Raw genomic sequence first — 100060 nt, 5'->3', positions numbered from 1 at the left:
TTTAGACCAGTTATCTGGTCATGACCTTCCAGTGACGTGGAAAGGGCGAAATACCTGATATCAGAAGCAACATTCTGAGTTCAGTACAGAATCGGTGGAGCGGTAGTTCAGTTGGTTAGAATACCTGCCTGTCACGCAGGGGGTCGCGGGTTCGAGCCCCGTCCGTTCCGCCACCCTTTTAGGGGCGTAGTTCAATTGGTAGAGCACCGGTCTCCAAAACCGGGTGTTGGGAGTTCGAGTCTCTCCGCCCCTGCCATTTAAGAATAATCCTTTGCTCAGGCAAAGGATTTTTTTTGCCTTCAGAAAAACTATTCTCCCCCGCTTTTTATTCAGAACATCTCAAATAAACCAGGCCAGTTTCCCGGCCATCTCTGTGACAGAACAATTACGGCGTATTTACCGGGAACTTAAGTAACTGACGGATATAAGCTTGCTGATCGCTGTTTTGCAGCCAGACAGCATACATAGGCCTGACGACAACAGGCGTATCCGGAATAACGGTCAAATCGGGGTATTCGCTGTGCCAGCCGTCTGGTAAAAATGCGCAGGCACCGGTTGTGTGCAACAACTGCCGCGTCAGATGCGCCGATGTAGTGGTCAAGACGGGCACATCATCCGCCCCCGCCAGATAGCTTTCATGCTGATGAAAGTCTGCCCCCCATTCCAGCTTAATGTAATCATACTTTTCACGCCTGTCCGACTTTCGTGACCTGCACAGCGTCAGTGATACATGACCGATTTGCTGGCTGGTGAGTTCATCCATTTTTGGCGCTTCAGTGGTAATCAATAAATCCAGCTGGCGCTCATGCAGCTGCTTTACCAGCAGATGGCGCTGCGCAACCCTTGCTTCAAGATGCAGGCTTTCACGGTTCTCATAAAGCGTCTGTAGCCAGGGCGTGAGATAGGCCTCCCAGAGTGAGGCACTCGCCCCGATAGAGAGCTCATGGTGCTGCTGCGTATGCGATACTTCCTTTTTCGCCATCATCCAGGTGCTCATCAGGCTTTCGGCATAAGGAAGCAGCCGCTCTCCGGCTGAGGTAAGCCGGATATTGTTACGGTGGCGGGTAAACAGGTTAACGCCCAGCTGGGTTTCAAGCTGCCTGATACGAAAGCTGACGGCTGACTGCGTGAGATAGAGCGCTTCAGCGGCACGTCCAAAGTGGCGGGTTCTGCTCACTTCAAGAAAGGTTTTAAGTAATTCCGTATCCACATCCATCTCCAAAAAAACATTTGTCGTTATGATTTAAATGTTTTGTTTTACACTCTGTCAAGCGTATCTAATACTCCGCGCCATAAATAGCACGGCCATCAAAGAGTCAGGAGCGTGTAAAATGGCGGAAAGCTTCGCAACAACGAATCGTTTTTTTGATAATAAACATTATCCTCGCGGGTTTTCCCGTCACGGTGATTTCACCATCAAAGAAGCCCAACTGCTTGAGCGTTATGGTTACGCTTTTAACGAGTTGGATCTGGCAAAGCGTGAGCCTGTGACGGAAGAAGAGCGCCTGTTCATTGAGGTATGTCGCGGTATTCGCGAACCACAAACTGAAGCTGAACGGGTCTGGTCAAAGTATATGACGCGTATCAAACGTCCCAAGCGTTTTCATACCTTATCCGGCGGTAAGCCGCAGATGGAAGGTGTGGAAGACTATTCGGATAGCGACGATTAAGAGAAAGGGCCGTAAGGCCCTTTTTTTATTCAAGGCTTTTATGCAGATGGATGAGTAAGCGATCGATGCCTCTGTAGCTCAGAGCTTCATTGAGATGTGTCCGCATCACCTGTTTATCCCCCGCCAAATCAGCTATCGTCCGTGCCACTTTCAGAATGCGCTGCCAGGCACGTACGGAAAGGCCTAACTGATTCAGAACCTCTTCCAGCCACGTCGCATCCTCCTCCGTGATTGCGCAAACACGCCGCATATCCTGAGGCTCCAGCTGCGCGTTAATTTTTCCGGATCGTTTTAGCTGGCGTTCACGGGCGGCATGAACTCTCTGACGCACGCTCTCACTCCCTTCGCCAGCGGGCTCTTTGCCGCTCAGCGTGCCTGACGGCAGGAGCGGGACTTCCAGCGAAAGGTCGAAGCGGTCCAGGAAAGGGCCTGAGAGCTTGCTGAGATAGCGCAACGTCTGCTGCGGCGTACACCGGTTATGCGGGCCGCTATAGTGACCGGTAGGGCTGGGATTCATTGCCGCGATCAGCTGAAAGCGGGCAGGGAAGGTAACTTTGGCGCGAGCGCGTGAAATAGTGATCTCTCCTGATTCAAGCGGCTCTCTCAGCGCATCCAGCGTTTTACGCTCAAATTCAGGCAGCTCATCAAGAAATAATACGCCATTATGAGCGAGTGAAATCTCACCCGGCTTCGGCAGCGTGCCGCCGCCAACCAACGCGTAGCGTGATGAAGTGTGATGAGGCGTCCGGAACGGCCTCTGACGCCACTGTTGCGCCATCTCGCTGGTGCTGAGCAGGCTGGCGATTGCAGCGCTCTCCAGCGCCTCACGTTCGCTTAAAGGAGGGAGCAGCCCGCTCAGCCGCGTAGCCAGCATCGTTTTACCCGTGCCGGGCGGACCGATAAGCAGCAGATTATGTCCACCTGCGGCGGTAATTTCTAACGCTCTTTTGGCCTGCTTCTGCCCAATAATATCTTTTAAATCCTGTTGTTTCTGGATCATGGGCGCTAGCTCATACCGCGCAATCGCTAACTGGGATTGTCCATGCAGAAAAGCACATACCTCCAGCAAATGTTTGCCGACAAGACAGCTACCCTCTTTAATCAGTCCGGCCTCCTGAATATTGTCTCGAGGCAGAACCGGTTGACGATGTGCCGCAATTGCAGCCATTGCGGCCGGGATAACGCCCTCTACGCCACGTAATGCGCCTGTCAGTGCTAACTCTCCCAGGAATTCATACTGATCCAGTTTAGCTGAGGGTATTTGCTCAGAGGCGGCCAGAATGGCGACAGCGATGGGGAGGTCATAGCGTCCTCCCTCTTTAGGCAGGTCGGCGGGTGCCAGATTGACCGTCATGCGCTTCGCCGGGAAAGTAAAACCACAATTAATGATTGCGCTTCGCACCCGCTCCCTGGCTTCTTTTACCGTTGTTTCGGGTAAACCTACCAGTGAGAGGGCAGGCAGGCCGTTGCTGAGATGGACCTCAACCGAAACGAGGGGGGCTTTAATCCCAATAGCAGCGCGTGTACAGACGACGGATAAAGACATAAACACTCCTTGTTTTCGTCCAGTTTGTACACAAGGCGATTAGCAGGCCAGAAGCAACGTTATGTTTTCAGCACAAGCTCGCAAGCGATTCGGGTTATGTGACAAGTTTGCAAAAATAATTTTGTGCACCCTCAGAAAAATCGCGCCCGGAGATAAATAAGTCGTTGCACCATGTTCGTTATGAATATTTTTCAGTATTGGCTTTATCCGTTGATTACTGAGGTTTTTCCTGGAGGAAACTTGCCAGGCCATAAAATAAAGTGATGAAAAAAGTTGAAGTTTGTGCGCTAACTGTGATAACTCTGTAGGCATTACTTCGAACAAGCGAAATTACTGAATCCAAATGAAAGCCCTTCTACGAGTCCTAAGCCTGGTCGTCATTAGCGTCGTCGTGATTATTATCACGCCGTGCGGGGCTACGCTCGGAGGAAGAAAGGCTTAAAAATCAAGCCTGATTTCGAAAGAACCCCCGCACCGAAAGGTCCGGGGGTTTTTTTTTGGCAGGCCATCAATGACGGTGAGGCAGAAGATGAGCAGTAGAATAAAATGCTGTTGCTTCCGACAAGAGGCGGGGAAATAACTATGAATGGTGCTCAGTGGGTGGTTCAAGCGTTGCGTGCGCAGGGTGTCGGAACAGTTTTCGGCTATCCCGGTGGTGCGATTATGCCGGTCTATGATGCGCTCTATGATGGCGGCGTGGATCACCTACTGTGCCGTCATGAGCAGGGTGCAGCCATGGCAGCGATCGGCTATGCCCGCTCTACTGGAAAAGTTGGCGTCTGTATCGCCACTTCGGGGCCCGGTGCGACCAATCTCATTACCGGCCTTGCGGACGCGATGATGGATTCAGTTCCTGTTGTGGCGATCACCGGTCAGGTTTCCTCCGCGTTCATCGGCACCGATGCTTTTCAGGAGATTGATGTCCTCGGCCTGTCGCTGGCCTGTACAAAACATAGCTTTATGGTGACATCGCTTGATGAATTGCCCGAGATTATGGCTGAAGCCTTTGCCATTGCGACCTCTGGCCGCCCCGGACCCGTTCTGATTGATATTCCAAAAGACATCCAGTTAGCCAGCGGCGATCTGACCACGCATTTACTGCCTGTTGTTGACGAAGAAGAGCATCCTGCTCAGGCATTACAGGAAGCACGAGCCATGTTGGCGTCGGCGAAAAAGCCAGTATTGTATGTGGGCGGCGGCGTGGGTATGGCGGGTGCCGTGGACGCGCTACGGGCATTTGCCAGAGAGACCGGCATTCCTGTGGTTGCCACGCTGAAAGGACTGGGGACGCCGGATGCTGAAGATTCCTGTTATCTGGGCATGTTAGGTATGCACGGGACAAAGGCCGCCAACTTTGCCGTTCAGCAGTGTGATTTGCTGATTGCCGTTGGCGCACGCTTCGATGACCGCGTAACCGGCAAGCTGAATACCTTTGCTCCTCATGCCAGCGTAATTCATATGGATATCGATCCCGCTGAGCTGAATAAACTGCGTGCCGCACATGTTGCACTGCGTGGCAATCTCAACAAAATGTTGCCTGATCTCTACCATCCAGTGGAAATAGAAGCATGGCGTGAACACGTTCAGGCGCTGAAAGCCGGACACGGCTGGCGCTACGATCATCCAGGAGAGGCCATCTTTGCGCCTCTGTTCCTGAAGCAGCTTTCGCTGCGTAAACCTGACAGCGCGGTGGTGACTACCGATGTGGGCCAGCATCAGATGTGGGCCGCTCAGCATATGTCATTTACCCGCCCGGAGAATTTCATCACTTCCAGCGGCCTGGGAACCATGGGTTTCGGTCTGCCGGCTGCGGTAGGTGCACAGGTTGCCCGCCCCGAAGATACGGTTATCTGCGTATCTGGCGATGGCTCCTTCATGATGAACGTGCAGGAGCTGGGCACGATCAAACGGAAAAAACTGCCGGTGAAAATCGTGCTAATGGACAACCAGCGTTTAGGTATGGTTCGCCAGTGGCAGCAGCTGTTTTTTTCCGAGCGCTATAGCGAAACCAATTTGTCTGACAACCCTGACTTTCTCACGCTTGCCAGCGCCTTCGATATTCCGGGGCAGCGTATCACCCGTAAAGACCAGGTCGACGCCGCATTAGACGCTTTGCTGCAGAGTGAAGGGCCGTACATGCTCCACGTCGCCATTGACGAACATGAGAACGTCTGGCCACTGGTGCCGCCCGGTGCCAGCAACGAAAATATGATGGAGAAAACCTCATGATGCAGCATCAATTGTCTATCGAAGCCCGCTTCCGACCGGAAATACTGGAGCGCATTCTGCGCGTCGTGCGCCACCGGGGTTTCCAGATTTCCGCGATGAATATGGCGTCGGTGACTAACTCTGACAATATTAATATTGAAATGACCATTGCCAGCCCGCGCTCTGTCGATTTACTGTCAACGCAGTTAAGCAAGCTAATGGATGTTGCATGCGTCCAGGTTCAACAACAGACAACACAACAAATCCGCGCCTGAGCGCGAAAGGAAACAAGAATGACGAAGAAAGCTGACTTTATCTGGTTCAATGGCGAGATGGTTAAGTGGGAAGATGCAAAAGTTAGCGTCATGTCCCACGCTCTGCATTACGGTACGTCCGTCTTTGAAGGCGTCCGCTGCTACGACTCGCACAAGGGCCCGGTAGTCTTCCGCCATCGTGAACATATGCAGCGTCTGCACGACTCTGCCAAAATTTACCGTTTTCCAGTTACTCAGAGCGTTGATGAACTGATGGAAGCCTGCCGGGAAGTGCTTCGCGTCAATAAACTGAAAAGCGCTTATATTCGTCCGCTGGTGTTCGTTGGTGACGTCGGTCTGGGTGTTAACCCGCCGGAAGGCTTCAGCACTGATGTGATTATCGCCGCCTTCCCATGGGGCGCTTACCTGGGCCCGGAAGCGCTGGAGCAGGGGATTGATGCTATGGTTTCCTCCTGGAACCGTGTGGCCCCTAACACCATCCCAACAGCCGCAAAAGCTGGCGGTAACTATCTTTCTTCTCTGCTGGTAGGCAGCGAAGCGCGTCGCCACGGCTATCAGGAAGGTATCGCGCTCGATACTCAGGGCTATGTCTCTGAAGGTGCCGGTGAGAACCTGTTCGAAGTGAAAGAGGGCATTCTGTTTACGCCGCCGTTCACTTCTTCTGCGCTGCCGGGCATTACGCGTGACGCGATCATCAAGTTAGCAAAAGATCTTGGGATTGAAGTTCGCGAGCAGGTGCTGTCACGTGAATCTCTCTACCTGGCTGACGAAATCTTTATGTCCGGTACCGCGGCTGAAATCACGCCGGTACGCAGCGTTGACGGTATCCAGGTGGGTGAAGGCAAGCGCGGTCCGGTGACGGCCCGCATTCAGGCAGCCTTCTTCGGCCTGTTCACGGGCGAAACGGAAGACAAATGGGGCTGGCTGGATTCGGTTAACCCGTAATAATTACATGAGCGGGCGTCAAAAGACGTCCGCGCACTACCTGATTCTGGAGTATAAGCATGCCTAAGTTACGTTCCGCCACCACCACTCATGGCCGCAATATGGCCGGTGCCCGTGCCCTGTGGCGCGCAACCGGAATGACCGATGGCGATTTCGGTAAGCCTATCATTGCGGTAGTTAACTCATTTACCCAGTTCGTGCCGGGGCACGTTCACCTGCGCGATATGGGGAAACTGGTTGCTGAGCAGATTGAAGCTTCCGGCGGCGTGGCCAAAGAGTTCAATACCATCGCGGTGGATGATGGGATCGCGATGGGACATGGCGGCATGCTTTACTCCCTGCCGTCGCGTGAGCTAATTGCAGACTCCGTCGAGTACATGGTGAATGCGCACTGTGCTGACGCCATGGTCTGTATCTCTAACTGCGACAAAATCACGCCGGGAATGCTGATGGCGTCACTGCGTCTGAATATTCCGGTGATCTTCGTTTCCGGCGGCCCGATGGAAGCCGGTAAAACCAAGCTCTCCGACAAAATCATTAAGCTGGATCTCGTCGATGCAATGATCCAGGGCGCGAACCCGAACGTCAGCGACGCCGATAGCGAACAGATTGAACGCTCAGCCTGTCCAACCTGCGGTTCCTGCTCCGGTATGTTTACCGCTAACTCAATGAACTGCCTGACCGAAGCGCTGGGCCTGTCTCAGCCGGGCAACGGCTCGCTGCTGGCGACGCACGCGGACCGTAAAGCGCTGTTCCTGAATGCCGGTAAGCGCATTGTGGAGCTGGCCAATCGCTACTATCAGCAGGATGACGAAAGCGCGCTGCCGCGTCATATCGCCAGTAAAGCGGCGTTTGAAAACGCCATGACGCTGGATATCGCAATGGGCGGCTCCACGAATACCGTTCTGCACCTGCTGGCCGCTGCGCTGGAAGGCGACATCGATTTCAATATGTCTGACATCGATCGCCTGTCACGTAAAGTGCCGCACCTGTGTAAAGTGGCGCCAAGTACGCCGAAATATCACATGGAAGATGTTCACCGCGCTGGCGGCGTATTCGGTATCCTTGGCGAGCTGAGCCGGGCTGGTCTGATGAATCAGGACGTCCGTAACGTACTGGGCCTGACGCTTCAGGAGACGCTGGATCAGTACGACATCATGCTGACCAAAGACGAAGAAGTGAAAAAAATGTTCCGCGCGGGACCGGCGGGTATCCGTACCACTCAGGCGTTCTCGCAGGACTGCCGCTGGGATACGCTGGATGACGATCGTCAGGAAGGCTGTATCCGTACGCGCGAATTCGCCTTCAGTCAGGACGGCGGTCTGGCGGTGCTTTACGGTAATCTCGCAGAGGATGGCTGTATCGTCAAAACGGCTGGCGTGGAAAAAGAGAGTCATATCTTCCGCGGTCCGGCAAAAGTTTACGAAAGTCAGGATGACGCCGTGGCGGCGATTCTGGGCGGTAAAGTCGTGGCGGGCGATGTTGTGGTGATCCGCTACGAAGGCCCGAAAGGCGGTCCGGGAATGCAGGAAATGCTCTATCCGACCACCTACCTGAAATCAATGGGGCTCGGAAAAAGCTGCGCATTAATCACCGATGGGCGCTTCTCTGGCGGTACCTCTGGCCTCTCAATCGGCCATGCTTCACCCGAAGCTGCCAGCGGCGGCACCATTGCGCTGGTGAAAGATGGCGACATGATTGATATCGATATTCCTAACCGCGGCATCAAGGTGGATGTGCCGGCCAATGAGCTGCACGCCCGTCGTGAAGAGGAAGAAGCGCGCGGTGAGGCGGCCTACACGCCGCACAGTCGTGAGCGTGAAGTCTCCTTTGCCCTGCGTGCTTATGCCTTACTGGCGACCAGCGCAGATAAAGGCGCCGTTCGCGACAAGAGCAAGCTGGGAGGCTAACAATTATGGCTGAGTCTCAACCGCTATCTGACGAACCGTGCGGCGCTGAGTATCTTCGCGCGGTGCTGCGTGCGCCAGTGTATGAAGTGGCGCAGGTCACGCCGTTGCAGAAGATGGAGAAGATCTCTTCCCGTCTGGGCAACACTATTCTGGTCAAGCGTGAAGATCGACAGCCGGTACACAGCTTCAAGCTGCGCGGTGCCTACGCAATGATCGCCACTCTTAACGAGGAGCAGAAGGCCCGGGGAGTGATTACCGCCTCTGCGGGAAATCACGCGCAGGGCGTGGCGCTGTCGGCAACGCGACTGGGCATTAAATCGCTGATCGTGATGCCGGTGACTACCGCCGATATCAAGGTGGATGCGGTGCGGGCGTTTGGCGGTGAGGCTTATCTGTTTGGCGCCAATTTTGACGAAGCGAAGGCGAAGGCGATCGAACTGGCGGGGCAGCAGGGCTACACCTTTGTACCACCGTTCGATCATCCGATGGTGATAGCCGGCCAGGGAACGCTGGCGATGGAGCTTTTACAGCAGGATGCGCATATTGACCGGGTATTTGTGCCGGTAGGCGGTGGCGGCCTTGCGGCTGGCGTGGCGGTGCTGATTAAGCAACTGATGCCGCAAATTAAGGTGATCGCCGTGGAGGCGGATGACTCTGCCTGTCTGAAGGCGGCGCTGGAAGCGGGCCATCCTGTCGATCTGCCCCGCGTCGGCGGCTTTGCTGAAGGCGTGGCGGTAAAACGCATCGGCAACGAAACCTTCCGTTTGTGTAAGGAATATCTCGATGACATCATCACCGTAGACAGCGATGCTATCTGCGCCGCGATGAAAGATCTGTTTGAGGATGTCCGGGCGGTGGCTGAGCCATCAGGCGCGCTGGCGCTGGCCGGGATGAAGAAGTATATCCAGCAGCATCAGGTTAAGGGAGAACGTCTGGCGCACGTGCTGTCCGGCGCGAACGTAAACTTTCACGGTCTACGTTATGTCTCGGAACGCTGTGAGCTGGGCGAGCAGCGCGAAGCCCTGCTCGCCGTGACGATCCCGGAGCAGAAGGGCAGCTTCCTGACGTTTTGCCAGCTGCTGGGGGGCCGTTCCGTCACCGAGTTCAATTACCGCTATGCGAATGCCGATAACGCCTGCATTTTTGTGGGCGTCCGGCTGACGCGTGGGCGGGAAGAGCGCAGCGAAATTCTTCAGCAGCTGGGCGAAGGCGGCTATAAGGTCGTCGATCTCTCTGATGATGAAATGGCCAAGCTGCACGTGCGCTATATGGTCGGCGGTCGTCCTTCAAAACCGCTGCGCGAACGTCTGTTCAGCTTTGAGTTTCCGGAATCACCTGGCGCGCTGCTGCGCTTCCTGCAAACCCTCGGCACGCACTGGAACATTTCCCTGTTCCATTATCGCAGCCACGGGACCGACTATGGTCGGGTGCTGGCCGGGTTTGAGCTGAGCGACAGCGAACCCCAGTTCGAAGCGCACCTTACCGAGCTGGGCTATGATTTTCACGATGAAAGCAGTAACCCGGCCTTCAGTTTCTTTCTGGCCGGCTAGCTACATTAATGTCCAGAACGCATCAATAAGCGGCTCACTGAGCCGCTTTTTTTGTACGCAAACGCCCAGTTCGAACGGCGCGACCATCTCCACATTATCCAGTTCAAGAATACGATTCCTCACCGATTCCGGGCTGTTCTCCAGCACAACGTCAGGCAGCAGCGCAATGCCGCATCCCAGCGCTACCATGGAGACAATCGCTTCGTGACCGGCGACCGTCGCGTAAATCAACGGATTAGGAATACGGCGGCGGCGGAACCACAAATCGATGCGCTGCCTGGCGGGGCCCTGGTCGGGCAGAATAAACGGGATCTCAGCCCAGTCCGGCTCTGCTTCTGTCGCCTGCGTGCGCACCGGACAGGGTAGCGCTGGGGCAATCAACACTAGCGGGATCAGCCCAATTGGCGTAAAACCGATACTGGCCGGCAGCGTTTCCGGGCGTCCGGCAATCGCAATATCCGCCTCTGTGCTTTGCACTTTTTCCACGGCGTCTGCGGCATCGCCGGTTGTCAGCTTAATTTCCACAAGAGGATGCTCAGCGCGAAAGCGATCCAGAATCGGCGGTAAATGACTGTAAGCCGCAGTGACTGAGCAGAAAAGGCGAAGCTCCCCGCTTAGCGACGGGCCATTCTGCCCGATGGAATGGAGCAGATGCTGATATTGCAAAAGCGTGTGCTGGGCAAACTGACGCAGCTGCTCGCCAGCGTCAGTCAGGGTAACCGTGCGGTTGTCCCGCAGGAACAGCGCCTGGCCAAGGTCCTCTTCAAGCCGCTGTATCTGACGTGACAACGTGGAAGGGCTGACGTGCATCGCCCTTGCGCTGCGGCCAAAGTGGCGGCTTTCCGCCAGATGAAGGAACAGTTTCAGGTCACGGAGATCCATGCGATGGCGGCCTCATTTTTACGTTGCAGTTCTTGCAATGTCACGTTGTTAATATATCAATTTAAGCAATGCATTTCCTGTCATATGATAAGGATTATTGAGGGCAAGCAGAGCGCTGCTTTCTCATCTTATTAAAAGACCCAGATAACCCTATACGGAGTACCCATGGCTAACTATTTCAACACGTTGAACCTGCGCAACCAGTTAGCGCAGTTAGGCAAATGTCGTTTTATGGCGCGTGACGAATTTGCTGATGAAGCGAGCTACCTGAAAGGGAAGAAAGTCGTTATTGTTGGCTGTGGCGCTCAGGGTCTGAACCAGGGCCTTAACATGCGCGATTCCGGACTGGATATCGCCTATGCTCTGCGTGAAGAAGCTATTGCGGAAAAACGTGCGTCATGGCGCAAAGCGACTGAAAACGGCTTCAAAGTCGGCACCTATGAAGAACTGATCCCGCAGGCCGATCTGGTTGTTAACCTGACGCCAGACAAGCAGCACAGCGCCGTTGTTCAGGCCGTTCAGCCGCTGATGAAAGAGGGCGCAGCGCTGGGTTACTCTCACGGCTTTAACATCGTTGAAGTGGGCGAGCAGGTTCGTAAAGATATCACCGTGGTCATGGTTGCACCAAAATGCCCGGGTACGGAAGTCCGTGAAGAGTACAAACGTGGTTTCGGCGTGCCGACGCTGATTGCGGTACACCCGGAAAACGATCCGAAAGGCGAAGGTATGGCCATTGCCAAAGCCTGGGCGGCGGCCACCGGCGGTCACCGTGCCGGCGTGCTGGAATCCTCCTTCGTTGCCGAAGTGAAATCTGACCTGATGGGCGAGCAGACTATCCTGTGCGGCATGTTGCAGGCAGGTTCTCTGCTCTGCTTCGACAAGCTGGTGGCGGAAGGGACCGAGCCGGCTTACGCTGAGAAACTGATCCAGTTTGGCTGGGAAACCGTGACCGAGGCGCTGAAGCAGGGCGGTATTACCCTGATGATGGATCGCCTCTCTAACCCGGCGAAGGTTCGTGCGTATGCGCTCTCCGGGCAGCTGAAAACTATCATGGCGCCGCTGTTCCAGAAGCATATGGATGACATCATCTCGGGCGAATTCTCTTCCGGCATGATGGCTGACTGGGCCAACGACGATAAAAATCTGCTGGGCTGGCGTGAAGAGACCGGTAAAACGGCTTTCGAAACGGCACCGCAGTTTGAAGGTAAAATTGCCGAGCAGGATTACTTCGATGAAGGCGTGGTGATGATTGCCATGGTGAAAGCGGGCGTTGAGCTGGCGTTTGAAACCATGGTGGCTGCGGGCATCATTGAAGAGTCAGCCTATTACGAATCCCTGCATGAGCTGCCGCTGATCGCCAACACCATTGCCCGTAAGCGCCTGTATGAGATGAATGTGGTTATCTCTGATACTGCAGAATACGGCAACTATCTGTTCTCTTATGCGGCCGTACCGCTGCTGAAAGAGTTTATGACCACGCTGCAACCGGGCGATCTGGGTAAAGCGGAGGCGGCTTCAGCGGCGGTGGATAATGCACAGCTGCGTGATGTGAACGAAGCGATTCGCAACCATCCGATTGAATCCGTTGGTCGCAAACTGCGTGGCTATATGACCGATATGAAGCGTATCGCCGTCGCAGGTTAATCATATAGTTCAGACAAGCCTGGCCATTTGCGCCGGGCTTTTTTTTGCCTGCTTTCTGCCTCCTCCTCCAGCCACTTTTCCAGCAGCCAGCCCTGCGCATGAACAAAATACGGCTTCAATCGCTCTGCGTTTTAGAATGTGAAATAACGCTCTGAATCACCAATGGTCACGCTGAAGGGGTTAGTCAGAAGGGTTTGACGTTGGGAAGCGGCAGGGAAGATCTGCGGGTGGGCAATAAACACGGCTCAGACAGGAAATCCGGCCGCTCCCAAAAGAGGGCCGGAATAGCAGTTCGAGGTCAATCAGTTACGGTACAGTACTTTGATGATATGGAAACCAAACTGGGTGTGCAGCGGGCCGTAAGGCACCAGAAGCGGGCAGGAAAACACCACTTTATCAAATGCCGGCACCATGGCGCCTTTCTTGAACTCGCCCAGATGCCCACCTTTCTTACCTGAAGGACAGGTGGAGTGCTTTTTCGCCAGTTTCTCGAAATCGGCACCTTCTTCCAGCTGAGCCAAAAGATCCTGAGCCAGTTTTTCTTCTTTAACAAGGATATGCATTGCTGCCGCGGTTTTTGCCATGATCGTACCTTGAGTCGTATGGATGCTGCTGGCTATACTACCACGCTGTAATTTCACCTCTGTTATTTTCTTCGGGCAATTTCCCTATGCGTCTTAATCCAGGTCAGCAGCATGCTGTCGAATTTGTTACCGGCCCTTGTCTGGTACTGGCCGGTGCGGGCTCGGGCAAAACGCGCGTCATCACCAATAAAATTGCTCACCTGATCCGTGAGTGCGGCTATCAGGCGAAGCATATCGCAGCGGTAACCTTTACCAACAAGGCATCGCGCGAGATGAAGGAGCGCGTGGCGCAGACGCTGGGCCGCAAAGAAGCGCGCGGCCTGATGATCTCCACTTTCCATACGCTGGGCCTGGAAATTATCAAGCGCGAGTATGCCGCGCTGGGAATGAAATCCAACTTCTCTCTGTTCGACGATCAGGATCAGCTGGCGCTGCTGAAAGAGCTGACGGAAGAGTGGCTGGAAAATGATAAAACCCTGCTCCAGCAGCTGATCGCCACGATCGGCAACTGGAAAAACGATCTGATGGATCCTTCACGGGCGGCAGCCTCGGTGAAATCTGAGCGTGACAGGATTTTTGCCCACTGCTATGCGCTTTATGACAGACATCTTAAAGCCTGCAACGTGCTCGACTTTGATGACCTTATCCTGCTGCCGACGCTGCTCTTTCAGCGTAACGAGACGGTGCTGGAACGCTGGCAGCAGCGTATTCGTTATCTGCTGGTGGATGAGTATCAGGACACCAACACCAGCCAGTACGAGCTGGTAAAATTGCTGGTTGGTGCCCGGGCACGCTTTACCGTGGTGGGCGATGACGATCAGTCCATCTACTCCTGGCGTGGCGCCCGGCCACAGAACCTTGTCCTGCTGCAGGAAGATTTTCCGGCGCTGCAGGTGATCAAGCTGGAGCAGAATTACCGCTCCTCAGAACGCATTCTGAAAGCGGCAAACATCCTGATTGCCAATAACCCTCACGTTTTTGAAAAGCGGTTATTCTCTGAGCTGGGCTACGGTGCGGAACTGAAAGTAGTGACGGCGAATCATGAAGATCATGAGGCGGAGCGCGTTACAGGCGAGTTGATAGCGCATCACTTTATCAATAAAACCCAGTACAAAGATTATGCGATCCTGTATCGCGGTAACCATCAGTCACGGGTTTTTGAAAAGATGCTGATGCAGAACCGTATTCCTTACCGGATTTCCGGCGGTACCTCCTTTTTCTCACGTCCGGAAATCAAAGATCTGCTGGCCTATCTGCGCGTGCTGACTAATGCCAACGATGACAGCGCCTTTATGCGCATCGTCAATACGCCAAAACGTGAAATCGGGCCGGCCACGCTACAGAAGCTGGGTGAGTGGGCGATGCAGCGTAATAAAAGCCTGTTCAGCGCCAGTTTTGATATGGGCCTGGGGCAGACGCTGACCGGAAGGGGACTGGAATCTCTTCAGCGCTTCACTTTCTGGCTGCAGGAGATCGCCCAGCTTGCCGAGCGGGAACCGGTCACTGCGGTGCGGGATCTGATTCGCGGGATAGATTACGAAAGCTGGCTGTTTGAAACCTCGGCCAGCCCGAAAGCGGCCGAAATGCGGATGAAAAACGTCAATACGCTCTTTCAGTGGATGAGTGAAATGCTGGAAGGCAGCGATATTGATGAGCCGATGACCTTAACCCAGGTCGTCACCCGATTTACGCTGCGTGACATGATGGAGCGCGGCGAAAGTGACGAAGAGTCCGATCAGGTTCAGCTAATGACGCTGCACGCTTCGAAGGGGCTGGAGTTCCCTTATGTTTTCCTGGTCGGTATGGAAGAGGGGCTGCTCCCGCACCAGAGCAGTATTGATGAAAACAACGTCGAGGAAGAGCGCCGTCTCGCCTACGTTGGCATCACGCGCGCGCAGAAAGAGCTGACCTTTACGCTTTGCCGCGAGCGCCGTCAGTACGGTGAGCTGATCCGGCCTGAACCGAGCCGCTTCCTGCTGGAGCTGCCGCAGGACGATCTGAACTGGGAAACCGAGCGTAAAGTGGTCAGCCCTGAGCAGCGCATGCAGACGGGACAAAGCCGCGTGGCCAGCCTGAAGGCGATGCTTGAAAAAGCGAAGAATGGCGCAGGCTGAATTGCCAGTATGACCGTAAAAAGGGGCCTGTAAGGCCCCTTTTTACATCAGCGAATCGCCATCGGCCAGTGTACGTAACTTTGCCAGTGGCACTCCTGTTCCAGCAGCTCGGCCCTCAGTGGATGCGCATCCAGCCAGCCAGCCGGGAGCGTAACGGTCAGGCAGTCTTCATCCGCGTGAAGCCGTACCGCCGGCAAGGTATCATCGCGGCGGCGACTGGCAAAAACGATCGCCAGCCGGAGCAGACGACAGAGACGCTCAGCCTGCCGGGGCGGGATCGCATTCTGCTGGCTGAGAAGCGCCAGATCGATGCTGTTTCCCTGATTTTGCAGCAGCGTGGCCAGCAGCTTTTTCTGGGCGGGGGTAAAACCGGGTAAATCGAGATGGCGGATCAGATAGGCCGCATGCTGGGGAGCCTGTTTGAAATCGATGCTGAGGCCGATTTCATGGATCTGACAGGCGCTGTCGAGCAGATCCCGACATCGCTCATCCAGTTTCCAGTTCGGCGAGACCTGCCGGATAAAGCTTTCTGCCAGCAGGCGTACCCGCTCCGCCTGTTCGGAATCGATGGTAAAGCGGCGCTGAATGTTATGCAGCGTGCGGCTGCGGATATCCCGGTCGACCGGCAAATGCAGCATGCCGTAAACCAGACCCTCACGCAGCGCGCCGCCGGCCAGCGTCATGCTGCTGATATTCAGCTCGTTAAAGATGGCAATGAGAATCGACAGTCCGCTCGGGAAAACCAGCGCCCGTTCCAGCGTCAGCCCCTCAATTTCCAGCTCCTCCAGCTTGCCGCACTGGATCGCCCGCTGCCTGAGCTGCATGAGCTTGCTCAGGGTGATGCGCTCATCCATTCCCTGCGCCATCATGATTTCCTGCAAAGCCTGAACGGTGCCGGACGCGCCGACGCAAACCTGCCAGCCTTGCGTCCGAAGCTGAGCGGCGATAGGCGCGATCATGACGCGGGCGGCCTGTTCCGCCTGCTCAAAGTTCGCTTTGCCCAGATGACGGTCGCCGAAATAGCGCTCCAGCCAGGTTACGCAGCCCATCGAAAGACTGAACAGCAGCGTCGTCTGCGAGCCGCTGCCCGTGACCAGTTCAGTGCTGCCACCGCCAATATCCACAACCAGGCGTTTATCAGCCCCGCCGGTGGTGTGAGCCACGCCCTGATAAATCAGGCGCGCCTCCTCTTCGCCGGTGATGACATTCACCGTACAGCCGAGGATTTGCTGCGCTTTTTGCAGAAAAATAGCGGCGTTAGTGGCAAGACGAAGCGTCGCCGTGGCCACCACGCGGATCTGATCGGGGGGAATATCCTGTAACTGTTCTGCAAACAGCCGCAGACATTGCCAGCCCCGCTCAAGGGCCTCGTCAGAGAGGCGGCTCTCCGCATCCAGCCCGGCGGCCAGGCGCACTTTGCGCTTGATGCGCGTAACGGTCTGGATATGACCAGCCACTTCACGCACCACCAACATATGAAAGCTGTTCGATCCCAGATCGATCGCAGCATAAAGTGATGATGCGCTCAGCATGGCCGTTAACCTGAACGTTTGCGGTTGTTACTACGCGGTGCGCCGCTGCGACGGTTGTTATTGCCACCCCGACGCGGGCCGTTGCCGGAGCGGTTGCGGGTCAGGCGTTTGGGCGGCGGCAGTTCCGTCATCAGTGCATCGCTGTTGTAACGGCTGACGGGAATGCTGTGCCCGATATACTCTTCAATCGCAGGCAGGTTAAGCGCGTACTCTTCACAGGCAAGGCTGATGGAGTGTCCGTTCGCGCCCGCGCGGCCAGTACGCCCGATCCGGTGGACGTAATCTTCACGATCGTCAGGCAGGTCATAGTTGAAGACGTGGGTGACGGCAGGAATATGCAGACCACGTGCGGCCACATCGGTCGCCACCAGGATATCCACATCGCCTTTGGTAAAGTCATCCAGAATCCGCAGGCGTTTTTTCTGCGCCACGTCGCCGGTCAGCAGACCCACGCGATGACCATCGGCTGCCAGATGGCCCCAGATATCTTCACAACGGTGTTTCGTGTTAGCGAAGATAATCGCCCGGTCAGGCCATTCTTCTTCCAGAAGCGTTTGCAGAAGGCGCATTTTTTCTTCATTGGAAGGGTAAAAAAGCTCTTCTTTAATACGGTGTCCGGTTTTCTGCTCCGGCTCGACTTCTACATATTCCGCATTGTTCATGTTTTCGAACGCCAGTTCGCGCACGCGGAAGGAGAGCGTGGCGGAGAAGAGCATATTCAGACGCTGGCTGGCGGCAGGCATCCGGCGGAACAGCCAGCGGATATCTTTGATAAAGCCGAGATCGAACATACGATCGGCCTCATCCAGCACCACAACCTGAATCGCGCCGAGATTGACGTGATTCTGCTTGGCATAATCGATCAGACGGCCCGTGGTGCCGATCAGAATATCGACGCCGCTTTCCAGCACTTTAAGCTGTTTATCGTAGCCATCGCCGCCGTAAGCCAGTCCGAGCTTAAGGCCAGTGACCTGCGCCAGCGGTTCAGCATCGGCATGAATCTGCACGGCCAGTTCGCGCGTTGGCGCCAGGATTAACGCACGCGGCTGATTAACCTGACGACCCTCCGGCGCGGGTTGAGAAAGAAGATGATGGAACGTTGACGTCAGAAACGCCATCGTTTTCCCGGTACCGGTTTGCGCCTGTCCCGCTACATCACGCCCGGAGAGCGTGAAAGGCAATGCCAACGCCTGAATAGGCGTGCAGTTATGAAAGCCTTTAGTTTCAAGGGTTTCAATGACCTGAGGGTGCAGGGCGAAGTCGGAAAACTTCTGTTCGGTTAAGTGTGTTTTGCTCATAGTGTGGTAGAATATCAGCTTACTATTGCTTTACGAAAGCGTATCCGGTGAAATAAAGTCAACCTAAGTTGGCAGATTTTACGCCAACCAGCCAGGCATAATCTTTTGGAGTAAGACATGAGCAGCGATAAAATTGTTCACCTGACCGATGACAGCTTCGAAACCGACGTACTGAAAGCAGAAGGTTTGACGCTGGTCGACTTCTGGGCAGAGTGGTGCGGCCCTTGCAAAATGATCGCCCCCATTCTCGATGAAGTTGCCGAAGAATACGACGGCAAGCTGACAATCGCAAAACTGAATATCGACGAAAACCCAGGCACCGCGCCAAAGTATGGTATTCGTGGTATTCCTACTCTGCTGCTGTTTAAAAACGGCGAAGTAGCGGCGACGAAAGTGGGCGCCCTCTCTAAAGGCCAGCTCAAAGAGTTTCTGAACGCGAACCTGGGCTGATTATCTGCCCGCGTCCGGCGGAGGGCGAATTTTTAGCTCTCCGCTAGACGCCCGGCAATATGCGTGCTAACTTACTTTTACTGCACTACGCACTTACCTGTAGTTTGAATCTTAGATTTACTCCTTGTTGAACACTGTGTTCCTCTGAATTTTACAGACGTTCAGCAATCTGACGGTTAGTTTTCATCAGCATTTCCGGCGTCTTGTCCTTACCGTCTCCACGACTCAGATCTGCGTTTTCCTGCACGTGATCATCGAGCGGACCCTGACAAGAATGCCATTAACAGGCATGGATTTTTCGCCATACCACTTACGACAATCATTTCGAGATTTACCCCGAGTTTAAGAACCCACCATTATGAATCTTACCGAATTAAAAAATACGCCGGTTTCTGACCTGATAACACTCGGCGAAAACATGGGGCTGGAAAACCTGGCGCGCATGCGCAAACAGGACATCATCTTCTCCATTCTTAAGCAGCATGCTAAAAGTGGAGAGGATATCTTCGGTGATGGCGTACTGGAGATATTGCAGGATGGTTTTGGTTTCCTCCGCTCTGGAGACAGCTCATACCTCGCCGGTCCTGATGACATCTACGTTTCCCCCAGCCAGATTCGCCGTTTCAACCTTCGTACAGGTGACACCATCGCCGGCAAGATCCGTCCGCCGAAAGAAGGTGAGCGCTACTTTGCCCTGTTGAAGGTTAACGAAGTTAACTATGACAAACCGGAAAATGCCCGCAGCAAAATCCTGTTTGAAAACTTAACGCCGCTGCATGCTAACTCCCGCCTCCGTATGGAGCGTGGTAATGGTTCCACCGAAGATCTGACCGCGCGCGTACTGGATTTGGCTTCGCCAATCGGTCGCGGCCAGCGTGGCCTGATCGTGGCGCCGCCAAAAGCGGGTAAAACCATGCTGCTGCAGAACATCGCAACCAGCATCGCCTACAATCATCCGGACTGCGTACTGATGGTACTGCTGATTGATGAGCGTCCTGAAGAAGTGACCGAGATGCAGCGTCTGGTTAAGGGTGAAGTTATCGCTTCCACCTTTGATGAGCCGGCATCCCGTCACGTGCAGGTTGCGGAAATGGTGATCGAGAAAGCCAAGCGTCTGGTTGAGCATAAGAAAGACGTTATTATCCTGCTGGACTCCATTACCCGTCTGGCGCGTGCCTACAACACCGTTGTACCGGCTTCCGGTAAAGTGTTAACCGGTGGTGTGGATGCCAACGCCCTGCATCGTCCAAAACGCTTCTTCGGTGCCGCGCGTAACGTTGAGGAAGGCGGAAGCCTGACCATTATCGCGACTGCGCTGGTGGATACTGGTTCGAAGATGGACGAAGTGATCTACGAAGAGTTCAAGGGTACCGGCAACATGGAACTGCACCTCGCGCGTAAAATCGCCGAGAAGCGCGTATTCCCTGCTATCGACTACAATCGCTCCGGTACGCGTAAAGAAGAGCTGCTTACCAGTTCTGAAGAGCTGCAAAAAATGTGGATCCTGCGCAAAATTATCCATCCAATGGGTGAGATTGACGCGATGGAATTCCTCATCAACAAGCTGGCGATGACGAAAACTAACGACGAGTTCTTCGATATGATGAAACGCTCCTGAGGCATTTTATCTGCCGCAGGTGAGTGGCGGGCCAATACCAGTGATAGCGGTTTATTGCGTCAGCTAACTTGAGAAATCCGGAAAACGCCACGTTCAGACGTGGCGTTTTTCGTTTTCGGGTTATACGATAATTCGTCATGAGTTAAGTCAGATAGCTGACGAATACAGAGCGGAGAAGATGGAATTTCGCTGATGTATTCTTCCTGCTTAAAAAAAAACAGAATCTTGTCGGCGTGTTTGGCACAATGTATGCCCTTAATACACCGGGATTCATAGCAGAGAGCTGGTTAATGTGAATTTACTCAATTTGAGTGCTGAGCTTGCGTTTATTTTCCTGTTTTCACTGGTTTTTCTATTCTTTGCCAGGAAGGTAGCCAAGAAAATTGGTTTAGTGGATAAGCCAAATTACCGTAAGCGGCATCAGGGCGTGATCCCTTTAGTGGGCGGGATTTCTGTCTTTGCCGGAATTTGCTTCACGTTTTCAATTACCGACTATTACGTTCCCCACGCGCTGCTTTATATCGCCTGTGCCGGCGCACTGGTGCTGGTCGGCGCGCTGGACGACAGGTTCGATATCAGCGTCAAGCTCCGGGCCGCCGTTCAGGCTGGCGTGGCCGTGGTGATGATGGCGGCGGCCGACCTTTATTTATTAAGTCTGGGGTATATTTTCGGCCCCTGGGAACTGGTCGTTGGCCCCTTTGGCTATGTGCTGACGCTATTTGCCGTCTGGGCCGCCATTAACGCCTTCAATATGGTCGACGGCATTGATGGTCTGCTGGGCGGGCTCTCCTGCGTCACCTTCCTGGCAATGGGGATTATCCTGTTGACCGATGGGCAGCAAAGCCTTGCCGTATGGTGCTTTGCGATGATCGCCGCCATCGTGCCTTATATCCTGCTTAACATGGGCGTATTTGGTCATCGCTATAAAGTATTTATGGGCGATGCTGGCAGTACGCTGATCGGCTTTACCATTATCTGGATCCTGCTTGAAGCCACGCAGGGCCAGAACCATCCTATTACCCCTGTCACCGCGCTCTGGCTGATTGCCATACCGCTGATGGATATGGTGGCTATTATGTATCGTCGCCTCAGCAAAGGGATGAGTCCCTTTTCAGCCGACCGCCAGCACATTCACCATCTCATCATGCGGGCCGGATTCACTTCCCGACAGGCTTTTGCCCTGATCACTGCCGCAGCCGCACTCCTTGCTGCCGTGGGCGTACTGGGCGAGTACCTGACGTTTATTCCTGAATGGATAATGCTGGTGCTGTTTCTGCTGGCCTTTATGCTTTATGGCTACTGCATTAAACGCGCATGGCGGGTGGCGCGTTTTCTTAAAAGAATGAAACGCCGTATGCGCCGGAACACTAAGCTCGACAAGCCTTTCACTGACTGAAAGACCTCAGTACTGGATAACAAGGAAAATTAAGTATGACGCATCCTGACGTGGCCGATAACGAACTGGATATCCGTGGGCTCTGCTGCACCCTCTGGCGGGGAAAGATGTGGATTGCGGGCGGAGCGCTGTTATTTGCGCTGCTGGCATATATCTGGTCCCTGCTGGTTACCCCTAAGTGGAGCACAACCGCCGTCACCGATCGTCCTACTGTGAATATGCTGAGCAGCTACTATTCGCAGCAGCAGTTCCTCAACAATCTTGACTCCCGGGCCAGTGACGCCGCAGATACCCCACCCTCCGTCGCCAGTGAAGCTTATCAGGAATTCGTAATGCAGCTTTCCGCCTACGATACCCGGCGCGATTTCTGGCTGCAGACCGACTACTACAAGCAGCGTAAGAGCGGCAATGCGCATGAAGATGCCGCACTGCTGGTGAAGTTGATCGACAACATTCAGTTTCAGCCTGCGGACGCGGCAAGAAGCCTCAACGATACGGTCAGACTGGTCGCGGAAACCGCCCCAGAGGCGAATACGTTGTTGCGGGGCTATATCGCCTTCGCTAACCAGCGGGCCGCCACTCACCTTAATGAGGAGCTGACGGGCGCCTGGGCTGCCCGGACGATTCAGCTTAAGGCGCAGGTGAAGAGGCAGGAAGCGGTGGCCAGGGCTATCTATAACCGGCAAATCAACAGCATTCAGCAGGCGCTAAAAATCGCACAGCAGCAGGGGCTTGAGCGGGCTAAGACCGACACGCCTTCCGAAGAGCTGCCGGATTCTGAGCTTTTTCTGTTAGGGCGTCCTCTGCTTCAGGGGCGGCTGGAAAATCTCCAGGCGACCGGGCCGGCTTACGATCTGGACTATGATCAGAATAAGGCCATGCTAGCCACGCTGAACGTTGGTCCTGTGCTGGTCGATACCTTCCAGACCTGGCGCTATCTGCGCACGCCTGAAGAGCCGGTGAAGCGTGACAGCCCTCGTCGCCTGTTTCTGATGATTATGTGGGGTGCCGTCGGAGCCCTGACGGGGGCCGGCGTTGCGCTGGTGCGCCGTCCTCGCGCCCGGACGACAAACGGTCAGTCGGTCAGTTAACAGACGAACGAAAGAGAGTAACAGTGAAAGTACTAACTGTTTTTGGCACGCGCCCGGAAGCGATCAAGATGGCGCCGCTGGTTCATGCACTCGCACAGGATAGTGAGATAGAAGCGCGCCTGTGCGTCACGGCCCAGCATCGCGAAATGCTGGACCAGGTCCTGCAGCTCTTTGCCATTACCCCAGACTACGATCTTAATATTATGCGTCCCGGCCAGGGGCTGACCGAGGTAACCAGCCGTATCCTGGAAGGGCTGAAAGGCGTGTTCGCGGAATTCACGCCCGACGTGGTGTTGGTTCACGGCGATACCACGACCACCTTTGCTGCCAGCCTGGCGGCGTTTTACCACCGCATTCCGGTCGGGCATGTGGAAGCGGGATTGCGCACGGGGGATCTTTATTCCCCATGGCCTGAAGAGGCTAACCGTACCCTGACGGGGCATCTGGCTACCTACCATTTTCCTCCCACCGAAGCGGCCAGGCAGAATCTGCTGAATGAGAATCTGAATGCTGCCCGCATGTTCGTGACCGGTAATACGGTGATCGACGCGCTGTTCTGGGTGCGCGATCGCGTACTGAAAGATGCCTCGCTGCATAGCAGCCTGGCGACGCGTTATCCTTTCTTAGATCCTGCTAAAAAAATGATTCTGGTTACCGGCCATCGTCGCGAAAGTTTTGGCGGCGGTTTTGAGCGCATCTGTAGTGCGCTGGCGGAGATTGCAAGACTGCACCCTGATGTGCAGATCGTCTATCCGGTCCATCTCAACCCTAACGTCAGCGAGCCGGTCAACCGCATTTTGCGTGATATTGAGAATATCGTCCTGATTGAGCCTCAGGAGTATCTGCCGTTTGTCTGGCTGATGGTTCACGCCTGGCTCATCCTGACAGATTCGGGCGGGATACAGGAAGAGGCGCCTTCACTCGGCAAACCTGTTCTGGTGATGCGTGAGACGACAGAGCGTCCGGAAGCGGTTGAAGCGGGTACGGTCCGGCTGGTCGGTACCGACGTGCAGAAGATCGTCAGCGAAGCGACCCGCCTGCTGACCGACGACGAAGCCTATCACTCGATGAGCCGCGCCCATAATCCTTACGGGGACGGACTGGCCTGCCAGCGGATTGTGCAGGTCCTGAAAAATAACCGGATTTCTTTATGAATTTTGACACCATTTCTGTGATCGGCCTGGGCTACATCGGCCTGCCCACCGCCGCTGCCTTTGCCTCCCGTCAGAAAAAGGTTGTGGGGATTGATATCAATGCTCACGCCGTGGAAACCATTAATCGCGGTGAGATACACATCGTTGAGCCTGATTTAGATCGGGTTGTAAAACAGGCGGTTGAGCAGGGATTTCTGCGGGCGGCAACGCAGCCCGAACCCGCTGATGCCTTTCTGATCGCGGTACCGACGCCGTTTAAAGACGATCACCAGCCCGATTTGGCCTGGGTCAAAGCGGCGGCCGGATCGATAGCCCCGGTGCTGAAACGCGGGGATTTAGTGATCCTTGAGTCGACCTCCCCCGTCGGCGCTACCGAGCAGATGGCCGGGTGGCTGGCGGCGGCAAGGCCCGACCTGACGTTTCCCCAGCAGGCTGGCGACGAGGCCGATATTCACATTGCTTACTGCCCTGAACGCGTATTGCCGGGTAAAGTGATGGAAGAGCTGGTGACGAACGATCGGGTCATTGGCGGTATGACCTCAACCAGTTCTGCGCTGGCCTGCGACCTTTACAGGATTTTCCTGAAAGGCGAGTGCGTCACGACTAACGCCCGTACGGCCGAGATGTGCAAGCTCACCGAGAACAGTTTTCGTGATGTAAATATCGCCTTCGCTAACGAACTCTCGCTTATTTGCGCCGATCAGGGAATTAACGTCTGGGAGCTGATAAGCCTCGCTAACCGCCATCCGCGCGTCAACATACTCCAGCCCGGCCCCGGCGTTGGCGGCCACTGCATTGCCGTCGACCCGTGGTTTATCGTGGCGCAAAATCCGGTACAGGCTCGCCTGATCCGCACCGCCCGCGAAGTGAACGACGGTAAGCCTCTCTGGGTGCTGGAGCAGGTGAAAAAAGCGCTGGCTGACTGTCTGGCGACCAGCGATAAGCGCGCCAGCGAGCTGCGGATCGCCTGTTTTGGCCTGGCGTTCAAACCGGATATTGACGATCTGCGCGAAAGTCCGGCAATGCACGTGGCTGGCATGATTGCCGGTTGGCATCCCGGGCAGACGCTGGTGGTGGAGCCGAATATTCATCAGCTTCCCTCCGCGCTGGCGGGCAAAGCGACACTGGTGACGCTGGATGCTGCGCTACAGCAGGCCGATGTGCTGGTCATGCTGGTCGATCATGCGCAGTTTAAAGCGGTCGACCCTGCGCGCATTGCTTCTCACTGGCTTGTCGATACCAAAGGAGTGTGGCAGTGAAACGCATCCTGGTAACCGGGGGAGCCGGCTTTATTGGCTCCGCCGTTGTACGGCATATACTGAATACGACCGCTGATTCGGTGCTGGTGCTCGACAAGCTGACCTATGCGGGCAATCTTGCGTCCCTTGCCAGCGTCGCTGAGCATCCCCGTTTTGCCTTTGAAAAAGTGGATATCTGTGACCGCGCCGCCGTTGACCGGGCGATAGCGCATTACCGGCCCGAGCTGATTATGCACCTGGCGGCGGAAAGCCATGTCGATCGTTCCATTGACGGGCCGATAGCCTTCGTTGAAACGAATATCATCGGCACCTATATGATGCTGGAAGCGTCCCGCCATTACGTGGCGACCCTCTCCGGCGCGGAGAAAGCCGCTTTCCGCTTTCATCATATTTCAACGGATGAGGTGTTTGGCGACCTGGAAAACGATGCGGACTTCTTTGTTGAAACCACGCCTTATGCGCCAAGCAGTCCCTATTCTGCGACCAAAGCCAGCAGCGATCACCTTGTACGCGCCTGGCATCGCACCTATGGTTTGCCGGTTATCGTGACCAACTGCTCAAACAACTACGGGCCTTACCACTTCCCGGAAAAGCTTATTCCACTGATGATTATCAACGCGCTGGCCGGAAAACCGCTGCCGGTGTATGGCAACGGCGCGCAGATCCGCGACTGGCTCTACGTAGAAGATCACGCCGCCGCCCTTTACCTGGTCGCCAGCGAAGGGAAACCGGGTGAAACCTACAATATTGGTGGTCATAACGAACGGCGTAATCTTGAGGTCGTGGAGACAGTCTGCGACCTGCTTGATGAGCTGGCGGAAAGCAAACCGGTGGGCATCACCCATTTTCGTGAACTGATCCAGTTTGTGGCGGACCGGCCAGGGCACGATCGTCGTTATGCCATTGATGCTGGAAAAATTGAGCGTGAGCTGGGCTGGCGGCCGCACGAAACCTTTGAGACGGGGATGCGTAAAACGGTCAGCTGGTACCTGGAAAACCGCCAGTGGTGGCAAAGCATCCTTGACGGTAGCTATCAGGGCGAACGTTTAGGATTGTCATTATGACCGGCAACGTGTCAGGAGGGGCGCAATGAAAGGTATTGTACTGGCGGGTGGATCGGGGACACGCCTCTATCCCATTACGCGTGGCATCTCAAAACAGCTGCTGCCGGTGTACGATAAGCCGATGATTTACTATCCGCTGTCGGTGCTGATGCTGGCGGGGATACGCGATATTCTGATCATCACTACGCCGGAAGATAAGCCGCATTTTCAGCGTCTGCTGGGCAACGGTGAAGAGTTTGGCATCCAGCTAACCTATGCCGTTCAGGCGCAGCCAGACGGTCTTGCTCAGGCTTTTATCATTGGTGAATCCTTCCTTAACGGAGAGAGTTGCTGCCTGGTGCTGGGCGATAACATTTTCTTCGGTCAGGGCTTCAGTCCCAAGCTCAGACAAGTTGCTGCGCAGAGCCGGGGCGCGACGGTATTTGGTTATCAGGTTATGGATCCTGAGCGGTTCGGCGTGGTCGATTTTGATGATGAGTTCCGGGCGTTATCCATTGAGGAAAAACCGAAAGAACCGAAATCCCGATGGGCGGTTACCGGCCTCTATTTTTACGATAATCAGGTGGTCGATTTTGCAAAACGCGTGCAGCCTTCTGAGCGCGGCGAGCTTGAGATCACCAGCATTAACCAGATGTACCTCGAAAAAGGCGAACTGACCGTTCAGCTGCTTGGACGCGGATTCGCCTGGCTTGATACCGGCACCCATGACAGCCTGATTGAAGCCAGTACCTTTGTGCAAACCGTCGAAAAAAGGCAGGGATTTAAAATCGCCTGTCTGGAAGAGATCGGCTGGCGCAACGGCTGGTTGTCCGATGATGAAGTGCGTCGCTCAGCCCAGGCGCTGGCGAAAACCGGCTACGGCCACTACCTGGTAGATCTTCTGCATGCCCGTCCACGCCAGTATTAACGCCCTGCAATGGGAAAGCGAATTCTTCAACCTGAACGTTGGCCTGCTCGACCTTTCCGGCGATCGGCTGCTGGACGACGCCGCGTTGCAGGGTTATGACATCGTGCAGGCCAAGCTGCTCTCCCAGCAGACGGCGGAGCTGGATGCGCTCGGCGCACTGGGCTTCCGTCTGGTGGAGGGCGAAGCGGATTTCGTTATGGGCCTTGATGCTGCGACGCGGCCTGAAGGCATTCGTATCGCCCGGGCTGAACATATTCCCGCCCTGCGAAGTGCGGCCGGTGAAGCCTTTGCCTGGAGCCGGTTTCGTTCGCCCTGGTACCCGGCAGGCGAGAGCAGCCGCTTTTACGCACGTTGGATAGAAAATGCTGTGCTTGGCACTTTCGATCATCAGTGCCTGCTCGCGGTGGACGACGAGGGCGCGATGCAGGGGTTTATTTCACTGCGCGAGTTATCCGACGGCAGCGCAAGGGTTGGCCTGCTGGCGACGCTACCTGCCGCGCAGGGGCTGGGCGTGGGTCAGCGACTGCTGGCGGCGGCCACTGACTGGTGTCGCGCCCGCCGGCTTACGCGCCTGCATGTTGCCACGCAGCTCAGCAATCTGCCGGCGCTCCGACTTTATCAACGCTGTGGCGGCGTCATCGAACGTACCGCCTGGTGGCTCTACAGGTGACACTATGATCCCGTTTAACGCCCCACCGATAGTGGGAACAGAACTTGAATACATGCAGTCGGCCATGGGCAGCGGCAAGCTCTGTGGCGATGGCGGATTTACCCGCCGCTGCCAGCAGTGGATGGAAAACCGGTTTGGCAGCCAGAAAGTGCTGCTAACGCCATCCTGCACCGCCTCGCTGGAAATGGCGGCAATCCTGATCGACATTCAGCCCGGCGATGAAGTGATAATGCCGAGCTACACCTTTGTCTCAACGGCGAATGCTTTTGTGCTGCGCGGGGCCACCATTGTTTTCGTCGATATTCGCCCGGATACGCTTAATATGGATGAAAGTCTGATTGAGGCGGCGATCACCGACAAAACAAAAGCCATTGTGCCGGTCCATTACGCCGGCGTCGCCTGTGATATGGACGTCATTATGGCTGTTGCAGACAAACATAAGCTGTTTGTGATCGAGGATGCCGCGCAGGGTGTGATGTCCAGTTATAAAGGCAGGGCGCTGGGCACAATCGGGCATATCGGCTGCTTCAGCTTCCATGAGACAAAAAACTACACGGCAGGTGGCGAGGGTGGTGCGACCCTGATCAACGATCCAGCCCTGGTGGAGCGGGCGGAAATTATCCGCGAGAAAGGCACCAACCGCAGCCAGTTCTTTCGCGGGCAGGTGGATAAATATACCTGGCGGGACATCGGTTCAAGTTATCTGATGGCCGACCTGCAGGCCGCCTTTCTCTGGGCCCAGCTGGAAGCGGCGGAGCGTATCAACGATCGCCGTCTTCAGCTGTGGCAGCGCTATTACGATGCACTGCAGCCCGTTGCCGCCAGCGGCAGGATCGCGCTGCCCGCGTTACCGCCTGACTGCCAGCATAATGCGCATATGTTTTACATTAAGCTGCGTGACAATGACGATCGCAGTAGTCTGATCGAGTGGCTGAAAGAAGCGGATATCCTGGCCGTGTTCCACTATATCCCGCTGCACTCTTCACCCGCCGGTGAGCGGTTCGGACGCTTTGATGGCGAAGATCGCTATACGCAGTCGGAAAGCGAGCGTCTGCTGCGCCTGCCCCTGTTTTACAACCTGTCTGATGATAACCAGACAACGGTCATCAACTCGCTGCTGAGCTATTTCTCCTGATATGTCACTGGCTAAAGCTTCCGTATGGACGGCAGCGTCCACGCTGGTAAAAATCGTTGCCGGGCTGCTGGTCGTGAAAATGCTGGCGGTGGCGTTCGGCCCTTCTGGCGTCGGGCAGGCAGGTAACTTTCGCCAGCTGATCATTGTACTGGGCGTACTGGCAGGCGCGGGTATCTTTAACGGCGTGACGAAGTATGTCGCCGAATTTCAGCAACAGCCTCAGTCCCTGAAGGCGGTAACCGGAACCGCTTCCGCCATGGTGCTGGGGTGTTCAGCGCTGATCGCCGTGATCTTTTTACTTTTTGCCGGACCGATAAGCGCTGGCTTATTTGGCCACGATCGCTACCAGCACGTCATCAGAATAGTGGCGTTTTTACAGGTCGGTATCGCACTGGCTAACTTCTCGCTGGCGATCGTGAAAGGTTTCCGCGATGCGCGAGGTAACGCGCTGGCGCTTATTGTGGGCAGCCTGGCGGGCGTGGCGGCCTGGTTTATCTGCTACTGGCTGGGCGGCTACAGCGGAGCGCTGGTGGGGCTGGCGATGGTTCCTGCGCTGGTGGTCGTGCCGGCCATGCTGATGCTGGTGAAGCGCGGACATCTGCCGCTGAGTTATCTTAAACCGGTCTGGGACCGTGGGATTGCGCGGAATCTGAGCAAGTTTACTCTGATGGCGCTAATCACCTCCGTAACCCTGCCCGTGGCATGGATCATGATGCGTAACCTTCTGGCTGCGCATGAAGGCTGGGATCAGGTTGGCCTGTGGCAGGGGGTAACCAGTATTTCGGATGCCTACCTGCAATTTATCACCGCATCCTTCAGCGTTTATCTGCTGCCCACCCTCTCACGCCTGACCAGCAAAGCGGCGATATCGCGGGAAATCATTCGCTCCCTGAGCTTTGTGTTGCCCGCCGTCGCTGCCGTCAGTTTTACCGTCTGGCTGCTGAGGGATCTGGCTATCTGGCTGCTGTTCTCCAGTCAGTTTTACGGTATGCGCGATCTCTTTGTCTGGCAGCTGACCGGCGACGTTTTTAAAGTAGGCGCTTATGTATTTGGTTATCTGGTGATCGCGAAAGCCTCGCTGCGGTTTTACATTCTTACCGAGGTGAGCCAGTTTATCCTGCTGACGGCGTTCGCCCACTGGCTGATCCCGCTGCACGGCGCGACCGGCGCAGCGCAGGCCTATATGGCAACTTACATGGTTTATTTCACGCTCTGTACTGGCGTATTTCTTCTCTACCGTAGAAAAAAATGATCACATTGATTCACGTTCTGGGTTCGCCCATTCCACACCATAATCAGACCGTACTGCGTTTTTTTAACGACGTGCTCTCTGCAGCGATGCCCACCCAAACGCCGCGCCAGTTCTGGATGGTGGGCGATATCCCCGCAGGCGCGGAATTTGAGGCGCTGGCTATCCACACTTTTCCTGATAAGCAGGCAATAGCTCAGGCGGTAACGGCGCGCGCGAAGCAGGACCGGCAAACCCGCTTCTTTTTCCACGGACAGTTCAACCCGGCGCTGTGGCTGGCGCTCCTGACCGGAAAAATTCGCTCCCCGCAGTTTTTCTGGCATATCTGGGGAGCCGATCTCTATGAGGCGGGTGCCGGTCTGCGTTTCCGGTTGTTCTACCTGATGCGTCGGCTGGCGCAAAAGCGCGTGGGGCGTGTATTCGCTACCCTGGGTGACATAGCGCATCTGCACCAACGGCATCCTCATCTGCCTGCTTCTCTGCTCTATTTTCCTACCCGGATGGGCGAGTCAGTGCCGCCACCGGGAGAAAAAAGTGCCGGTCTGACCGTGCTTTTAGGCAATTCAGGCGATGTCAGTAACCGCCATATCCAGGGGCTGAAGGAGATTCATCAGCAGTTTGGCGATACGGTTTCCGTGATAGTGCCGATGGGATATCCGGCAGACAATGCGGCCTATATTCAGCAGGTGCGGGAAACCGGCGAGGCGCTTTTCTCCGCTGATAAGCTGACCATTCTCACTGATAAACTCGAATTTCCGGACTATTTAGCGCTGATATCACGCTGTGATTTAGGCTATTTTATTTTTGAACGCCAGCAGGGCATCGGCACCCTTTGCCTGCTGATCCAGGCCAATATTCCTTTTGTGGTGAACCGCAAAAATCCGTTCTGGCACGATTTGGCCGGACAGAACGTGCCGGTGCTGTTTGCGGGTGATGCGCTGAACCCGCAGCTTGTGGAAGAAGCCCGCCGGCAGATGACGCTACTGGATAAAACAGCGATCGCTTTTTTCGACCCGGCTTATGTTGAAGGGTGGAAGCAGGCGCTCGTTCTGGCTGAAGGAGAAACATCATGACAATGGCAGAATTGACTGGCTTGCTGGTGGTCTATCTTATTTCGCTGGGCGTCATCCTGACGCTGACCTGGCGCGAATTCCGCCGGGTGAAGTTTAATTTCAATGTCTTCTTTTCATTGCTGTTTCTGCTGACCTTCTATTTCGGCTTCCCGCTGACCTGTACGCTGGTATTTGGTTTTGAGGTGCAGGTTGTACCGCCGGAATATCTTCTCCAGGCGCTGCTTTCTGCCACTGGATTTTATGTCATCTACTATGTGAGCTACAAAACGAGGCTCAGAGCGCGATCTGACAGGCCGCCGCGGCCCGTCTTCACCATGAACCGGGTGGAAACGCATCTGACCTGGGGCATATTGATGCTGATCGCGCTGGGAACGGTACTGGTATTTTTTCTGCACAATGGCTTTCTGCTCTTTAAGCTGCACAGCTACAGCCAGATCTTTTCCGCTGAGGTTTCCGGCGTCGCGCTTAAACGATTTTTCTATTTCTTTATTCCCGCCATGCTGGTGGTGTACTTCCTCCATCAGAGCTTCCGCAACTGGCTGCTGTTTCTGGCCGCTACCGTCAGCTTCGGCCTGTTAACCTATATCATCGTAGGCGGTACGCGGGCCAATATCATTATCGCCTTTGCGCTGTTTTTATTTATTGGCATCATTCGCGGCTGGATAACGCTCTGGATGCTGGCCACCGCAGGCGTGGCGGGCATTGTCGGGATGTTCTGGCTGGCGCTGAGACGCTACAACCTGGATGTCAGTGGCGCAGAAGCCTTTTATACGTTTCTCTACCTGACGCGGGATACCTTTTCGCCCTGGGAGAACCTTGGCCTGCTGCTGCAAAATTATGACAAGATCGATTTTCAGGGGCTGGCGCCGATAGTTCGGGACTTCTACGTCTTTATTCCCAGCTGGCTGTGGCCGGACAGGCCCTCTCTGGTGCTGAATAGCGCAAACTATTTTACCTGGGAAGTGCTGAACAACCATTCGGGTCTGGCTATTTCGCCAACGCTCATCGGCTCGCTGGTGGTGATGGGCGGCGTCTGGTTTATCCCGCTGGGCGCGGTGGCGGTCGGACTGATTATTAAATGGTTCGACTGGCTGTACCAAAAAGGGCAGCAGGAAAGTAACCGCTATAAAGCTGCTATTCTGCAAAGCTTCTGCTTCGGTGCGGTATTCAATATGATTGTGCTCGCCAGGGAAGGAGTGGATGCCTTTGCCTCTCGCGTCGTCTTTTTCTGCCTGATCTTTGCCGCAACGGTGGTGATTGCCAAGCTCCTTTACTGGCTTTTTGACCGTGCCGGCCTGATACAGGCCAGAAACCCAGCGAAAGCGCTGTCGGCAAAGCGTGCCATTTATCAGGGCTGATGGCCCACATTGTTTCAGTTGACCCAAAGGAAAAGATCATGGATGCCCCATCCTCAGTACCGCAGTATCAGATCCGTGGCATCACGCTGCTGGGGTTTCGTGATATGGCCGGGTTTCTTGATTATCTGTATCAGGGAGAGAGCCTCAGAACCGGTACGCTGGTCGCCATTAACGCAGAAAAAGTCCTTAAAACGGAAAGCCAGCCTGAAATTAAGCAGCTGATCAACGCGGCGGAATATAAATATGCGGACGGCATCAGCATTGTTCGCGCCATCCGCAAAAAGTATCCGCAGGCGGAGGTCAGCCGGATTGCCGGTGCCGATCTGTGGGAGGCGCTGATGGCGCGTGCCGGACGTGAAGGCACGCCCGTTTTCCTGATTGGCGGCCAGCCGGCGATTCTGGAGCAGACCGCAGACAAGCTGCGGCGTCAGTGGAACGTAAATATCGTTGGTACCCAGAATGGTTACTTTGCGCCTGCGGAACGTGACGCGCTCTTTGCCCAGATCGCCGCCAGCGGTGCAAAAATCGTTACCGTTGCGATGGGCTCGCCTCGTCAGGAAGAATTTATGCAGGCGTGTAAGGCGGTCTGTCCCGATGCCCTGTATATGGGCGTAGGAGGCACCTACGACGTTTTCACCGGTCATGTGAAGCGTGCCCCTAAGATTTGGCAGAAGATGGGACTTGAGTGGCTTTACCGGCTGATTGTGCAGCCTTCACGTCTGCCTCGTCAGCTCAGTTTGCTGAAATTTCTCAATTATTACTGGCGGGGCGATCTTTAATTCAGGAAAAAGGCCCGGGGGTAATGGCTGGAATGCAAGGGTTTATCGTGCAGAATTTGTGCAAAACGTACGTGATTCAGACAGAACGCACAAAGCGTAATCAAACAACTTTAATTGTGAAAAAAGCACTGGACAGGATCGGCTCAAATCCGTAGTATGCCCATCCGCAACGGCGCTATGCGCCCGTAGCTCAGCTGGATAGAGCGCTGCCCTCCGGAGGCAGAGGTCTCAGGTTCGAATCCTGTCGGGCGCACCATTAAGTTGTGTGCAAGAGCTGCGGTGGTAATAACCGCGTTAGTAAAGAAGTAAGCAGTAGAAAGTAAGTCGTTAAGCAGTAGGGGTGGTGGCTATAGCTCAGTTGGTAGAGCCCTGGATTGTGATTCCAGTTGTCGTGGGTTCGAGTCCCATTAGCCACCCCAGATTTTGTCAGGTATGCGAAGGTGGCGGAATTGGTAGACGCGCTAGCTTCAGGTGTTAGTGTCTTAACGGACGTGAGGGTTCAAGTCCCTCTCTTCGCACCACAAAATCAGTAGTGAAGATGTACTCGTCGGCGAGTAGCGCAGCTTGGTAGCGCAACTGGTTTGGGACCAGTGGGTCGGAGGTTCGAATCCTCTCTCGCCGACCACTTTTCAAAACCTTGCCGAGGCAGGGTTTTCTGCTTAAGGTCTGCGGATCTGAGCAATAGCAGTATCAGCATGATATCGGCGAGTAGCGCAGCTTGGTAGCGCAACTGGTTTGGGACCAGTGGGTCGGAGGTTCGAATCCTCTCTCGCCGACCAATTTAGAAAAGGCCAGCTTTCGAGCTGGCCTTTTTGTCTCTGTCGCTCACAGAGGATGAGAACCTCCGAAGGAGGTTTGAGCCGAGCGAAGCGAGACAACGTTGCTTCAGCAACGGCCCGAAGGGGAATAATCCTCTCTCGCCGACCAATTTAGAAAAGGCCAGCTTTCGAGCTGGCCTTTTTGTTTTTGTCGAACGGCCAGCCTTGAGCGCGCAGCGGTATCCTCTCTCCGGCACGCCCTGTGCTATAGTAGTGCTGTAGATGCTCATTCCACTCCTTATGTTTGCTAACGCTTCATAAATCCGGGAATGATGCAGAGCCCTTAGGGTACCTGTTGTCCACCCACCCATATCGTTGTAAGACCTTACGGGAGCCAGGACACTACGTTGAGTCAGGTACCAGCCAATTTGTTTTACCGATCTGAATTTTACACCTGCCCGTCCGGCAGGTGTTTTTTTTGCCTGCGTCCCGGCCGGCCTCAGATCGCAGGCAAAAAAAAGCCGGGCGGATGCCCGGCTGTGCAGTGATAATCTAAATCAGTTATTTTTCAGCGTCAGCAGCAGGCCATCACGCCGCATTTCAGCCGCTTCCTCAGGCTTCTGCTGACGATCCAGCGTATCCGCCAGCCACGCATAGTCAAAGGCATCAGGACGCTGCTTCAGCGCCTCTCTGAACGCCTCGCTCGCCTGCGCCCATTCACCATGCTTCATCAGGAGCTGACCCAGCGTACTTTGCAGCAGCGGCGTCGCGCCATGCTGCTTGATCTGCTGACGAAGGGCTTTTTCCAGCTGCTCGGGATTGCCTGCCTTCAGGCGCGGCATCAGCAGGATCAGACGCTCGTCATAGCCACGCTTCAGGCCATCCAGCACAATTTCCTGCGCGGTATCGTGATCGTTGCAGACAATTAAGTGATCCGCCATAGCAACCTGTAACGCGGGTTCGTGACGGGTTTTCCGGCTCTGGGCCTGCCACCAGCTTTTCAGCCCTTCGCTGCCCTGTTCAGCCATCGCCTGGTTCATCAGACCCAGCCAGGCATCCTGCTTCAGCGCCAGACGGTGGGCTTCATCTGCCACCTGCGCTTTTTCCATTGAGGGGAGGATATCCAGCAGAGCGTTCCAGGCACCGGTACGCACATACGCCTGTTCGGCCAGACGAAGCACCTCAGGATGGCGGGGTGCCACTTCAAGCAGACGGTCGATGCCGTTGCGTGCGGCATGATCTTCATTACGCGCCAGCTGAATACGTACGCGGGTGATCTCAACCGGCAGCTGATCGCTACCCGCCAGCTCAGCGGCGCGCTCAAGATGCTGATTCGCGCGGATCTCATCGCCACGCTGCTGGGCAGCTTCCGCCGCCAGCAGATAGTTGACGACCGGCTGCTCGGCATGGTCGGCATTGCGTGACAGCAGCTTCTCAACCTGGCGATAGTCTCCTTCCGCCAGCTTAATCAGGGCGGCGTTTGTTTGCTTACGGGCGCGTTTGCCTTTGCGACCGCGGAACCAGCCGCGGGTGCGCGCGCCCGTTCTGAGCAGGCGACGCACTACCCACTCGATAATCAATATGGCGATAAGCGCCAGGATCAGGATAATCACCAGACCCGTGACGCTGGTTTCGATGTTCCAGCTGTCGGTCTGGATCAGCACATAACCCTGATGCCCGGCCAGCAGAGGCCCAAGCACCACGCCCGCCATCAGTAACAGAAATAGGATCAGAACTTTAAGCATGCTTATTCTCCCTGCTGCTGTTGTCCTGCACCGGGCTGAGCCAGCAGGCTGCGTACGCGCGTTTGCATCAGTTTATCCAGCATAGGCTGGCTTTGCAGCGCTTCAGGAAGATCCATCGACACGTTTTGCTGGCTCAGCTCATCCAGCTGGCTCAGGAAGGTTTTCGTCGCTGGATCCCGGCTGTCAAACCAGGCGCGAACCCAGGCCGACACCGTATCAATTGACTGCCGGTAGATTTCATCCTGATGCCGCGGTACCGCCTGCGCGGCGATCAGCAGACGCGAGCGTATATTCTCACGCAGGTAGACATCCTGATTAGGGGCAAGCAGCGGCTCGGCGGTGGTATCGCGGCGACGGATGGTAATAAAATCATCCATAAAATTGTGCCAGCTTTTTACCAGGTTCTGTCGCCATTCGCGCAGTGAGGAAGAGAGTTCACCGCCGTCGGCATCCATCGGCGTATCGTCACTGTCATTGTCAGCCAGGCGCAAATTATCCACGCCGTTAGCCAGCTGATTCAGCTTGAGGATGGTCCCGTCGTAGTCAACCTGGCTGAGCGCCGCGAGGGTACTGATATCGTTGGTCAGCGCACGGCGGGCCTCAATCAGGCTGGGATCGTTCATATCTGCCAGGCTGGCGTCCGCACTTTTCAGCAGGGCGACGGCGGTGGTGACGTCCTGATCGCTCCACAGTTTACGTCCTGCCAGCTTCACCAGGTAGTCTGCCTGAGCCAGCAGCCAGGTCTGGGCATCATTACCGGAAATGGTGGCGACTTTCTCTTTCAGCTCATCCAGCTGCTGACTCGTGGCGGCCTGCTGCTGGCGTGAGGTATCCAGCTCGCTGGTTGCCGTTGTCATTTGCTGCTCCAGCGATTTTTTGTCGCTGCTGGCCTGCTGCCGTAAATCAGCAAGCTGCTGCGTCAGTGCCTCACTGGTGGCGGCCTGCTTCTGCGCCAGGTGTTTACCGTAAAAAGCGAGGCCCGCACCTGAGGCCAGCGCGATGGCAATTGCCAGTATGGCCAGCCCCGTCCCGGTGTTGTTAGCTTTGCGGCGTGGCTTTTGCTCCGGAGTTGAAGTGTCCACCACCGGGGTGGTCTCCTCAACTATGGCAGAGGAATCTTTTTGTTCCGTCATTGTCGCTCTTCCCATCTTTAGGTTTGTTGTAACGCTCGTAGCAACGCGTCGTTATCGGCACCATCGGCTATCCGGATATCCCGCCAACGCAACTCCTTTGCGCGGATCGCCAGACGTTCACTGACGACAATCAGCCGGCAGTGCAACAGCCACTCCTCACGATCTATCTCAAGGAACAGCGAGTAAAGTTGTTGCAGCATTTCGCCACTGGTCACGACCAGCGTATCAATTCCCCGGTCGCGCCAGCGGCGGCCTTCCGTCGCACCCTGGTAAATTTTCGCACAGCGTTGATAGCATTCAACAAACTGTACATCAGCCCCGCGCTGTTGCAAGGTTTCCGCCAGTAATTCACGGCCACCGTTGCCGCGCAGTATCAGCGCACGCCTGTCGGCGACCTGCTGAAGAGCAGGCAGCTGTATCAAAATATCGCTGGTTTCACGCTCATGCGGCCAGATGACGTTCAGCCCGCTGGCGGCGTGAAGGGCCAGCGCAGTGGTGCGCCCTATTGCATAATAGTTCAGGCTGGCGGGCCAGCTTGCGCCCGCCCGGGCGATAGCCGGTTGAGCGTAATGAATAGCATGCTGCGATAAAACAAAAACCAAATCGCCAGGCTTTAGCGAATTCAGCTCGCCGGGCAGGCTGTCTAACTGCGTACCGGGGGTAAATTCGATCAGCGGCATCGCCCACGCCTCCCTGCCTGCGTGACGCAAGCGGCTGACCAGCTCCTGGGCAGCCGGTTCGGGACGCGTGACGAGTATGGTCATGCGGGCGGATTCCCCTGATAAACTTCCGTAAGAATTTCACGCGCGCCGTTATCCAGCAGCTCTTCCGCCAGGGAAATGCCCATTTTTTCGGCATCTTCGCGGGGGCCCCGGCGTTCGCCACGGATCATTTCCTTACCGTCCGGTGAGCCGACCAGGCCCCGCAGCCACAGCATGTCGCCTTCCAGTACAGCGTAGCTACCAATTGGCACCTGACAGCCGCCTTCCAGGCGGGTATTCATCGCACGTTCCGCCTTTATGCGCGTGGCAGTATCGTCATCGTTCAGCGCAGAAAGCAGCGTGATGGTCTGGGCGTCATCAAGACGACATTCAATCCCGACAGCCCCCTGGCCCACTGCGGGCAGCGACTCTTCTGCGGGCATCGCGTGACGGATGCGCTCACCCAGGCCCAGACGTTTCAGGCCTGCAACGGCGAGGATAATAGCGTCGTATTCGCCGGCATCCAGCTTACCGAGGCGGGTGCCCACATTGCCGCGCAAAGATTGAATACGCAGATCCGGACGTCGTGCGCTCAGCTGGCACTGACGACGCAGGCTGGACGTGCCGACCACAGCGCCTTCAGGCAGGGCGTCAACGGAGTCGTACTGGTTAGAGACGAAAGCATCAAGCGGATCTTCACGTTCGCAAATCGTGACCAGGCCCAGCCCTTCCGGGAAATCAACAGGAACGTCTTTCATGGAGTGAACGGCGATATCCGCGCGATCGGACAGCATCGCCAGCTCCAGTTCTTTAACAAAAAGCCCTTTGCCGCCAACCTTCGCCAGCGGGGTATCGAGGATCACATCGCCTTTGGTCACCATCGGCACCAGCTCAACGCGAAGCCCCGGATGGCAAGCCATCAGGCGTTGCTGAACATAATGTGCCTGCCACAGGGCAAGCGGACTTTGTCGGGTGGCAATTCTTAAAATTTTGTCTAACATGCTTCTTACCGTTTTGATCGTTCATTGATTATCCTATCATTGATACCGGAATGCTGTCAGTTTCCGCGGTTTTAAACGGCAGGAAAGGGACGGATTCCGGGATCTTCGGCCAGGTTGAACGTAAAACGTGCTAATATGTTGTGTAGCGCAACTTTCTTTACGGTCAATCTGTCTGGTGTTAGATTGATCACGTTTCCAGCAATAATTTGCCCGACTATTTCTAAACCAAGCGGCAAATTTCGGAAACAGGGTTTTTTGTAAGCACTGGGATAATCAGGCGAGACGTCTTGTACCTCTACATAGAGACACTGAAACAGAGACTGGATGCCATCAACCAGCTGCGCGTCGATCGCGCTCTGGCTGCCATGGGGCCTTCGTTCCAACAGGTCTACAGTCTGCTGCCAACCTTATTACATTATCATCATCCATTGATGCCGGGTTACCTTGAAGGTAACGTTCCACATGGCATCAGCTTCTACACGCCTGATGAAAGTCAGATTGCATATCTCGATGATTTAATTGAAAAATCCGGAGCAGATGCCAGCTTGCCATCGCCGGGTGAGATGCCGATTACCGGCGTCTACTCGATGGGCAGCACCTCCTCCGTAGGGCAGAACAGCACCTCCGACCTGGATATCTGGGTCTGCCACCAGTCGTGGCTGGATAATGAAGAGCGCCTGCGCCTGCAGAAGAAATGTACGCTGCTGCAAAAATGGTGTGCGGCAATGGGTGTGGAAGTGAGCTTCTTCCTGATTGATGAGAACCGCTTTCGCCATAATGAGAGCGGTAGCCTGGGCGGCGAAGACTGCGGCTCAACGCAGCATATCCTGCTGCTGGATGAGTTTTACCGCACCGCCGTGCGCCTGGCGGGCAAACGTATTCTGTGGAATATGGTGCCGGGCGAGGAAGAAGAACATTATGACGATTACGTCATGTCGCTTTATCAGAAAGGGGTGCTGACCCCCAACGAATGGCTCGATCTCGGCGGCCTGAATCAGCTCTCCGCCGAGGAGTATTTTGGTGCCAGCCTGTGGCAGCTCTATAAAAGTATCGACTCGCCTTATAAAGCCGTACTGAAAACCCTGCTGCTTGAAGCCTATTCCTGGGAATACCCGAATACGCAGCTGTTAGCCAGGGATATCAAACAGCGGCTGCACGACGGTGAAATTGTTTCTTACGGTCTCGACTCCTACTGCATGATGCTGGAAAGGGTGACGCATTATCTCACCAGCATTGACGACAGCGCCCGTCTCGACCTGGTGCGTCGCTGCTTCTATCTGAAGGTCTGCGAAAAGCTCTCCGTTGAGGGCGGCAAGCCGGGCTGGCGGCGGGAAATCCTCAGCCAGCTGGTGAAAGAGTGGGGCTGGGATGCCGAGCGGCTGGCGATTCTGGACAGCCGTGCCGACTGGAAAATAGCCCGCGTGCGTGAAGCGCACAATGAACTGCTGGATGCGATGATGCAGAGTTATCGCAATCTGATCCGCTTCGCACGGCGTAATAATCTGAGCGTCAGCGCCAGCCCGCAGGATATCGGCGTGCTAACCCGTAAGCTCTATGCCGCTTTTGAAGCGCTGCCGGGGAAGGTGACGCTGCTTAATCCGCAGATCTCGCCCGACCTTTCTGAATCGCATCTGACGTTTATTCATGTGCCCAACGGGCGCGCGAATCGTGCCGGCTGGTATCTCTATAATCAGTCGCCGGATATGCAGTCCATCATCAGCCATCAGCCGCTGGAATATAACCGCTATCTTAATAAGCTGGTCGCCTGGGCCTGGTTCAACGGGCTGCTGACCAGTAAAACCCAGCTGCACATAAAGGGAAATGAGCTTTGCGATCTGGCCCGGCTTCAGGAGCTGGTGGCCGATGTGTCACACCATTTCCCGCTGCGTCTGCCTTCGCCCACCGCGAAAGCGCTCTACAGCCCCTGCGAAATCCGCCATCTGGCGATCATCGTTAATCTGGAATATGACCCGACGGCCGCATTCCGCAACCAGGTGGTGCATTTTGACTTCCGTAAGCTGGACGTGTTCAGCTTCGGGCAGCAGCAGCAGTGTCTGATCGGCAGTATCGACCTGCTTTACCGTAACTCCTGGAATGAGGTGCGTACGCTGCACTTTAACGGCGAGCAGGCGATGACTGAGGCGCTGAAAACCATCCTGGGCAAGATGCATCAGGATGCCGCGCCGCCGGACGCGGTCGAAGTATTTTGCTACAGCCAGCATCTGCGCGGTCTGATCCGTACCCGCGTGCAGCAGCTGGTGTCAGAGTGCATTGAGCTGCGCCTCTCCAGTACGCGCCAGGAGCCGGGCAGATTTAAAGCGCTTCGCGTGGCGGGGCAGACGTGGGGGCTGTTCTTTGAACGCCTGAGCGTATCCGTGCAGAAGCTGGAAAATGCCGTCGAGTTTTACGGGGCCATTTCGAACAATAAGCTTCACGGCCTCTCAATTAAGGTCGAAACGGATCAGACACGGCTTCCCGCGGTGGTGAACGGCTACGCCAGTGAAGGGATCATTCAGTTCTTCTTCGAAGATACGAAGGATGACCGGGGTTTTAATATTTACATTCTGGATGAAACAAACCGGGTGGAAATTTATCACCACTGCGAAGGAAGCAAAGAAGAGCTGGTGCGCGACGTGAGCCGCTTCTACTCCTCCTCGCATGACCGCTTCACCTATGGCTCCAGCTTCATTAATTTTAATCTGCCGCAGTTTTATCAGATCGTGCAGATTGAGGATCGCTTCCAGGTGATCCCCTTCCGCAGCCAGACGCTTGCTCAGCTCTGCGCGGTGGTTTCGGACAACGATCCCAACACGGATTACGCTCAGCGCTATCAGATGCACTGAGTCAGGGGTTTTATCCTGAAAAAAGCGTGACTTCCTGGCCGCCGCTGCACTTCCTCCGGCGGCAACGCTTCACCTTTTCCTGTTGCTTTTAGCCCTTCACCTGCGATGATAGACAACCAACAGGCACCTATAACGAGCAGAATAAGCATGAACAAACTGATTTGTCGGATGGCGCTGGCGCTGGCCGTTGCCAGCCTGGTGGGATGTGGGCTGAAAGGGCCGCTCTATTTTCCGCCAGCGAAACAGCCCGCGCAGCAAACATCCCCTGTGGACAAGCCAACCCGTGCGGATGCCCAGGCGCAGTCAACGACCACCGATGCGTCGCAAACGGAGAGTCAGGCGACCCCCGACACTGGCGATGCACCGCTAAATGACGGCCTGGTCCCGTCGGCGTCCGGTGAAGCGGACGTGCCGTCGGCTCAGTAAACAATGACGTACTCCTCGGAGCAGAAAATGCAGTTCTCCAAAATGCACGGTCTGGGCAATGACTTTATGGTGGTCGATGCCGTGACGCAAAACGTCTATTTCTCTCCTGAGCTGATCCGTCGTCTGGCGGATCGCCATCTGGGGATCGGTTTTGATCAGCTCCTGATCGTTGAGCCTCCGTACGATCCCGATCTGGATTTCCACTACCGTATCTTCAACGCTGACGGTAGCGAAGTGGCCCAGTGCGGCAATGGCGCACGCTGTTTCGCCCGCTTTGTGCGGCTGAAAGGGCTGACCAATAAAAGCGATATTCGCGTCAGCACGCAAAATGGTCGTATGGTGCTCAGCGTCACCCAGGATGAACAGGTCTGCGTCAACATGGGTGAGCCTGACTTTGAGCCACAGAAGGTGCCTTTCCGCGCTAACAAAGCCGAAAATCTTTACCTGATGCGTACCGCCGAGCAGACGGTCATGTGCGGTGTGGTCTCTATGGGCAATCCCCATTGTGTCCTTCAGGTCGACAGCGTAAAAACGGCGCAGGTTGAGCTGCTGGGACCGGTGCTGGAGAGCCACGATCGTTTTCCCGAGCGGGTGAACGTTGGCTTTATGGAAGTTACCAGCAGAGAACATATCCGCCTGCGCGTTTATGAGCGCGGCGCGGGGGAAACGCAGGCGTGCGGCAGCGGCGCCTGTGCTGCCGTTGCGGTGGGCATTCAGCAAGGTCTGCTGGCGGAGAAAGTCCGGGTCGATCTGCCGGGCGGCGCGCTGAATATTGCCTGGAAAGGGCCGGGTCATGCGCTTTATATGACCGGACCTGCCACTCACGTTTATGACGGATTTATCCATTTATGAAAAATGTCGGGGAACAACAGGCCGCCAGCGATCTTCTGCTGGACGATCGCGCAGTCAGCGATTACCTGCTGCAAAATCCGGACTTCTTTATCCGTAATGCGCGCCAGGTTGAGCAGATGCTGGTGCCGCATCCGGTGCGCGGTACCGTCTCTTTAGTGGAATGGCAGCTGGCCCGTCAGCGGAACCATATCGCCCAGCTGGAAGAAGAGATCACCTTGCTGATGGAGCAGGCCAGCGCCAACCAGCAGCTGTTCGATCGGCTGCTGACGCTACAGGCGAGCCTGGCCGCTGCGCCAAGCCTGCATGATATGCTCAACCGGCTACACCGCTGGGCGCGGGATCTGGGTCTGGCAGGCGCCAACGTGCGTCTGTTCAGTGAAAAGTGGCGCATCGGTGCGCCCTCCGGCTTTACCCAGCTGGCGCTCTCCCGGCAGGCGTTTGAACCGATCCGTATCCAGCGTCTCGGTAATCAGCACCATTATCTGGGCAACCTGAATGGCCCTGAGCTGTTACTGCTGCTGCCGCAGGCGAAGGCTATCGGCTCGGTCGCCATGTCGCTGATGGGGGACGAGGGCGAACTGGGCGTGTTGATTTTCAGCAGCCGTGATACCCAACACTATCAGTCCGGCCTGGGGACAGTTTTACTCCAGCATCTGTCGCAAATGCTGCCTGATTTGTTGCAGCGCTGGGTTGAACGCGTATGAGCACGGCCTCGCCTCTGCATACTGCCGTAGAGGGGTTTCTGCGCTACCTGAAGGTTGAGCGCCAGCTCAGTCCGCTGACGCAAATCAATTACCAGCGTCAGCTTGCCGCCTGCATCCCGCTGCTGGAGGAGATGAAGCTGACCGGCTGGGATAAACTGGATGCCGCCCAGGTCCGTTCGCTGGCGGCGCGCAGTCGTCGTGCCGGTCTCAAACCCGCCAGTCTGGCGCTTCGCCTCTCGGCGCTGCGCAGCTTCCTTGACTGGCAAATCGCGCAGGGCACGCTGAAGGCCAATCCGGCAAAAGGAGTGGCAACGCCGCGCGCGCCGCGCCATCTGCCGAAAAATATTGATGTGGATGAAGTCAGCCGCCTGCTGGAGATCGATGTGAACGATCCGCTGGCAGTACGCGATCGGGCGATGCTGGAGATCATGTACGGCGCGGGCCTGCGTCTTTCGGAGCTGGTCGGTATTGATACGGGGCATCTCGACCTGGCTTCCGGCGAGGTCTGGGTGATGGGAAAGGGCAGCAAAGAGCGTCGCCTGCCGATTGGCCGTACCGCCGTCGAATGGGTGGAGCACTGGCTGGAGATGCGCGAGCTGTTTGCGCCGGAAGATAATGCCGTTTTCCTGTCGATGCAGGGCAAACGCATCTCCACCCGCAACGTGCAAAAACGGTTTGCGGAGTGGGGAGTGAAGCAGGGGATCGCCAGCCATATTCATCCGCACAAATTGCGTCATTCCTTCGCCACGCACGTGCTGGAGTCGAGCGGGGATTTACGCGCCGTGCAGGAGCTGCTCGGCCATGCCAATCTGACGACCACCCAGATCTATACCCATCTCGACTTTCAACATCTGGCTTCGGTTTACGACGCCGCCCATCCCCGTGCAAAACGAGGCAAATCCTGATGCACTTTTACCGTCCGCTGCGTCCCGTCGCGGCGATGACCTTTGATCTGGACGATACGCTCTACGACAACCATCCCGTGATCCTGCGCACCACCCAGGAATCCCACGCCTTTTTACAAGGCTATCACCCGGCCCTCAGCCAGTTCAGCGTTGAGCAATATCAGCAGCTGCGTGACGCCCTGCGTGAACGGGAGCCGGAGATCTATCACGACGTCAGCGAATGGCGTCGCCGTGCGGTGGAGCTGGCGATGCTTAACGCCGGCCTTTCCGGGCGGGAAGCGGATGAGGGCGCGAAGGCAGTGATGGCGAATTTCGCCCGGTGGCGCAGTCAGATAACGGTGCCGGAAGAGACCCACGCTACGCTCGCCGCGCTGGCGCAAAAGTTGCCGCTGGTGGCGATCACTAACGGTAATGCGGAGCCGCATCTGTTTGGTCTGGATAAATACTTCCAGTTCATTTTGCGGGCGGGCCCGCATGGGCGGGCAAAGCCCTGGCAGGATATGTATCACCTGGCGGCGGAAAAGCTCAATCTGCCGCTCTCCAGCATTCTGCATGTGGGAGATGACCTGACGACGGATGTGGCGGGTGCCGTGCGCTGCGGTATGCAGGCATGCTGGATTAACCTGCGGGAAGGCAACCTGATGCATATCCGCGACGGCCGGCTGCTGCCGACGCTGGAAATTTCGCAGTTGGCTTCGCTGACCGCGCTGATATAATAAGCTGGTTAAATATCCAGTGAGCGGTGCGCCGCTTCTTTCCCTCTTTTCTGGCGGTGCCTATGGACGTTTCTGAATTACTGGACGGGTTGAATGATAACCAGCGCGCGGCTGTCGCCGCGCCGCGCAGCAATTTGCTGGTGCTGGCGGGGGCGGGCAGCGGAAAAACACGCGTGCTGGTTCACCGGATCGCCTGGCTGATGGCGGTAGAGAATTGCTCCCCCTATTCGATCATGGCGGTGACCTTTACCAATAAGGCGGCGGCTGAAATGCGCCACCGTATTGAGCAGCTTATCGGCACCAGTCAGGGGGGGATGTGGATCGGTACCTTCCACGGCCTGGCGCACCGTCTGCTGCGCGCCCACCACCTGGACGCGAATCTGCCGCAGGACTTTCAGATACTCGACAGCGAAGATCAGATGCGCCTGCTTAAGCGCCTGATCAAAGCGATGAACCTGGACGAGAAGCAGTGGCCCGCCCGTCAGGCGATGTGGTACATCAACGGGAAAAAAGACGAAGGGCTGCGGCCAAAGCATATCGAAAGCTACGGCAATCCGGTGGAGCAAACCTGGCTGCGCATCTATCAGGCCTATCAGGAAGCGTGCGATCGCGCCGGCCTGGTCGACTTCGCAGAGCTGCTGCTGCGCGCGCATGAGCTCTGGCTCAACAAACCGCATATCCTCAACCACTACCGTGAACGCTTTACCAATATCCTGGTTGACGAGTTCCAGGATACGAACAACATCCAGTACGCCTGGATCCGCATGCTGGCGGGCGATACCGGGAAAGTCATTATCGTGGGCGACGACGATCAGTCTATTTACGGCTGGCGCGGTGCGCAGGTGGAGAATATTCAGCGTTTCCTGAACGATTTTCAGGGCGCCGAAACCATTCGTCTGGAGCAGAACTACCGCTCGACCAACAATATTCTGAAGGCGGCCAACGCCCTGATCGCCAACAATAACGGACGCCTGGGCAAAGAGCTCTGGACTGACGGCAGCGACGGCGAGCCCATTTCCATCTACTGCGCCTTCAACGAGCTGGATGAGGCGCGCTTTGTCGTCAACCGCATCAAGGTGTGGATGGAAAACGGCGGTGCGCTGATCGACTGCGCCATCCTTTACCGGAGCAACGCCCAGTCGCGCGTGCTGGAAGAGGCGCTGCTGCAAACCAGCATGCCTTACCGTATCTATGGCGGAATGCGCTTCTTCGAGCGTCAGGAAATCAAAGATGCGCTGGCCTATCTGCGCCTGATTGCCAACCGCAATGACGACGCGGCGTTCGAGCGCGTGGTGAATACGCCCACGCGCGGTATCGGCGATCGCACGCTGGACGTGGTACGCCAGACGGCCCGCGATCGGCAGCTGACCTTATGGCAGAGCACCCGCGCGCTGTTGCAGGAGAAAGCGCTGGCAGGCCGCGCGGCCTCGGCGCTTCAGCGCTTCAGCGAGCTGGTGGACTCTCTGGCGCAGGAAACCAGCGAGCTGCCGCTGCATGTGCAGACTGACCGCGTCATCAAGGACTCCGGCCTGTGGCTGATGTACGAGCAGGAAAAAGGTGAAAAAGGCCAGGCGCGCATCGAAAACCTTGAGGAGCTGGTTAACGCCACGCGTCAGTACAGCTATCAGGATGAGGATGAAGACCTGATGCCGCTACAGGCGTTCCTTTCGCACGCCGCTCTGGAAGCGGGCGAAGGCCAGGCGGATAAATGGCAGGATGCGGTGCAGCTGATGACGATGCATGCCGCCAAGGGCCTGGAGTTTAAGCAGGTGTTTATCGTCGGTATGGAAGAGGGCATGTTCCCGAGCCAGATGTCGCTGGAAGAGGGCGGCAGGCTGGAGGAGGAGCGCCGCCTGGCCTACGTGGGGGTGACGCGTGCGATGCAGAAGCTCACCTTGACCTATGCCGAAACACGCCGCCTGTATGGCAAAGAGGTTTACCATCGCCCCTCCCGCTTTGTGGGTGAGCTGCCGGAAGAGTGTGTGGAAGAGGTGCGCCTGCGCGCCAGCGTCAGCCGCCCGGTCAGCCACCAGCGGATGGGGACGCCCGTGACGCAGAACGACAGCGGTTTTGCCCTCGGCCAGCGGGTACGCCATGCCAAGTTTGGTGAGGGGACTATCGTGAACCTGGAAGGAAGCGGCGATCACAGTCGCTTACAGGTTGCGTTCCAGGGGCAGGGCATCAAGTGGCTCGTCGCCGCCTATGCTAAGCTGGAAACGGTCTGACTCCGCCGGGCGGCCCCTGCGCCGCCCGTCATGCCTCTTATCTGTCCCGGCCCGTCATGCCGCCTGAACCGGGCGATTTCCCCGCCGGTTGGGGCTACTGGTTGACGGCATTTTCGGCACAGCGTAACATGCGCCCACCATTACCCTGAGAGGACACCCGCCTTGGACACACCCAGTAGATACTGGCTCATTGACCTGGACACCAGGTACAACTCCTAAGGCTATCCTCTTCTGCCGATAGCCTTCGTGGTTGTTGGCGACCCGCCATACTGTCGCTCTGAGTCAGATCCATCGCTGACTGAAACGCTCGTTTCCCGTGTTCAAGCGCAAGTCCCATGTTACTGCAATTGGGAGTACAGCTATGCTGAGCGCATTTAAACTGGATCACTGCCGCTTAACCCGTCTTGAGCTGGACGAGCCCGTTGATGAACTTTCCAGCTCGGTCTGGGTTGATCTGATCGAGCCGGAAGAAAATGAGCGCGATCGCGTTCAGAACGAACTGGGCCAGAGCCTGGCTACCCGCCCTGAACTGGAAGACATCGAAGCCTCGGCGCGATTTTTTGAAGACGAGGACGGCCTGCATATTCACTCCTTTTTCTTTTACGAAGATGCAAAGGATCATGCCGGCAACTCAACGGTCGCTTTTACTATCCGTGAGGGACGCCTTTACACCCTGCGCGAACGGGAACTGCCTGCGTTTCGTCTGTATCGCATGCGTGCGCGTAACCAGGTGCTGACGGACGGCAACGCCTATGAACTGCTGCTCGATCTGTTTGAAACCAAAATTGAACAGCTGGCCGATGAGATTGAAAATATCTACAGCGACCTGGAAAAGCTGAGCCGGGTCATTATGGAAGGGCACCAGGGCGATGAGTTTGATGCGGCGCTCTCGACGCTGGCGGAGCTGGAGGATATCGGCTGGAAAGTGCGCCTCTGCCTGATGGATACCCAGCGGGCGCTGAACTTCCTGGTGCGCAAAGCCCGTCTGCCGGCCAATCAGCTGGAGCAGGCGCGCGAAATTCTGCGCGATATCGAGTCACTATTACCCCATAACGAATCCCTGTTCCAGAAGGTCAACTTTCTGATGCAGGCGGCAATGGGCTTTATTAACATCGAGCAGAACCGCATTATCAAAATCTTCTCGGTGGTTTCCGTGGTCTTCCTGCCGCCGACGCTGGTGGCCTCCAGCTACGGCATGAATTTTGAGTTTATGCCCGAGCTGAACTGGAGCTTCGGTTATCCTGCCGCCATAGGGCTGATGATCCTCGCCGGGCTGGCGCCTTACGCCTACTTTAAGCGTAAAAACTGGCTGTAGCGGGCGAGAAAAACCCCGCTTTCGCGGGGTAAAAGAAGAGCGGAATGTTGACGGTGCCAGGCCGTGGCGTTTCAGGCCCGGCCACGTTTGATTGACCAGACGGCATCCAGAATAAACAGCGCCAGCGCGGCCCAGATAAAGCCAAAGGTGACGGCTTTGTCCGGCGTTAACGCCTCGCCGTAAAACAGGACCGCCAGCAGGAACATCAGCGTTGGGCCGAGATACTGGAAAAAGCCGACCGTGGAGAGCCGCAGCCGCGAGCAGGCCGCGGTAAACAGCATCAGTGGAATGGTGGTCACCACGCCAGCAGCCACCAGCAGCAGATTTAGCGAGAGTGGGTTCTGCGTCAGATGGCTGGTATGGCTGTCTGCCACGCCAAAGAGATAAACAGCCGCCACGGGCAGCAGCCAGCTGGTTTCTATCAGCATGCCCGTCTGGGCATCCACGCCGATTTTTTTGCGCAGCAGGCCGTAAAAGGAGAAGGAAACCGCCAGCCCCAGCGCAATCACCGGCACCGAACCAAATTTCCACAGCTGGATAAGCACCCCGCAGGCCGCCAGGCCTACCGCAAGCCACTGCAGCCGGCGAAAGCGTTCCCCGAGAAACAGCATCCCCACCAGCACGTTAAGCAGCGGGTTAATAAAGTAACCCAGGCTGGCTTCCAGAAGATGATGATTATTCACGGACCAGATAAACAGCAGCCAGTTGCCGCAGATTACCGTGGCGGAGAGCGCCAGCAGCAGCACTTTCTTCGGCTGTTTCAGCGTCTGTTTGACGTTGTGCCAGTGACGGGTGAGGCTCACCAGCATCAGCATAAAAAAGAAAGACCAGATGACCCGGTGCGTCATAATCTCGCCCGGCGCGACCTGCTCGATCAGCTTGAAATAAGCCGGTGCCACGCCCCAGATAAAGTAGGCACCCAGAGCATACAGCACGCCCTGACGCGTTTGTTGCGCATCCATGAAATAATACTCCGTAGCGGTCAGGCCGCCGTTAAGGGAAAAACGTCGCGGGCGCTTCAGCCGATCAGATAGGTTGCCGTTGCGCTGGCAATATAGACACCGGCGTCATTATGCAGCTCCACGCGGGCCACGGCGACTTTGTTACCGCCGCGAAGCAGGCTGCTGCTGGCGATAAAGCGCTCGCCGCGACCCGGCCGGAGATAATCCACACGCAGATCGATAGTCCCCATGCGTGATAAACGCTGGCGCAGCTCCTCTTCCGTGATGCTTTCCTGGCGGGTCAGGGTGCTGCTGACGCAGACCAGCCCGGCGGCCACGTCCAGTACCGATGCGATAACCCCGCCGTGCAGAATTTTTTGCGCCACGTTGCCGACCAGCTGGGTCTGGTTGAGGAAACTGAGTTCGGCATAGTCAGGTTCGAGGCGCTCCAGCGTCAGGCCCAGCGCGCGGTTGAACGGCATATCATAAACAAAAATCTCTCCGATCAGGCAGCGGGCAGCATCCTGATTCAGGGGGACGGCAGCGGTCATGTGGACTTCCTTGCAGCAGATAGGGTCAGTACAGCTTATCAGAATGACTATTTTAAGCGGATGCGGGAGGGCTTTCCACTTAACAAAAATCAGCGCTAATCCCTGCCGACATTTGCGTGTAGAATGGCGTGCTTTTTACACAAATCCCGTTTTAATTCTGGAGAATTTTATGTCTATGCTGAAAGGATTGCTCGCCGCAGCACTCCTGTTTCCCGCGTTGGTGCTGGCACAGGAAGCCACGGTCAAAGAAGTGCATGACCGCCCCGCCGTTCGTGGCAGTATTATCGCTAACTTGCTGGAAAAGCATGACAATCCTTTTATTCTTTATCCTTATGAGAGCAACTATTTGCTCTATACCGTCACCAGCAATATCAATAAAGAAGCCGTCGATAGCTATAACTGGTCGGACAGCGCAAAGCATGATGAGGTAAAATTCCAGCTCAGCCTGGCCTTTCCACTCTGGCGCGGCATTTTAGGTGATAACTCGGTTCTGGCGGCATCTTATACTCAGGAATCCTGGTGGCAGCTTTCCAACCGGGGCGCTTCTTCCCCCTTTCGCGAAACAAACTACCAGCCGCAAATTTTCCTGGGCTGGTCGACTGACTACTCTTTCGCGGGCTGGACGCTGCGTGACGTGGAGATGGGGCTGAACCATCAGTCAAACGGACGTTCAGATCCTACCTCGCGCAGCTGGAACCGCGTTTATGCCCGGCTGATGGCGCAAAACGGCAACTGGTTAGTGGAGGCCAAACCCTGGGTCCGCATTCCGGAAAGTGAAAATAATGATGATAACCCGGATATCACTAAGTACATGGGGTATTATCGCCTGACGGTCGGCTATCAGTGGGGCGACAGCATTTTCAGCGTGAAGAGCCGCTATAACTGGAACACCGGTTACGGCAGTGCGGAAATGGGCTGGAGCTACCCTATCACTGAACACGTTCGCTTCTACACCCAGGTATTCAGCGGCTATGGCGAATCCCTGATTGACTACGATCATCGCCAGACGCGTCTGGGCGTCGGCGTGACGCTGAACGACCTGTTTTAATATTACCGGCGTGGGCTGTTTATCAGCAGCCTGCCCACCATCAGATTTGAGGAATATGTGTCTACGGCTCCAGTCATAAATCAGGAAACGCTGGCGGAACAGGTTCTGCAAGAGACCTTCGGCTACCAGCAGTTCCGTCCGGGGCAGCAAACTATCATTCAGGCTTCGCTGAAAGGGCGGGACTGTCTTGTCGTCATGCCGACCGGCGGCGGCAAATCGCTGTGCTACCAGGTTCCCGCGCTGGTCAGAGAAGGGCTGACGCTGGTGGTTTCGCCGCTGATCTCGCTGATGAAGGATCAGGTCGATCAGCTGCTGGCTAACGGCGTAGCGGCAGGCTGCCTCAACTCCTCCCAGAGCCGGGAAGAGCAGCAGGAAGTAATGGCAGGCTGCCGTACGGGACGCATCAGACTGCTCTACATCGCGCCGGAACGCCTGATGATGGACAACTTCCTGGAAAACCTGCTGCACTGGAACCCGGCGATGCTGGCGGTGGACGAAGCCCACTGTATTTCCCAGTGGGGCCATGATTTCCGTCCGGAGTATGGCGCGCTGGGGCATATCCGGCAGCGTCTGCCCGACGTGCCGGTGATGGCGCTGACCGCGACCGCAGATGAAACAACGCGTAATGATATTGCACGCCTGCTTCAGATGCGGGACCCGCTGATCCAGGTCAGCAGCTTCGACCGCCCCAATATCCGCTATACGCTGGTGGAGAAATTCAAACCGACCGAGCAGCTGATTCGCTATGTGCAGGATCAGCGTGGCAAATGCGGCATCATTTACTGCAACAGCCGGGCAAAGGTTGAAGATACCGCTGCCCGGTTGCAGAGCAAAGGATTAAGCGTGGGCGCCTATCATGCCGGGATGGATAATGCCCATCGTGGTCAGGTACAGGAAGCCTTCCAGCGCGACGATTTGCAAATCGTGGTGGCGACGGTGGCGTTCGGCATGGGCATCAATAAGCCTAACGTCCGCTTTGTGGTGCACTTCGACATCCCGCGCAATATTGAATCTTACTATCAGGAAACGGGGCGTGCCGGGCGTGACGGACTGCCTGCCGAGGCGCTGATGCTGTACGATCCGGCGGATATGGCGTGGCTGCGGCGCTGCCTTGATGAGAAAGCGCCGGGGCCGCTACAGGATATTGAGCGTCATAAGCTGAACGCGATGGGCGCCTTTGCGGAAGCGCAGACCTGCCGCCGTCTGGTGCTGCTTAACTATTTTGGCGAAGGGCGTCAGCAGCCGTGCGGCAACTGCGATATCTGCCTGGATCCGCCGCGTCGCTACGATGGCCTGGTGGAGGCGCAAAAGGCGCTGTCGAGTATTTACCGGGTCGGGCAGCGCTTCGGCATGGGATACATTGTTGAAGTGCTGCGCGGCGCCAATAATCAGCGCATCCGCGACATGCAGCATGACAAGCTGCCGGTGTATGGCATCGGGCGCGATCAGAGCCATGAGCACTGGATTAGCGTTCTGCGCCAGCTGATTCATCTGGGGCTGGTGACGCAGAACATTGCCATGCACTCGGCGCTTCAGCTGACCGAAGCGGCCCGACCTGTCCTGAGAGGAGAAGCGTCGCTGATGCTCGCCGTACCGCGTATGGTCAGCGTCAAGTCGCGCAGCGCGGGGCCGAAGTCGTTTGGCGGAAACTACGATCGCAAGCTGTTTGCCAAGCTGCGTAAGCTGCGTAAAGCTATTGCGGATGAAGCGAATATTCCCCCTTACGTGGTGTTTAACGATGCCACATTGATAGAAATGGCGGAGCAAATACCGGTTACAGCCTCAGAAATGCTGAGTGTAAACGGCGTGGGGCAACGCAAGCTGGAACGCTTCGGTAAACCCTTTCTGATGATGATCAAGGCGCATATCGACGGCGAAGAAGAGTAACGCTGACTTTTAAGGATAAAAAAAATGCTGATATTGTTTCTGACGGTTGCGCTGGTGCACTTTATTGCGTTGATGAGCCCCGGTCCGGACTTCTTTTTCGTCTCGCAGACGGCGGCCAGCCGCTCCCGGAAGGAGGCGATGTATGGCGTGCTGGGCATTACGCTGGGTATCGTGATCTGGGCAGGCGTGGCGCTGATGGGGCTGCATCTAATCCTGCAAAAAATGGCCTGGCTGCACCAGGTTATTATGGTCGGCGGCGGCCTCTATCTGCTCTGGATGGGCTGGCAGATGCTGCGATCGGCGCGGCGGCAACATCTGCAGCCGTCCGGTCAGCCGGAGGCAGAGGTCCCACTGGCGGGCAAGGGGCGCAGCTTTCTGAAAGGGTTTCTCACCAATCTCTCAAATCCTAAAGCCGTAATCTACTTTGGCAGCGTGTTTTCCCTGTTCGTGGGCGATGATGTCGGCGCGGGAGAGCGTTGGGGGCTGTTTTTACTGATCGTGGCGGAAACCTTTATCTGGTTCAGCCTGGTTGCCAGCATTTTTGCCCTGCCGGTGATGCGGCGTGGCTACCAGCGTCTGGCAAAGTGGATCGATGGCGTTGCCGGCGTGCTCTTTGCCGGATTTGGACTGCATCTGATCCTCTCACGCTAGCCCCCTCAGCCCGTCCGCGTCAGGCGATGCGGCGGGCGGAAGCCAGCAGGGCGCCAACGGCGATAAACATGCCGCCAAAGATGCGGTTGAGCAGCGTCATCTGCCGTGGTCCTTTAATCCAGCCGGCGATGCGCGTGGCCAGGACGGCGTAACCAATCATCACAATGATATCCACCACGACGGTTGTCACGCCCAGCACCAGATACTGCATCGCCTGCGGCTGATGGGGCAGGATAAATTGCGGGAAGAGCGCCGCCAGAAAAACGATGCTCTTGGGATTGGTCAGATTCACCAGCACCGCCCGCCTGAAGAGTTTCCGTCGCGGCATGGCCTTCGCCACCGCCTGCATATCCAGCGCGCCGCTTGAGCGCCACTGCTGAATACCCAGCCAGATCAGATACGCGGCACCCGCCCATTTCAGCACCTCAAATGCCAGCAAGGAGTGAGAAAAGAGCGCGCCCAGGCCGATGCCGACCAGCACAATATGCAGCGAAAGCCCAACCTGAAGTCCGGCAATGGAGGCGGCTGCGCCGCGATAGCCGTGGCTGATGCCGGTGCTCATGGTGTTAATAGCGCCGGAGCCGGGCGAAAGACTCAGAATGCAGGTTGTAAAAAAGTAGGCTAGCCACCATTCGATGGTCATGGGTAAGGCTCCCTGGCTGGGCAGAAGTATGACACAATACGTTAATGTCGAACGTGGCGCTACGGATATCCACGCGCCTGAACAAAGGAGCAAAAGCCGGTGAAAAAGCATAAAAACGGCTGGCCAACGCGTGAAAAAGCGTTTGCGGCTTTTGCGACCGGCCCGCTGCTGGATTTCTGGCAACGGCGTGAAGAGGGGGAGTTTGTCGGGGCGGAAAAGGTCACTATCCGCTATGTCCGCTTCACCTCAGCGCAACACGATAAGGTTATCCTGCTCTGCCCGGGCCGTATTGAAAGCTATGTGAAGTACCCGGAACTGGCTTACGATCTCTATCACTGTGGCTATGATGTGGTGATTATCGATCACCGGGGACAGGGACGATCCGGCAGGCTGTTGCAGGATTCTCATCGCGGTCATGTCGAAACCTTCGATCACTACGTTGAGGATCTGGAACGGCTTTATCAGCTTGAGATCGCTGACCGGCACTACCGGCACCGCTACGCGCTGGCCCATTCGATGGGGGGAGCGATCCTGGCGTTAATGCTGGTGCGGCAGCCTGATGCGTTCAATGCCGTTGCGCTGGCCTCACCGATGTTCGGTATATTCCTGCCGATGCCGCTCTGGATGGCGCACCATATCCTTGAGTGGGCGGAAAAGCGCCCGGCCCTGCGCGACGGCTATGCCCTCGGCACGGGCAGATGGCAGGCCCGGCCATTCGGGATTAATGCGCTAACGCACAGCCGCGAACGCTATCGCCGTAACCTGCGCTTTTACGCCGACGAACCGGGTTTACGGGTGGGGGGCCCAACCTATCACTGGGTTCGTGAAGGCGTACAGGCGGGAGCCAGCATCATCAGTCAGGCAAAGAATATTTCGACACCGCTGCTGCTGCTGCAGGCCGGTGAAGATAAGGTGGTGGATAACCGTGCCCAGGATCTGTTTTGCCAGGCCATGGCCGCCGCGGGGCAGCCCTGTGAGGGGGAGAAACCGTTAGTTATCGCCGGCGCGCGTCATGAGATCTTATTTGAAAAAGACAGTATGCGGGCCGAAGCGCTGGATGCCATCGTGACGTTTTTCTCACGGCATCCCTGATTTGCATCACTCAGAATTGGCTCTTCAGCGGGCAGCGTAAGCCAGCCCGATAACAGATTAACCAGAGGTTTTATGTACCCTATTGTTGCTTCCGATCTTGATGGCACCCTGCTGTCGCCCGACCACCGTTTATCGCCCTTTGCCCGGGAAACGCTTCAGCTTTTGACGCAAAAGGGGGTGCATTTTATCTTCGCTACCGGGCGTCACTACATCGATGTGGCTCAGATGCGTGACAGTCTGGGAATTGATGCCTTTATGATCACCTCAAACGGCGCGCGCGTACATAACACGGCGGGTGAACTGGTGTTCAGTCATAACCTGGACGAAGACATCGCTCTTGAGCTGTTTGCGCTGCATCACGATCACAAAGATATTTTTACCAACATCTACCGCGATGAGGAGTGGTTCCTCAATCGCCACCGTCCTGAAGAGATGGATTTCTTCCGTGAATCTGACTTCAATTATCAGATCTATCAGCCGGGCGCGCTGCCGACCGATGGCATCAGTAAAGTCTTTTTCACCTGCGGTAAGCCGGAACTGCTGATCCCGCTGGAAGAGGCGCTGGTTGCCCGCTGGGGCGATCGGGTTAACGTCAGCTTCTCGCTGCCGGGCTGTCTTGAAGTGATGGCGGGCGGCGTGTCGAAGGGCCATGCGCTGGATGCGGTATCCCGTACCCTGGGCTATTCCCTGAAGGAGTGTATCTCCTTTGGCGACGGGATGAATGATAAAGAGATGCTGAGCATGGCGGGCAAGGGCTGCATCATGAGCAACTCCCATCAGCGCCTGAAGGATCTGCTGCCGGAAATGGAAGTGATTGGCAGCAACGCCGACAATGCGGTGCCAGCCTACCTGCGTAAACTCTACAACGTCTAGTCGTCTGCCTTCCCGGAGGTGCGTCTGGCACGGGGAAGTGCGCTACGGATAAAAAGCGGTCGCTCATCCTGAGCGACCGTAGTCTGGTTTAATCCCGCTGGCTTTGCAGAAAGGCCACGCCTTTATCCGGGAAGTCGGTGAATACGCCATCCACGTCTGCCTGGTGATAAAGAATGTCGAACAGGTTGTCGATATTCCCGGCCCAGTCCGGCAGCTGATCGGCGCGGACGGTGTAAGGATGCACTACCAGTTTGTTCTGATGCGCCTCTTCTACCATCTTCGTCAGGTGGACGGCCTGCTTCGTTGACCCCTCCGCCACCAGCATGTGGTAATCCGGCCCGATACCGTCAGCATAACGAGCGATCGTTTTCATCGCGCCGGGCTTAAACATCCAGTCATAGCTGTAGTTGACCCATTTGCCGTTCTTTTGCTCCTGAGTCTCTTCCCAGTCGGTATAGGCGACCAGCTGCACAAGTTTCAGGTTCATATTCCGGCTGGGCTCCAGCTCGGTTTTGATGCGCTTCACTTCGTTGTAGTCAAAGCATTGCAGATAAACGTTGTCGCTTTTGCTGCTGTAGCCGTACTGCTTCAGAACGTTGAGTACCTGCGCAGAGATGTCCTTTCCTTCCCGCCGGTGGAACCAGGGCGCTTTGATTTCGGTATAGAGGCCAATATCTTTGCCGGTAGAGTGGTTCAGACCCTGAATAAATTCAATTTCTTCCTCGAAGGTATGAACGCGGAAGTCAGATTTATCCATCGGGAAACGGCCAGGGAAGGTTTGTGCCTTTTTTCCTCCCTTCAGGGTAAAGCCCTCGGTAAACTTCAGCCCCTTAATTTCAGCCAGCGTAAAGTCGATGGCATAGTAGCGGCCATCCTGACGAGCGCGGGTCGAGTAACGCTGCGCCACATCCGTTACGCGATCGAGATAATGGTCATGAAGAACGATCAGGCGATCGTCTTTCGTCATCACCAAATCCTGCTCCAGAAAGTCAGCGCCCTGCGCATACGCCATCGCTTTAGCCGGAAGCGTATGCTCCGGCAGATAGCCGCTTGCACCGCGGTGGGCAATAACAAGCTTCTCCTGGGCGGCCTGCGCGCAGCAGGAACTGCTTATTATCACCAGCGCCATTAACATGTTGAGTTTCATGGTATCTCCCTACGGTCATTACTCATGGCGAGCGAGCTGCTGTTTATGCTTTTTCTCACTGAGCATAGTCAGGATCAGCAGAATCACCGCCATCACGCAGCCGCCTACCATAATGATGAAGCCACCGTCCCAGCCGAAGAAGTCAACGGTATAGCCAACGATAGCGCTGGCGGCGACCGATCCGCCCAGATAGCCGAACAGGCCGGTAAATCCGGCTGCGGTGCCCGCCGCTTTCTTCGGTGCCAGCTCCAGAGCATGTAACCCGATCAACATGACGGGACCATAAATCAGGAAGCCAATCACAATCATACAGGCCATATCGACGCCGGGATTGCCTGGCGGGTTTAACCAGTAGACAACGGTCGCGATGGTCACCAGCACCATAAAGAAGACGCCGGTCGCGCCGCGGTTACCTTTGAAGACTTTATCGGACATCCAGCCACAGAGCAGCGTGCCGGGGATGCCGGCGTACTCATAGAGAAAATAGGCCCAGGAAGATTTATCCAGCGTGAAGTGTTTAACCTCCCTCAGATAGGTTGGCGACCAGTCAAGAATGCCGTAGCGCAGCAGGTAAACAAAGACGTTCGCCAGGGCGATGTACCACAACAGCTTGTTCGGCAATACATACTGCATAAAAATCTGCTTAGCGGTCAGCTCTTCTTCATGCTTCTCATCGTAATCAGGCGGATAGTCATTTTTATATTCTTCAATAGGCGGCAGTCCGCAGGATTGCGGGGTATCGCGCATCATGGCAAAAGCGAACAGCGCCACGACAATCGCGCCAAATGCGGGCATATAGAGCGCAGACTTCCAGTCGTTGAACCAGGCCATGCCCAACAGAAAGAGTAATGGAGGCAGACCGCCGCCGACGTTGTGCGCGCAGTTCCAGACCGAGACGACGCCACCGCGCTCCTTCTGTGACCACCAGTGCACCATCGTGCGGCCACAGGGCGGCCAGCCCATTCCCTGAAACCAGCCGCAGAGGAACAGCAGCACGAACATCACCATGATGCTGGAGGTTGCCCAGGGGACAAAGCCCATAAACAGCATTACGCAGGCGGCGAGGATCAGTCCGGCCGGGAGGAAAATACGCGGATTCGAGCGATCGGATACGGAACCCATAATAAATTTGGAAAAGCCGTAAGCGATGGAGATACCGGAGAGCGCGAAACCCAGATCGCCACGGGAGAATCCCTGCTCGACAAGGTAAGGCATCGCAAGAGCAAAGTTTTTACGGACCAGATAGTAGGCCGCGTAGCCAAAAAAGATCCCCAGAAAAATCTGCCAGCGTAGTTTGCGATAGAGCGGGTCGATCTGCTTCTCATCAACACGCGCTTTATGAGCGGCTGGCTTAAAAATACTTATCATATCGCCTCCAATGGCACGGCTTATTTTTTCGTTTTTACGCTCCCACACGTCCAGTCAATAAGAGCGGACAAGGGAAGGTAAATGTTCATTTTCGCGCACAGAGTAGGCAAAAACGCGCAGGTGAACCGTGAAGGACAACACAAATGTTACAGATTTATGACAATAAAACAGAGAAAATGACCTTTTGTAACACTCCGGGAAGGGTGGGAAGGCTGATTTTCGGGGTTTGAGGTACTTTAAAAAGCGCGTCCTTTCGTTTCTGCTCGTAGGCGCGCATCAGCGCCCATTTTTGGGTGTATGTTAATTGACCAGATGTCAAACAGATTCTTTCCTGGTCTGCGAACGATTTCGCTACACTATTGGCCCTTTTCACAACAGAGTTTTCCATTGTGACGTTACTGATTGTCACCACCGTTCTCTGGGCTTTCTCCTTCAGCCTGATTGGTGAATACCTGGCCGGGCAGGTGGACAGTGTATTTTCCGTGCTGATCCGTCTGCTGCTGGCCACCGCCGTTTTCCTGCCTTTCCTGCGCTGGCGTGGGTATAAAGCCGCCACGATCCTGCTCTATATGGCCGTTGGCGCGTTACAACTCGGCGTGATGTATCTCTTAAGCTTTGAGGCTTATCTCTATCTCAGCGTGTCGGAGTTTTTGCTGTTCACGGTAATGACGCCGCTCTATATCACGCTGATTTATGATCTGCTCAAAGGACGAGGGGTTCGTCCTGGCTATGCGCTCAGTGCGCTGCTGGCCGTCGCGGGCGCGGCGATCATCCGCTACGACAAGGTGAGCGACAACTTCTGGATCGGGCTGCTGCTGGTTCAGCTGGCCAATATCTGTTTTGCCATCGGCATGGTGGGCTACAAGCGTCTTCAGGAAATTCGTCCGATGCCGCAGCACACCGCCTTCTCCTGGTTCTATCTGGGGGCCGCCATTATTGCTGTCATCGCCTGGTTGATGTGGGGCAACCCAGAGAAGTTACCGACCACGTCGCTCCAGTGGGGGATCTTAATCTGGTTAGGCGTGGTGGCATCGGGGCTGGGCTATTTTATGTGGAATTACGGGGCCACTCAGGTGGATGCGGGTACGCTGGGGATTATGAATAATATGCACGTGCCTGCCGGACTGCTGGTTAACCTCGCCATCTGGCAGGAGAAACCGCACTGGCCGAGTTTCATCATTGGCGCAACGGTGATATTTGCTTCACTGTGGGTGCATAAGAAGTGGATTGCAGACAGGTAAAACGGTAAGGGCCGGTCCGACCGGCCCTCCAGGTATCAGGCTTTGGCTTTGGCGGGACGAATCTTTTGCGTCAGGCCTTTCAGGAAGTTGCGCAGGATCTGATCGCCACATTCACGGTAGTTTTTATGTCCTGGCTTGCGGAAAATAGCGCCGATTTCCGACTGACCCACGGCAAAATCGGCCAGCTTCAGGATCTCCAGAATATCGGTCGTTTTCAGATCGAACGCCACGCGCAGCTTCTTCATGATGATATTATTCGTCATCTTGCGCTCAATGGAAGGCTCGGGCGCGTCTTCACTTTTTCCACGGCGCTGGAAGATCAGGCCGTTCAGAAAATAGCCCATGATCACATCAGGACAGGCGCGGAAACCCGGCTCGTCATCTTTCTTCAGGAAACTGTTCATTTCCGCTTCGGTTACTTCGCTTTCTGCCAGCGCAAGAATACTCACCATCTGTGCATCGCTCAGGTTGAGCATGTAGCGCACGCTGCGCAGAACGTCGTTATTTGTCATAGTTTCTCATCAGGAAATAAAAGCCATTGCGCGCATTATAGAGATAAACGATCGCAGAAACAGGAAAACTCGCCGACATTATGCGGGTAGAGATCAGGATTACCCCACAGGTGCCGGCAGAGGCGTACCGGGCTGGGAAGCGTCCCTGACCCTCGGCAGATGTTCGCAGGCATGCTGGCGGGCTGAACGAATAAAGGCGTCGACCACCGGCTGGCGCTGCTCACCGTCGCGTACTGCGGCATACAGACGACTCCATAACCCTTCGCCCAGCGTTTTTGTCACGACTAATCCCTGATGTTCGAAACTCTCCACCACCCAGTGGGGCAGCGCGGCAATGCCCATACCGGCAGAAACCATCTGGATCAGCAGCAGCGTATTATCGACGCTTTTCAGCGCCGGGCTGACGCCCGCAGGCTGTAAAAAATGGCGCCAGATATCGAGGCGCTGACGCTGGACGGGATAGATCATCAGAACCTCACTGGTTAAATCCTCCGGCGTAATGCGATCGGCCTGCGCCAGCGGATGATCCGGGGCCAGAACCAGCCGCACCTCAAAATCAAACATCGGCGAGTAAAAGAGGCCGCTGCGGGGAAGGATATCGGAGGTCAGCACCACATCCAGCTCTCCCTGCTGAAGGGCGGGCTGCGGATCGAAAGTGACGCCTGATTTAAAATCCATCGCCACCTGCGGCCAGCTCTGACGGAAATTGCTCAGGGCTGGGGTCAGCCACTGAATGCAGCTATGGCACTCAATCGCGATGCGCAGCGTGGTCTGATGCGGTTCGTGACACGCCTGGAGCGCCTGCTGTATCTGCGGCAGGATCTGCTCAGCCAGCTGTAAAAGGATCTCGCCCTGCGGCGTAAAGCGCAGAGGCTGGCTTTTTCGCACGAATAAACGAAAGCCAAGACGCTGCTCCAGATCGCTGAACTGGTGGGACAACGCCGACTGCGTTTGATGAAGCTGGGCGGCGGCGGCGGCCAGCGAACCGGTATTTCGCAGCGCCTGGAGCGTCCGCAGGTGTTTGAGTTCGATCATGAGAGTCCTTCACATCGACAATGAACATTTTGCGCTTGTGGTCACTACAGTACCTGCGGATTATAGATGTGTAAACATCTGGACGTCTAAAAGCCCAATAACCACGATGGCGGGCGACAACTGAGGAAAGTACTGATGACTATTCTGAACCATACACTCGGATTCCCCCGCGTCGGCCTCCGCCGCGAGCTGAAAAAAGCGCAGGAAAGCTATTGGGCAGGCAACAGCACCCAGGAAGAGCTGCTGGCCGTCGGACGTGAACTGCGTGCCCGCCACTGGCAGCAGCAAAAGCAGGCTGGCGTGGATCTGCTGCCGGTAGGGGATTTCGCCTGGTACGATCACGTCCTGAGCACCAGCCTGCTGTTAGGCAATATTCCAGCCCGCCATCAGAATAAAGATGGCTCTGTTGATCTTGATACGCTGTTCCGTCTGGGCCGTGGCCGTGCACCGACCGGTGAGCCTGCCGCGGCGGCCGAGATGACCAAATGGTTTAATACCAACTATCACTACATGGTGCCGGAATTTACCAAAGGTCAGCAGTTTAGGCTGAGCTGGACGCAGATCCTCGAAGAAGTGGACGAGGCGCTGGCGCTCGGCCATAAGGTGAAGCCAGTGCTGCTGGGCCCGGTAACCTATCTGTGGCTGGGCAAAGTGAAAGGCGAGCAGTTTGATCGACTGAGCCTGCTGAACGCTATTCTGCCGGTCTACCAGCAGGTGCTGGCTGAACTGGCAAAACGCGACATTGAATGGGTGCAGATTGACGAGCCTGCGCTGGTGCTGGAGCTGCCGCAGGCGTGGCTGGATGCTTTTAAACCCGCGTATGAAGCGCTACAGGGGCAGACTAAACTGCTGCTGACTACCTATTTTGAAAGCGCCGGAACCAACCTCAATACCATTATTAAGCTGCCGGTCCAGGGTCTGCATGTGGACCTGGTGCATGGGAAAGATGATATTGCCGGACTGAACGCGAAAGTGCCTGCCGACTGGCTACTTTCGGTTGGGGTGATTAATGGGCGTAACGTCTGGCGCGCCGACCTCAGCGGCTGGTTTGAACGTCTGCAACCGCTGGCAGGCAAACGCGATAAGCTCTGGATTGGCACCTCCTGCTCACTGCTGCACAGCCCAATCGATCTGAGTACCGAAACGCGTCTGGATGACGAAGTGAAGAGCTGGTTCGCCTTTGCGCTGCAAAAATGTGGCGAACTGTCGCTGCTGAGTCAGGCGCTGAACAGTAACGACCCGCGTTCTCTGGAAGCCTGGAGCGCGCCAGTTCGCGCCCGTCGCGAATCCACCCGCGTTCATAACGCGGCCGTCGGCAAGCGCCTCGCGGCGATTACCGCGCGGGACAGCCAGCGGGACAGCAGCTATAAAACGCGTGCTGAAGCCCAGCGTCAGCGCTTCCAGCTGCCGGCATGGCCGACCACCACCATCGGATCTTTCCCACAGACGACTGAAATCCGCGGCCTGCGTCTGGACTTCAAACAGGGCCGCCTGGACGGCAACAATTACCGTACCGGCATCGCCGGACACATCAAACAGGCGATTATTGAACAGGAACGACTGGGGCTGGACGTGCTGGTTCATGGCGAAGCCGAGCGTAACGACATGGTGGAATACTTCGGTGAAAACCTGGACGGCTTCGCCTTCACCCAAAACGGCTGGGTACAGAGCTATGGATCGCGCTGCGTGAAGCCGCCCGTGATCATTGGTGACGTCAGCCGTCCGGAAGCGATCACGGTAGAATGGGCGAAATATGCCCAGTCGCTGACGGATAAGCCGGTGAAAGGCATGCTGACAGGACCGGTCACGATCCTCTGCTGGTCCTTCCCACGCGAAGACGTCTCACGTGAAACCATCGCGAAGCAGATCGCACTGGCGCTGCGTGACGAAGTGGAAGATCTGGAAAAAGCGGGGATTGGCATCATTCAGATTGACGAGCCGGCCCTGCGCGAAGGTTTGCCGCTGCGCCAGTCCGACTGGGCCGCCTATCTGGAATGGGCGGTAGAGGCTTTCCGTCTCAACGCCGCCGTGGCGCAGGATGACACTCAGATCCACACGCATATGTGTTACTGCGAATTCAACGACATCATGGATTCTATCGCCGCGCTGGATGCGGATGTGATCACCATCGAAACCTCACGCTCAGACATGGAGCTGCTGGAGTCGTTTGAAGAGTTCGAATATCCCAATGAAATTGGCCCGGGCGTTTACGATATTCACTCGCCGAACGTGCCCAGCGTCGAATGGATGGAAGCCCTGCTGCTGAAGGCGGCGAAACGTATTGCGACTGAACGTCTCTGGGTTAATCCGGACTGCGGACTGAAAACGCGGGGCTGGCCGGAAACGCGGGAAGCGCTGGCGAATATGGTGAAAGCGGCGCAAAACCTGCGTAACGCCAGCGTCTGATATCTGTGTTGTGTTGTTCGGTTTTGGGGCGCTTTAGCGCCCCTTTTTTTGTTTATTTCACGCCGTTCTCTCTGAACCACGCCAGCATGCGCTGCCAGCCATCTTTGGCTGAAGCTTCATGATAGCTCGGGCGATAATCGGCATTGAAGGCATGACCCGCGTCGGGGTAAACCACAATTTCCGATTTTGCATTTGCCGCACGTAACGCCTGACGCATGGTTTCGACGGACTCCTGAGGAATGCTGTCATCCTGCGCACCATACAATCCCAGCACGGGAGCGTTGAGATCGACCGCCACATCTACCGGCTGTTTCTGCTGCTTCATCGTTTTTTCCCCGACCAGCTTGCCGTACCAGGCTACGCCAGCCCTGAGCTGAGGATTGTGCGCGGCATAAAGCCAGCTAATACGACCGCCCCAGCAGAAACCGGTAATCGCCATATTGCGCATATCGCCCCCGTTGCGGGAAGCCCAGTTGGCGACATGGTCCAGATCGGCCAGCACCTGCGTATCCGGGACTTGACTTACCAGCTCGTTAAACAGGGTAGGAATATCGTTGTAGTCAGAGGGATCGCCCTGACGAAAATAGAGTTCGGGCGCCACGGCGAGATATCCTTCCATCGCAAGACGACGGCAGATATCGCGAATATGCTCATGGACGCCAAAAATTTCCTGAACCACCAGCACGATGGGCAGCGCGCCGCTGGCATCACGCGGTTTGGCCTGAAAAGCGGGCATATTTTCGCCCTGGGTCGGAATAGACGTTTCGCCCGACACGATCGCGTCGCTGTCGGTTGTGATAGCGGTGCTTGCGGCAGGCGATACCGCAGGAGCGAACCCATTATTGCTCATTTTGTTCGACAGATTATCTTCGGTTTTCATTGTCCTCTCCATGCATGCATTAGCGCAATCCGCTAACTATAGCCAGGATTACGTGGGGGCCGGGGGCTTACCTTTTCCCTATCATTAACATTGTCGCCGGTCTGGCTACAGCGCAAGTGGCGGCATCAACCCCTGCGGAAGTGCACATATGTGATTTACTTCACATTTTATTGTTGAGTTAATGTAACCTTCAGCAATCAAAGTGAGATTGCTCACACAAATTCGGGCGGCTTTCCCTTACGCTGGGGTCTGTCCTTTATGCCACCTTTGCGTTACAGGAGTTTGAAATGGCTCAGTCAGACGTTTTCCACCTTGGTTTAACTAAGGAAGACCTTCAGGGTGCAACCCTTGCGATCGTACCGGGTGACCCTGAGCGCGTGAAGAAAATCGCCGCGCTGATGGATAACCCGATTCACCTGGCCTCACACCGTGAATTCACGACCTGGCGCGCGGAACTGGAGGGCAAGCCGGTTATCGTCTGTTCTACCGGGATTGGCGGTCCTTCCACCTCTATTGCGGTGGAAGAGCTGGCACAGCTGGGCGTCCGGACTTTCCTGCGCGTCGGCACAACAGGCGCGATACAGCCCGGTATCAGCGTCGGCGATGTGCTGGTAACGACCGGTTCGGTTCGTCTCGACGGCGCCAGCCTGCATTTTGCCCCGCTCGAATTCCCGGCAGTTGCGGACTTCACCTGCACCACAGCGCTGGTGGAAGCAGCCAAAGCGGCCGGCGCGACGACCCATATCGGTATCACCGCCTCATCCGACACCTTCTATCCAGGTCAGGAACGTTATGACACTTACTCGGGCCGGGTGGTTAGCCGTTTCCAGGGCTCGATGAAAGAGTGGCAGGAGATGGGCGTGCTGAACTATGAAATGGAATCCGCCACGCTGTTAACCATGTGCGCCAGTCAGGGCCTGCGTGCCGGCATGGTTGCCGGTGTTATCGTGAACCGCACGCAGCAGGAGATCCCTGATGCGGAAACGATGAAAAGAACCGAAAGCGATGCCGTCCGCATCGTCGTGGACGCGGCCCGTCGCCTGATGTGATCTGCCTGGCCGGGTGCGTCTCTGCCGGCCGGATGCCTTCCTTTTGCGGGGGCGCTCCAGAATCTGAATGAAATTCAGTCTGGCAGCGTTATCCCGCCCGTTTTATCTGGACATTCATACAGTGCGCCTCTACCTTTTCCGTAGTTAAGGTTGGGCAGGAGAGCGCGCGTGGATGCAACAATCGTTTATGGGATCTGTTTTGGCCTGGCGGGTTTGCTGGCGGGCTGGCTGGTCGCCTGGTTTTTCGGTCAGCAAGCTGCGGCAAGGCAGGAGACGGAACGGCAGTTGCTGATGCAAAGTGCCGACCAGCTGCGTCAGGAGCGCGAGCGGCTTCAGCAGCAGCTGGAGGCGCAGCACCAGCACCAGAAACAGAATGAAGCGGAATTACGCCAGCTGCACGGTGCGCTCTCTGCCGCCCAGGAAAAACTGCACCATCTCGACCACTGGCGTAACGAAAGCGAACAGCTCAACCGGGAGCTGCGCAATCAGCTTGAGATTAACAGCGCTCAGGAGGCTGAACTGCGGGAGGTGACGATCCGCCTCGAAGAAACGAAGATGGCTGCGGATGAGAAGCAGCGGCTGCTGGTGAACAGCGAGCAGCGCCTGAACGCCCAGTTTGAAAATCTGGCGAACCGCATTTTCGAAAACAGCGGCCGTCGCGTTGATGAGCAGAATCGCCAGAGCCTGAACGGCCTCATCTCCCCTCTGCGGGAACAGCTGGAAGGCTTCCGGCGCCAGGTTCAGGAGAGCTTTGGCCAGGAAGCGCGTGAACGTCACACCCTTTCCCACGAAATCCGTAACCTTCAGCAGCTGAATGCGCAAATGGCGCAGGAGGCGATTAACCTGACGAAAGCCCTGAAGGGCGATAATAAAACTCAGGGAAACTGGGGCGAAGTGGTACTCAGCCGGGTGCTGGAGGCGTCCGGGCTGCGTGAGGGGCACGAGTACGAAACCCAGGTCAACATCCAGCTGGAGCAAAATGCGCGAATGCAGCCGGACGTCATCGTCCGTTTGCCGCAGGGCAAAGATGTGGTGGTGGACGCGAAAATGACCCTTGTCGCCTATGAGCGCTACTTCAACAGTGAAGATGAAGCGGCGCGGGAGGTGGCTATCAGTGAACATATCGCCGCGATCCGCGGGCACCTGCGTCTGCTCAGCAGAAAAGATTATCAACAATTACCCGGTTTACGCTCGCTGGATTATGTGTTGATGTTTATCCCCATTGAACCGGCCTTCCTGCTGGCTATCGACCGTCAGCCGGAATTGATTAACGAAGCGCTTAACCAGAACATCATGCTGGTCAGTCCGACCACGCTACTGGTGGCGTTGCGTACTATCAGTAACCTCTGGCGCTATGAGCATCAGAGCCGCCACGCGCAGCGCATTGCCGATCGCGCGGGGCGGCTTTATGACAAGATGCGCCTGTTTGTTGATGATATGTCGGCGATGGGGCAGAACCTGGACAAGGCGCAGGAGAGCTACCGACAGGCGATGAAAAAACTCTCTGAGGGACGGGGCAACCTGATCGCTCAGGCGGAAAGCTTCCGGCATATGGGCGTTGAGGTGAAGCGTCCCATCAATCCCCGGCTGGTGGAACAGGCAATGCCTGATTTTCCCGAACAGGCCGGCGGGGCGGAGGACGAGGAGGATCCCGCCGCTTTCAGCCTTGAAGAGGCCTTCCCTGCGGCGCGCGCGGGGGAATAAGCCGCCAGGCAGTGCCTGGCCCCCGGGACTCTGATACACTTGACGGATTATTGATTGTAGAGCAGGCAAAATAAATGGCAGATGAATCAAAGGACACCACCCATTTTGGCTTTCGCACCGTAGCGAAGAGCGACAAGGCCGAAATGGTTGCTGACGTTTTCCACTCCGTCGCGGCCAAATATGATCTGATGAACGATCTGATGTCATTTGGTATTCACCGCATCTGGAAACGTTTCACTATCGACTGTAGCGGCGTCCGTCGTGGACAGCGGGTGCTGGATCTGGCAGGCGGAACGGGCGATCTCACCGCAAAATTCTCCCGTCTGGTCGGCGAAACCGGCGAAGTGGTACTGGCGGATATCAACAGCTCAATGCTGAAAGTGGGCCGCGAAAAGCTGCGTAATATCGGCATCATCGGCAACGTTAGCTATGTGCAGGCAAACGCGGAAGCTCTGCCTTTCCCCGATAACCATTTTGACTGTATCACTATCGCTTTTGGCCTGCGCAACGTCACCGATAAAGATAAGGCTATCGCCTCTATGTTTCGCGTGCTGAAGCCGGGCGGTCGCCTGCTGGTACTGGAATTTTCCAAACCGCTTCTCGAACCGCTGAACAAAGCCTATGACGCTTACTCTTTCCACATCCTGCCGCGCATTGGCGAGCTGGTTGCAAAAGACGCTGAAAGCTATCGTTATCTCGCCGAGTCCATCCGTATGCATCCGGATCAGGAAACGCTTAAGCAGATGATGGTGGATGTCGGTTTTGAAAACACCTCTTACTACAATCTTACCGGTGGCATCGTAGCGCTCCACCGTGGGTTCAAGTTTTAAACAGGAAAGCGAATGACCTTTACGCCGCTGTTAACTGCCGGGCTGGAAACGGCGCTGAATCAGATTCTGTACCGCGATCGCAGCCTGAAGGCGGCGCGCCAGCGCCTGAATGGCAAAAGCCTGTCGATTGTGCTGACGGAACTGAAGCAGCCCCTCACCCTGGTATTTAGCGAGAAGCAGGCGGACGTGCTCGCGGAGTGGAGCGACGTGCCGGACTGTACGGTAAAAGCCCGCCTGGCGACGCTGTCTCAGTTACGCGATCGTCAGCGGCTGACCAGCCTGATCCGCAGTGGAGAGCTGGAAGTGGAAGGGGATCTCCAGGTCGTGCAGCAGTTTTCAGCGCTGATCGACCTGGCCGAGCTTGATCCGGCGGAGTATCTGGCCCCCTGGACGGGAGATATCATCGCCCATGGCGTGGGCCAGTTTGCCCGCCGCGGCTTCAGCTTTATCCGTCGCGATCTTGAACGTAAGCAAAGCTATCTCGGTCAGGCGCTGACCGAAGAGTGGCGCGTGGCGCCGGGCGCGCTGGAGCTGGCCTGGTTTGCTGAAGAAGTGGACGCCGTTGAGCGTGATTTTGCTGCACTTGAAGCCCGTCTGAACAAGCTGGAGGCCAAATGAGCCCTGGAGAGCTACGTCGCCTCTATTTTATCACCCGCATTTTCCTCAGCTACGGGCTTGATGAACTCATTCCTAAAACGCGCCTGACGCTGCTGCCCCGCATGTGGCGGAAGTGCCTGTTCTGGATGCCGAACCGTCATAAGGATCAGCCCTTCGGTGAACGCCTGCGTCTGGCATTAGAGCAGCTCGGGCCGGTCTGGATTAAGTTTGGTCAGATGATGTCAACGCGTCGCGATCTCTTTCCACCGCAAATTGCCGATCAGCTGGCGATGCTACAGGATCGCGTACCGCCTTTTGACGGCGTGCTGGCGAAGCAGCAGATTGAGCTGTCGCTCGGCTGCCCGGTAGAGACGCTTTTCGATCATTTTGATATTAAGCCGCTGGCCTCTGCGTCTATTGCTCAGGTGCATACCGCCACGCTGAAGGAAAATGGCCGTGAAGTCGTCATCAAAGTAATCCGGCCTGATATTTTGCCGGTGATCAAAGCTGACATGCTGCTGATTAACCGTATGGCGCGCTGGGTACCACGCCTGCTGCCGGATGGACGTCGTCTGCGCCCGCAGGAAGTGGTGGCCGACTATGAAAAAACGCTGATTGACGAGCTGAACCTGCTGCGCGAAGCCGCCAACGCTATCCAGCTGCGCCGCAATTTTGATAACAGTGCAATGCTCTACGTACCGGAAATTTTCTCCGATTACTGTAGCGAAACCATGCTGGTGATGGAGCGGATTTACGGCATTCCTATCTCTGACGTGGTGGCGCTTGAGCAGCACGGCGTGAACATGAAGCTGCTTGCTGAGCGCGGCGTGCAGGTCTTTTTCACCCAGGTGTTCCGCGACAGCTTTTTCCATGCGGATATGCATCCGGGTAATATCTTCGTCAGCTACGATCATCCGGAAGATCCGCAGTATATCGGCATCGATTGCGGCATCGTGGGATCGCTTAATAAAGAAGATAAGCGCTATCTGGCGGAAAACTTCATCGCCTTCTTCAACCGCGATTACCGTAAGGTCGCCGAACTGCACGTCGACTCCGGCTGGGTTCCACCGGATACGAACGTGGAAGATTTCGAATTCGCTATCCGCACCGTCTGTGAACCTATCTTTGAAAAGCCGCTAGCGGAGATCTCCTTCGGCCATGTTCTGCTCAACCTGTTCAATACGGCGCGTCGCTTCAATATGGAAGTGCAGCCACAGCTGGTTCTTCTGCAAAAAACGCTGCTGTACGTGGAAGGGGTGGGACGTCAGCTCTATCCACAACTGGACCTCTGGAAAACGGCAAAACCGTTCCTGGAAGACTGGATCAAAGACCAGATCGGCATTCCCGCTATCGTCAGGGCGCTGAAAGAGAAGGCGCCTTTCTGGGCCGAGAAGCTGCCGGAGCTGCCGGAACTTTTTTACGACAGCCTCCGTCAGCACAAACATTTGCAACATAGCGTGGATAAACTAACCCGCGATCTGAAAAGCGAGCGCGTCCGGCACCATCAGTCCCGCTATCTGTTTGGCGTTGGAGCCAGTTTACTGCTGGCGGGCACGGCGATCCTGCTCACCCGGCCGGAATGGGATCTCTTTTCCGCCGCCATGATTGCCGGCGGCATCGTGACCTGGCTTATCGGCTGGCGCAAAACGGACTGAGTGACCTGAAGGAAAAAGAGACATCTGGTTAGGTTTTGTTCATCGTCAGCGCACCTTGCGCTGTTATATAATGCAAACGGATTTTACAACTTAGTAGAGGCATAAAATGGGCGGCATCAGTATCTGGCAATTATTAATTATTGCCGTAATCGTTGTTCTTCTGTTCGGCACCAACAAATTGCGTACTCTGGGCTCCGATCTGGGTTCTTCGATCAAGGGCTTCAAAAAAGCCATGGGCGATGAAAACGAGAAAGAGAAAGAGAAAGATCACGCAAAAGATGCGGATTTCAGTGCAAGTCTGACTGACGAGCAGCGGACAGAAGCAAAGAAAGAAGACGTCAAAAAAGACAAGGTGTAAGCCGTGTTCGACATTGGTTTTAGTGAACTGATATTGGTTTTCGTGATTGGGCTGGTTGTGCTTGGCCCCCAGCGTTTGCCGGTGGCGGTAAGAACTGTTGTCGGCTGGATCAGAGCGATGCGCTCGCTGGCTTCCAGCGTTCAGAATGAGCTGGCTCAGGAGCTGAAGCTCCAGGAGCTTCAGGATAGCCTGAAAAAAGTGGAGGAGGCGAGCAAGAACAGCTTCTCTCCCGAACTTCAGGCCTCCGTGGATGAGCTGAAAGAGTCGGCTGAAGCGATGAAGCGCTCTTACCTGGGCGACAATGAAAAAGCCGATGATGAAGCCTGGACAATCCATAATCCGCTGGTGAAAAACCCTGAAGATTCTCATGAGGGCGTAACCCCTGCTGAGGCCGATCATCAGGCCAGCGCGGTGGCCCAGTCACCGGAAACGGCTGAGGAAGGGGTGAAACCTACCGTTTCACCGTCCGGCGGCGCGGAGTCGCTTGCAACCGCCAACGCTTCCGAAGCGCGAAAGCCAGCTGCGTCAATGCCCCTGAGCCCTGAGCCGGTTACCACGGCTCAGCCCGCTGAGGCGCAAGGCGCGGTGACTGAACCTGCCGACAGAGCGCAGCCCTCCAGGACGACAGGTCCGGCATCCGCGTCTTCCGCAGCCGCGAAGAGCGATGCGCCAGCGCTGTCGGGCCGGGCGCCTGCATCCACCCCCCAACCGAGCGATGAACGATAAACATGGCTGTTGAAGATACCCAACCGCTTATCAGTCATTTGATTGAGCTCCGTAAGCGGTTGCTGAACTGTATTATCGCGGTAATAGCGATCTTTTTATGTCTGGCCTACTTCTCCAACGATATTTACCAGTTGGTTTCCGCGCCGCTCATCAGTCAGCTACCCGCCGGGGCAAGCATGATTGCGACCGACGTGGCATCGCCGTTTTTTACGCCGATAAAGCTGACGATGATTGTCTCGGTCTTTCTGGCCGTCCCGCTCATTCTCTATCAGGTATGGGCATTTGTGGCGCCCGCGCTCTACCAGCATGAACGCAAGCTGGTTATGCCGCTGCTCTTTTCCAGTTCATTCCTATTCTATACGGGCATGGCTTTCGCCTACTTTATTGTCTTCCCGCTGGCGTTCAGTTTCTTTGCCAAAACGGCACCGCAGGGCGTATTGATAGCGACTGATATCAATAACTACCTCGACTTTGTGATGGCGTTATTTATGGCCTTCGGCGTGTCGTTTGAGGTGCCTATTGCCATCGTCCTGCTGTGCTGGACAGGCGTCACTTCCCCGGAAGATCTGAAGAAAAAGCGTCCTTATGTCCTGGTGGGCGCTTTTGTGGTCGGCATGGTGTTAACGCCCCCTGACGTCTTGTCGCAGACGCTGCTGGCGATCCCCATGTACTGTCTGTTTGAAGTAGGTCTGTTCTGCTCACGCTTTTATGTGGGTAAACGGCGTCGGGACGATGTGCAGGAGGAAAGTGGATCGGACTAGATCTGTTGCCTCGCGTTCAGCTGAAGTAAAAAATAACCGCCCGTCAGGGCGGTTACCGTTTGGAAAATCCTATGTTTGATATTGGCGTTAATCTGACGAGTACGCAGTTTGCAAAAGATCGTGACCAGGTCGTTAAACGTGCCAGAGAGGCGGGCATTACGGGCCTGCTGATCACCGGCACCAACGCGCTGGAGAGCCAGCAGGCGCAGAGTCTGGCCGCCCGCCGTCCCGGCTACTGCTGGTCGACCGCGGGCGTGCATCCCCATCATGCGAGTGAATGGTCCTCTGAAACGGCAGCGACGCTGAAGCGCCTGGCGGAAAGCGATCAGGTGGTGGCGATAGGCGAGTGCGGGCTGGACTTTAACCGCAACGTCTCTGAACCCGAGCAGCAGGCCTATGCTTTCAATGCCCAGCTGGCGCTGGCGGCAGAAGTGGGACTTCCCGTTTTCCTTCACTGCCGGGAAGCGCACGAACGCTTTCTGTCGGTTCTCACGCCATGGCTCCCGGCGTTATCCGGCGCGGTACTGCACTGCTTTACCGGCACGAAAGAGGAGCTGGAAGCCTGTCTGGCCGCCGGACTCTATGTGGGAATTACGGGCTGGGTATGTGACGAGCGTCGTGGACTTGAACTGCGCGAGCTGATGCCGCTGATTCCTGCTGACCGCCTGCTGCTGGAAACCGATGCGCCTTATCTTCTGCCCCGCGATATGCGTCCCCGTCCCGCCTCACGGCGTAACGAACCCTGCTTCCTGCCGCATATCGTGCAACAGGTTGCCGCGCTGCGTGGAGAAGACGCGGGCGAGCTCGCCAGGCAGTGCGATCGAAACGCACGGGAGTTGTTCAGACTGGCTGCTCATGCCTAAGCTTTCAGGGCCAGCGCAGAGAGACGTCAGAGCTTCTGGAACTGCTTATTATCCACGCTACGCATGATTTGTTTGTTAAGCAGGTTCAGCAGCAGCATGGAGCGCGCCTCGCCATCCGGCTCGCTAAAGATGGCGTTAAGGCCCTCAAAGGCCCCTTCGGTAATCAGCACTTTGTCTCCCGGCTTAGGCAGTCCGGGATCGCACAGCGTCTCTGTCGGCTGCGTCTGTAGCGCTGTTATCACATCCTGTGGAACCGTGGCCGGCTGGGCGCCAAAACGCACGAAATGGCTGACGCCGCGCGTCGCGCTGATAGTGGTGGTATGGATCGCTTCGGGATCAAACTCGATAAACAGATAATTGGGGAAAAGCGGCTCGCTGACCTGGGTGCGCTTACCGCGTACCAGTTTCTCTAATGCAATCATCGGACTGAGGCAATGCACCATCTGGCGCTCAAGATGTTCCTTGGCGCGAAGCAGTTGACCTCGTTTGCAATAAAGTAAATACCAGGATTCCATAACGTCACTTTTCGGTTATCAGGCCGGTAAGAATACCAAAATCGTCGCCAGAGTTATAGCTGCATCAGGGCAGGATGCTGCCTGCGCAGCTCGTTATCTCGCCCTCTGAAGACAGGCTATCCCTTCATCCACTCTAATTATGCGCGGTCGGGTTCCCGTAGTGAAGCCGATGTTCGCAACCTCACTCTGTCCCTTTTACAACAGGGGGCAAAAATCGTGGCGTAAGCTGGCTTCTTCATTTTTTCGCAACCGGTTGAGTGCTGAAAGCAGGACTCTCTTTCAGGAAATCCAGCAGCGAACGGGTAATTTCACTGCGTTGCCGGTGCTGCGGATAGACCGCGCTGAGCGGCAGGCTTTCAGGGTGATATGCATCCATCACGCTGATAAGCTTGCCCTGCGCAATCGCACTCCCCACGATAAACTCCGGCAGTAATACCAGACCCAGCCCCGCTATCGCCGCATCAGCCAGCACCTCGCCGTTATTGCTCATTACCGGCCCCTGCACGCTGGTGATTTTACGTTTTCCGTCGACGTTAAGTTCCCAGCCAAACTGCCCTTCACGCCCGAAACGCAGGCAGGCATGCTGTTGCAAATCGTCCGGATGAAGCGGTACGCCCCTGCGCTCAAGGTAGGCCGGGCTGGCACAGATAACGCGCCTGAGGGTGCCCAGGCTTCTTGCTATCAGGCTTGAATCGCTGAGGCTACCGATGCGGATAGCCATATCAAACCCCTCCCCGATAACGTCCACGTAGCGATCTGCCAGCTCCACCTGTAGCTGAATGGCCGGATGTTGTGCCAGGAAAGCGGAGATCAGGGGAGAAAGCGGGTTCATGCCGAACGACATCGGCATACTGAGGCGGAATGTTCCCTGCAGTTCCTTGCGCCGCTCGGTGACGGCCTGCTCAGCCTCAAAAACTTCCTCCAGAATTCGCTGGGCATGACGGGCAAAGAGCTGACCGGCATCGGTCACCGACAGTTTTCGGGTATTACGGATAAGCAGACGGGCCCCAAGTGAAGCTTCCAGGGCGGCCATGCGGCGGCTGACATACTGCTTTGACAGCATCAGTTGCTCCGCTGCGGCGGTAAAATTACCGGCGCTGACGACCGCCGTATAAATCCTCAGATCTTCAAGCTGCATATTGTCCACCAAAATGTGACAGTGATTGCTTTTTCAGGTCATTGCCGGGCAATACAGTTTACTTGTAATCTTTGTTCATCGGAAGGGCAAACGCACTTCACCTCATTGAACAGACACTATCCAGGAGCACATCATGATCGAACAAAGGCTGTCTCAGGAACGCGGGCTCGGCGATCACGGCTGGTTGCATTCACGCCACACTTTCTCGTTTGCAGGCTACCGGGATCCAGAGCAGGCAGGATTCTCCGACTTGCTGGTCATTAATGACGATCGGGTGGCGGCCTCACGCGGTTTTGGCGCTCATCCGCACAACAATATGGAGATCATCTCCTACGTGCTTGAAGGTGAACTGGCGCACAAAGATTCCATGGGCACCGGCTCAGCCATCGTTCCCGGCGACGTTCAGCTGATGAGCGCGGGAAGTGGGGTGACGCACAGCGAATTTAATAACTCGCAGTCTGAAGGCGTCCATTTTCTGCAAATCTGGATTGTGCCGTCAGAAAAAGATACCCCGCCGCGCTATCAGCAGGTGTCGGTGCCTGACAGTGAAAAGCGCGGTCAGCTGCGGCTTATCGTCTCTCCACAGGGAGAAGGTAACGCGCTCAGCGTCCGTCAGGATGTCCGTATCTATGCCGGCCTGTTTGACGGCGGGGAGCAGCAAACCTTTACGCTGGATGAAGAGCGTTATGCTTATATCCATGTCGCTCGCGGCGAAGTCACGGTGAACGGCGTAACCTTTAAAGCCGGTGACGGCGCGCGGGTACGCAACGAGCGTGAACTGAGCTTCAGTGCCGGTAAAGACGCTGAGGTCCTGCTGTTTGATCTGCGTCCGGTTGAGGTTAATCGTCCGACCCGCTAACAGAAAATGCTGTATCAGCGCTGGCTTATGCCGGCGCTTTGTTATGTAAAAAAACCGGCACTTTTCAGGCGCCGGCAAAGCAGGTTTTCCGGAGATCCTTCTCCTCCAGCCCGCCTTTTACTCAGGCGGACCTGTCCCGGCTGCTGTTTTTATCAGGGCCGCGCTCAGAGCGCTTTCAGGAAGGTCAGCAGATCTTCGTTCAGCTGATCCTGATGCGTGACGGCAAACCCGTGTGGCGCATTGTCATAAACCTTCAGCTCAGCGCCTTCGATCATTTCTGCGGCCACTTTGCCCGTTGTTTCAAACGGAACGATTTGGTCATTGCTGCCGTGAATAACCAGCGTTGGCACGTCAATTTTTGCCATATCCGGGCGGAAGTCCGTCTGCGAGAAGGCGGAAACGCACTCCAGCGTGCCTTTCAGCGATGCCATCAGCGCGATGTTCAGCGTCTGGGTCAGCACGCCTTCCGATACCGTCTGGCCCGCATTGGTGCCGTAGAAGGGCGCGGCGAAATCGCTGATAAACTGCGCGCGGTCTTTACGTAATCCATCCTGAATACCGGTGAAGACCGAAGCGTCAACGCCCTGCGGGTAGTCTTCCGCCTTGCCAAAGATAGGCGTAACGGCACCCAGCAGAACGAGGCCCGCCACGCGCGCGCTGCCGTAACGGCCAATGTAGCGCGTCACATCGCCGCCGCCCATGGAGAAGCCCACCAGCGTCACATCCTGCAGGTCAAGGCTGGTGATCAGGTCGTTGATGTCTGAGGCAAAGGTATCGTAGTCATAGCCTGTCCACGGCTGATCGGAGCGGCCAAAACCGCGGCGATCGAAAGCGATTACGCGATAGCCACGCTCGGCCAGAAAGTTCAGCTGGCTGTCCCACATGTCGGCGTCCAGCGGCCAGCCGTGGCTGAACAGCACAGGCTTGCCTGCGCCCCAGTCTTTGAAATAAATAGTGGTGCCGTCAGCGGTTTTAATTGTGCTCATGGTGTTTACCTTATAGTTGTCAGTAAAAGTGAGTGTTGTGATTTAAACAGGAGCGACCAGATAGCGTACCTGCGGCAGACTTTCGTCCTGATGAAACGCATAAATACGGTTCTGAATTTTCTGATCGTTCATGGTGTAGCGTTCCAGTTGACGCATATATTCCATCCATGAACCGACGACGAACGCCTCAACGAAAATGCCAGGTTGCAGAATATCTTCGTAAACTGACCAGTTTATGGCCCCTCCACGTCGGCGTACCCGGCGCATGTCCTGCATGCAAACGGTGAAGTCGTGGGCATCTTCCTGGCGAATCAGGTATTCATAGCTCACCATGACGGGGCCGCGGTCATGGTGAATGTCCAGTACAGGAACGGGCGTACTGACATTGCTGACGTCCAGATTGAGATCCGGATCTTTATCGAGCTGCCAGCGGCGGGTGGCCACGCAGGCGAGAACCATGCCGATCGTTGCCACACAAAGCGAAACGGCAATGCCATAGTGCGAGGCGAGCTGCCCCCAGACGGCGCTGCCCACGGTCATCGAACCGAAGAACACGGTCAGGTAAACCGCCAGCGCGCGCGCTTTCACCCATTTTGCCGCGCTGCGCTGCGCACCGAGGTTGAGGGTGGAAAGTACGGCAATCCACGAAAAGCCGGTAAAGAACTCAAACGCGTTAAGCAGCCAGACGTTGCGGACAAACGCCAGCGCCAGCATGGTCAGGGCAAACATCAGGCTGGCCAGCACCATCAGGCGGTCGGGATTAAAACGCCTGCGCAGTCCCGGCAGCATAACCGCACCACAGATCGCGCCGACGCCAATAAAGGCAAGCATGATGCCATAGCCGCCCGGGCCTAAGCCCAGCTCGCGCCGTGCCACCAGCGGCAGAAGCGCCCATCCGGCGCTGCCGAACACGAAGAAGGCGACGGTACGTACCAGCACGTTGCGCAGCACCGGAGCCGCATGAACGTAGCGCAGCCCCGACCGCACCGCAGAGAAAAAATGCTCTGGCGGCAGCCGCTGTACATTCGGTTCGGCTTTCCAGCGGTATAGCACCCAGGCGACGCCCAGCACGGAGATCGCGTTCAGCATGAAGACCATCCAGGGGCCGACAAACGAGAGGATCAATCCCCCCAACGCCGGACCGATCGCCCGACTGATATTGATACCCAGCGAATTAAGCGCAATGGCCGGCCCGAGCTCTTCCTTACTGACCAGATCGGGCACGATAGCCTGAAATGGCGGAGAGCTCATCGCCATGCCTGTACTGAGCAGAAACGCGGCAATCAGCAATATCAGCGGTGTGACGTGACCCGTGAAGGAAAGCACGGCCAGCCCGGTCGCGGCGATAAATACCCACAGCTGAGAAAAGAGCAGGTACTTGCGGCGATCGATAATATCGGCCATCACCCCAGAGGGCAGGGCAAACAGAAACATGGGCAGACTGCTGGCGGCCTGCACCAGCGCCACGCTCAGCGGATCGGAACTGAGCGTCAGCATGGTCCAGTTAACGCCAACATCGTTCATCCATGAACCGATGTTTGAGACCACCGTGGCGATCCAGAGCATGCGGAAGATCGGCTGGCGCAGCGGCTGCCATGGCGAAGCGCCCGTGGCGGGCGCCGCCGTCGCCTCTTCCTGAGCCACTTCCTGAATATCATTAACCTGCGCCATAACGTACCTCACGCTGGCGTGACGCTCCGATGCGCCAGTTCCCCGGTCCGGTAATGGCTAAGGTGCCGAAGACGATCAGCAGCAGCCAGCCAAACTGACCTTCGGCGATACTCCAGCCCGGATGCACAAAGACCATCGCCACCAGCAGGACGCCGATAACCGGCAGACAGGCGAGTCGGGTGCCCACGCCAAGAATAATAAACACCGGACAAATCACTTCGGCAAAAATGGCCGGCAGCAGGCTCATATAGGGACCGAGGCCGAAAGGATCCTCGATACGCGTCAGTTCTTCGCTGAAATGGAATACCTTGGGCAGGCCGTGCACATGAAGCAAGAGCAGGCTGCCGGTCAGGCGCAGGAAGAACAGCCCCGCATTGATGCGGGGCGGCTGAGAGAACGAGTTCTTCATCATGTCAGAACGCAAAGCAGCTGCAGCCGAGCGCGCCCCAGAAGGCGTTATCTTCGGATACAGGGACATCAGAACCGCGGGCAACATCGTGCGAATGATTATGCACGCCGCACGGACCGCTACAGTGGTGAACCTGAGGCATCATACCGACGCGGCTGGCGGCGGTTGGCGGCGCGCTGCGGTAATGGCCGGGATACTTCACGACCGGTGACCAGTCCGGCAGAACCGGAATTGACGGCGGCGCTTCAGCGCTGAACGAGCCCGCGGCGTAAACAATGTCGCCGTTTACGAGGGTCAGCACCGACTCGATGCCTTTGATCTCTTCTTCAGGCACGCTGAAGTAGTCTTTGCTCAGGATCGCCAGGTCGGCAAGCTGACCGGCTTTGATCTGCCCTTTTTTCCCCTGCTCGCTGGAGAACCAAGCGCTGCCCTGGGTCCAGAGCATCAGGGCCGTTTCGCGATCGAGGCGCGCATTCACGTCATACATCTGCATTCCGCCAACGGTACGGCCCGAGACCAGCCAGTAGAGAGCCGTCCACGGGTTGTAGCTGGCGACGCGGGTAGCATCCGTTCCCAGACCGACCGGAACGCCAGTTTCCAGCATCCGGGCAACAGGTGGGGTATGGCGGGTCGCTTCAATGCCGTAACGTTCGGCAAAGTATTCGCCCTGGAACGCCATACGGTGCTGTACGGCGATGCCGCCGCCCAACTCTTTAATGCGGTCAATATTACGCTGGGTCACGGTTTCAGCGTGGTCAAAGAACCAGTGCAGGCCGTTGAACGGAATATCGCGGTTCACCTTTTCGAAGACATCCAGCATGCGGCTGATCGACTCGTCATAGGTGGCGTGCAGGCGGAACGGCCAGCGGTGTTCGACCAGATGGCGTACCACGCGCTCCAGTTCATCCTCCATGCCCGGCGCCAGATCGGGACGCGGCTCCAGGAAGTCTTCAAAGTCTGCCGCCGAGAAGACCAGCATTTCGCCTGCACCATTGTGGCGGAAATAATCGCTTCCCTGGCCCGGCGTCAGCATATCGGTCCACTTCTCAAAATCTTCCAGCTCGTGTCCCGGGCGCTGGGTAAAGAGGTTGTAGGCGATGCGGATGGTCATCTGCTTCTTCTCATGCAGTTCGGCAATCACCTCGTAATCTTCCGGGTAGTTCTGGAAGCCGCCGCCCGCATCAATGGCGCTGGTCAGGCCAAGGCGGTTCAGCTCACGCATAAACTGGCGCGTCGAGTTAACCTGCTGCTCCAGCGGGAGCGTCGGGCCTTTCGCCAGCGTGGAGTAAAGGATCATCGCGTTGGGACGCGCGATAAGCAGGCCGGTCGGGTTGCCGTTGCTGTCGCGCTGGATCTCGCCGCCCGGCGGGTTAGGGGTATCTTTGGTATAGCCCACCACTTTCAGCGCTGCGCGGTTAAGCAGGGCGCGATCGTAGAGGTGCAGAACGAACACTGGCGTATCCGGTGCCGCTTCGTTAATTTCGTCCAGCGTTGGCATCCGGCGTTCGGCAAACTGGAACTCGGTCCAGCCGCCGACCACGCGCACCCACTGAGGAGAAGGCGTACGCAGCGCCTGATCTTTCAGCATGCGCAGCGCGTCCGCCACTGAAGGCACGCCTTCCCAGCGCAGTTCAAGGTTATAGTTCAGGCCGCCCCGGATCAGGTGAAGGTGGGAGTCATTGAGACCAGGAACCGCAGTGTGGCCTTTCAGATCAATAACCTTAGTGCCCTCACAATGGTGCTGCATAACGTCAGCGAGGCTGCCAACTTCAATAAATTTTCCATCGCGGATCGCCACAGCGTCCGCTACCGGTTGCTCGCGATCGACAGTATGAATCCTGCCATTCGTTAAAATGACGTCAGCTTTACCAAGGATAACCATAGAACCTCCTGAAGAAGAGATGCCCGCATCGGGCACGGTGGCCGCGGACAGAGAACAGCCCTGCAAGAAGTGCAAGGGTGTGGAAATGGCGAGATTATGGTCAGGAGGGGGAAAGAGCGTCTAGTTATACAAATGGATAGGTATACGAACGTATAGGTATACATACGTATAGTTATACACAGAGATAATAGTCGGCCAAAAGAAAGCCTCTTACACTGCGCTCAGACAGTGACCGCTGGTCTGACGAACGCGCATCTTCTGCGTCAGTTGCCCGGCTGCTGTCGCTTTATTTCCGGCGTGACATCACCCGGAACTCAGCAACACTCACCTCTAGGGCACAATCATGACCAACAAGAAACTTGAAGTACTGACGCCAGAAAACTGCCAGATTATCTTTATTGACCAGCAGCCGCAGATGGCGTTTGGCGTGCAGTCAATCGATCGCCAGGTGCTGAAAAACAACGTTGTGGCGCTGGCAAAAGCCGCGAAAGTCTTCAACATCCCAACCGTGCTGACCACCGTGGAAACGGAGAGTTTCTCTGGCAACACCTTCCCGGAGCTGCTGGATGTCTTCCCAGGTCAGGACATCCTGGAGCGTACTTCTATGAACTCATGGGATGACCAGAAAGTCCGTGATGCGCTGGCAGCCAACGGTAAGAAGAAAGTTGTCGTGTCTGGTCTGTGGACCGAAGTCTGTAATAACAGCTTCGCACTGTGCGCCATGCTGGAAGGTGATTACGAAATCTATATGGTCGCGGACGCCTCAGGCGGCACCACTAAAGAAGCCCACGATTACGCGATGCAGCGTATGATTCAGGCTGGCGTGATCCCGGTGACCTGGCAGCAGGTTATGCTGGAGTGGCAGCGTGACTGGGCACATAAAGATACCTACAACGCGGTGATGGATATCGCGAAAGAGCATTCAGGCGCTTACGGTATCGGCGTTGATTATGCCTACACCATGGTGCACAAAGCGCCTTCACGTCAGAAGAGCGAGCACAAGACCCTGGCGCCGGTTTCGGCACGCTAACTGCCTTTGCAGGCCGGTGCCTGAGGTGCTGGCCTGCACTGACTTCTGACGGGAGGATCCCGATGAGTCCTTTACTGATTTCTCTGGGCGCAGGTGTACTGATTGGTCTGATGTACGCCCTGTTGAACGTGCGTTCGCCAGCGCCCCCTGCCATTGCGCTGGTGGGCCTGCTGGGCATGATTATCGGCAGCCAGCTCAGTACCCACTTTATGCAAGACGCCACGGCGGCCCTGCAAACAAAGCATATTGAGTTGAGCGCCTGGGCCACCGCACCATTCTCTGCTGCTGGCAGGGTGGGCTGAACATGTTGAAATCCTATATTATTGCGCTGGCAACCGGCATCCTGGCCGGCGTGGTTTACGCCATGATCGACGTTAATTCTCCCGCACCGCCCATCATTGCGCTGCTGGGGCTGTTTGGTATGCTGATTGGCGAACAAATTATTCCGCTATGTAAGAGACTGATTAAGCGCCAGCCTGTTACGATGGCCTGGTTCCGCCACGAGTGCGTACCTAAAATTAGCGGCACGCCCCCGCCTTCAGGTGATAAACCTTCCTAAGGAAGCCTCTCACGTCAGCGTGAGCATGATCAAAGGATAACAGTATGACGTTGCCGAGGCGTATTGTCGTCGTTGATGACGAACGTTCCGTTCGTAATGGGCTCAGTAACTTAATCCAGTCCGAGGGCTACTCAACGCTGGTTTTCGAGTCGGGGGAAACGCTGCTCAGTGACGACAGCGCGATGGCTAACGCTGCGCTGTTTATCATCGATGTTCACCTGAAAGGCATGAGCGGGTTTGAGCTTTTTACCGAACTGACCCGGCGGCTTCAAAACCCGCCGGGTATTATCATTTCCGGTAACGGCGATGAGACTATGCTGCAATATGCTATCAGCCTGGGCGCGATCGCTTTTTTGCGAAAACCGATCGAAATTGATACGTTGTTTGACTATATCCGTCTGGAACTTTCCTCGAGAGAGGCCCACTAATGAGCTCCATCCCCCTGACGCTGCTGTCTGCTGAAACCGAGGATTTTTTGCTGTCGGAGGAGGTCGTCATGACGCCGCTGGCACAGGAAGGGAATATTGAGTGGTTGCTGGGCCGGCACGGTGCCTCCGGTGAGACGTTTGTTCTGGCGACGGCCGCCAGTGAAGACGCCGTTTTTCACGTCACCCAGTTACTGAAAAACGAACTTTCGCTGCGGGATAAGCTGTCCGAAAAGTGGTCTGTAAAACCGATCCGGCACACCTATTATCATGGTCGCTACGCGCTGATGTATCCGGCATTTAACTACAGGACGCTTGCCGATTCGCTGTTTCTGCCACCGGAATCCATCCACGACTTTCTCAACAGGGCAGTGATGCTCTGTAGCGCGCTCAGCCTGATGCATCAGCAGGGGATAGTGCACGGCGACGTCAAACCTGCCAATTTTTATTTTGCCGATGGGGGGGAGTTTCGGCTGGGTGGATTTGGGCTGGCGACGGTCGCCTCTGACGCGCAGCAGCAGAACCGCCTGCCGGTAACCGGGGGGACGCTGGCCTATATGTCGCCTGAACATACCTCGCGCACGCCTCATCGCATCAGCAACCTGAGCGATCTCTACAGCCTCGGGATTGTCTTGTATGAGCTGCTCACCGGCAAGCTGCCGTTTGGTCATGCAGAGGAGGGGCACGCGGAATGGGTACATCATCATATCGCCTCGGAGCCGGAGCCGCCCCATTTACTGCGTAAGGATGTGCCGGTTGTTCTCTCTTCCATTATCCTGCGTCTTTTAGCGAAGCCCCCCGAAGCCCGGTATCAGACGGCGGAAGGTCTGCTGGCCGATCTCTGCCGCTGCCAGTCAAACCTGATGCCGGATGGAAACCTCGACGTTTTTGCGCTGGGGTTGCAGGATAGCCAGCCTGCCGGGCTGGTCTCCGATGCGCTTTACGCCGATCATCCTCAGGTCGTTGATGTTCTGGCCGCTTACGAGGACGTTTTCAGCAGCGGAAAGCACGCGCTGGTGGCGATCTGCGGTGCGCAGGGGACGGGGAAATCTTCGCTTATCGCCTCCTCGGTAAAAGTCCTCCAGCAGAAAAAAGCGTTACTGACCGTCGTAAAGGCGGACCAGCACTCTCCCGTGCTGCCGTACGCGATCTTTACCTCAGCCTTTCGCGCTCTGGCCCTTCATCTGCTGGGGCTGCCTTCTGGCGATATGGCGCGCTGGAAGCTGCACATTACCCGGATACTGGGGGACTACGCGGGCTTTGCGGTGAGCCTTGTGCCGGAGCTGGGCGTGCTGCTCGACCGGAAAGCGAAGCTGCCTTTCGACGCCTGCGCGCTTGACGTCCGCGACAAGTTCAACGTCATGGCCTGTAGTCTGGTAAAAGCGTTTACGGCACCCGGCAGGCCGCTGGTGATATTAATCGATGACGTCCACTGGGCCGATCGGGCAACGCTTCAGCTGCTACAAAACCTGCTCAACCTGAGTGAAGATATTCCTCTGCTGTTGATCATCTCGCATCGGGACCCGCTCTCTTTACCCTGTCCTGTTGTCGCAACAAATCTGGCTAACATCTGCTCGGCGGCGGCGCGCAGGGTCACTATTATCCCGGAGCCGCTGTCGGTAAAAAATATTGCGCGCTGGCTGGCTGGCCTGTTTCATACCCGCTCATCAGCCACCACGGAACTTGCCCAGCTGATCCATGAGAAGACGGATGGCAATCCGCTGTTTACCCATGAGTTTTACCGTCAGGCTGTCCGGGACGGGCTGATAACGCATCACATGGCAAAATGGGTATATGACCGTAACGCCCTTAAAGTGTGTCACTACGCTGAAAACGTCACCTCTGGCGTACTGCAACAGCTCCAGACTTTGCCGCCCGCTGTCCGCAACCTGTTAGGGCAGGTCGCCTGCCTTGGTGGTTCAGGCGAGTTACTGCTGCTCAGTAAGATACTCGCGATACCGGTTGGTAAGATCAAAGTCCTGCTGGCCCCCGCCGTCACGGCCCGGCTTATTACGCTTTCCGGCGATGAATACGCTTTTATGCACGACAGAATGCATGAGGCGGCGCTCGATCTTATTTCCGCCGATGAAAAAGATGTGCTGCACTGCCAGGCGGCTCACCAGCTTGCTGGAATGGCGAAGGAAACGGTTAACCACGATCCCTTATTCAGGGCCGTCCACCATATCGCCTCAGTAAAAAATGTATCGCTGATCCTGGCGGAGGCAGCGCAATTTTGCGATCTCATCCTCCAGGCCACAAAGCGGGCAAAGCTCACCGGTGACTACGTCTCCTCGCTGCGCTTTCTGCAAACCGCCCATAATCTCAATGCGCAGATCAACGCTAATGAAAATTTTGAGCTTTTACTCGAAGAAGCGGAATGTGAGTTTCTGAACGGTAATCTCACAACCGCGTTTGAACTCTGTTCCACCTTACTTAGTGCGCCAGGCGAGCTGACGGATAAAGCCGTTGCGGCCTGCCTGCTGGCCGAAATCCATATGCGGCAGTCTGACGGACAGCTGGCGCTTGAAACGGCGGTTGCCTGGCTTGCGGTGTTTGGTATCCAGCTTAGCCGCAACCCGGATAAAGAAGAGTGCGATGCCGCAAGAATAATTCTTAAGGAAGATGTCGGTAAGAACCCCTATGCCCGGTTCAGATCGCTGCCGCTGGTCACCTGCCGTCACACTGAGGCCATCATGAACCTGATGGCCAGCGCCAGTATCTTCGCGGCGTTCATCAATCCCCGGCTGCAGTTTATGATCCTCTGCAAACTGCTTCATCTGACGATGGCCAGGGGGATGACCGGCGCCTCAACCTTTGCCCTGTCATGGTATGGCGTCCTCTGTGGCGATCATTACGATGAATACAGCAGAGGCTTTGCCAGCACGTTGCTGGCGCGGCAGCTTGTCTATAAATATGACTTTGCCAGCTATAAGGCGCGCACGCTTCTGCCGCTGGATCAGGTCAGCATCTGGACGATGCCACTGACCTATGCGATTGAACGTGCAAAGGCCACGTTCGATGTCGCCGTGGAAAATGGCGATCGCACTTCAGCCTGCCTGGCGCTTCGCCATATCATCATGAATTATCTGGCGCGCGGGGATCATCTTGATGGCGTACAAACCTCAATCGAACGCGGGTTGACCTACGTACGTAAGGCGCAGTACCGGGATGTGGAAGCCATTCTGCAGATGCAGCGCGATTACGTTCTGTTTCTGAGACGCCCGGGGATCGGCCCGTTTACGGGGGACGATTTTATGCCGCCCGCACTTGATCCTTCGGCACCGGTAAAGGCGGTGGAGCCGCTGTTCCTGATGCAGTTCTGGTCACTGCTCTATAAGGGCATGGCGCATTTTTTTGCCGGTGAATATATCGCTGCCGGGCGTTATTTCACCGACGCGGCCCCGCTGACCGAATCTATTCCGGGACATATCCATCTGCTCGACTTTCATCTCTACAGCGCGCTTGCTTTATCCATTCCCTTAACGAAAAAGCAGTTCAGCTCAGAAGTGCGCAGCCGCTTTATGAAGCACGCGGGAAAAATCGCGGTATGGTGCACCGAGAATGCGAAGACATTTTCTGATAAGGAGGCGCTGCTGCAGGCGGAGCTTTTACGGCTGGAGGGGAAAGCGGCCCGGGCTGCGGAGCAGTATGAAACCGCCATGACGCTCTCGCGTGAGGGACAGTTTCATCATATTCACGGGCTGGCCTGTGAGCTGGCTGCCCGGTTTGCTGCCGCCAGCGGCCTGAAGTTTGCGGCCGATGCCTATATCAGGGGCGCCATGAATGCCTGGGAGCTGTGGGGAGCGGGAGCCAGGCTGCGCCAGCTTGAAGCCCTCTATCCTCATCTGGTCACCCAGAGCAAGGAGACGGCACTGAATACCATCAGCTTCAAGCAGAACGCATTGATAAGCGATCTACAGAGTATGGTGACCGCCATCCGCGCCCTGACGGAAGAGATCAATCTGGATCGGCTGATCAATATTCTGATGGTGATGCTTGTTGAACGGGCCGGCGCGCAGCACTGCCTGCTGATCCGTTTAATTGATGGCAACATCCCTGAAATCCAGGCGCGGGCCACAACCAACGCTGAGGGCATCAAGGTGAAAGTGGTCAAAGAGACGCCGCTTGCGACCGATCTGCCTCTCTCCGTGCTGACGGCTGTTATCCGCACCGGGCAGGAAATCCGGACCGGCAAGCCAGAGGTTTTCAGTCCCTTCAGTCAGGATCACTATCTGGTCGCCTCGGGCGCGGCGGTGATGTGTGTGCCGATGTTTAAGCAGGCGCAGATGGTTGGCGTGTTATACCTTGAAAACCGTCTGATACCGGATGTATTTACCGCAGAGCATTCAAGGATTGTCTCTATGCTGGGCGCCCAGGCAGCCGTCTCGCTTGAGACCGCGCGTCTGTATGCCGAGCTTCTGGATGAGAACATACAGCGCCGGCGGGTGGAAAAACAGCTCCGGGCCAGCCAGACATCGCTGATGCTTGGTGAAAAAATCAGCCATACCGGCACCTGGCACTGGCATCTGGAACCCGATATTCAGCTGATATCCGATGAGTACAAGCGCATCATGGGCCTGCCGGACGAACAGACCAGCACCTCAATGGCGGAATTCCAGAGCCGGGTACATCCTGATGACATTCCCTCGCTCAGAGAGCTGATTGAAACAAGCGTGCGCAAAGGCAGCAATATGCAGGCGGAGTTCCGTATTATCCGGTCAGATGGAGAGTGTCGCTATATTAAGGGCATTGGTGAACCGGTAGACAGCTGGCCGGAGACGCAGGAATACTTTGGTACGCTGACGGATATTACCCACCAGCGCATGTCTGAAGATGCCGTCCGTATTGCCCAGGCCGATCTGGCTCGGGTATCGCGCGCCACTACGGTAGGGCAGCTTACCTCCTCCATTGCCCATGAAATTAATCAGCCGCTGATGTCTATCGTGACCAATGCCGGCGCGAGCCTGCGCTGGCTGAAGCGGGACCCGCTACAGCTTGAAAAGGCGCGGGAGAGCATTGAAGAGATCATCAGGGAAGGCAGCCGGGCGGGGAATATTATTCGCGGATTGCAGGCCCTCACCCGCAATCAGGTCTCAAAATTTACGCATGACAGGCTTCATATGCTGGCACTGGATATCCTCTCCCTGTCCCGGCTGGAGCTTGAACGCAGGTTCATTGCCCTTGAACTCGATCTGCGGGCCGATAACGATCATATATTTTGTGAACGCGTCCAGATCCAGCAGGTTTTACTGAATCTGGTAATGAATGGCATTGACGCAATGGCAGACAATGTCGGCTCTCGCGTTCTGCGTCTCACTTCTTTTAATCCTTCTGCCGATCTGGTGCGCTTTGAAGTGGCGGACAACGGGACTGGCCTGAGCGAGGATGTTATCGGCAAGATATTTGATTCGTTTTATACCACCAAGGCGGAAGGTATGGGCATGGGCCTGACCATCAGTGACGATATCATCAAGCGCCACGGCGGAACGTTGAGCGCCTGCAACAGAAAAAGCGGTGGCAGCCTGTTCTGGTTTACGCTGCCCGTCGAGCCTGAAAAGCCGTCATAGTGAGGCGAAAGCGCCTTCTGGAAGGCGTAGCCTGGGCGTTTGACAATATGCGCCTGTTAACCGGGGCGGAGGAAGACACCTTTATGACAACCTCAGCTACGGTTGAAGATTCACGACGTTAGATCTACTAAAAACCATTTACTCAGACGGCAGATCAGCGCGTCCCATTGGCAATGCAGGGAAAGGTCAGGGATGGACTAGGCATTCAAGTGTTTAAATAAATTCAGTCGTTCAGTCGCTCTGACCAGATCGGAGATGGAGCGCACCTTCATTTTTTCCATCACGCGGCGTTTGTGTACTTTAGCCGTGATCTCACTCACCCCCATTTCTGCCGCAATTTGTTTATTCAGCAGGCCGCTGACCGCCAGCTGTAACACCTCATGCTCACGCGGCGTGAGCGAGCGGAGCCGCTCCGTAAGCTCAAGGTTCTCAAGCGACGTCACCCTCGCGTCTTCGGAAATACGCAGGGCTTCAGAAACGGCCTGAAGCAGGGGTTCCGGCATCACGGGCTTGGTCAGGAATTCATAAGCTCCCGCTTTCATCGCCTTAACGGTAATGGGAATGGTGCCAAAGCCGGTCAGAAATATGGTCGGGATCGTATGGCCCCGTTCATGCAGGTTGCGTGAGACATCAAAGCCATCCGTGCCGGGCATATTGATATCGACGATCAGGCAGCTGGGGGTTTCATAATGTGGCTGCGCCAGAAACGCCTGAGGAGAAGTAAAGGCTGCAATAGTATAACCTTCTGAATCGAGAAGATTACGTAACGCAGCGATCACCGATTCATCATCATCAACTACATAAACCATATAATTCATTTTAATGGCTCTTTAGGTGGGCTCATGGTGAGCGTAACTGATCGACAAATAATCAAAGTGAGTGTAGATGTAATCGCTTCCATTCGAAATGGATTCACGGATAGTATAAAAAAAGCAATGATTTATCAAATTATATAATTGACTGATTTAGCAGGGTTTACGTAATATGTTCAGGATTGGCAGAGAATATAATAAGATTTATCTTAACCTGTTTAAACGGTAAGTAAGTGTTTTAATATCAGCGCATTTTTTTGGACATAACCACAATATTTATAGGTTTTATTTTGGCTGTTTAATTAACGTTTCTCAAAATGAGATTATATAAATTTAGTTATGCATAAATTCATCAACAGATAATTTATTATTATTTTCGCCTTTTCTTAAGGCTTAAGGCAGACCATTATCCGGTATCTGTTTAAGTTCACGGCGAATGTGGGTGCATTCATAATAATACCTGCTCGTTTTCTGCTGGAATTTCAGGCAAATCAGTCATCAAAATAGTATCAGCAGAGATGTCTCCTCGCCGCATCATGCTGCATTTGAAAGGCGTTCTGCCTCGCCTGAAGGCGTTTTCCCTGTGCCTCCAGGTAAAAATCCGCCGTGTCGGCTTAGCTGCTGGTCAGCCTGCCGCGAAAAACTAAGCATACGTGCTGAATCATCCCTATAATGGCCGATTCACTGACCGTATTGATGAGAAGTCATGAAATACCACGACTTACGCGATTTCCTTGCGCTGCTTGAACAGCGGGGGGAGCTGAAACGCATTAAGCACGAGATCGATCCCGATCTGGAGATGACCGAAATCGCCGACCGTACCCTGCGTGCGGGCGGGCCCGCGCTGCTGTTTGAAAATCCGAAAGGCTACAGTATGCCGGTGCTCTGCAATCTCTTCGGCACGCCCGACCGCGTTGCGCTGGGGATGGGCCAGGAGGATGTGAGCGCGCTGCGCGACGTAGGGCGCCTGCTGGCTTTTCTGAAAGAGCCTGAGCCGCCGCGCGGCTTTCGTGATTTCTTCGATAAAATTCCGCAGTGGAAGCAGGTCCTGAACATGCCGACCAAACGTCTGCGTGATGCCCCCTGCCAGCAGCAGATCTGGCAGGGTGACGAGGTCGACCTGCATAAAATTCCGGTGATGAAATGCTGGCCAGAAGATGCGGCGCCGCTGATCACCTGGGGACTGACGGTGACGCGGGGCCCGCATAAAGAGCGGCAAAACCTGGGCATTTACCGCCAGCAGGTTATCGGCAAAAACCGGTTAATCATGCGCTGGTTGTCCCATCGCGGCGGTGCGCTGGATTACCAGGAGTGGTGCCAGCAGCATCCCGGCGAACGCTTCCCGGTCGCGGTCGCGCTGGGCGCCGATCCCGCCACTATTCTGGGCGCCGTTACGCCAGTGCCGGATACCCTCTCTGAATATGCCTTCGCCGGCCTGCTTCGCGGGACAAAATCGGAGGTCGTCAAATGTATCTCAAACGATCTCGAAGTTCCCGCCAGCGCTGAAATCGTGCTGGAAGGCTATATTGAGCCGGGCGATATGGCGCCGGAAGGCCCCTACGGTGACCATACGGGTTACTATAATGAAGTAGACAATTTCCCGGTGTTCACCGTAACGCACATTACGCAACGTCGCGACGCCATCTATCATTCAACCTACACTGGCCGTCCGCCCGATGAACCCGCCGTGCTGGGCGTTGCGCTCAATGAGGTCTTTGTCCCGATCCTGCAAAAGCAGTTTCCTGAAATTGTCGATTTTTACCTGCCTCCGGAAGGCTGCTCCTATCGCCTGGCGGTGGTGACAATGAAGAAACAGTACGCGGGCCATGCCAAGCGCGTCATGATGGGCGTCTGGTCTTTCCTGCGGCAGTTTATGTATACCAAGTTTGTGATCGTTTGTGATGATGACGTCAATGCGCGCGACTGGAATGACGTGATTTGGGCGATTACCACAAGGATGGACCCGGCGCGGGATACTGTACTGGTTGAGAATACGCCGATTGATTACCTGGATTTCGCCTCGCCGGTGTCAGGACTGGGCTCGAAAATGGGCCTGGACGCGACCAATAAGTGGCCTGGTGAGACCGATCGCGAATGGGGACGCCCGATCCGCAAAGATCCGGCCGTCACGGCGCGTATCGATGCGATCTGGGATGAGCTGGGCATCCTGACTGAGACGACCGGACGCAGTGCTGCCTCCGGCAAATGAATTCGACCCGACAGAGGGAACGCATGACAACGTTAAGCTGTAAAGTGACCTCGGTAGAGGCGATTACCGATACCGTTTACCGGGTACGCATGGTGCCCGAAGCCGAATTTAACTTCAAAGCGGGCCAGTATCTGATGGTGGTAATGGATGAGCGCGATAAGCGCCCATTCTCGCTCGCCTCCACGCCGATGGAAAAAGAGATCATTGAGCTGCATATTGGGGCTTCCGATCTCAATCTCTATGCCATGGCGGTGATGGAGCGGATCCAGCAGCAGCGCAAAATCACCGTGGATATTCCTCACGGCGACGCCTGGCTGCGTGAAGATAGTGACCGTCCGCTGGTGCTGATCGCGGGGGGAACCGGCTTTTCCTATGCCCGTTCCATTCTTCTGACTGCGCTTTCGCAGCAGCCGGATCGCCATATTTCGCTTTACTGGGGCGGGCGTGAGCTGAAGCACCTCTACGATCTGGAAGAGCTGGATGCGCTGGCAGTGAAGCACCCTAACCTTAAGGTCATTCCGGTTGTTGAACAGCCCGAAGCGGGCTGGGAAGGGCGCAACGGCACCGTACTGACGGCGGTTATGCATGATTTCGGTACGCTTGCCGGACATGATATCTATATTGCCGGGCGCTTTGAGATGGCGAAAATTGCCCGTGAGCGTTTCTGCGCGGAGCGCGGCGCAAAAGAAGAGCAGATGTTTGGCGACGCCTTCGCCTTTATCTGAATGACTGAGGGGGCGACGGCTCCCAGAAAAAACCCGCCCTGACGGGCGGGAATAGCAGCAATAAAAGTGCCAGTTCAACGTATCAGGCGCGTTCAAATACGGTGGCAATGCCCTGACCCAGCCCGATACACATCGTCGCGAGGCCAAACTGTACATCACGACGCTCCATCAGATTCAGCAGCGTGGTGCTGATTCTTGCGCCGGAGCAGCCAAGAGGATGGCCCAGCGCAATAGCGCCGCCGTTGAGGTTCACCTTTTCATCCATCACTTCCAGCAGACCGAGATCCTTAATGCAGGGGAGTGTCTGTGCGGCAAAGGCTTCGTTCAGCTCGCAGACGCCAATATCGCTGATGCTCAGGCCCGCCCTTTTCAGCGCCAGCTGCGACGCAGGAACCGGACCATAGCCCATAATCGAAGGATCGCAGCCGACGACGGCCATCGACTTCACCCATGCCCTCGGTGTCAGTCCCCGCGCGCGCGCGGCCGATTCACTCATGACCAGCATGGCCGCTGCACCGTCTGAAAGCGCTGACGAGCTGGCCGCCGTTACCGTGCCGTTGACGGGATCGAAGGCGGGGCGCAGGGCGGCCAGACCGGCTGCTGTCGTCCCGGCGCGGATCACCTCATCATAGTCATAGCATCTGAGGATGCCGTCAGCATCGTGACCGCTGGTCGGAACGATTTCATTAGCAAAATGGCCTGCCTGCGTGGCATCCCAGGCGCGCTGATGCGAGCGGGCGGCAAACGCATCCTGCATTTCACGATCGATCTTGTGCATACGCGCCAGCATTTCTGCCGTCAGCCCCATCATGCCCGCCGCTTTGGCAACCGTTTTGCTCAGTCCGGGATGAAAGTCCACGCCGTGGCTCATTGGCACATGGCCCATATGTTCCACGCCGCCCACCAGGCAGACCGAGGCATCTCCTACCATAATGGCGCGGGCCGCATCATGCAGCGCCTGCATAGAGGAACCGCACAGGCGGTTGACGGTCGTGGCCGGCACGCTGTGAGGGATCTCCGCCAGCAGGGCGGCATTACGCGCGATATTAAACCCCTGCTCCAGGGTCTGCTGTACGCAGCCCCAGTAGATATCATCAATATTATCCGCCGCCAGCGACGGATTACGGCTTAGCAGGCTGCGCATCAGATGGGCTGATAAATCTTCGGCACGCACATGGCGATAAGCGCCGCCTTTCGAGCGGCCCATCGGCGTGCGGACCGCATCAACAATCACTACTCTTTCCATTTCGCTCTCCTCACGCCACTGTTGGAATGACATCGCCGATGGGCGCGGCCACGGGATACCAGCTTTCATCACGACCGGCTTTATCCAGCAGCCCGGCTGGCGGCAGATAGAGCGCGCCCAGCTCGCTGTACTGTTCAGCCTGAGAGACAAAATGCGCATTGCCCGTCGTATCGAGATAGCGGAAGACGCCGCCGTGGAACGGCGGGAAGCCCAGACCGTAGACCAGCGCCATATCCGCTTCTGCTGGCGTGGCGATAATGCCTTCCTCCAGGCAGCGGACCACTTCGTTAATCATCGGGATCATCATTCTCAGCAGGATCTCTTCATCGCTGAAAACGCGGCTGGTCTGACAGACGCTTTGCAGGAGTTCATCCACCGCCGGTTCCACAACCTTCTTCTGCTTTCCTTTACTGTCGGTCTCCCAGCGATAAAAGCCTGCCTGATTTTTCTGCCCGAATCGCTTTGCTTCAAACAGCACATCAATGGCATCCCGGTAATCCTTGCTCATGCGGGAAGGAAATCCTTCTGCCATAACGTGTTGCGCATGGTGAGCGGTATCGATGCCGACCACATCCAGCAGCCAGGCCGGTCCCATCGGCCAGCCGAACTGTTTCTCCATTACCTTATCGATCTGGCGGTAATCAGCCCCGTCGCGCAGCAGCAGGCTGAAACCGGCAAAGTAGGGGAACAGCACGCGGTTAACGAAAAAGCCGGGGCAGTCTTTCACCACAATCGGCGTTTTGCCCATTTTGCTGGCCCAGGCAACCACCTTCGCCAGCGTGGCGTCTGCGGTTTTTTCGCCGCGTACCACCTCAACCAGCGGCATACGCGGTACGGGGTTAAAGAAGTGCATCCCGCAGAAATTTTCGGGGCGCTGAAGAGCGTGAGCCAGTTGACCGATAGGAATGGTGGAGGTGTTAGTGGTGAGGATGGCATCTTCACTCACGTGGCGTTCGGTTTCAGCCAGCACGGCCGCCTTTATGCGGGGATCTTCTATCACGGCTTCAACCACGATATCCGTTTCGTCAAACCCGGCATAGCTCAGCGTGGGCTGGATGGTGCCGAGAATGCTGGCCATCTTCATGCCGTCAATTTTGCCCCGCTCAAGCTGCCTGTTCAGCAGCCTGGCCGTCTCCTTCATGCCAAGCGACAGCGACGCAGGGCTGATATCTTTCAGTATTACCGGGACGCCTGTGGTGGCTGACTGCCAGGCGATACCGCCGCCCATGATGCCTGCGCCAAGCACCGCAGCCTGTTTGGGCGTTTCCACATCGCGGGTCAGTTTTTTTGCTTTGGCTTTCACCGCCTGATCGTTGAGGAAGATCCCTACCAGCGCCCGGGCCTCTTTGCTGCCAGCCAGCGAGACGAACGCCGCGGTTTCCAGTTTTAAGGCTTCATTGCGTCCCAGGGAGGCGGCGGCTTCCACCGTTTTGACCGCCGTAAGCGGTGCAGGATAGTGCTTACCTGCCGTTTGCTGCACCATACTTTTTGCCAGAGTAAAACTCATGGCGGCTTCGATTTTGCTCAGCTTCAGCGGGTCCAGCTTCGGCTGCCGGCGGGCGCGCCAGTCTTGCTTCCCTGAAATCGCCTCACGCAGAATAGCCAGCGCCCCCTCGTGCAATTTATCCGCCTCTACCACTGCATCGACCAGGCCCAGCGCGAGCGCCCGTGCGGCATCAACATCCTTTCCGGCGGCAATAATCTCCAGCGCGCTGTCCGCGCCCAGCAGGCGGGGCAGACGAACCGATCCGCCAAAGCCGGGCATAATCCCCAGCTTCGTTTCAGGCAGGCCAATGCGGGCATCCGGCGTGGCGATGCGAAAATCGGTAGCAAGAATACATTCACATCCGCCACCCAGCGCGTAGCCCTGTATAGCCGAGAGGGTTGGCACCGGCAGATCTTCCAGACGGTTAAAGATACCGTTAGCAAAATGCAGCCATTCAGAGAGCTTTTCAGCCGGCGCGGCAAATAGTGAGAGAAATTCGGTAATGTCCGCACCCACAATAAATGCAGGTTTACGCGAGCTGAGCAGGAGTGCTCTGAGCCCGGATTGATTTTCCAGTACCGTAATTGCCTCACTCAGGCTGGCAACGGTGCGGGTGTCCAGCTTATTGACGGAGCCGGGCGCATCGAAGGCCAGTTCGGCGATGCCATCGTCCAGCCAGTTCAGGGTCAGGGTTTCGCCTTGGTAGAGCATGTGTGTCTCCTGATGCAGCGATGAGAGGATCTGGTCATACCAGATGAGCGAGAGTGTGGGATGTGTGTTAATTATTTGCAAACGAGAGTTTGCTAATTTGCAAACAAGATCACAGGAGCAGCAGAACGGCATCACGGAAACGGCTGTGGTAATATGCGGACAATTTCGCGATCACGGAGGCAAAGTTATGGAATCGTTGGTAACGCTTTATCAGGACCATCTGAATACGCTACAGGCCCGGGCTCAGCAGGTTCTGGCCCGTTTTGAGCTGGATGCAATGCTGATCCATTCCGGAGAACTGATGACGGTTTTCCTCGATGACCATCACTACCCTTTCAAGGTTAATCCTCAGTTTAAAGCCTGGGTTCCGGTGACCTCGGTGCCTAACTGCTGGCTATGGGTAGATGGCGTTAACAAGCCCAAGCTCTGGTTCTATTCACCGGTTGATTACTGGCATAAGGTCGAGCCGCTGCCGCAGAGCTTCTGGACCGGTGAGATTGATATTATCGCGCTGAAAAAACCGGAAGATATTGAGCGGATGCTGCCCGCTCAGCGACAGAACGTGGCTTATATCGGCCCCGTTCCTCAGCGAGCTGCCCAGCTTGGCATTAGAGCCGATCTGACCAACCCGCAGGGCGCGATCGATTTTCTGCATTATCATCGTTCTTATAAAACCGACTACGAGCTCTATTGCCTGCGCGAAGCCCAGAAAAGCGCAGTAGTGGGGCATAAGGCGGCAAAAGAAGCCTTCCTGTCCGGTATGAGCGAGTTCGATATTAATAACGCCTACCTTAGCGCAACAGGGCACCGCGACACCGATGTGCCCTACGGCAATATTATCGCGCTGAACGAGCATGCCGCGGTATTGCACTATACCCAGCTCGATCACCTGCCGCCGGAGCACTCGCGCAGCTTTCTGATTGATGCCGGCACTGAATATAACGGCTATGCAGCAGATTTGACGCGGACCTATGCCGCGCATGACGACAGTGAATATGCGCAGCTGATCAAAGATATGAACGCAGAAGAGCTGGCGCTGATTGGCACGCTGAAAGCTGGCGTCCGCTACAGTGAATATCACCAGCAAATGCATCAGCGCCTGGCAAAACTTCTGCTGAAGTATCAGTTGGTGAAGGGCATCAGTGAAGAAGCGATGATCGCTGACGACCTGACCGGGCCATTTATGCCACACGGGCTGGGCCATCCACTTGGCCTCCAGGTGCATGATGTTGCCGGTTTCATGCAGGATGATAAGGGCACGCATCTTCCGGCACCGGCACAGTATCCGTTTCTGCGCTGCACCCGCGTGCTTGAACCGCGTATGGTTCTGACGATTGAACCGGGTATTTACTTTATCGAGTCTCTGCTGGCGCCGTGGCGGGAAGGTAAATTCAGCCACTATTTTGACTGGGATCGTATCGAGGCGCTTAAGCCATATGGCGGTATCCGCATTGAGGACAATGTGATCATCCAGCAGAACGGCGTGGAAAACATGACGCGGGATCTTAAACTCGATTAATGGACGCCTACGATATTCCTGCCGGCGAATTCAGCGTCAGCGAGGAAATTAAGAAGAGCCGTTTTATCACGCTGATCGATCATACTGAGGGCGTTCAGGCCGCGCGCGCTTTTGTTCAGCGGATAAAGCAGGCGCATCCGGCGGCCCGGCATCACTGCTGGGCCTGGGTAGCCGGGGCGCCCTCAGACTCACAGCAGTTAGGCTTTTCGGATGATGGCGAACCATCAGGTACGGCAGGTAAACCGATGCTCGCCCAGCTGATGGGAAATCATATTGGCGAAATCACCGTGGTGGTGGTTCGCTATTATGGCGGCATTCAGTTAGGGACGGGCGGCCTGGTGAAAGCCTATGGCGGCGGCGTGCAGCAGGCGCTGAAGCTATTGCCCCGCCGGCAAAAAATTCCCATGCGCCATTTTTCCTTAACCTGCGACTATGCTCAGTTGGCTGAGGTTGAAAGAATGATTCAGCGGTTCAACGGGCAGCTTCTTAATAATGCGTTCCGGGAGCAGGTGACCTTGTCGCTGGCCCTGCCGTATGGGCAAATTGACGGGTTCAGGCGAAACCTGACCGACTTTAGCCGCGGAGCGCTGGCGCTGGTGCCACTCAACTAACACTAATCATTGGCAGGAAAGGAACAGCTGAATGCACTTTCGCACCATTACCCGCATAGTGGGTTTGCTGGTCATTTTGTTTTCAGGGACGATGATTGTCCCCGGGCTGGTGGCGTTGATCTATCGTGATGGTGCAGGACGCGCATTCACCCAGACCTTCTTTATGGCGTTACTGATTGGTTCACTCCTCTGGTGGCCTAACCGCAGACAAAAAAGCGAACTGAAGCCGCGCGAAGGCTTTCTGATCGTGGTGCTGTTCTGGACGGTGCTGGGCAGCGTCGGGGCTATGCCTTTCATTTTTTCAGAGCATCCGGATTTATCTCTGACTGACGCCTTTTTTGAGTCCTTTTCAGGACTGACCACCACCGGTGCCACCACGCTGGTAGGACTGGATTCTTTGCCTAAGGCGATCCTTTTCTATCGACAGATGCTGCAATGGCTTGGCGGCATGGGGATCATTGTACTGGCGGTGGCTATTCTGCCCATTCTGGGCGTGGGGGGAATGCAGCTCTACCGGGCAGAAATGCCGGGCCCGCTAAAGGATAATAAAATGCGGCCACGTATTGCCGAGACGGCAAAAACGCTGTGGCTTATCTATGTGCTGCTCACGGTAATCTGCGCCGTGGCGCTCTGGCTGGCAGGCATGTCGCTGTTTGACGCTATTGGTCACAGCTTTTCGACTATTGCGATAGGCGGCTTTTCCACCCATGACGCCAGCATTGGCTATTTTAATAGTCCGGCTATCAACAACATCATCGCGATTTTCCTGCTGATTTCCGGGTGTAACTATGGCCTGCACTTTACCTTGCTGAGCGGGCGTAATCTTCGCGTTTACTGGCGGGATCCTGAATTTCGTATGTTTATCGGTGTTCAGCTGACGCTGGTTATCATCTGTACGCTGGTGCTCTACTTTCATGATGTTTATGACAGCGGCCTGCAAACGCTGAATCAGGCATTTTTCCAGGTTGTCTCGATGGCGACCACGGCTGGCTTTACCACAGACAGCATCGCCCGCTGGCCGCTTTTCCTGCCGGTCTTGCTACTATGCTCTGCGTTTATCGGGGGATGTGCAGGATCGACCGGTGGCGGACTGAAGGTCATTCGTATTCTGTTGCTGTTTAAGCAAGGCTCCCGCGAGCTGAAGCGCCTGGTCCACCCGAACGCGGTATATACAATAAAGCTTGGGCAGCGTGCCCTACCGGAACGTATTCTCGAAGCGGTCTGGGGGTTTTTCTCAGCTTATGCGCTCGTGTTTTTGCTGAGCATGCTGGCCATTATCGCTACGGGAGTGGATGACTTTTCTGCCTTCGCGGCCGTGGCCGCAACGCTGAACAATCTGGGGCCGGGTTTAGGGGTGGTGGCAGACAACTTCACCACCATGAATGATACGGCCAAATGGATTTTGATTCTGACCATGCTTTTTGGTCGCCTTGAGGTCTTTACACTATTAGTTCTGTTCACGCCTACCTTCTGGCGCGAATAACCGAGTTGAGTATGTCTATGAAAGCGCTAATTCTCTTTTCCAGCCGCGATGGCCAGACGCGCGAAATTGCGGCCTATATAGCTAACCAGTTAAAGGAGCATCAGGAGTGTGAGTTGATGAATATCCTCCACGCTTCCGCAATCAACTGGGCACAGTACGATCGGGTACTTATCGGGGCCTCTATACGTTACGGACATTTTCATCCACAGCTGACTAAGTTCGTAAAGCAAAACCTCACTGAACTGCGCCAGCGGCCCAGTGGATTTTTCTCGGTGAACCTGACGGCCCGCAAAGCGGAAAAGCGTTCGCCACAGACTAACGCCTATACGCGTAAGTTTTTACTTCAGTCTCCGTGGGCGCCCGACTGCTGTGCCGTATTTGCCGGTGCGTTGCGCTATCCGCGCTACGGCTTCTTCGACCGCATGATGATCCAGCTGATTATGCGTATGACCGGTGGGGAAACCGATACGAGTAAAGAAGTGGAATACACAGACTGGGAACAGGTAAGCCGTTTTGCCCATGAATTTGCTGGATTAAACAGCAAAGTGAGGTAAAAAAAGGCGTGTTGTTGAAAAATAGCGCTGTCGGTCATTAATTTGTAATAAACGCTTGTCAGCTGCCGATAACTCCCTATAATGCGCAACCACTGAGACGGCACAACGGCTTACAGCCAGCGGCTCAGGAGGTTCAGGAAGCTGAACCGCCGGAGAAAAG

87 protein-coding genes, 7 tRNA genes, 1 other RNA gene and 1 pseudogene are annotated in these 100060 nt (G+C 56.0%); 68 read left to right on the top strand and 28 right to left on the bottom strand.

Going from position 1 to position 100060, the window contains the following annotated elements; all coding sequences use genetic code 11:
• The first annotated feature begins 96 nt into the window (after positions 1–96).
• Together AAH446_RS19300 and AAH446_RS19295 are read left to right on the top strand one after the other, a co-directional pair.
• A tRNA-Asp gene (locus AAH446_RS19300) sits at positions 97–173 on the top strand.
• A 7-nt stretch (positions 174–180) separates the two neighbouring features.
• A tRNA-Trp gene (locus AAH446_RS19295) sits at positions 181–256 on the top strand.
• A 129-nt stretch (positions 257–385) separates the two neighbouring features.
• Here AAH446_RS19295 and hdfR read toward each other — a convergent pair.
• Positions 386–1210 (bottom strand): HTH-type transcriptional regulator HdfR, encoded by an 825-nt coding sequence (gene hdfR, locus AAH446_RS19290; protein WP_342908296.1) that lies wholly within the window; start codon positions 1208–1210, stop codon positions 386–388.
• A 121-nt stretch (positions 1211–1331) separates the two neighbouring features.
• Between hdfR and AAH446_RS19285 the strand changes: the two genes are divergently transcribed.
• Positions 1332–1670 carry a MaoP family protein gene (locus AAH446_RS19285; protein ID WP_342908295.1) on the top strand — a complete coding sequence of 113 codons (339 nt, stop codon included), beginning with the start codon at positions 1332–1334 and terminating at the stop codon, positions 1668–1670.
• Between the two features lie 25 nt (positions 1671–1695).
• Here AAH446_RS19285 and AAH446_RS19280 read toward each other — a convergent pair whose 3' ends face one another.
• A complete protein-coding gene (locus AAH446_RS19280; protein ID WP_342908294.1) occupies positions 1696–3216 on the bottom strand; it encodes a YifB family Mg chelatase-like AAA ATPase in 1521 nt (506 codons plus the stop codon).
• Between the two features lie 343 nt (positions 3217–3559).
• Here AAH446_RS19280 and ilvL point away from each other — a divergent pair, with 343 nt between their 5' ends.
• From ilvL to ilvA, 6 genes are all read left to right on the top strand, one after another.
• The gene (ilvL, locus tag AAH446_RS19275) at positions 3560–3658 is read left to right on the top strand and encodes an ilv operon leader peptide (protein ID WP_158784305.1); all 99 of its coding nucleotides are present in this window, start codon (positions 3560–3562) and stop codon (positions 3656–3658) included.
• Positions 3659–3798: 140 nt separating this feature from the next.
• Positions 3799–5445 (top strand): acetolactate synthase 2 catalytic subunit, encoded by a 1647-nt coding sequence (ilvG, locus tag AAH446_RS19270; RefSeq protein WP_342908293.1) that lies wholly within the window; start codon positions 3799–3801, stop codon positions 5443–5445.
• Positions 5442–5699: an acetolactate synthase 2 small subunit gene (ilvM, locus tag AAH446_RS19265; protein WP_342908292.1), complete on the top strand. Its 258-nt coding sequence runs from the start codon at positions 5442–5444 to the stop codon at positions 5697–5699. The genes ilvG and ilvM overlap by 4 nt, the downstream gene beginning before the upstream one ends.
• An 18-nt stretch (positions 5700–5717) precedes the next feature.
• A complete protein-coding gene (locus AAH446_RS19260; protein WP_342908291.1) occupies positions 5718–6644 on the top strand; it encodes a branched-chain amino acid transaminase in 927 nt (308 codons plus the stop codon).
• Positions 6645–6703: 59 nt separating this feature from the next.
• Complete coding sequence (gene ilvD / locus AAH446_RS19255; RefSeq protein WP_342908290.1) at positions 6704–8554, top strand: dihydroxy-acid dehydratase; 1851 nt, start codon at positions 6704–6706, stop codon at positions 8552–8554.
• A 2-nt stretch (positions 8555–8556) separates the two neighbouring features.
• A complete protein-coding gene (ilvA, locus tag AAH446_RS19250; RefSeq protein ID WP_342908298.1) occupies positions 8557–10104 on the top strand; it encodes a threonine ammonia-lyase, biosynthetic in 1548 nt (515 codons plus the stop codon).
• Here ilvA and ilvY read toward each other — a convergent pair whose 3' ends face one another.
• A complete protein-coding gene (ilvY, locus tag AAH446_RS19245) occupies positions 10105–10986 on the bottom strand; it encodes an HTH-type transcriptional activator IlvY (RefSeq protein ID WP_342908289.1) in 882 nt (293 codons plus the stop codon).
• A 165-nt stretch (positions 10987–11151) separates the two neighbouring features.
• On the opposite strand from ilvY, the gene ilvC reads away from it, so the two are divergent.
• Positions 11152–12630: a ketol-acid reductoisomerase gene (ilvC, locus tag AAH446_RS19240; protein ID WP_342908288.1), complete on the top strand. Its 1479-nt coding sequence runs from the start codon at positions 11152–11154 to the stop codon at positions 12628–12630.
• 302 nt (positions 12631–12932) lie between these two features.
• Here the strand turns inward: ilvC and ppiC are convergent, their stop codons facing one another.
• Entirely contained in the window at positions 12933–13214 is a 282-nt protein-coding gene (gene ppiC, locus AAH446_RS19235; protein WP_342908297.1) for a peptidylprolyl isomerase PpiC, read from the bottom strand.
• A gap of 86 nt (positions 13215–13300) precedes the next feature.
• On the opposite strand from ppiC, the gene rep reads away from it, so the two are divergent.
• Positions 13301–15328 carry a DNA helicase Rep gene (rep, locus tag AAH446_RS19230; RefSeq protein WP_342908287.1) on the top strand — a complete coding sequence of 676 codons (2028 nt, stop codon included), beginning with the start codon at positions 13301–13303 and terminating at the stop codon, positions 15326–15328.
• A gap of 47 nt (positions 15329–15375) precedes the next feature.
• On the opposite strand, the gene gppA is transcribed toward rep, so the two are convergent.
• Positions 15376–16860, bottom strand: a complete 1485-nt coding sequence (gppA, locus tag AAH446_RS19225; RefSeq protein WP_342908286.1) for a guanosine-5'-triphosphate,3'-diphosphate diphosphatase — start codon at positions 16858–16860, stop codon at positions 15376–15378.
• 5 nt (positions 16861–16865) lie between these two features.
• Positions 16866–18158, bottom strand: a complete 1293-nt coding sequence (rhlB, locus tag AAH446_RS19220) for an ATP-dependent RNA helicase RhlB (protein WP_342908285.1) — start codon at positions 18156–18158, stop codon at positions 16866–16868.
• Between the two features lie 117 nt (positions 18159–18275).
• Here rhlB and trxA point away from each other — a divergent pair, with 117 nt between their 5' ends.
• The 20 genes from trxA (at position 18276) to AAH446_RS19120 (ending at position 34288) form a co-directional block, all read left to right on the top strand.
• A complete protein-coding gene (trxA, locus tag AAH446_RS19215; protein WP_024966119.1) occupies positions 18276–18608 on the top strand; it encodes a thioredoxin TrxA in 333 nt (110 codons plus the stop codon).
• 358 nt (positions 18609–18966) lie between these two features.
• On the top strand, positions 18967–20226 hold the full coding sequence (rho, locus tag AAH446_RS19210; RefSeq protein WP_342908284.1) for a transcription termination factor Rho: 1260 nt from the start codon (positions 18967–18969) through the stop codon (positions 20224–20226).
• Between the two features lie 292 nt (positions 20227–20518).
• Positions 20519–21622 carry a UDP-N-acetylglucosamine--undecaprenyl-phosphate N-acetylglucosaminephosphotransferase gene (gene wecA / locus AAH446_RS19205; protein ID WP_342908283.1) on the top strand — a complete coding sequence of 368 codons (1104 nt, stop codon included), beginning with the start codon at positions 20519–20521 and terminating at the stop codon, positions 21620–21622.
• 35 nt (positions 21623–21657) lie between these two features.
• Positions 21658–22713 carry an ECA polysaccharide chain length modulation protein gene (gene wzzE / locus AAH446_RS19200; protein ID WP_342908282.1) on the top strand — a complete coding sequence of 352 codons (1056 nt, stop codon included), beginning with the start codon at positions 21658–21660 and terminating at the stop codon, positions 22711–22713.
• 23 nt (positions 22714–22736) lie between these two features.
• Positions 22737–23867 carry a non-hydrolyzing UDP-N-acetylglucosamine 2-epimerase gene (wecB, locus tag AAH446_RS19195; protein ID WP_342908281.1) on the top strand — a complete coding sequence of 377 codons (1131 nt, stop codon included), beginning with the start codon at positions 22737–22739 and terminating at the stop codon, positions 23865–23867.
• Positions 23864–25126 (top strand): UDP-N-acetyl-D-mannosamine dehydrogenase, encoded by a 1263-nt coding sequence (gene wecC, locus AAH446_RS19190; RefSeq protein WP_342908280.1) that lies wholly within the window; start codon positions 23864–23866, stop codon positions 25124–25126. The genes wecB and wecC overlap by 4 nt, the downstream gene beginning before the upstream one ends.
• A complete protein-coding gene (rfbB, locus tag AAH446_RS19185) occupies positions 25123–26190 on the top strand; it encodes a dTDP-glucose 4,6-dehydratase (RefSeq protein ID WP_342908279.1) in 1068 nt (355 codons plus the stop codon). The genes wecC and rfbB overlap by 4 nt, the downstream gene beginning before the upstream one ends.
• 25 nt (positions 26191–26215) lie before the next feature.
• Positions 26216–27097, top strand: coding sequence for a glucose-1-phosphate thymidylyltransferase RfbA (gene rfbA, locus AAH446_RS19180; protein ID WP_342908278.1), 882 nt, complete (start codon positions 26216–26218; stop codon positions 27095–27097).
• Positions 27075–27767, top strand: a complete 693-nt coding sequence (rffC, locus tag AAH446_RS19175; RefSeq protein ID WP_342908277.1) for a dTDP-4-amino-4,6-dideoxy-D-galactose acyltransferase — start codon at positions 27075–27077, stop codon at positions 27765–27767. The genes rfbA and rffC overlap by 23 nt, the downstream gene beginning before the upstream one ends.
• Before the next feature lie 4 nt (positions 27768–27771).
• A complete protein-coding gene (gene rffA / locus AAH446_RS19170; protein WP_342908276.1) occupies positions 27772–28902 on the top strand; it encodes a dTDP-4-amino-4,6-dideoxygalactose transaminase in 1131 nt (376 codons plus the stop codon).
• Position 28903: 1 nt separating this feature from the next.
• The gene (gene wzxE, locus AAH446_RS19165; protein ID WP_342908275.1) at positions 28904–30154 is read left to right on the top strand and encodes a lipid III flippase WzxE; all 1251 of its coding nucleotides are present in this window, start codon (positions 28904–28906) and stop codon (positions 30152–30154) included.
• Positions 30151–31224 carry a TDP-N-acetylfucosamine:lipid II N-acetylfucosaminyltransferase gene (gene wecF, locus AAH446_RS19160; RefSeq protein WP_342908274.1) on the top strand — a complete coding sequence of 358 codons (1074 nt, stop codon included), beginning with the start codon at positions 30151–30153 and terminating at the stop codon, positions 31222–31224. The genes wzxE and wecF overlap by 4 nt, the downstream gene beginning before the upstream one ends.
• A complete protein-coding gene (gene wzyE, locus AAH446_RS19155; RefSeq protein WP_342908273.1) occupies positions 31221–32582 on the top strand; it encodes an ECA oligosaccharide polymerase in 1362 nt (453 codons plus the stop codon). Before wecF ends, wzyE begins: the two co-directional genes overlap by 4 nt.
• 38 nt (positions 32583–32620) lie before the next feature.
• A complete protein-coding gene (gene wecG / locus AAH446_RS19150) occupies positions 32621–33361 on the top strand; it encodes a lipopolysaccharide N-acetylmannosaminouronosyltransferase (RefSeq protein ID WP_342908272.1) in 741 nt (246 codons plus the stop codon).
• A gap of 179 nt (positions 33362–33540) precedes the next feature.
• A tRNA-Arg gene (locus AAH446_RS19145) sits at positions 33541–33617 on the top strand.
• Between the two features lie 87 nt (positions 33618–33704).
• Positions 33705–33780, top strand: a tRNA-His gene (locus AAH446_RS19140).
• Positions 33781–33795: 15 nt separating this feature from the next.
• Positions 33796–33882, top strand: a tRNA-Leu gene (locus AAH446_RS19135).
• Between the two features lie 27 nt (positions 33883–33909).
• Positions 33910–33986: transfer RNA gene (locus AAH446_RS19130), tRNA-Pro, on the top strand.
• A 77-nt stretch (positions 33987–34063) separates the two neighbouring features.
• Positions 34064–34140: transfer RNA gene (locus tag AAH446_RS19125), tRNA-Pro, on the top strand.
• Between the two features lie 34 nt (positions 34141–34174).
• A non-coding RNA gene (locus tag AAH446_RS19120) (RtT sRNA) lies at positions 34175–34288 on the top strand.
• 388 nt (positions 34289–34676) lie between these two features.
• Here AAH446_RS19120 and hemY read toward each other — a convergent pair.
• The 4 genes from hemY to hemC are packed head-to-tail and all read right to left on the bottom strand — an operon-like array spanning position 34677 to position 38699.
• On the bottom strand, positions 34677–35864 hold the full coding sequence (gene hemY / locus AAH446_RS19115) for a protoheme IX biogenesis protein HemY (protein WP_342908271.1): 1188 nt from the start codon (positions 35862–35864) through the stop codon (positions 34677–34679).
• 2 nt (positions 35865–35866) lie between these two features.
• Complete coding sequence (gene hemX / locus AAH446_RS19110; RefSeq protein ID WP_342908270.1) at positions 35867–36997, bottom strand: uroporphyrinogen-III C-methyltransferase; 1131 nt, start codon at positions 36995–36997, stop codon at positions 35867–35869.
• A 17-nt stretch (positions 36998–37014) separates the two neighbouring features.
• A complete protein-coding gene (gene hemD / locus AAH446_RS19105) occupies positions 37015–37761 on the bottom strand; it encodes a uroporphyrinogen-III synthase (protein ID WP_342908269.1) in 747 nt (248 codons plus the stop codon).
• Complete coding sequence (gene hemC, locus AAH446_RS19100) at positions 37758–38699, bottom strand: hydroxymethylbilane synthase (RefSeq protein WP_342908268.1); 942 nt, start codon at positions 38697–38699, stop codon at positions 37758–37760. Before hemC ends, hemD begins: the two co-directional genes overlap by 4 nt.
• A gap of 287 nt (positions 38700–38986) precedes the next feature.
• Between hemC and AAH446_RS19095 the strand changes: the two genes are divergently transcribed.
• The 9 genes from AAH446_RS19095 (at position 38987) to corA (ending at position 48685) form a co-directional block, all read left to right on the top strand.
• On the top strand, positions 38987–41542 hold the full coding sequence (locus AAH446_RS19095; RefSeq protein ID WP_342908267.1) for a class I adenylate cyclase: 2556 nt from the start codon (positions 38987–38989) through the stop codon (positions 41540–41542).
• Positions 41543–41689: 147 nt separating this feature from the next.
• The gene (lptM, locus tag AAH446_RS19090) at positions 41690–41968 is read left to right on the top strand and encodes an LPS translocon maturation chaperone LptM (RefSeq protein WP_342908266.1); all 279 of its coding nucleotides are present in this window, start codon (positions 41690–41692) and stop codon (positions 41966–41968) included.
• A 27-nt stretch (positions 41969–41995) separates the two neighbouring features.
• Positions 41996–42820, top strand: coding sequence for a diaminopimelate epimerase (gene dapF / locus AAH446_RS19085; protein WP_342908265.1), 825 nt, complete (start codon positions 41996–41998; stop codon positions 42818–42820).
• Entirely contained in the window at positions 42817–43524 is a 708-nt protein-coding gene (locus AAH446_RS19080) for a DUF484 domain-containing protein (RefSeq protein WP_342908264.1), read from the top strand. Before dapF ends, AAH446_RS19080 begins: the two co-directional genes overlap by 4 nt.
• A complete protein-coding gene (gene xerC / locus AAH446_RS19075) occupies positions 43521–44429 on the top strand; it encodes a tyrosine recombinase XerC (protein ID WP_342908263.1) in 909 nt (302 codons plus the stop codon). The genes AAH446_RS19080 and xerC overlap by 4 nt, the downstream gene beginning before the upstream one ends.
• Positions 44429–45145 (top strand): 5-amino-6-(5-phospho-D-ribitylamino)uracil phosphatase YigB, encoded by a 717-nt coding sequence (gene yigB / locus AAH446_RS19070; RefSeq protein WP_342908262.1) that lies wholly within the window; start codon positions 44429–44431, stop codon positions 45143–45145. The genes xerC and yigB overlap by 1 nt, the downstream gene beginning before the upstream one ends.
• Before the next feature lie 62 nt (positions 45146–45207).
• Entirely contained in the window at positions 45208–47370 is a 2163-nt protein-coding gene (uvrD, locus tag AAH446_RS19065; RefSeq protein ID WP_342908261.1) for a DNA helicase II, read from the top strand.
• A gap of 162 nt (positions 47371–47532) precedes the next feature.
• Positions 47533–47589 (top strand): YsgD/CorL family protein, encoded by a 57-nt coding sequence (ysgD, locus tag AAH446_RS19820; protein WP_369699783.1) that lies wholly within the window; start codon positions 47533–47535, stop codon positions 47587–47589.
• Between the two features lie 142 nt (positions 47590–47731).
• Positions 47732–48685 (top strand): magnesium/cobalt transporter CorA, encoded by a 954-nt coding sequence (gene corA, locus AAH446_RS19060; protein ID WP_342908260.1) that lies wholly within the window; start codon positions 47732–47734, stop codon positions 48683–48685.
• Between the two features lie 71 nt (positions 48686–48756).
• On the opposite strand, the gene rarD is transcribed toward corA, so the two are convergent.
• Both rarD and AAH446_RS19050 read right to left on the bottom strand, forming a co-directional pair.
• Positions 48757–49647, bottom strand: coding sequence for an EamA family transporter RarD (rarD, locus tag AAH446_RS19055; protein ID WP_342908259.1), 891 nt, complete (start codon positions 49645–49647; stop codon positions 48757–48759).
• Positions 49648–49703: 56 nt separating this feature from the next.
• Positions 49704–50177: a thioesterase family protein gene (locus tag AAH446_RS19050; RefSeq protein ID WP_342908258.1), complete on the bottom strand. Its 474-nt coding sequence runs from the start codon at positions 50175–50177 to the stop codon at positions 49704–49706.
• Positions 50178–50346: 169 nt separating this feature from the next.
• On the opposite strand from AAH446_RS19050, the gene pldA reads away from it, so the two are divergent.
• From pldA to rhtC, 3 genes are read left to right on the top strand one after another with little or no spacing between them, the layout of a single operon-like run.
• On the top strand, positions 50347–51225 hold the full coding sequence (pldA, locus tag AAH446_RS19045) for a phospholipase A (protein WP_342908257.1): 879 nt from the start codon (positions 50347–50349) through the stop codon (positions 51223–51225).
• Positions 51226–51282: 57 nt separating this feature from the next.
• Positions 51283–53112: an ATP-dependent DNA helicase RecQ gene (gene recQ, locus AAH446_RS19040; protein ID WP_342908256.1), complete on the top strand. Its 1830-nt coding sequence runs from the start codon at positions 51283–51285 to the stop codon at positions 53110–53112.
• Positions 53113–53136: 24 nt separating this feature from the next.
• Positions 53137–53763 (top strand): threonine export protein RhtC, encoded by a 627-nt coding sequence (gene rhtC, locus AAH446_RS19035; RefSeq protein ID WP_342908255.1) that lies wholly within the window; start codon positions 53137–53139, stop codon positions 53761–53763.
• 19 nt (positions 53764–53782) lie between these two features.
• On the opposite strand, the gene rhtB is transcribed toward rhtC, so the two are convergent.
• Positions 53783–54406, bottom strand: a complete 624-nt coding sequence (rhtB, locus tag AAH446_RS19030; protein WP_342908254.1) for a homoserine/homoserine lactone efflux protein — start codon at positions 54404–54406, stop codon at positions 53783–53785.
• Between the two features lie 99 nt (positions 54407–54505).
• On the opposite strand from rhtB, the gene pldB reads away from it, so the two are divergent.
• Both pldB and yigL read left to right on the top strand, forming a co-directional pair.
• The gene (pldB, locus tag AAH446_RS19025) at positions 54506–55498 is read left to right on the top strand and encodes a lysophospholipase L2 (protein ID WP_342908253.1); all 993 of its coding nucleotides are present in this window, start codon (positions 54506–54508) and stop codon (positions 55496–55498) included.
• 72 nt (positions 55499–55570) lie between these two features.
• Positions 55571–56371, top strand: coding sequence for a sugar/pyridoxal phosphate phosphatase YigL (gene yigL / locus AAH446_RS19020; protein ID WP_342908252.1), 801 nt, complete (start codon positions 55571–55573; stop codon positions 56369–56371).
• Positions 56372–56459: 88 nt separating this feature from the next.
• Here yigL and glpQ read toward each other — a convergent pair whose 3' ends face one another.
• Together glpQ and glpT are read right to left on the bottom strand one after the other, a co-directional pair.
• Positions 56460–57518: a glycerophosphodiester phosphodiesterase gene (glpQ, locus tag AAH446_RS19015; protein ID WP_342908251.1), complete on the bottom strand. Its 1059-nt coding sequence runs from the start codon at positions 57516–57518 to the stop codon at positions 56460–56462.
• An 18-nt stretch (positions 57519–57536) separates the two neighbouring features.
• On the bottom strand, positions 57537–58886 hold the full coding sequence (glpT, locus tag AAH446_RS19010; RefSeq protein ID WP_342908250.1) for a glycerol-3-phosphate transporter: 1350 nt from the start codon (positions 58884–58886) through the stop codon (positions 57537–57539).
• Positions 58887–59275: 389 nt separating this feature from the next.
• On the opposite strand from glpT, the gene AAH446_RS19005 reads away from it, so the two are divergent.
• Positions 59276–60127 carry a carboxylate/amino acid/amine transporter gene (locus AAH446_RS19005; protein ID WP_342908249.1) on the top strand — a complete coding sequence of 284 codons (852 nt, stop codon included), beginning with the start codon at positions 59276–59278 and terminating at the stop codon, positions 60125–60127.
• 35 nt (positions 60128–60162) lie between these two features.
• Here AAH446_RS19005 and AAH446_RS19000 read toward each other — a convergent pair whose 3' ends face one another.
• Together AAH446_RS19000 and metR are read right to left on the bottom strand one after the other, a co-directional pair.
• Positions 60163–60639 (bottom strand): YehS family protein, encoded by a 477-nt coding sequence (locus tag AAH446_RS19000; protein ID WP_342908248.1) that lies wholly within the window; start codon positions 60637–60639, stop codon positions 60163–60165.
• 99 nt (positions 60640–60738) lie between these two features.
• Positions 60739–61674 carry an HTH-type transcriptional regulator MetR gene (metR, locus tag AAH446_RS18995; RefSeq protein ID WP_342908247.1) on the bottom strand — a complete coding sequence of 312 codons (936 nt, stop codon included), beginning with the start codon at positions 61672–61674 and terminating at the stop codon, positions 60739–60741.
• 135 nt (positions 61675–61809) lie between these two features.
• Between metR and metE the strand changes: the two genes are divergently transcribed.
• Positions 61810–64080 carry a 5-methyltetrahydropteroyltriglutamate--homocysteine S-methyltransferase gene (metE, locus tag AAH446_RS18990; protein ID WP_342908246.1) on the top strand — a complete coding sequence of 757 codons (2271 nt, stop codon included), beginning with the start codon at positions 61810–61812 and terminating at the stop codon, positions 64078–64080.
• Between the two features lie 52 nt (positions 64081–64132).
• On the opposite strand, the gene AAH446_RS18985 is transcribed toward metE, so the two are convergent.
• The gene (locus AAH446_RS18985; RefSeq protein WP_342908245.1) at positions 64133–64960 is read right to left on the bottom strand and encodes a dienelactone hydrolase family protein; all 828 of its coding nucleotides are present in this window, start codon (positions 64958–64960) and stop codon (positions 64133–64135) included.
• A gap of 287 nt (positions 64961–65247) precedes the next feature.
• Between AAH446_RS18985 and udp the strand changes: the two genes are divergently transcribed.
• From udp to tatD, 9 genes and pseudogenes are all read left to right on the top strand, one after another.
• The gene (udp, locus tag AAH446_RS18980) at positions 65248–66009 is read left to right on the top strand and encodes a uridine phosphorylase (RefSeq protein WP_342908244.1); all 762 of its coding nucleotides are present in this window, start codon (positions 65248–65250) and stop codon (positions 66007–66009) included.
• A gap of 168 nt (positions 66010–66177) precedes the next feature.
• Positions 66178–67713, top strand: a complete 1536-nt coding sequence (gene rmuC / locus AAH446_RS18975; RefSeq protein ID WP_342908243.1) for a DNA recombination protein RmuC — start codon at positions 66178–66180, stop codon at positions 67711–67713.
• 74 nt (positions 67714–67787) lie between these two features.
• Positions 67788–68543, top strand: a complete 756-nt coding sequence (gene ubiE / locus AAH446_RS18970) for a bifunctional demethylmenaquinone methyltransferase/2-methoxy-6-polyprenyl-1,4-benzoquinol methylase UbiE (RefSeq protein WP_342908242.1) — start codon at positions 67788–67790, stop codon at positions 68541–68543.
• Positions 68544–68555: 12 nt separating this feature from the next.
• Entirely contained in the window at positions 68556–69161 is a 606-nt protein-coding gene (gene ubiJ / locus AAH446_RS18965) for a ubiquinone biosynthesis protein UbiJ (RefSeq protein WP_342908241.1), read from the top strand.
• Complete coding sequence (gene ubiB / locus AAH446_RS18960; RefSeq protein ID WP_342908240.1) at positions 69158–70795, top strand: ubiquinone biosynthesis regulatory protein kinase UbiB; 1638 nt, start codon at positions 69158–69160, stop codon at positions 70793–70795. The genes ubiJ and ubiB overlap by 4 nt, the downstream gene beginning before the upstream one ends.
• 106 nt (positions 70796–70901) lie before the next feature.
• The gene (gene tatA, locus AAH446_RS18955; RefSeq protein WP_342908239.1) at positions 70902–71153 is read left to right on the top strand and encodes a twin-arginine translocase TatA/TatE family subunit; all 252 of its coding nucleotides are present in this window, start codon (positions 70902–70904) and stop codon (positions 71151–71153) included.
• A 3-nt stretch (positions 71154–71156) separates the two neighbouring features.
• A pseudogene (gene tatB, locus AAH446_RS19815) lies at positions 71157–71618 on the top strand (Sec-independent protein translocase protein TatB); the annotation flags it as partial.
• 263 nt (positions 71619–71881) lie between these two features.
• Positions 71882–72640 (top strand): Sec-independent protein translocase subunit TatC, encoded by a 759-nt coding sequence (gene tatC, locus AAH446_RS18945; RefSeq protein WP_342908237.1) that lies wholly within the window; start codon positions 71882–71884, stop codon positions 72638–72640.
• A gap of 71 nt (positions 72641–72711) precedes the next feature.
• Positions 72712–73503: a 3'-5' ssDNA/RNA exonuclease TatD gene (gene tatD, locus AAH446_RS18940; RefSeq protein WP_342908236.1), complete on the top strand. Its 792-nt coding sequence runs from the start codon at positions 72712–72714 to the stop codon at positions 73501–73503.
• A gap of 26 nt (positions 73504–73529) precedes the next feature.
• Here tatD and rfaH read toward each other — a convergent pair whose 3' ends face one another.
• On the bottom strand, positions 73530–74018 hold the full coding sequence (gene rfaH / locus AAH446_RS18935) for a transcription/translation regulatory transformer protein RfaH (RefSeq protein WP_342908235.1): 489 nt from the start codon (positions 74016–74018) through the stop codon (positions 73530–73532).
• Positions 74019–74253: 235 nt separating this feature from the next.
• Positions 74254–75156, bottom strand: coding sequence for a LysR family transcriptional regulator (locus AAH446_RS18930; RefSeq protein ID WP_342908234.1), 903 nt, complete (start codon positions 75154–75156; stop codon positions 74254–74256).
• Between the two features lie 133 nt (positions 75157–75289).
• On the opposite strand from AAH446_RS18930, the gene AAH446_RS18925 reads away from it, so the two are divergent.
• Positions 75290–76015, top strand: a complete 726-nt coding sequence (locus AAH446_RS18925) for a pirin family protein (protein WP_342908233.1) — start codon at positions 75290–75292, stop codon at positions 76013–76015.
• A gap of 164 nt (positions 76016–76179) precedes the next feature.
• Here the strand turns inward: AAH446_RS18925 and AAH446_RS18920 are convergent, their stop codons facing one another.
• From AAH446_RS18920 to AAH446_RS18905, 4 genes are read right to left on the bottom strand one after another with little or no spacing between them, the layout of a single operon-like run.
• Entirely contained in the window at positions 76180–77001 is an 822-nt protein-coding gene (locus AAH446_RS18920) for an alpha/beta fold hydrolase (RefSeq protein ID WP_342908232.1), read from the bottom strand.
• A gap of 42 nt (positions 77002–77043) precedes the next feature.
• Positions 77044–78672, bottom strand: coding sequence for an MFS transporter (locus tag AAH446_RS18915; RefSeq protein WP_342908231.1), 1629 nt, complete (start codon positions 78670–78672; stop codon positions 77044–77046).
• On the bottom strand, positions 78659–79081 hold the full coding sequence (locus AAH446_RS18910; protein ID WP_463322839.1) for a DoxX family protein: 423 nt from the start codon (positions 79079–79081) through the stop codon (positions 78659–78661). The genes AAH446_RS18915 and AAH446_RS18910 overlap by 14 nt, the downstream gene beginning before the upstream one ends.
• Before the next feature lie 4 nt (positions 79082–79085).
• Positions 79086–80963 carry an amidohydrolase gene (locus AAH446_RS18905; RefSeq protein WP_342908229.1) on the bottom strand — a complete coding sequence of 626 codons (1878 nt, stop codon included), beginning with the start codon at positions 80961–80963 and terminating at the stop codon, positions 79086–79088.
• A 343-nt stretch (positions 80964–81306) separates the two neighbouring features.
• On the opposite strand from AAH446_RS18905, the gene AAH446_RS18900 reads away from it, so the two are divergent.
• From AAH446_RS18900 to AAH446_RS18880, 5 genes are all read left to right on the top strand, one after another.
• The gene (locus AAH446_RS18900) at positions 81307–81993 is read left to right on the top strand and encodes a hydrolase (RefSeq protein WP_342908228.1); all 687 of its coding nucleotides are present in this window, start codon (positions 81307–81309) and stop codon (positions 81991–81993) included.
• A 62-nt stretch (positions 81994–82055) separates the two neighbouring features.
• Entirely contained in the window at positions 82056–82295 is a 240-nt protein-coding gene (locus AAH446_RS18895; protein ID WP_342908227.1) for a DUF1427 family protein, read from the top strand.
• 2 nt (positions 82296–82297) lie between these two features.
• Positions 82298–82552, top strand: coding sequence for a XapX domain-containing protein (locus AAH446_RS18890; protein WP_342908226.1), 255 nt, complete (start codon positions 82298–82300; stop codon positions 82550–82552).
• 44 nt (positions 82553–82596) lie between these two features.
• Complete coding sequence (locus AAH446_RS18885) at positions 82597–82980, top strand: response regulator (protein ID WP_342908225.1); 384 nt, start codon at positions 82597–82599, stop codon at positions 82978–82980.
• Positions 82980–88544, top strand: coding sequence for a trifunctional serine/threonine-protein kinase/ATP-binding protein/sensor histidine kinase (locus tag AAH446_RS18880; protein WP_342908224.1), 5565 nt, complete (start codon positions 82980–82982; stop codon positions 88542–88544). Before AAH446_RS18885 ends, AAH446_RS18880 begins: the two co-directional genes overlap by 1 nt.
• A 197-nt stretch (positions 88545–88741) precedes the next feature.
• Here the strand turns inward: AAH446_RS18880 and AAH446_RS18875 are convergent, their stop codons facing one another.
• The gene (locus AAH446_RS18875) at positions 88742–89362 is read right to left on the bottom strand and encodes a response regulator transcription factor (RefSeq protein ID WP_342908223.1); all 621 of its coding nucleotides are present in this window, start codon (positions 89360–89362) and stop codon (positions 88742–88744) included.
• 700 nt (positions 89363–90062) lie between these two features.
• Here AAH446_RS18875 and ubiD point away from each other — a divergent pair.
• The gene (ubiD, locus tag AAH446_RS18870; protein WP_342908222.1) at positions 90063–91565 is read left to right on the top strand and encodes a 4-hydroxy-3-polyprenylbenzoate decarboxylase; all 1503 of its coding nucleotides are present in this window, start codon (positions 90063–90065) and stop codon (positions 91563–91565) included.
• A 23-nt stretch (positions 91566–91588) separates the two neighbouring features.
• Positions 91589–92290 (top strand): NAD(P)H-flavin reductase, encoded by a 702-nt coding sequence (gene fre / locus AAH446_RS18865; RefSeq protein WP_342908221.1) that lies wholly within the window; start codon positions 91589–91591, stop codon positions 92288–92290.
• 82 nt (positions 92291–92372) lie between these two features.
• Here the strand turns inward: fre and fadA are convergent, their stop codons facing one another.
• Positions 92373–93536 carry an acetyl-CoA C-acyltransferase FadA gene (fadA, locus tag AAH446_RS18860; RefSeq protein WP_342908220.1) on the bottom strand — a complete coding sequence of 388 codons (1164 nt, stop codon included), beginning with the start codon at positions 93534–93536 and terminating at the stop codon, positions 92373–92375.
• Between the two features lie 10 nt (positions 93537–93546).
• A complete protein-coding gene (gene fadB / locus AAH446_RS18855) occupies positions 93547–95733 on the bottom strand; it encodes a fatty acid oxidation complex subunit alpha FadB (protein WP_342908219.1) in 2187 nt (728 codons plus the stop codon).
• 187 nt (positions 95734–95920) lie between these two features.
• Between fadB and pepQ the strand changes: the two genes are divergently transcribed.
• Genes pepQ through hemG form a run of 4 tightly spaced genes read left to right on the top strand, consistent with a single transcriptional unit; the run spans position 95921 to position 99900 of the window.
• The gene (gene pepQ / locus AAH446_RS18850) at positions 95921–97252 is read left to right on the top strand and encodes a Xaa-Pro dipeptidase (protein ID WP_342908218.1); all 1332 of its coding nucleotides are present in this window, start codon (positions 95921–95923) and stop codon (positions 97250–97252) included.
• Entirely contained in the window at positions 97252–97863 is a 612-nt protein-coding gene (locus AAH446_RS18845) for an IMPACT family protein (protein WP_342908217.1), read from the top strand. The genes pepQ and AAH446_RS18845 overlap by 1 nt, the downstream gene beginning before the upstream one ends.
• A gap of 31 nt (positions 97864–97894) precedes the next feature.
• Complete coding sequence (gene trkH / locus AAH446_RS18840) at positions 97895–99346, top strand: Trk system potassium transporter TrkH (protein ID WP_342908216.1); 1452 nt, start codon at positions 97895–97897, stop codon at positions 99344–99346.
• Positions 99347–99363: 17 nt separating this feature from the next.
• A complete protein-coding gene (gene hemG / locus AAH446_RS18835) occupies positions 99364–99900 on the top strand; it encodes a menaquinone-dependent protoporphyrinogen IX dehydrogenase (protein ID WP_342908215.1) in 537 nt (178 codons plus the stop codon).
• Here hemG and AAH446_RS18830 read toward each other — a convergent pair.
• Positions 99880–100060, bottom strand: a 181-nt coding sequence (locus AAH446_RS18830) for a hypothetical protein (RefSeq protein WP_342908214.1), incomplete at its 5' end; no start/stop codon positions are given. The two genes, hemG and AAH446_RS18830, sit on opposite strands and share 21 nt — an antisense overlap.

The sequence above is a fragment of the Erwinia psychrophila genome, from assembly GCF_039023475.1.
GTDB lineage: Bacteria > Pseudomonadota > Gammaproteobacteria > Enterobacterales > Enterobacteriaceae > Erwinia.
This window is presented reverse-complemented; position numbering and strand designations above follow the sequence as displayed.

Excerpts from the sequence above, each read along its gene's own strand:
- ubiD (WP_342908222.1), top strand. The coding sequence starts at position 90,063 with ATGAAATACCACGACTTACGCGATTTCCTTGCGCTGCTTGAACAGCGG.
- ilvM (WP_342908292.1), top strand. The coding sequence starts at position 5,442 with ATGATGCAGCATCAATTGTCTATCGAAGCCCGCTTCCGACCGGAAATA.
- hemG (WP_342908215.1), top strand. The coding sequence starts at position 99,364 with ATGAAAGCGCTAATTCTCTTTTCCAGCCGCGATGGCCAGACGCGCGAA.
- ilvD (WP_342908290.1), top strand. The coding sequence starts at position 6,704 with ATGCCTAAGTTACGTTCCGCCACCACCACTCATGGCCGCAATATGGCC.
- AAH446_RS18885 (WP_342908225.1), top strand. The coding sequence starts at position 82,597 with ATGACGTTGCCGAGGCGTATTGTCGTCGTTGATGACGAACGTTCCGTT.
- rfaH (WP_342908235.1), bottom strand. The coding sequence starts at position 74,018 with ATGGAATCCTGGTATTTACTTTATTGCAAACGAGGTCAACTGCTTCGC.
- AAH446_RS18930 (WP_342908234.1), bottom strand. The coding sequence starts at position 75,156 with ATGCAGCTTGAAGATCTGAGGATTTATACGGCGGTCGTCAGCGCCGGT.
- ilvY (WP_342908289.1), bottom strand. The coding sequence starts at position 10,986 with ATGGATCTCCGTGACCTGAAACTGTTCCTTCATCTGGCGGAAAGCCGC.
- fadA (WP_342908220.1), bottom strand. The coding sequence starts at position 93,536 with ATGGAAAGAGTAGTGATTGTTGATGCGGTCCGCACGCCGATGGGCCGC.
- ubiE (WP_342908242.1), top strand. The coding sequence starts at position 67,788 with ATGGCAGATGAATCAAAGGACACCACCCATTTTGGCTTTCGCACCGTA.
- AAH446_RS18895 (WP_342908227.1), top strand. The coding sequence starts at position 82,056 with ATGAGTCCTTTACTGATTTCTCTGGGCGCAGGTGTACTGATTGGTCTG.
- rhlB (WP_342908285.1), bottom strand. The coding sequence starts at position 18,158 with ATGAGCAAAACACACTTAACCGAACAGAAGTTTTCCGACTTCGCCCTG.
- ubiB (WP_342908240.1), top strand. The coding sequence starts at position 69,158 with ATGAGCCCTGGAGAGCTACGTCGCCTCTATTTTATCACCCGCATTTTC.
- uvrD (WP_342908261.1), top strand. The coding sequence starts at position 45,208 with ATGGACGTTTCTGAATTACTGGACGGGTTGAATGATAACCAGCGCGCG.
- rffC (WP_342908277.1), top strand. The coding sequence starts at position 27,075 with ATGCCCGTCCACGCCAGTATTAACGCCCTGCAATGGGAAAGCGAATTC.
- rep (WP_342908287.1), top strand. The coding sequence starts at position 13,301 with ATGCGTCTTAATCCAGGTCAGCAGCATGCTGTCGAATTTGTTACCGGC.
- AAH446_RS18905 (WP_342908229.1), bottom strand. The coding sequence starts at position 80,963 with ATGGTTATCCTTGGTAAAGCTGACGTCATTTTAACGAATGGCAGGATT.
- AAH446_RS19280 (WP_342908294.1), bottom strand. The coding sequence starts at position 3,216 with ATGTCTTTATCCGTCGTCTGTACACGCGCTGCTATTGGGATTAAAGCC.
- corA (WP_342908260.1), top strand. The coding sequence starts at position 47,732 with ATGCTGAGCGCATTTAAACTGGATCACTGCCGCTTAACCCGTCTTGAG.
- xerC (WP_342908263.1), top strand. The coding sequence starts at position 43,521 with ATGAGCACGGCCTCGCCTCTGCATACTGCCGTAGAGGGGTTTCTGCGC.
- ubiJ (WP_342908241.1), top strand. The coding sequence starts at position 68,556 with ATGACCTTTACGCCGCTGTTAACTGCCGGGCTGGAAACGGCGCTGAAT.
- AAH446_RS18915 (WP_342908231.1), bottom strand. The coding sequence starts at position 78,672 with ATGGCGCAGGTTAATGATATTCAGGAAGTGGCTCAGGAAGAGGCGACG.
- AAH446_RS18900 (WP_342908228.1), top strand. The coding sequence starts at position 81,307 with ATGACCAACAAGAAACTTGAAGTACTGACGCCAGAAAACTGCCAGATT.
- AAH446_RS18875 (WP_342908223.1), bottom strand. The coding sequence starts at position 89,362 with ATGAATTATATGGTTTATGTAGTTGATGATGATGAATCGGTGATCGCT.
- tatA (WP_342908239.1), top strand. The coding sequence starts at position 70,902 with ATGGGCGGCATCAGTATCTGGCAATTATTAATTATTGCCGTAATCGTT.
- tatD (WP_342908236.1), top strand. The coding sequence starts at position 72,712 with ATGTTTGATATTGGCGTTAATCTGACGAGTACGCAGTTTGCAAAAGAT.
- AAH446_RS18920 (WP_342908232.1), bottom strand. The coding sequence starts at position 77,001 with ATGAGCACAATTAAAACCGCTGACGGCACCACTATTTATTTCAAAGAC.
- glpT (WP_342908250.1), bottom strand. The coding sequence starts at position 58,886 with ATGATAAGTATTTTTAAGCCAGCCGCTCATAAAGCGCGTGTTGATGAG.
- yigB (WP_342908262.1), top strand. The coding sequence starts at position 44,429 with ATGCACTTTTACCGTCCGCTGCGTCCCGTCGCGGCGATGACCTTTGAT.
- wecG (WP_342908272.1), top strand. The coding sequence starts at position 32,621 with ATGGATGCCCCATCCTCAGTACCGCAGTATCAGATCCGTGGCATCACG.
- gppA (WP_342908286.1), bottom strand. The coding sequence starts at position 16,860 with ATGCTGAGCGCATCATCACTTTATGCTGCGATCGATCTGGGATCGAAC.
- AAH446_RS18890 (WP_342908226.1), top strand. The coding sequence starts at position 82,298 with ATGTTGAAATCCTATATTATTGCGCTGGCAACCGGCATCCTGGCCGGC.
- wecC (WP_342908280.1), top strand. The coding sequence starts at position 23,864 with ATGAATTTTGACACCATTTCTGTGATCGGCCTGGGCTACATCGGCCTG.
- AAH446_RS19080 (WP_342908264.1), top strand. The coding sequence starts at position 42,817 with ATGAAAAATGTCGGGGAACAACAGGCCGCCAGCGATCTTCTGCTGGAC.
- fre (WP_342908221.1), top strand. The coding sequence starts at position 91,589 with ATGACAACGTTAAGCTGTAAAGTGACCTCGGTAGAGGCGATTACCGAT.
- rhtB (WP_342908254.1), bottom strand. The coding sequence starts at position 54,406 with ATGACCATCGAATGGTGGCTAGCCTACTTTTTTACAACCTGCATTCTG.
- pepQ (WP_342908218.1), top strand. The coding sequence starts at position 95,921 with ATGGAATCGTTGGTAACGCTTTATCAGGACCATCTGAATACGCTACAG.
- AAH446_RS18845 (WP_342908217.1), top strand. The coding sequence starts at position 97,252 with ATGGACGCCTACGATATTCCTGCCGGCGAATTCAGCGTCAGCGAGGAA.
- AAH446_RS18910 (WP_463322839.1), bottom strand. The coding sequence starts at position 79,081 with ATGAAGAACTCGTTCTCTCAGCCGCCCCGCATCAATGCGGGGCTGTTC.
- hemC (WP_342908268.1), bottom strand. The coding sequence starts at position 38,699 with ATGTTAGACAAAATTTTAAGAATTGCCACCCGACAAAGTCCGCTTGCC.
- rhtC (WP_342908255.1), top strand. The coding sequence starts at position 53,137 with ATGCTGATATTGTTTCTGACGGTTGCGCTGGTGCACTTTATTGCGTTG.
- ilvG (WP_342908293.1), top strand. The coding sequence starts at position 3,799 with ATGAATGGTGCTCAGTGGGTGGTTCAAGCGTTGCGTGCGCAGGGTGTC.
- ilvC (WP_342908288.1), top strand. The coding sequence starts at position 11,152 with ATGGCTAACTATTTCAACACGTTGAACCTGCGCAACCAGTTAGCGCAG.
- trkH (WP_342908216.1), top strand. The coding sequence starts at position 97,895 with ATGCACTTTCGCACCATTACCCGCATAGTGGGTTTGCTGGTCATTTTG.
- rfbA (WP_342908278.1), top strand. The coding sequence starts at position 26,216 with ATGAAAGGTATTGTACTGGCGGGTGGATCGGGGACACGCCTCTATCCC.
- lptM (WP_342908266.1), top strand. The coding sequence starts at position 41,690 with ATGAACAAACTGATTTGTCGGATGGCGCTGGCGCTGGCCGTTGCCAGC.
- ilvL (WP_158784305.1), top strand. The coding sequence starts at position 3,560 with ATGAAAGCCCTTCTACGAGTCCTAAGCCTGGTCGTCATTAGCGTCGTC.
- rho (WP_342908284.1), top strand. The coding sequence starts at position 18,967 with ATGAATCTTACCGAATTAAAAAATACGCCGGTTTCTGACCTGATAACA.
- AAH446_RS19000 (WP_342908248.1), bottom strand. The coding sequence starts at position 60,639 with ATGACAAATAACGACGTTCTGCGCAGCGTGCGCTACATGCTCAACCTG.
- hemD (WP_342908269.1), bottom strand. The coding sequence starts at position 37,761 with ATGACCATACTCGTCACGCGTCCCGAACCGGCTGCCCAGGAGCTGGTC.
- AAH446_RS18925 (WP_342908233.1), top strand. The coding sequence starts at position 75,290 with ATGATCGAACAAAGGCTGTCTCAGGAACGCGGGCTCGGCGATCACGGC.
- udp (WP_342908244.1), top strand. The coding sequence starts at position 65,248 with ATGGCTCAGTCAGACGTTTTCCACCTTGGTTTAACTAAGGAAGACCTT.
- AAH446_RS18985 (WP_342908245.1), bottom strand. The coding sequence starts at position 64,960 with ATGAAAACCGAAGATAATCTGTCGAACAAAATGAGCAATAATGGGTTC.
- AAH446_RS18880 (WP_342908224.1), top strand. The coding sequence starts at position 82,980 with ATGAGCTCCATCCCCCTGACGCTGCTGTCTGCTGAAACCGAGGATTTT.
- tatC (WP_342908237.1), top strand. The coding sequence starts at position 71,882 with ATGGCTGTTGAAGATACCCAACCGCTTATCAGTCATTTGATTGAGCTC.
- ppiC (WP_342908297.1), bottom strand. The coding sequence starts at position 13,214 with ATGGCAAAAACCGCGGCAGCAATGCATATCCTTGTTAAAGAAGAAAAA.
- rarD (WP_342908259.1), bottom strand. The coding sequence starts at position 49,647 with ATGGATGCGCAACAAACGCGTCAGGGCGTGCTGTATGCTCTGGGTGCC.
- dapF (WP_342908265.1), top strand. The coding sequence starts at position 41,996 with ATGCAGTTCTCCAAAATGCACGGTCTGGGCAATGACTTTATGGTGGTC.
- wzyE (WP_342908273.1), top strand. The coding sequence starts at position 31,221 with ATGACAATGGCAGAATTGACTGGCTTGCTGGTGGTCTATCTTATTTCG.
- yigL (WP_342908252.1), top strand. The coding sequence starts at position 55,571 with ATGTACCCTATTGTTGCTTCCGATCTTGATGGCACCCTGCTGTCGCCC.
- hemX (WP_342908270.1), bottom strand. The coding sequence starts at position 36,997 with ATGACGGAACAAAAAGATTCCTCTGCCATAGTTGAGGAGACCACCCCG.
- pldA (WP_342908257.1), top strand. The coding sequence starts at position 50,347 with ATGTCTATGCTGAAAGGATTGCTCGCCGCAGCACTCCTGTTTCCCGCG.
- wecF (WP_342908274.1), top strand. The coding sequence starts at position 30,151 with ATGATCACATTGATTCACGTTCTGGGTTCGCCCATTCCACACCATAAT.
- wzxE (WP_342908275.1), top strand. The coding sequence starts at position 28,904 with ATGTCACTGGCTAAAGCTTCCGTATGGACGGCAGCGTCCACGCTGGTA.
- wzzE (WP_342908282.1), top strand. The coding sequence starts at position 21,658 with ATGACGCATCCTGACGTGGCCGATAACGAACTGGATATCCGTGGGCTC.
- metR (WP_342908247.1), bottom strand. The coding sequence starts at position 61,674 with ATGATCGAACTCAAACACCTGCGGACGCTCCAGGCGCTGCGAAATACC.
- rffA (WP_342908276.1), top strand. The coding sequence starts at position 27,772 with ATGATCCCGTTTAACGCCCCACCGATAGTGGGAACAGAACTTGAATAC.
- hemY (WP_342908271.1), bottom strand. The coding sequence starts at position 35,864 with ATGCTTAAAGTTCTGATCCTATTTCTGTTACTGATGGCGGGCGTGGTG.
- AAH446_RS19050 (WP_342908258.1), bottom strand. The coding sequence starts at position 50,177 with ATGACCGCTGCCGTCCCCCTGAATCAGGATGCTGCCCGCTGCCTGATC.
- AAH446_RS19285 (WP_342908295.1), top strand. The coding sequence starts at position 1,332 with ATGGCGGAAAGCTTCGCAACAACGAATCGTTTTTTTGATAATAAACAT.
- AAH446_RS19260 (WP_342908291.1), top strand. The coding sequence starts at position 5,718 with ATGACGAAGAAAGCTGACTTTATCTGGTTCAATGGCGAGATGGTTAAG.
- trxA (WP_024966119.1), top strand. The coding sequence starts at position 18,276 with ATGAGCAGCGATAAAATTGTTCACCTGACCGATGACAGCTTCGAAACC.
- fadB (WP_342908219.1), bottom strand. The coding sequence starts at position 95,733 with ATGCTCTACCAAGGCGAAACCCTGACCCTGAACTGGCTGGACGATGGC.
- metE (WP_342908246.1), top strand. The coding sequence starts at position 61,810 with ATGACTATTCTGAACCATACACTCGGATTCCCCCGCGTCGGCCTCCGC.
- glpQ (WP_342908251.1), bottom strand. The coding sequence starts at position 57,518 with ATGAAACTCAACATGTTAATGGCGCTGGTGATAATAAGCAGTTCCTGC.